The sequence below is a fragment of the Clostridium autoethanogenum DSM 10061 genome (assembly GCF_001484725.1).
GTDB lineage: Bacteria > Bacillota > Clostridia > Clostridiales > Clostridiaceae > Clostridium_B > Clostridium_B ljungdahlii.
In genome coordinates, this window is record NZ_CP012395.1 from 4,210,017 (window position 1) to 4,325,359 (window position 115,343).

Consider the following 115,343-nt stretch of genomic DNA (forward strand, 5'->3'; position numbering starts at 1 on the left):
GAAAATCTAAGTGAGTACTATAATGACTAAGTAGTAGGTTAATTATATCACGCGGGCCAATATTTGTCATTTTAATTTCTGTTTATCAGTACTAAACCTATAATACAGAATATTATTCCAAATAGCTTATTTAATTCAAAATTTTCTTTAAAAATGAATATCCCAATGGGAATGAGCAGAACTGCAAGAATGCTGTTTGCTACTAGAGGGCATACACTTATGCTCCAGCCAGACCTGTAGGCCATGATATATCCAAATTCAAGTCCTACTATACAAAAAGCGAGGACTACGCTAGTCCAATTTAAATCTTTAATTGATCCCAAAAATCCTTTATCTGTTTTAGAAAAGTGAAATAAAATTAAAGTTACTATTGATGCTATTGCATAGGTGGCAAACAATGCTATAAATGGGTTTGCTTTTTGTGGTGTTGCTTTTTGACATATGTTATAAAAGATATTTGCTGCAATTATAAGTACAACTGAAAATACATACATAAACATAATTTTAACCTTGCCTTTACTTATAAATTTTGTTAAAAATATAAAAGCCCGGAAATAGATTACTTTCCGGGCTTATCTTTCCGCTAATACATTAAATTGTGTAGCACATTTTTTACATTTAATTAATAAACGATATATGAATTATATCAAAAGTTGTCAACAAATTCAATATAAATTAATAACTCCAATAAGTAATATGAAAATATGTTATATATTATAATAATCTAAAGTATTGTTTGCAAACATATTTTGCAAACGTAAAATCTAACATTTAATAACATCTCTTATTATTTGTTAAAAAATAGAAAATATATATTTCCCTCAGACCCCTTGATTTTAAATACTTTATAGCGTATAATAAATTGAGAAAAATCGCATAAGACAGTTCGGAACCATCCTGTCTATAAATAAAACTAGGGATTAGCTATTTAGATAGTTTATTTTGTAATTAAAAGGTGGAAAATATCTCTGCCTTTTTTTCACGTCCAGGATAGTTCCATTTCTTATATGCATGTTTTCAAATTCAAGGAGGACAAGTTAAATGAATTGTTTACCAAAGTTAAAAAGATATGGACAGGTTACTAAAAGGCTGCCTAGGGAAGTAGTGCTTCTAAGGGGAAGCGGATGCTTTTGGGGAAACTGTATATTTTGTGATTACCATCTGGATGAGGATTACAATGCCTTTAGAAATCACAAATTGAATCATAAAGTACTTGAAAAAGTTACGGGAAAATATGGTGTACTTCAGATAATGAATTCTGGAAGTGCCAGTGAATTAGATGCTGCCACTGTATTTGAGCTTATTAAATTATGCAGGGACAAAAATATAAGACAGTTGATTATGGAAAGTCATGTTAAATATGAAAATGATATAAAACTATTTAGAGAACAATTTAGACCTACAGAATTAAAATTTATAGTAGGAGCAGAGAGCTTTGATATAAGTTACAGAGAAAATGTGCTAAATAAAGGAATAGGGGATAGAAAAGCATTTGAATTTAAGAATTTTGATTGGGTTAACTTACTTTTTGGTATGGTTGGACAAAACATTAAGGAATTACAAAGAGATGTAGAATTGGCACTAAAATATTTTGAAAGAGTTACAATAAATATATTTTGTGAAAATACTACAAAAGTAAAGAGAGATAATGAGCTCATAGAGGAGTTTTACCATAGCCATTTGTTCCAATCTCTTCAGACTAACTATTATGATAGAGTAGAGATATTAGATGATATAGATGCCAGATGTGGTGCGGATTTAGATGGAGTTGGAGGTAAAATGAATGAGTAGAACTAATAAATTAGTAAAAATAGCTATAGTAGCTGCAATATACATAGTTTCAACTATTGCACTAGGGCAGCTTTCTTATTGGGGTCCAATAGGACTTAGAGTTAGTGAAATGCTTAATTTCCTTGCTTTTATAGATCCATTTTATATAATTTCACTGACTGTAGGATGTGCCGTTGCAAATTTTTATAGCTTTAGTATAGTGGATGTGTTTGTTGGAAGCTTTGCTACTCTTTTGGCAACTTATGCAATGTGGAAAACGAAAAATATGCTTGTTTCAGTTATATGGCCTGTTTTAGGAAGTGCAATTATAGCAGAGGAACTTCATGTACTTTATAAAGTACCTTTTTTCTACACATTTTTTACTCAGGCATTAGGAGAACTTATAGTAATGGTTTTGGGGTATTTTGTATTTAAAAAGATTTTCAAAAATACTGCATTTTTAGATAGGATGAAGATAAAATTTCCTAATAAGAAAATAGATAATATAAAATTTAATTAGTAATATTAGACCTTAAAAAGGTAGCTTTATTGAGTATAAAGCTACCTTTTTACTGCATTTAAGACTAATAACATAGCACATATATAAAATATAAAGGAAATATGTTAATAAAATAACTTTATAAAGGCACTTGAAAAAGTTTTAATAAGGTGCTATACTAGATTCAACAATAAAATAAGGAGTGATTGTGATGAAAGAGTACTTTAATAATGTATCTAAAATAAATTATGAAGGACCGGATTCGAAAAATCCTTACTCGTTTAAATATTATAATCCTGATGAAGTAATTGGCGGAAAAAAGATGAGAGATCATTTAAGATTTTCAATGTCTTACTGGCATACATTAACTGCTAATGGAACTGATCAGTTTGGATCAGGAACAATGGTTAGGCCATGGGATAATGTAAACGATAAAATGGAACTTGCTAAAGCAAGAATGGAAGCAGCATTTGAATTTATGAACAAGCTAGATATAGATTATTTTTGCTTTCATGATAGAGATATAGCACCTGAAGGAAAAGACCTTGCAGAAACAAATAAAAATTTAGATGAAATAGTAGCAATGTGTAAGGACTTAATGAAAAAGAACAATAAAAAATTATTATGGGGTACGGCTAACTTATTTAATAATCCAAGATTTGTACATGGTGCTGGAACTACATGTAATGCGAATGTTTATGCTTATTCAGCAGCACAGCTAAAAAAAGCAATAGAAGTTACAAATGAATTAGGTGGAGAAAACTATGTATTTTGGGGTGGAAGAGAAGGATATGAAACACTTCTAAATACTGACATGGGATTTGAAATGGACAACTTTGCTAGAATACTACAAATGGCAGTAGATTATGCAAAGAAAATAGGATTTAAAGGACAATTTCTTATAGAACCAAAGCCAAAGGAACCTACAAAACATCAGTATGATTTTGATGTAGCAACTGTTTTAGGATTTTTAAGAAAGTACAAGCTAGAAGATTACTTCAAGATAAATATTGAAGCAAATCATGCTACTTTAGCAGGACATACTTTCCAGCATGAAATATGCCTAGCAAGAAATAATAATGCGCTTGGAAGCTTAGATGCAAACCAGGGAGATCCACATCTTGGATGGGATACAGATCAATTTCCTACAAATGTATACGATACAACATTATCAATGTACGAAGTACTTAAAAATGGCGGTATAGCACCAGGAGGATTGAACTTTGATGCAAAGGTAAGAAGAGCATCTTTTGAACCAGAAGATTTATTCTTAGCATATATAGCAGGAATGGATAGTTTCGCTAAAGGACTTAGAGTTGCATATAAATTATTACAAGATGCTCCTATTGAAAACTTTATTAAAGAAAGATATTCAAGCTTTTCTACAGGAATAGGTAAAGACATAGTAGATGGCAAAGTAGGATTTGATGAATTAGAAAAATATGCTTTAGAAAATAATGTTATAAATAATAAATCAGGAAGACAAGAATATTTAGAATCAGTAGTAAATCAATATATACTTGAGGATAAATAGAATTTAAAACATGTAGGGGTGGTTTTAAACTGCCTCTACTGAAATACCAATAATTTCATGAAAGAAGAGATTACTGTGAATTTTTTAGGAATTGATTTAGGAACTTCTTCTGTAAAGCTTATCATAATGAATGAAAAAGGTGAACTTTTAACTAGTGTATCTAAAGACTATGGTATAAGTTATCCTCAGGTCGGATGGGCAGAACAAAACCCTGATGATTGGTGGAATAGTACTAAAGATGGAATTAGAGAACTTATAAATAATCATAATATAAAACCGGAAACTATTAGAGGCATAAGTTTTAGTGGACAAATGCATGGACTTGTAATTCTTGACAATAAAAATAAGGTTTTAATGCCGGCCATATTGTGGTGTGATCAAAGGACACAAAAACAGTGTGATTACTTAAATAAAGAATTTGGCCAAGATAAACTTTCAAAGTATACTGGTAACATGGCCTTAACTGGTTTTACACTTCCCAAAGTACTTTGGGTTAAAGAAAATAAACCAGATATATATGCTAAAATAGCACATATGATGCTTCCTAAAGATTATATAAGTTTTAAACTTACCGGGAAATTTGCATCTGATGTGTCCGATGCTTCTGGAACAGTAATGTTTGATGTAAAAAATAGAAAATGGTCTAATGAAGTATTAGATTTACTTGAGATAAAAGAAGATGTTTTACCTAAAGTTTATGAATCCTATGAAGTTGTAGGTAATGTCTCAGAAGAAGTATCAAGTGAAACTGGACTATCAACATCTACAAAAGTAATAGCTGGAGCAGGTGACCAGGCAGCTGGAGCTATAGGTACTGGAACAGTTGATTCTGGAGTATTATCTGTAGCACTTGGAACATCTGGTGTTGTCTTTGCATCAAGTGAAAAGTTTTATGTAGATAAGGAAAACAGGCTTCATTCATTTTGCCACGCCAATGGCAAGTGGCATCAAATGGGTGTAATACTATCTGCAGCATCAAGCCTTAAATGGTGGGTTGATAATGCTAATTCAGATATAGGTGGAGATGTATTTGATAAATTACTTTCAGAAGCAGAAAGTTCTCCTGTAGGAAGTAATAAGTTATTTTTTTTACCCTATTTAATAGGAGAGAGAACGCCTTATAACGATCCTTGTGCAAAGGGAAGCTTTATTGGATTAAATGTAACACATAAAAGAGGAGATATGACAAGATCCATTTTGGAAGGAGTATCTTTTGCTCTTAGAGATTCACTTGAAATACTTAAAAACTTAAATGTTGATATGAAGGAAGTAAGAATAAGTGGTGGAGGTTCTAAGAGTAAGCTTTGGAGACAGATAATTGCAGATGTTTTCAACTTAAATGTAAGTATTATAAATTCAAAGGAAGGTCCAGCTTATGGTGCAGCAATACTTGCGGCAGTTGGATGCAAACTTTTTAATTCAGTAGATGAAGCATGTAAAGCTTTGATAAAGACAACGGATAAAATACAGCCTATAAGAGAAAATGTTGAAAAGTATGATAAACTATATAAAGTTTATTCATCTTTATATAGCTGTTTAAAAGATAAGTTTAAAGAAATAGATAACTTATCCATATAAGGAGATCTTACTATTATGGGGATTATGAAAGAAGTTTTTGGAAAAGTATCTAAAGACAAAGAAGCATATATATTTACATTGTCTAATGAGAATAGTATGAGTGTTAAAATTTCAAATTATGGTGGAAGATTGATTTCTCTTACGGTGCCGGATAAAGAAGGCAAGCTTGATGATATTGTACTAGGATATAAGAATTTAGAGGGATATATAAAAGGAAAGTTTTTCTTTGGAGCAATTATAGGACGTAATGCAAATAGAATAAAAGGTGCAGAAATTAAGATAGATGATAAAGTATATAATTTGACTAAAAATGAAGGAGAAAATCAGCTGCATGGAGGAATATCAGGATTTGATAAAGTTTTATGGACACCAAGGACATATGTAGATGATGATGGAAATGAATGCCTTGAATTATCATACACGAGTAAAGATGGAGAAGAAGGATATCCAGGTAACCTTAATGTTAAAGTTGTGTATACGATTAAAAGAGATAATGAACTCAGAATTGATTATTTTGCAGTTTCAGATAAGGATACGGTGGTTAATCTTACAAACCATTCATACTTTAATTTGTCAGGGCATCTGTCTAAAAGCATATTGGATCATCAAGTAATGATAAATTCAGATAAATTTACAGCTAATGATAGAGAAAGCGTTCCTACAGGTGAAATAAGGTTTGTAGAGAATACACCTATGGATTTTATGAAGTTGACTACGATAGGTAAAAATATATCAAATAAATATGATCAAATAATTTATGGAAATGGATATGACCATAATTGGATATTAAATAAAAAAGGAAAAAATTTAGAAATGGCAGCAGAGGTTCTTGATCCTCGTAGTGGAAGAGTTATGAAAGTGTATACGACTAAACCAGGAGTACAATTTTATACGGGAAATTATTTAAATGAATTTGAAAATTGTAAGGGAGATACTTGCTACACTAAAAATAGTGGATTGTGTCTTGAAACTCAATATTTTCCTGATGCGTTAAATCATAATAATTTTCCATCACCTGTATTAAAGGTAGGAGAAAATTATAGGCATACGACAATATATAAATTTTTGACTATATAAATTAAAAGAGGAGATGGGTTTAATGAATGTAAAAATTAATAGTGCGATGGTATATGTTTTTGGTGCACTTGGCGGTCTTTTATTTGGTTATGATACAGGAGTTATTTCAGGAGCAATCTTATTTATCCAAAAACAAATGAGTCTTGATTCATGGCAGCAAGGGTGGGTTGTTAGTGCTGTATTAGTAGGAGCTGTTCTTGGAGCTGCAATTATTGGACCAATGTCAGATAGGTATGGACGTAGAAAGTTGATTTTGTTATCAGCAGTTATTTTCTTTATTGGAGCAATTGGATCAGCATTTTCAACAGGATTTAGTACACTTATTATATCACGTATTATTCTTGGAATGGCAGTTGGTTCTGCATCAGCATTAATTCCAACATACTTAGCAGAATTATCACCTGCTGAAAAACGTGGATCTATGTCAAGTTTATTTCAATTAATGGTTATGAGTGGAATCTTATTAGCTTATATTACTAACTACAGTTTCTCAGGTTTATATACTGGTTGGCGTTGGATGCTTGGTTTTGCCGCTATTCCATCTGCAATACTTTTCTTAGGTGCTCTTGTATTACCAGAAAGTCCACGTTATTTAGTTAAAGATGGAAAGCTTGATGAAGCTAAAGAAGTTTTGGATCAGATGAATGAACATAATCAAAAAGCTGTTGATGATGAACTTGTTGAGATTAAGAAACAAGCTGAAATTAAAAGTGGTGGACTTAGCGAGTTATTCAGTAAATTTGTTCATCCAGCATTGGTTATTGCTGTTGGCTTAGCTATTTTTCAACAAGTTATGGGTTGTAATACAGTTCTCTACTATGCACCAACTATTTTTACTGCTGTTGGTTTTGGTGTTCAAGCAGCTTTACTTGCTCACATCGGAATTGGAATTTTTAATGTTATTGTTACAGCTGTAGCTGTTGCTATTATGGATAAAATTGATCGTAAAAAGATGTTGATTTACGGTGGCCTTGGAATGGGTGTCTCTTTATTAATTATGAGCTTCTCAATGAAATTGTCTAATGGCTCATTTATTGGTTCAATTATTTGTGTTATTGCATTAACCGTTTACATTGCTTTCTTCTCAGCTACCTGGGGACCTGTAATGTGGGTTATGATTGGTGAAGTATTCCCATTAAACATTCGTGGATTAGGTAATTCATTTGGCAGTGTAGTTAACTGGGCTTCTAATGCGGTAGTGTCATTAACATTTCCAACATTATTAAGTTTCTTTGGCACTGGCAATTTATTCATAGGTTATGGTGTTATTTGTTTTGCGGCAATTTGGTTTGTTCATTACAAAGTGTTTGAAACACGTAATCGATCACTTGAAGAAATTGAAACTACTCTTAGAGTACGTGCTGGTGAACAAGGAAAGAAAGTTAGTTAAAAAGATTATTTAAAATGTTTATTAACTACAATTTTAGGTGTTGATGTGTAAAATCATCAACACCCATTTTATATAAAGAAAAATCCACGAATTTATCCTTGTTTACAATGTTTACTTAAAAATTACATACAGTAATGATATAATTAAATTATTATAGATATAATTTCAAATTTGATTGGTGGTACTAAGATGAGTAGATTAAAATCAGTAGATCAAGAAACAATAAGAATATTAAATCAGAAAAAAATATTAAACTTGTTATATAGAAATAATAAACTTACAAAGCAGGAAATATCCCAAAAACTTAATATAAGCATTCCAACAGTTATAAGTAACAGCAATGAACTTATAGAACAGGGTTTTTTGGAGGAAGCTGGAGTTGCAGAGTCAACTGGCGGCAGGAAGCCTACGATTCTCAAATTCCTGCCGGACAGCAGATATTCTTTTGGAGTGTGGATTACAAAAGATAAGGTGAAAATTATACTTACAAATTTGAATTTTAAAATAATACATGAAATAGACTTTAGTATGCCAGAAAAATTATATGATTTTACTGATGTGATTTCTAAAACGGCAGAGGCTATTGAATATTTGGTGAATAATTTTAATATTTCACCGGATAAAATACTGGGAATAGGATTTTCCCTACCTGGTACGGTAAATGAAAAAGAACTCCTATTAAAAAATGTACCTAATTTGGGCTTTAAAAATGTATCTTTTAAAAAATTTGAGAGGTATTTCAAATTTCCCATTTTTATAGAAAACGAAGCAAATGCATCAGCTTATGCAGAGACATTTATTAATTTTAATGATGCAAAAAATAGTCTTGTTTTTATATCTATTACAGAAGGTATTGGAACAGGTGTAGTTATAGCAAATAACGTATATAAGGGATTTAATAAACGTGCAGGTGAATTTGGACATATGGCTATCGTAAAAGATGGAAAAAGGTGCAATTGTGGAAGAAAAGGGTGTTGGGAGTTATATGCTTCTAAAAAGGCACTACTTGGTGCATACAGGGAAGCATTTAATGATGTAAATGGAAACTTGGACGATTTTTTAAAGAAAAGTGAAATGGATTTAAAAGCAAAAACAGTATTGAATACATATGTTGATTTTTTAGCTGAAGGTATTAAAAATATAATATTGACATTAGATCCTAAAAATATACTTATAGGTGGTGAAATATTTCCCTATAAGGATTTCATAGAAAAAGAACTAATTAAAAAGATATTTACGGATAACAGTTTTTATGATGAGAGTCAGTGTAATGTGATGTTTTCAAATCTTGGGGAAAATGCAGCTGTATATGGGGCAGCACTTTTGCCTATGGAAAATATATTTTTCCTAAATGACAATGTATTATGATATATTAAAGAGACACATTTTATAATTTGTGTTTCTTTTTTTACTTATTAAGTTTGCTTAAGAATTATTAAGTATTTATGTAAAGCAGATAAGATGATATAATTTTCGTAAAAATAAATATTTTATGGAGGAAAATATATGTATCTAGGAAATATTCGTCATAATATTGATGTTTCAAATGAATATTATATGCTAGCCAAAAAAGATGAGGAAGTTGGAAATATTTTAATGGAAAGATGCGAATATAGACATGCCATTTATTTTTTTATACAAGCAATGGAAAAATATATTCGTGCCAAAATCTTCAGATTAGTTGATCCAAAACTTGATTACTTTAGAAAGAGAAATCAAACTCATTCAATTGAAAGTGCTATTGAATTCTTAATAGATATTATAAGTCCTGATAAAAATATTCAGCAACAAATAAAAGAACAATTGAATAAATATGTCCTTCAAAATATTAAATTTCAACAGTTGCATAATAATCTAAGATATCCTTATTATAGTTCAAAGTATAATTCTTATTCTGTGGTCGATTTTGGTAGTCTTGACTGTAGTGGGATATATATAAAGTTACATGATTTAAAAGATTATTTACAAGAGTTAAACAGACTATAAAGTAAAAAATTTAAATTTCATGTTGACAAAGTATTTTAAAAGTTATATCATATGTATAAATTAATTGAATAACTTCTTATCGAGAGAGACGGAGGGACTGGCCCTATGATGTCCGGCAACCTGAATATTTTATATTCAATGGTGCTAATTCCAGCAGGGATAACCTGAAAGATGAGAAACATGAGAATGTAACTTCCTGTGGTTTCTCCATAGGAAGTTTTTTAATAGGTAAATTTAATATTTTAGTTGGCTGACTAGAAAAACTAGAGGTCAAGTTTCATTTGAACTGGAAAACACTTTTTCGTTTTTAGTGGATTTTCTAAGTTTGTTGAAGCTTGGCTTTTTTGTTATTACTTATTACCAAATTAGTAATAAGTATAGTTCAATTAATAACCATAAAGTTTAAGTAAGGAGGATTTGAATATGGAAACTGATATTAATAGAGATGATACTAAAACAATCAAGTATAAAAAGAATGGACATACTAAATTGACAAAAGAAATTATTAATTATCTATTATTTCCTATTTTAATTTTAGTTACATGGGAATTGATTAGTAGATTACAAATAGTTTCATCTATATTACTTCCATCTATTGAAGATGTAATAAAATCATTTATTTCACAGATAAAAAGTGGACAATTAATAAATGATTTGGCTACAAGCTTGTTTAGAGTATTTAAAGGATATTTTATTGCAGTTACATTGGGTATAAGTATGGGAATAATTATGGGAATTTCAGAGAAAACAAATAAATTTTTTACTATAGTTTTTAATGGAATAAGGCAAATACCACCATTGGCATGGATACCATTGTTTATACTTTGGTTTGGAATAGGTGAAACTTCAAAAGTTATTATGATAGCAATGGGAGCTTTTTTCTCTATATTACTAAATACTATAAATGGTATTCAAAATACCCCAAAGCAGTATCTTGAAGTAGCAAGATTATATAAGATAAAGAAAGTAGATTTGTTTAAAAAGGTATATCTTCCATCTGCGATTCCATCTATATTTGTTGGGTTGAGACTTGGAGCAGGAGCTTCATGGATGTCAGTAGTGGCAGCTGAGATGATAGCTTCAAGTTCAGGTATAGGTTATAGAATAAATGATGCAAGAAGCTTAATGCAGTCTGATGTTGTAATAGTTGGAATTATAGTAATAGGTGTAGTTGGAGTTTTGATGGATACTATTCTTAGAAAAATAGCACATTTTGCATCTAGATGGGAAAGACTCTAATAATTAATAGGAGGTGTACACTTTGGAAGAAAATGATAGAGATTTAATTATAAAAAATTTAGATAAGAGTTATACGGTTAATTATAAAGAAATAGAAATTCTTAAAAATATAAATATACATATTGGAAAAGGAGAATTTATAAGTATTGTTGGGCATAGTGGGTGTGGGAAGAGTACATTGCTTAAAATTATAGCAGGACTTGTTGAGCATAATATTGGGTCTGTAACTTTAAATGGCGGAGAAATAAGTGAACCTGGTACAAAAGTTGGAATGGTCTTTCAGGATCACAGGCTTCTGCCATGGCTTACGATTAAAGACAATATATCTTTTGGACTATATGATGTTTCTAATGATGAGAAAGAAAAGCTTGTGCTGGACCATATTGAACTAGTTGGATTAAAGGGATTTGAAAATGCATATCCTCATCAACTATCTGGAGGAATGGCACAGAGAGCCGCTATTGCAAGGGCGTTGGTTCATAAACCTGAAGTTTTACTTTTAGATGAACCCTTTGGTGCATTAGATGCACTTACAAGGATACAAATGCAAAGAGAAATCTTAAAGATTTGGGAAAAAGAAAAAACTACTATGATATTGGTTACTCACGACATTGATGAAGCTATATATTTAGGTGATAGGATTGTGATAATGTCTTCAAGACCTGGAAAAATAAAAAAAGTCTTACCTGTTGAAATTACGAGACCTAGAGATAGAAATAGTCATAATTTTTCTGTACTTAGGAAACATGTATTTAGTGAATTTTTTGTAGAAAATAACGTTGTATCGGATTATGTAATTTAGTATAGTTAAAATTTATATAAATTGGAGGATAAATAAATGAAAAGAAAACTATTATCAGTAATTTTTGCAGGGATCTTTATATTTACACTTACAGCATGTTCTAAAGGTGGAGTCAGTTCAAGTAATTCAACAAATGATAGTGAAAAGAAAGTTGTTAGAATAGGATATCCTGGAAGTCAATATTCTTTAGGTGGAGCAGCTGCTATAGCACAGCAAAAAAAGTTTTTTGAGGAACAATTAAAAAAAATAGGTTATACAGTAGAATATAATCCTTTTTCAGGACAAGGCCCTGCAGTAAATGAAGCACTTACTAGTAATAAAATAGATATTGCAGTATATGCAGATTTTCCTGGAGTTGTGTTAAAGTCAAAAGGAGTGCAAACAGATTTAATTGGAATAAGTCAAAATAAAATTTATTCTACTATTGTTGTACAAAATAATTCTAAAATAAAGACAGTAGAAGATCTTAAAGGTAAAAAAATAGGATTTGCAAAGGGAACATATGCTCAGAAATTTTTATTAGAAATATTAAGTAAAAGTGGACTTTCAGATAAAGACGTACAGCTTGTAAATGTTACTACAGATGCAGAATCTTCACTTATTTCAGGAAATTTAGATGCACTTGTATTAACAGATGATTCAGCACTTCAATTAACTGCTGTTAAAAAAGTAGCAAGGAATATTGTAAGTTCAAGACAGTATCCAGAAATGAGTGCTCAGAGTATTGTAGTTGCTAGAGATAGTTATATTAAGCAAAATTCCAAAGTACCTGTTGCTATAGACAAAGCGTTGATTGAAGCAAGAAACTACTTTAAATCAAATCCAGAGGAGAGTTATAAATTGTTAACTAAAGCTGGCTTAAGTTTGGAGGCTGTAAAACAACAATACAGTGGTGAATCACCTAATTTTAATGTATTACAAACGGAGATAAATCAAGATACAATAAAAAGATTAGATGAAACGCAAAAGTTCTTGTTAGATCATAACTTAATAACAAACAAGTTTAATACTGTTAGTTGGGCAGATAAGTCATATTATCAAGAAGCTATAAAATAATTATAAATATGAATGGAGAGGATAGTTATGGGATATCCAAGTGTTTATCCAACAGGAGTTACAATATACAATCCTGAAAAATGTTGGAATGGTTATACTATTTTTCAAGCAAAAGATATAGGAGCATTATTAATCGATATGAATGGTCAGGAGGTTCAACTTTGGAAGAATCTTCATGGATTTCCTAATAAAATACTACCAGGTGGATATGTTATAGGAAGTACAGGAGAAAGGGATTCAAGATATGGATTTCAGGATATGACTGACCTTGTACAGGTGGATTGGGATGGAAATATAGTTTGGAAATTTAATAGGCATGAATATATAGAAGATCCCGGACAAAAGCCAAAGTGGATGGCAAGGCAGCATCATGATTATCAAAGAGAGGGAAATCCAGTAGGATACTATGTTCCTGGTATGAAACCAAAAGTTGATAAAGGGAATACTCTCATTTTATGTCATGAAAATGTAAAAAATGATAGAATATCTGATAAAATATTGCTGGATGACAAAATTATTGAAGTTAACTGGGATGGAAATATAATATGGAAGTGGAATGCCAGTGATCATTTTGATGAATTTGGCTTTGATGAAGCAGCTAAAAATATATTATATCGTAATCCAAACCTGAGGACAGCAGGCGGCGGCATAGGAGATTGGCTTCACATAAATTCTATATCGTTAATAGGACCTAACAAATGGTTTGATGGTGGAGATGAAAGATTTAATCCAGATAATATTATTTTAGACAGCAGAGAAGCCAATATTTTAGCTATTATAGATAAGAAAACAGGAAAAATTGTCTGGAAGATAGGACCTCGTTATGATACAAGTGAGGAGCTCATTAATCTAGGTTGGATAATAGGACAACATAATGTACATATGATACCTAGGGGCCTTCCAGGAGAAGGAAATATACTTGTATTTGATAATGGTGGATGGGGAGGTTATGGTATTCCAAATCCAGGTTCTGTAAGTGGAAATAGGAATGCTTTAAGAGATTATTCCAGAGTTATCGAATTTGATCCCATAACTTTGAAAATAATATGGCAGTATACTCCAGAAGAAGCTGGTTTTATAAATCCACTGGATGCTGCAAGATTTTATAGCCCATTTATAAGTAATGCTCAACGTTTGCCAAATGGAAATACACTTATAACAGAAGGTTCAGATGGACGTATTATAGAAGTTACAGAGGATCATGAAATAGTATGGGAATATATAAGCCCATATGATGGAAAAGGTTCTACTAAGATGAATATGGTCTATAGATCATATAGAGTACCCTATAGTTGGATACCTCAACTTGATAAACCTGTAGAGAAACCGATAGAAAAGCTTGATAAAAATCAATTTAGGGTACCAGGGGCTGCCGGTCCAGGACGCAAAAAAGAAACGATTGTAGATCAAACTGAAGAATATGAAGGAAGTGATTCAAACTTTTGTGTTATAACTTACGATGAATTGAAAAAAGAAAATAAGCTAGATTAAAATATAATGGTTAATAGTATCTAAAATTTTTACAAGGAATTGCTGAGCGCAGTAAAAGTTCAACAGTTCCTTTTTATTATATGTTCTAAATATATATTTGTTTTTTAAGCAGCTTATTAAAATTAATAAAATATTAAATTCCACCAATTGATATTGATATATACTATAAATTTACTCATAATAAAGTATATATCATATAACTCGTAAAAAGAAGGTATAAAGATGAGAGATGAAATATTGTTACTGGACAATGTTACAAAAACAATAAAGGGTAGGCAGATAATTAAAGAAATAAGTTTTTCAATGAAGCAGGGAGAAGTAATGGGATTTTTAGGCCCTAATGGAGCAGGAAAATCAACGACAATTCGTATGATTGTAGGACTGTCAAAGCCTACTTCCGGAAAAATTGATATATGTGGATACTCTATAACTAAAAATTATGTAAAAGCTATGTCAAATGTGGGATGTATTATAGAAGGACCTGATTTATATAACTATATGAGTGGAATTGATAATTTAAAGATGTTAGCATCCATGAGTAGAGATGTTACAGAAAAGGATATAATAAATGTAGTAGATTTGGTAGGCTTGAAAAATAGAATTAAAGACAAGGTAAGTACATATTCTCTTGGAATGAAACAGAGGCTTGGAATTGCACAGGCTTTAATGCATAATCCCAAACTTCTCATTTTAGATGAACCAACTAATGGACTTGATCCATCTGGAATAAGTGAACTTAGAAACTTAGTAAAGCTATTGGCAAGTGAAAAAAATATTTCTGTACTTGTATCAAGTCATATTATTTCTGAAATAGAACTTATGTGTGACAAAGTAACTATAATTAAAAACGGGGAAACAGTTTTAAAAAGTGCAGATGTAGATAAATTATTAAATAATCAGGGGGTATTCTGGGTTTTAAGTGACAATGAAAAGGGAAGAAAAATTTTAGAAAAAAATTGGAAGGTTAAAGGCAATGTGGTTGAAGAAAGGCTTGAAGCAAATGTCTCGTTAGAAAAGCTTCAAGAGATAAATTCCTGCTTTGTAGAACGAGGACTTATGATAAAGTATGTTGACAACAAAAACAAGACACTAGAGGATTTGTTTTTGAATCTGACAGAGGGAAATCAAATTATTTAATTGGGGGGCATAAAATTTGATAAGATTAATTGAAAATGAAGTACTTAAGATGCTTTCAAAAAAGAAATTAGTTCTTATTTCTGTAATTTTACTTGTACTTGTATCCCTTTTTTGTTATGGAGAAAATGCATCATATAAACATACGATAATGAGATTTTCAGGTACACCGGGACAAACTCAAAATTATAATTGGAAGTCAATGGTGAATCAGCAGATATTATATTTGAAAAATACTATGAATAGCCAATATATAAAAGAGGACAGAAAAAATTCAATAAACATTCAGATTGAACAGCTGCAGTATTATATAAATCACAACATAAATCCAATAACTCCAACTAGTGCAAAATTTACTATTGATTTTATGGATGAGGCAATTTATTTGTTTTTACCGCTGCTTATAATTATATTAGCAGGAGATGCTGTTTCTGGAGAATTCTCATCCAAAACAATAAAGGTATTGTTAACTAGGGCTGTTCCAAGGTGGAAGATATTACTTAGCAAGTACATTGGGGTTTTGATTTTATCATGTATAGTAATTTTAGAGTCAGCACTTATGTGTGTAATAATATCAAGCTTTGCATTTCACAGCGGTGGATGGAATGAACCTATGGCAACGGGATTTAAAGTTATAGGAAATAAGCTGGATTCCTCAAATGTAATAAGAATTTACCAGTGGCAGTATGCTATCTTAGTATATTCACTTGGATGGTTTGTTTCTGTAAATATTGCAACTTTATCTTTTATGGTTTCTGTAATAGTGAGAAATACTGTCACATCTGTGGGCATAATGCTGGCAACTTTAATAGGAGGGGGATTTCTCCAGATGTTTTTGCAGGATTGGCCGATGATTAAATATTTCTTTGCTGTAAATTTGGATTTAACACAATATTTAACGGCATCTTATCAACCTGTTTCTGGAATGAGCCTTTCTTTTTCTGCATTAGTACTGTGTTTATGGTCGATTGCAGCTTTAGTCATAAGTTTCAGCGTATTTCAAAAACAAGATGTATTGGTTTAGACAGTATGATAAAAATAGGATAGTATACTGACTCGTTATTTGTTTGAAAATGACTTATGAGTAGGGGGAAAAAGTGTAATGAATAAAAAATCAAGATTTACAATTTTATCTATTGCTGCATGTATATTTACAATAGTATTTGCAGCAGGATTTGCATATTCTATTAGTATTACTAATGCATCTGGCAGCACCAGTAGTAAAGTTACAAATAAGGGAAGTGAGAATAAAGCTGTGGATACTAAAATAAAGAAATTAAACAGTAATTCCTATAATATTTTAGTTATGGGTGATTCACTGGCAAGAGGAACCGGGGATGAAACTAATAGTGGATTTGCAAATGATTTTTCTAAACTTTGGAAAAGTAAAACTAAAAAATCTATAGAAGTTACCAACATTGCTGTTAATGGTGATGTATCTTCTGGACTTTTAAATATAGTAAAAAGTAAACAGACCTTACAGTATGTACAGGATTCAAATATGATTTTTATTTCTATTGGAGGAAATGAAATAAAGAATTTTAAAAATTCAAGTACAGTTCCCTCTGCTGTTCAGACAGATAGTTTGAAGACAGTTGAAAATAAGTACATGAAAAATCTATCAGATGTTTTTAAATTAATAAGAAGTAGAAATCAAAATAGTATAATTGTGTTTATTGGATTGTATAATCCTTTTGGAAGCGAGTTAACTGAAGATAAATTGGAACTTTTAAACGAGTGGAACTATAAAACAGACCAACTTGTATCATCAGATGACAATGCTATATATATTCCTACATATGACCTTTTTAAATATAATTCAGGAAATTATTTTGCTGCAGATAATTTTCACCCCAATTCTATAGGTTATGATGCTATTTCAAAAAGAATGTTTGAGGCATTGAAAAATTATCAATAGTTATAAATTGTTAACAATATTGACACCCAAATGAAACAATAATTTAGTAATATAAGCTAATAGAACAATATGTTACAAAAAAATTAAATAACGGTAAATTTATAATATAATCGTTAAAGACAGAATTGGAGATAAATTATTATGAAAGTTAAAGATAAAACTGAATTAAAGAAATCAAAAAAGATTTCTGTTTCAAAAACTTTGAATGCTGTTGCTTTAGTTGTAGCAGTCCTTGGAATTGCATCATTGGCTAATAATATTTATTTGTTTAGGCAAGCTGTTAATCAATATGTAGCTCAAGGATATTCTGCTGCTACTGTTACTAAACAACTGCTTTCATCACAATTGCTTCCAGGAATATTTGAGCCAATTGCACTATATGGAGGTATTTCAATTGTTTTATTAGCTGTTAGTATGATAAATAGAAAAGTTTCAAAATGCTTAGAATTATTAACCCCAGCTGAAGTTTGCCATGAAAATATAAGTAATGACATTAATGCTGCCAGTAATGATGTTGAAACTGGCGATCATAATATTCATACTGATGATAAGGAAAGCAGTGATGATGAAGAGAAACATAATCAATTACAAGCCTCAGAAGAACCTAGTAAAGCTTGATTAAAATAAATTTGATATTATTTATGCCCTATAAAGTAGACTTTTAAAAAGTTTGCTTATAGGGCATATTTGTTCATGCCAATTAAAATATAGTAAATGAAACAAATTTTTATATATTTAAAAAAAGTAGTTAACATTATAGGAAAATAATAATATAATTGTATCATTAAGTTATAAAATAGGAGGATATATAAATGGTTGTTTTACAAAAATATTTGGGAGCTAAGGTTAATATATATATATACGCTAGTGTAGAATCTTATAATAATGAACAGGAAGATACGTCATTAAAGGGTGTAACTGTTACAGAGGTGACAGATGATTTTATAGAAATAGAAGATGAAAGAGGACTTTCTCATTGTATAAACTTAAAAAAGTGTTTTTCTGTTGTAGTTGAAAGGGAAAGGAGCCTTGGATATTGATAGATGAAGCTATTAAAGAGTATTATTATAACATATATAAGAAATTTTATTTGAATGCAGGGGTGATGTCCTGCTTTATAAAGTCTCTTGTTTTTACATCTGTTGTAAATTTAGAAAATCTAGATATCGAAAATAACGTACAATTGGATATGACTAAAATTAAATCTGTTGGAAGTGGGGAAAGTTTAATTATACTCGATATACCAGGAGGCAGAGGACTTGAATATGGATATAAGTATAGAGATAAATATACTATAGTGCCAGATTTTAATATGGTGTGCCACGATTTTGGAGTAGTTAAAAGTAATTCTATATTAAAAAAGCTTGCTTTATTTTCAAACACACGTTTAAAAAATTATGATAAATACATGATTATACTTGATAGTAATCGATATGTGGATGTTGAAATAAACAATGTAAATCAATATAATAATCAATATGAGATAACAGAAGAGGATTTGCCGGAAGCTGAAATGTTCAATTTCTTAAAAATCCATAGTGTGCTATATGTATGTGATAAAAATATAAAAGAAGATGCAAAGGAATATTTGAATTACTTAAAAGCTAACAATATTGGAGTTAATGTGAGTAAGTTAAAGGAAAAGAGGAATTGAAGTTAGATGAATAAGAAAAAAGCAGCATTAGGATTAATTATATCAGCCTTGGTTGGAAGCTCAATATATACATACAATCAAAATTATATAACTGATCAGGATCAGGAGAATGCAGCACAGCAGCAGTCTGGCTGCACTTCACCTTTTGTATACTATCCTAATAGTTTTTTTGAAGGATATAAGGTATCAGATGAAGGTAAATCTAATGTGGATTTTTATGGGTGGCACAGTTGGACAAATTCTACTAGTGGAGTTGTAAGCCCATATACAAGCTCTAATTTAAGCAGTATTAAGACTAGCAATGGAGGAGTTACATCTTCTTCAGATCATATAAGTACTTCTGGTTATAGTGGTGTACATGCTGGTAGTGTGGCTGGATAGACTATATACTGTAGTAAAAATTGGCTAAAAATAGGACAGCAAGTAGGAGACTTATAATAAGGAGTTTAGCAGGATGAAATATAACAATGTGGTAGATGAGTTACTTTTTGAATATTATTCAATACACTGTAGAAGAAAAGGAGATGTTTATTCTCCATATCCTTTTTATTTAACAGAAATTGAATACAATAAAATAAATAATTACACTAATATAATTAATAGAGTGTCCTTAGATGTGTTAAATAACTTCAATACTAAATACAATGATTATGAGAGCATGATTCCTGATTTTCCTCTTAAAGATGAAATAATGAATTTAAATAGAGAAATTCCAGATATTTTTTGGACAAGATATGATTGCTTTCTTCAGTATGATGGCAACATATTTTTTAGTGAAGGCAACTATGACAAGCCCTGTGCCCAAAGGGAACTTGCAATAGGTGAATACTTTAATTGCAATAACAATGTAAATAGAGGCTTTTCTGAAAATTTTAGAGAAAAATTTAATTCAATAATTCACAAGTATTATGGCAGCAAAAAAATCAATGTATTAGTTCTGGCGGATCCATGTCATTATGAAGAAGTCCATTTATCAATGCTCTATAGAAAATGGCTTGAAGATGATAGGATAAATGTAATTTTGGGAGGAAGTAATAATATATACATTAAAAATGAAGAAGTATATTGTTTTAATAGACACGTAGATGTTATTTTGAGACAATTTCCATGTGAAAATTTATATGAGGTTAATGATATTAAACTTCTTTTAAATTTATATGAAAAAAATAAGGTGCTTATATTAAATGATCCTAGAGTAATAATTCTTCAAAGTAAAAGTATATTTGCTTATTTTCACAAATTATTGAGAGAAAATAGGTTAGATGAAGGTACTGCAAGTGTCGTAAGAGAATGTATCCCATATACAGAGTTATTAAGTGATACGAATTTTGATGAGGCTAGATATAATAAGGATAAATATGTAATAAAGCCTATACTTGGACGTTATAGCGAAGATGTATTTATAGGAAAGCTGTATTCAAAAGAAGAATGGAAAAGTATTTTAGATGACATTAAAGAGTATAGGAATCATTACGTTATTCAAGAGTTTAAGGAGATAAGAAAAGACAATATAGTTGAATTAAGAGTGGGATATCCTCATACTGTTGATGCCTTTTGCAATTTGGGAGTTTATCTTACATGTAATGAAATAAGGGGAATATGCTCTAGATGGAACTATGACTATCTTACAAATAATGAAACCACATTTATAACTCCAATAGGAATAAGAAATCCTAAACTAAATCTAAAATATAATAAGAATATAGAAGATAGACATGATGAATTTAAAAAGGTAAATTTAGATCTCGTAAAGCTAGGATTTACCGGTGCCTATAATAATGCAAGGGAGTACATATCTTTAGATGAAGTCATCTTAAGTATTGATAAATTTGAAGAGTTAAAAAATGCTTCCTGTGAAGTCTTGAACATATTTAGGAAGGTTTCTGAATTTGTATATAAAAATAAGGGATGGTTTGATGAAATTTTAGGAACGTCAAATGTAAGTGAAAGTATATATTCATCAAAAGATTTTAAGTACTTGAGTATTTTAGGAAGAATGGATTGGGCTCTGGATACGGATAACAATTTGAAACTTATGGAGCTAAATAATGAAACCCCTGCTGGACTATATGAAAGTACTATTGTAAATGACTATCTTGTAAATAGATATAAACGTAATGTGCAAAATCCAAATAAGAATTTCAAAAACATTTTAAGTGAAAATATTGAAGAATATATAATGAGATATTCTCCAAAGACTATAGGAATATTTAGTACATGTTATTATGAAGATTACTATAATATAGATATTGTATATAACATAATAAAAAAAATAGGTGACAAATACGGAATTAGAGTGATAAGAGGTAATGTGTATAATCTAAGAGTCGAAAATGGTAAGTTATACTATTTTCATGATAGAATTGATATGATTTATAGATATTTTCCACTAAATTGGTTTGAAAAATTCAATATGCAGGATGTCGGAAAGTGGATAAATAATAAAAATTGTATAAATCAACCAGTAACTATGATAGGGCAAAGTAAATCCATTTTTGCTGTGGTATATGAAATGCTTGGGACAGATTTTTTTACACAGCGTGAAAAAAGTATAATACTGAAATACATTCCCTATACTGATTTTAGTAATAAATCTATGAAAACCATAGATTATATCTGTAAACCCATATTAGAAAGGGAAGGAGAGGGAATATACACTAGGGGACAGCTATCTTGTCAGGATATAAACAATCTGGATAACTATATTTTTCAAGAGAGAATTAATATAAAAACTTTAAACTATATATGCAGATCAACATTTGGTGAAGAGAGAAAAAATTTATTTCCGATACTTGGATGTTTCTATAGTGAAAGTGAATTTGTTGGAATGTACTGCAGGCTAGGAGATTTAATTACTAGAGAAAACTGCATATATATGCCTGTATATATTGATAGGGTGGTATAAAGATGAATAAGAAAAAAAAGAATAAGAAAAGAATAAATAACAAAAATGAAAATAGAAAATATATAGATGAAGAAAGTAAAAATAAAAAATGTAGAAAAAAAAGAGTTATAATTTGTATTTCTCTCATAATATTAGTTTTTTTTATTGTTATACATGTGAAAAATTATGAAAAACTTGTAAGTAAATCTTATGTTGGAACTTATCAGCTGCATGAAGTTGATGGATATTATCTGGGTAAAGGAACTAATGATGATGACAAGATGGAGTATGTATTTCAAGTAGAACCTATAGATGAATCTAAAACCTTATCAGACAATGTAGATATTACAGAAGGAGTAACTATAAAGGAAAGTTATACTGAGGGAGAAAAAGAATCAATATTAAAAATTGCAAATAAATCAATTGCAAAAAAATCCATGGATGTCTTTAAAAATAACTTAGGGGAAAATGATACAGTTTCTGTTTTTGCGGCTTCATATAAAAACTGGAGTGGTAAAGTCAATACAAAGTATGAGTATGAAATTTTGATTAACAAAAGTGATATAAAGGACTTTGATGATTAAAAAGGAGTAAAACATACTCCTTTTTAAATATTCAACATAAAGTGTATAGAGCTTAATATTCGCCTCTTCCTTGGGTATCCACTTTAACTTTTACATTAACCTGTATATCAGACTTGCTTATTACTTCATTCCAATCTGTGCCTGTTTCCCTGCCGTATTTAGCAGCAGCAACTCTTCCAAGATCCAAAATATCAACTTTATATTTGTTTTTTATTTGGCTTATGGTTTTGTTACACATTTCTACCACTAATTTTTCAGTATTTTGTTCAAATTCTTGTATATCTTTTGGGCTTTTGTACATATTTTTATATAATTCATTACTTATTATATCACCTTTTAAATCCAAATTTATTATAAATTTGTAGTTTCCATTTTCCCTATAGCATTTGACTTTTCTCTTAGATGTTGCGTAAAAGTCTATATATTTTTTTGAATTTTGTTGTAATGTTAAAATACCTTTTACATTATTTTCTTTTAGAAGATTTATGATTTTAGCTTCTTTCACATCTGTTTTTGCAATCATTTTATCCTTATTAAATATGGCAACACCTGTAGTTTTAATTAGGGTACCTTCTCCACCACTATTTTCATCACCTGCAATTTCTACATAGGGGAGCAATGTATTTCTACCTTCTGCATCTATCCTTACTATAATATCCATTATGGTATACTGTGAAGGAAAAAAATTAAATTGATTTAAATTTTTTACCATTTCATAAATATATTCCGCAGAACTAGCATAACCTTTTACGTTATATTTAAATATATCTTCAACTTTACCTTTACATACTACAGAAAGTGCCCTGTCATTTGTATTTGCATTATTAAGAATTATATCTATAAAATTTTTTATGCCATTTCTAGAAGCTTCTTCACTGAAAATATATATTCTATTAATACCTAGTAAAAACTTTTTACTGGACTTTAGCTGCCTGCTTTCTCTGGTTTTACCTACAGTTGAGCCCTCTCCTGTGAGTACATTGCTTACTATTTTATTACCAGATTCAAATGAGTGCATAAGAATTGGTACAATATAAGTAGTAGATGAAGAAGTTTTTTCTATATCACATCCAACTCCCACAGGTATTTGTAGGTTTTCAACGAGTTCTCCTTTTGTGCCCATAAAGGATATTACAAAAATTAATATAATTAAAATTGGTATAAAAAATTTATTTTTTTTCAAAATTACCACCTTTTTTAAAAGTTATTAAAATTACTATTAGTGAAATATAAATTAAGTTGTATATTAAATAAAATGACATTATCATGTCTGTATAATTTCTCCTTCTAGTAGGAGTTCCATATAAGCTTGATAAAAATAAAATTATAGGGCATAAAATCAAGGCAAATGTTTGAGGGGAGGTTTTATTTATAAGTCTATTCATGCCATAGCAAGATGAAAAATAATAAATAGATATGCATCTCAATACTACCAATGCCCACAATGATATAAATATATACCTAAAACTATTGATAATAGGTATATTTATACTATCAGCTAATGTTAATATTGGCCATAAGAACTTAGGTGAAATTTCAATACCTAAATAATATATAGCTAAAAAAGTAAACCATGTATAAACAGACATAGTAATTACAGTGCTTGTTAATCCACATTTTAGTAACTTGCTCTTATCTTGAAGGAAGGGGTAAATAAAAAAAGCAACTTCAGCACCGCAGTAAAAAAAAGCTGTTTCTTTTGAAGACATTAATATATTTTTAAAACCTGAACCAAATACAGGCATCAAGTTTAAATAAGTTCCGTATTTTAAAGTTGCAACAGGTAGAAAAAGTAGAATTAGTGCTAAATAAAAAATTAATTTACATAACCTTCCTAAGGGTTTCATACCTTTATAAGCTGTGTAAGCTGCAATAGTTAGTAGAGGTAAAAATATTTGGTAATCTTTTAAAAATGGTGTGGCATATATTTTAAATACATTAGCTAAGCCTGTTAGTTCAGTAGAGGTTACAAATATGAAAAATGTTATAAATATAAGATTCAAAATATTACCTAAGATTTTACCAAGAGATTTTTTACTAAGGCCGAATATGTCATCATCTGGGAATTTGTTACAGGTGTAATTTGCTAATATTAATATATATAAGGGATATACTGCACCTATTATGCAGCCTATCCATCCGTCTTGTTTTGCATCTTTTATGACAGAGTTAGGTAAATACAAAATTCCAATACCAATAAAAGATGAAAGTAAAAAAAATGTAAATTCACTTGATGTTATAAATGTATTTTGAGTTTTATTCATTTATTTTTCCCCCTAAAATGCTGCCTTATAGGATTTGTATTAGGTATAATTTTAGGTCGTTTAATCATATTTTTAATGGGGACTCTTATAAAAGTATCTTTCATATCGCTTTTATTGAATTCAAAATAAGGTACTCCAAAGTTTTCAAGGGAACAGAGATAAGATAATATAAAAAACCATCCTATAATTATTCCAAGCACACCAAGCCAATTCGAAAGTATAAGCATGGGATAGGCAAGGAATCTTATTGCAATAGACATTTGATAATTTGATATTACAAAGGAGGATACAGTAGAAATACCAGCAACAAATAGCGTAGCCGAACTTACTATTTTAGCTTTAATAGCAGCGTCTCCGATAATAATACCACCAACTACACTAAGAGTTTGACCAATTTTACCAGGAAGCCTTAGACCACCTTCTCTTAAAAACTCTATAGTTAAATTCATAGCTAAAAGTGACATAAAAGGAGTTAGAGCTATTCCCTTTCTAGATTCCACAAGTGACTCTATAAACTCAACAGGTATGAGTTCGGTGTTGAATTTAATAAAAGTTATATAAATTGCAGGAACAGTTATTACTATAAAAGCAGCTATAAATCTTATTATTCTTATAAAAAATGCTTGAACTGTTCTTCCATAATAATCTTCTGGTGTTTGAAAAAATTCTATAAATGTAGTTGGATAAGTTGTAACGTAGGGGGTTCCTTCTAATAAAAAGGCAATTCTGCCTTCCATTAGCGCGGCTTCTATTATATCTGGCCTTTCAGATCCTATAGTTTGAGGAAAAACGCTGTAGGTATGTTCTTCTATGAGCTGTTCAATTGTACTATTTGCGGATACAAAATCTTTATCTATTTGACTTATTTTTTCCTCTATACTCTGCAAAAAGTCTTTATCTACTATGTCTTCGATAAACGCTATGACAAAATTACTTTGACTTCGTCTTCCTAATTTAAATTTATGCAAAGTTAGCTTTTTATCTTTTATTCTTCTTCGTAGTATGCTTATATTTGTGTCAAGATTTTCTATAAAGCCTTCTCTTGGGCCTCTTAATGACACGTCACTAACTGGTTCGGAAATTTGCCTGTAAGTACCACCTGAAGTATCTATTACAATAAAATTTGAAATACCATTAAGCACTATTACAGTTTTACCGCTATTTATACTATATGGAAGCATATTTATATCAGTTTCTATACTTGTATTACTTGCAGCAATATACTTTTTGCATAAATAGTCATCCACATTTTGGATAGTTGATATATCTTCATGTACATGAAGCATTAGTGGATTTAGTATATCCCTATCTATAATATTTTTATCTGCTTGAGCATTCAAATATATAACAGCAGCTGTTAAACTATTTTTATCCCCAATAAATATGTATTTTATTACTAATTCAGATTTGTTACCAACTAAATTTTTTATATTATCAATGTTAGAATCAATTGCGGTTTCTGTGTTCTGCACATTTATCCACCTCCCCATTAATAATATAATTAGTATGCTCTTTTTTAAAATATTTATCCGATGACTACTTATGAGGATACCCCTAAAAAAATTGTACAAAAAAACTGGAAGCCTTTAAGCTTCCGGTTTTTATAGAAAAAAGTAGATTAAAAATCAACCTTTTTACCATAATAGATGTATTCTAACAATTTTTTCATTTCAGCATCATTTATACTTCTAGGATTTGATCCAGTGCAGGCATCTAATACGGCATTATGAGCTATAAAATCTTCATTATCTTTAAATTCTTTTTCATCTACTCCGTAATCTTTTAATGTCAAAGGAATATCCATACTCTTGTTCATATCTTTAATCATGTTAGTTAATGAATCTACTAATTCATCATCAGTATTTCCTGGAAGTTTAAGACTCCTAGCTATATCAGCATATCTTGGTGTACAAGCTTTTTTATTGAAATCTATAACATAGGGAAGATATATTGCATTGGCACATCCATGAGGAATATGGAATACTGCACCTGTTTTATGTGCTAAACTGTGAGTTATTCCAAGAAGTGCATTTGAAAATGCCATTCCAGCTAAACATTGAGCTAAATGCATTTGGTTTCTAGCTTCTTTATCTTCATTGTAAGATTTAATTAAATACTGATTTACCATAACTATAGCTTGAATAGCAAGAGGATCTGAGAAAACTGAATGAAGTCCTGCAACATATGCTTCAATAGCATGGGTAAGTGCATCCATTCCAGTATGTGCAGTTAATTTAGGTGGCATTGTTTGAGCTAATGCTGGATCAATTATAGCTATATCTGGTGTTAAATTGAAGTCAGCTAAAGGATATTTAATTTTAGCTTTATAGTCTGTTATTACAGAAAATGCCGTTACTTCTGTTGCAGTACCACTTGTAGAAGGTATAGCTATAAATGTTGCTTTTTGTCTTAATTTAGGAAGACCAAAAGGAACCACAGCCTCTTTAAAAGTAAACTCAGGGTATTCATAGAATATCCACATAGCTTTTGCTGCGTCAATTGGTGAACCTCCACCTATTGATACTATTAAATCTGGTTCATATTCTCTCATTAGTTTAGCGCCATTCATAACAGTTTCTACAGATGGATCTGGTTCAACTCCTTCTATTAATTTTGATTCAATACCTGCTTCTTTTAAGTAGTTTACTACCTTATCAAGGAATCCAAATCGTTTCATGGATCCACCACCTACGACAATAACAGCTTTTTTTCCATCTAGGTCTTTCAAGGTTTCTAATGAATTTTCTCCAAAATAAATGTCTCTTGGTAAAGTAAATCTTGCCATTTTTATCCTCCTTGTAAATACATAAAGTATTTTTTAAAAAGATTGTTAAAATATTATCTAACTGATTATACTATACTTATATGGATTATGCAAATCAGTTTTGGTAATATTTTGTTATGTTTTAGAACGTATATCTTTGTAAATATTAAACTATTGATAAGTATATTTCTATTATGTGAAGTAGAAAATAAAAATATACCGTATTATGAAGTAAAACGGTATATCTTTAGATTAGTATTTTTTCATATAGTAGTTGGAAAAGATGAGATTCAATATAACTTTTAAAAGCACAATAGCTGAAAGTGTAATACAAATTGTTCTAAATCCTAAAAGTCCAGTTACAATAATAACTGCTGATTCAAGGTAAATCATTATAGTGTAAACAAAAGATTTTGTCTTTGCTTTTATGAATTGTGTACGCTCTTCTGTTTGTGCCATTTCAATTTTTGCTGCTTTTTTAGGATCCTTTAACAACTTTAGGCTGGTGGCAATGCCAATAACTCCAGCGATTGTAAAAGAGATGCCAATTCCTGAAAGTATATCTTTACTGTGATTGTTTGCAAAATCTCCAAATATAAAAAATAACAGTGCAATAATACCGAAAATAGTTTGAAATATAAAATATATAAGATTTCTTTTAGCATGATACATAAAACTATTCCTCCTCTTCAAAAATAAATACTTGTTCAATCGTCATGTTAAATATCTTTGCTATCTTATAAGCAAGAAAAATGGATGGATTATATTTACCATTTTCTAGTGATATTATTGTTTGTCTTGTTACATTGCAGAAATCTGCTAATTCTTCTTGTGTGATTTTTCTTTCTTTCCGAAGTTCCCTAATTTTATTTTTCATATTTTGAAGATTCATCTCCTAAATGTATAGTACACTTTACAATTATAGTATAGTACACTTTACATTTGGTATCAAGCTAATTTTACAATTATGTATATGTTTATGAAGTTTTTAACTAAAAAATAAACTTATGAGTAGAAATATTTAACTGTATAATACATATAAGTAACTTTGTATTAAATTTAGGATGGAGTTAGGCAAAATTTTATACAAATTGGACAAGTATCGAATAAAGTATATAAAAATGTAATATTATGATATATAATGATATTAAATTTTGAAAAGGAGAATGTAATATGATTTCTATAAATGGAGTAAAATATGTAAAAGATATGTGCCAAACGCAAGCAGATATGATACCAGGTGGTGTTATATATTTAACCAGTGATGGAACTACTTATACTTGGAGAAAAGCGTCTAAGGAATTTGATTTAAATATATTTCAAGTTGGTGAAAAGTTGAATTCAAATAGTATAACTGGTAAAGCTATGAGTCAAAATAAAATGATTATAGAAAATGTCCCACGTTCTTTATATGGAATGAGACTGAAGATTGTGTCGGAACCAATAGTGAATGATGAAGGACAAACTGTAGGAGTGTTTTCTACTGTATTTCCAGTGCAGCATCCATTAATGAAGGCATTTGATGATTTTGCACCAATATTATCTGAAATGTTTTCTGATGGTGCTATTATTTTTACTACAGACTTAAATAAATTTATAAGCATACAAGATTCAAAAGATTTTAAGCTGTCTCAATTAAAGGTTGGAGATAATTTTAAGAAAGATACTACAGTTGCTGAAGCTGTGAAAACTAGAAAACCAGTGTCTGTAGAGCATGATGATTCAATGTATGGTGTACCAGTTTTATCAGTTTGCTATCCTTTATTTAGTGATGATACAGGTGAATTAATTGGAACTTTTGGTCTTATGATTCCTAAAGTTGAAGCAAATAATTTGAAAGAAATGTCCAGGAGTTTAGAAGATAGTCTTGCCCAAATAACTTCTACTATTGAAGAATTAGCAGCATCGGCATCTACTATACATGAAAATGAGCAGAATCTTAATAATAGTATTAATGAAATAACAGATTTATCACAAGAAATAAATGGTGTAGCTTCACTTATAAAGGGCATAGCAGATCAAACTAAGATGCTTGGATTAAATGCCTCAATTGAAGCAGCTAGGGCCGGAGATGCTGGAAAAGGTTTTGGAGTAGTTGCTCAGGAAATTAGAAAATTATCGGAACAGTCAAGAAGCACAGTGCCTAAAATTGCAAAGTTAACGGATAATATTAAGGAAAAGGTTGAGTCTTCTAGCAAGATGAGTCAAGATTCATTAACGTCAAGTCAAGAACAGGCAGCTGCTGCACAGGAAATCACAGCTAGTATAGAAGAAGTTACTTCTATGTCAGAAAAATTAAATGAAATTTCACTTAAACTATAATATAGAATTTTAAATAAAAGTATTGATATTAAAGGGTGGACAGTAGTTTTTACTATAGCCCTTTTTATTATCTTGTCATTGAATATAATTTTAAGACGATCTAAAGATGTAATGGATACATTTTTAAATATAATATTTTATGTTTGAAAAATATTTGTATGCTTATAAAAAAATAAACTTATGCGTAGAAATGTTTTACAATAAACAAGTATATTTAACCGTACTTGTGGTTGTAAAGTATTTGAAGCATAAGTTTATTTTTTGTTCAGAAGCCTACTTAGAGCTATTAAACTAATTTTTTATTAAATATATTTGAAAGACCAGTATTTTTAATTCTATTTTGTATTTCTTCTCTGTCTATGGAATATAGACCTTTTTCTTTCATTCTGTTAAAAAATTCTGCACCAGCAAAAGTATATCTATTTTTTCTTCCTTCTTTAGTGTGTATTTTGGAAGTTGCATAGCTTATGATATCTCCAATAGCTGTATTAGTTGGAAGTGTTAGAGTAGGAATATTGAGTGCACATTTTACGGCATTATGACCGGCAAGAGATCCTGTACATATAGCTTCTGTGTGACCTACAAAGAGACCACTTTTTTCTCCACCGCAAAATAAGTTATCTATGCCATTTACTTTTAAGTCCACAGAAACGGGTGCGATGGAAAGATATCTTATGGAATTTCCCTTACCTCCAGAATACGGATCTATGAATTTGACATTTTCTAGACCTTGTATTTTACGCAACTTTTCTAAAGGATAATAAGATGTCATTAACTTTACATGGCCTGTATCTAAAAGTATTACATTTTGTGCAAATTCTTTTAAAGCATACTGCTGGCATACCTTAGCCTTTAACTTATCCATATTTACATCTTCTTCTGGAACTTTAAGTACTACTGCACCTTTTTCTTCAATTTCATGTAAGAGATTTTTATCTATAGTATCTTTAGCAAGTTTACAGGAACCGCTGAAAGCTCCGTAAGTTCCATCTAATCTCTCGCCGTGAAGATCTTCTACTCCAGCACATTTGCTTATGCTTATTCTAGGTCCGAAGGAAGGACATCTAAGTATGCACATGGAACAGCCGTTACCATATTTTATACAGTTTCCCATAGGACCTGTGGAACCTGTAGTCTCAACAAAGGCATCTGCTTCTTCATAATCTCCATTTGAGGTATATATGCCTTTTATTTTAGTCCCTTCCATTTTTACATCCACTACTCTTGATATTAGCTTTAGTTTTATGCCTTTACTTAAAATATATTTTCTAACAGCTGGTTCGATTTTATTTACATCATAGAGCCAAGCATGAACATGATTTATGGTATTGCAGCAGATTTAGGGAATACTAGGATGAAACTTGTGTACTTTTTCACTTCCCCATAAGTAAACATCAATATCACCTGTATTACCATTCCAACAGATTTTGTCAATTATGTTTTCTAATATGTGCCTTTTAATTGACACATCTTTTATTAGGGCAAAGGATGAATTGAAGTTTTCTAAGGCTTTTTCCATTATATCTAGATCTACATTTTCTTCTTCAATATTTTTAGACTTGTCTAATTTCAAATTTAAATCCTTTATTGTTTTTGCTAAGTTTTCTATTTTATTTAGAATAAATTCAGAAGCAGGGGAGGCATCTGAATTTATATTCGATAATTGTTGCAATAATGTGTTCATTTGGTTACTTTTATCTTCAATTTCTCTTTTTAGCATTTCAACAAAATTATTTTTAATAGAAGAAGTTGATTCATTTTTACGATATTGTAGTTCTTTTAAAAGCTTATTTATATTTAGTTTTTTAATATTTTCAGCAATAGCTTTTTCAATTTTTGGACCGTTGGCATTAGGGTTAGCACATCTGTTTTTTCCAGAATGGGCTTTCATTGTACACACATAATAGTAAGTTCTTTTATTTTCATTTTTTTTAGATCTTCCATAAGAGACACGCATGGGTGAACCGCACAAAGCACATTTTAATATTCCAGATAATAAAGATTTTTTAGATGTTCCCTGTCTTGGACTAGATTTCCTTTTATTTTTATCTAATTGAAATTGCACTTCTAGCCAGGTAGTACTTTCAATAATTCCTTTATGCTTGGCAACAGCAGCAATCCACTCACTTGTACTTCTAGTTATATATTTTGAATTGCGTTTATTATATGTAATGATTCCATTGCCATTAGGTATGCCGCAGGTAGTTATACCTAAGTCTTTTAAATATTTAAAAACTAAATCGTTTGACTTTACATAAACAGGATTTCTAAGAGTATCATTTATTGACATAGATGAGAAGTCTCCACCATTTTTGCCTTTTATGTTATTAGTAAGTAGATATTTAAGAACTAGGGATATAGAACCAAATTCCATGTATTTACCATATATCAATTTAACTTTATCCAATTCCTTTTGTATAGGAGAAAGTTTATGCATAAATTTTTGTTTCATTTCAGAGTTATAATAAGTTACTTTCTTAGAGTTGAAACCAAGGGGAGTTTGACCTCCCAGCCAGCGTCCGGATTTTGCAAGTTCTAACATATTATCTCGAACACGTTCTGCAATAGTTTCGCGCTCTAACTGTGCAAATACAGAAGCTATATATACCATGGCTTTACCCATAGGGGTACTTGTATCAAATTGTTCTTTTACACTTACAAAAGATATATTATGTTTCTGTAATAATTCTAATGTAGTAGAAAAATCAGCAACATTTCTACTAATCCTGTCTAACCTGTAGCATATTAAAAAATTAAATTTTTCTTTTCTAGCATCTTTTAAAAGTTCTTGAAATCTAGGTCTATTTGTATTGCCGCCAGAAAAACCTTCATCTTCATATATTATAAAACTGCTTATTTTCAAATTATTCTTTGCATATTCTTTACATATTTGTACCTGACTTTCTATAGACTCACCTTTGCATGTAAACTTGGATTTTCTGCTGTATACAGCTGCTATCATTTTTTAAAATCACATCCTCAAAAATTAATATAGTCCTATATTAAATTACATGGCCTTAATTAACTTTTTATTCCTTTTTAAATTAAAAATTTTCATCACACAATAAGTTGAGGTGCATATAATATTGTAGGTAAATATGCTTAAAAAATAGCTGGGAGATGTTATTTTATGGCCAAGCTAATAAAAGTAAGAATGCATTATTCAAAAGACCCTAAAATAATGGATGAACTGGAAACAAGAATGGCAAGAGTTTTTGCAAGAGCACTTATAAGCGAATTACGTGTTGAACAAATAGATGAACTCATAAAAACATTAAAAGAAAGACAAACATGGAAGAAATAAATAAGTATAGACATATTGAAAACCATTCAAACTAAAATTAAGAATATGAAAAAAGTGAGTGTACCTTCAGAGGAGGTATAAGATGGAAAACAAAACTAAAATGAGATTTGAAAATATAGAACAGAGAGATAAGCAGTTAAAAGAGTTTAGAACTATAAAATATATTATAGATAAGAAAAATCCTTTAATAGTATGGATATATATTTAAAAAGTAGTAGGGGAGGAATGAGTTTGAGTAAACTATATGAGATTTCAGAGAGATACAGAAATTTGGAAGATTTATTGGACAATCCGGAGTTAGAAAATGCCAAAAGTGATATAGAAAGATCCTTAGATTCAATTAACGAGGAATTTAATGTAAAAGCTGAAAATATTGCTAAAATAATTAAATCGAAAGGTACGGACATTAAAGGTTTGGAGGAGGAAATTAAAAGACTTCAAGATAGAAAAAAAGTAACAGAAAATAAAGTCTTAAATTTAAAAAGTTATTTATTTGACCATATGAAGATATTAAAGAAAGAAAAAATAAATGGTAAACTATTTACTCTTTCAATAAGAAAAAATCCACCTTCTGTTAATGTAATAGATGAAGATGCTATTCCACAAAGGTATAAGATTCCTCAACCATATAAACTGGATAAAACGGCTATATTAGAAGACTCAAAACAAGAAATAAAGATAGATGGTGTGGAAATTAAACAATCCACAAGTTTAAGTATTAGATAGAGGAGGTGAAGCAATATGAATAAGGAGGTACGGCTTTTAAAAGCAGATGAAATTGAAATAAGGGTACAGAGCTTAAAGAAAACTCCAAATGGTGTAGGGTGTGTTTTGCTCTTATATAAAGATGCAAGAGTTGATATGAAAATACTTGATGAAACCTTTGGAATGACAGGGTGGAAAAGAACCCATGAACTTATAAATGGAAGACTATTTTGTAATATAGATATTTGGGATGATGAAAAGAAACAGTGGATTAGAAAGCAAGATGTGGGAGTGGAAAGTTATACGGAAAAAGAAAAAGGTCAAGCTAGTGATAGTTTTAAAAGGGCAGGATTTAATATTGGAATAGGAAGAGAACTTTATACAGCTCCTTTTATATGGATCGGTTTACAGCAGGGAGAATTTGCTGAAAAAGATGGTAAAGTTACTCTGTCGCCAAGGGTACATTTTCAAGTTAAGTCAATAGGATACAATAAGAATAGGGAAATTAATCAGTTGGAAATTCAAGATAATTATTATAGATTAAGATATTCTTTAGGAAAAGCTGCTGGTGACCAGAGTAAAACAGTTACTATAGACAACAAAGACGTAATAAATAAAAATGAACTTCACTGTGAAAAGTGTGGAAACATCATATCGGAAAAAGTAGCAGATTATAGCAATAAAAAATTTGGAAAAATGTTATGTATGAATTGTCAGGTAAATATCAAAGGTGCCCGAATTTTAAGTACGGCAAAATAAACAGAGTTCTTGAAACCATATGGATACTTATTATAGACATGTCAAAACATCCTAGAAGGATGACCTTTTGACATGTTGCTTTTATTTGAATTTTAATAAGATCGCAATACTGTAAGTGGAGCATGCTTATGACCGGGAAAATCTAAATTTTTGTGTCTAGTAAGGCTGTCTGTGATGCTTATTAGATCTCCTGCTCCAAGTGCAGTGATTTCTTCTGCAGCAGTGTATCTGCCGTTATTTCTCATTATTCCTCCTACATTTCCTAGGCCAAGTACCATGTCGGTTTTTTCATATATAACTACATCAGCACCTGCTTTTTTAGCAGATAAAGCTGCGGCACATCCAGACCATCCTGAACCAATTACTATTATTTTCATAAAAAATACCCCCTATAATAATCTTCTACCTTTAAATAAATCTCTTGGATCCATTTGCACCTTACATAGTCTTCTAACTATGTCACCATCATAGTGTTTGGTGCAGCTTGCACATATTCCTTCACCGCAGCTCATTTTGGAATTATTGCAGCAGGAAAAATTTATGGATTTGTTTTTTGAATTGTTCATTTTATCTATAAAATCTATAATTTCATAACTCATTATATCCGGGCCCCCACAGTGAACTAAATTTATGGAATTTTCCCGCAGAATTTTTTTAAGCATTAATTTGAATTTCTCAGAGAGATTTCCCTCGTCTAATATAGTGCAATCTAACACTTTTGATTTGCATTCTTTAAAATAATCCTCATAAAAATTTTCTTTAAATTGTGTGTCAATAATAGATATAACCTTGTTCTTATTGGAATATAATTTTTTCATAACTGGAATAGAAGGAGCAATTCCTATACCTCGGGCTATAATTAATGATGTACCATCTTTAGCATTAGAAATATTTGAAAGTCCCATTATTCCATTTGAAAACGGTCCTCTAAGAAGTATTTTATCGCCTTTATTTAATTTAAAAAGAGCTTTAGTTTTTGTGCCGCTTGATTTTATTGCAACATCTAGGGTATTATTCGTATTATCTGCATTTATAATAGAAATTGGTACGTCGTAATAATTTACACTTTCTTTATTTCTTAAAAATACGAAGCTTCCAGCATTGGATAATTCTCTTACTAGGTTTTCTGGTGCTTCTAAAGTAAACATGCAAAGAGAATCTTCAGCTACTTTTTTGTCTAATATAGGACAATCATAAGTTTTTCTTAAATTTTTTGCTTTTTTACCATTGGAAATATATTGTTCATATATACAAACTCCACACCAGTCTTTGCATTGGCAAAACTCTTCACCGGAAAGTTGAGAGCATAATATACAGTCAAGAGTCTCTGCCAGGTGGCATGGACAATAGTCACTTCCTGCATCAATACAATACATGTAAATAACCTCCGTTGATATTATTATAAAACTATGTACAATATTAGATTATTTTTCAGAATGATTTTTGTTACTTTAAAATGAAAAACTATGTTAGAATAAAAACATTGACTGCTAAATTTAATTACTTAGATAGGGGTGTTTTGTTGAAAAAAGGATACATATATTCCACATTGTCTGCTATATTATTTGGAACTTGCGGAATCATAATAAAAATTGCTTTCTCGGAAGGGGCAAATTCTATAAATATATTGACACTTCAATATATGATGTCAATTCCAATTATGTTTCTAGGCATACTTATAATAGATAGTAAGGCTTTAAAAATAGGGAAAAAGGATTTATACCACACAGCAGTTCTTGGTATAGTGGGTAATACTTTCATGACTATTTTCTATTATATGGCTTTTAATTATCTTGATGTTTCAATGGTTACCATACTGCTTTATACATATCCCGCTATGGTTTTTATTTATTCAGTAGTATTTCAAAAAATGCAGGTAAGTTTTAATAAGATTTTTGCTCTTATTGCAACTTTTATAGGCTGTTTTTTAGCTTTGGGTCTTAACCAGAGCATAAAGACATTTTCAACAAAAGGTTTTATGTATGGAATTCTGGCAGCAGTATTTTATGCCTTTATGAATATATATACGGAGAAAAAAATGGACAAATTAAATCCACTTGCAGTTAACTTTTACTCCATTATATTTTCATTTTTATCATTAATAATTTTTAAGTTTCCAGTGGACGTGTTTAGACAGGATTTGAATGGAAAATTAATTGTTTGCATTATAATATTAGGAGTGTTTTGTGAGATAATACCTTTAACTTTGCTTTACGCGGCAATTAAACATATTGGATCTTTAAAAGTTTCAATAATAGGTAATTTAGAAATACCAACAGCTATGTTTCTTTCATTTCTTATTTTAAAGGAACCTTTATCACTACTTCAAGTTTTTGGAGCAGCACTTGTTATTTATGCTATTTATAGTATAAAAAAAATGGATTGAGTTTTATCTAGTTATCACAGTCATATTAGGTGACTATGATAACTATTTCAGACTGAAAATTGAGATTCATGCATTAATAGACAAAGTATATTAATGGAAGAGAATATTTAGATATGAAAATTACTTTAAAGATTTTTGCTTTTTGCTGTAAGAACAAGCTTTCTTTTCTATAGTATCTAGGGATTCACTTAGACATTCTTCAATAACATCAGGTGTTATTAATATATTTTCCTTTTTCAAATTACCGCCTCCTTTTACTTAATAGACTTAATTATATTCTAGTAAACGGAATATGTCAACTAAATTGTAAAAAAACACATCCTTTTACTGGAACAATATATAGTATATAGTTATATAGCCTAAAATATGACTACGATATAACTAATAATTAAATATTCTGCTGTAATTTTTTTAATATGTAAATACTATAAATAGTAATATATTAAAAATAGGGGGGATATTAGTGAAGAAAACCATAGCTTTCATAATTTCAATAGTTATATCAACATGTGGAGGAGAATTTGTATATGCTAAAACTGCTTATGGTGTAAGTAGAATAAGTGGGGCAAATAGATATGAAACATCTGTAAATATAGCAAATAATTTTAGCAGTGATAAATTGAAAAATGTAATTATTGTAAGTGGAAGTAATTTTCCAGATGCATTAGCAGGCTCTGTGCTTTCAAAAAAAGAGAATGCTCCTATATTGTTAGTAGGAAAAGACGTAAATTCCAGTGGAGATGCTATTAACTTTATAAAAAATAAGTTAAGTAGAGAGGGAACTATCTACATATTAGGAGGAGAATCGGCTGTAAGTGAAAATTTTGAGAGTTATTTTAATTCATTAGGATACAGCAGCATTAAAAGATTAGGGGGAGGAGATAGATTTGGCACAAATTTTATAATTGACAGATACTTAATGACAGCAAAAGCTACTCCAGTAGTTATAGTAAATGCTTTTGGATTTGCAGATGCTTTAAGTGTTTCAAGCATTGCTGCGTCAAAAGGATATCCTATTATCATGACTAATTCATTTAACTTACCTGATGAAACAAAAGAAACACTGAAAAATATAGAGCCATCTAAAGTATTTATTATTGGTGGAGAATCATCAGTAGCAGGTAATATAGTAAGTCAGTTAAAGGAAACTGTCCCATCACTCAATAGTAATGACATAATAAGGATAGGGGGCATGAACAGATATGATACATCCTTAAATGTATGTAAATACTTTAATCAAACTTCAAATGAAGCTGTCATTGCAAGTGGTGAGAATTTTCCTGATGCGTTATCTGCAGGTGCACTGGCTGCAAAAAACAATGCACCAATAATATTAACAGATGGAGCTAATATATCAGATCAAAAACAATATTTGGATGGATCCAAATGTGAAAAGGTTATTTTAGTAGGTGGCACTGGAGCTGTAAGTGAAGATGTACAGGATGCTTTAGAGGGCAAAGCTGTTATTTCAAATGGGGATGCTAAAAAATTGCTGCTTCAGGGTGACGATGCTTTTAAGAAAGTATTAAAAATTAATGTGGATGGAAACTCCTATATGGATGTATCAGGCATAAGCTATGCTCCCGTAACAGATAACATAGGGGAATACAGTTCTATAAGTGAATATTTAAATGAAAACTATGGATTGAACAATTATTATACGAAGGATTTTGTAAGTGCTCTAATAAGTTTTGTATTTAAGGATATTGATGGTAAAGTTTATATGAGATATGGAAATCCTGAACCTGAACTTACTGTTGAAAATTCTGAAGTAGTTTCTAAGAAATATGATGGTAATAAAGCGGATATTACATTAAAGGGTTATTATTATGGAGAGTTATCCTATGCCAATGCCACTTTAGTTTACGATGGAAATAGGTGGCTCATAGATAAGTTTGATAACTGGGGAGTAGAGTAATTTACCTTGCAATAAAAGAAGACTATGAATTTTTTAAATTTATAATCTTCTTTTTATTACAAACTTTAGACAAAATAATCTCTTGAATAAGATGAAAAAGATGTTTATTTATACTATTTTACTTTTATATTTCGGTCAATATCATGTTGAAGACTAGGTATAATAGGGCATACTAGAGCTGTTATATTTATATTATGGTACCTGTATTGATTTTTGATATAGAGAATACTATAATAGCAACTATAGGCAGTTTGGGACGGAAGGTGCTATATTTATGGTGAGTACTTTAGAAAAAGAGCTATTTTCCATAATTGAAAATTTGAAAATTGCAGGATATGTTTCTTTTTATAGTAGATATAAAACAGTATTTTTTATTGCAGTAACCATAGTTGCAGTACTATTATCATTTGTAATTATATTTTATATAAATATAAAAAAAAGAAATTTAATGGAGCAAAGATATAAATTAGCTGCAGAAAGTTCTAACATTGCTATTTGGGAATATGACATAGAGAAAAATAATTTTTTTGCTTCAGATAAGTGGAAAGAAATTACTGGGTACAAAGTTAGTAAAAATGATAATCTTAAGATCATATTAGAAAAATTGTTACCAGATGAAAATAAAAAGATAATGCTAAATTATTTGGAGAATCACCTAGCAGGGATAACTCCTTTTTATGAATGCGAGTTTAAATTAACAACTAAAGGTGGAAAGAAAAAATGGATTTTTATTAGAGCAAAGGCACTTAGGAATGCAAAAGGAAAAGCTTTAAAAATAGCAGGCTATGTTACTGATATTACAGAACAAAAGCTTATACAGGATAAAAATAAATATCTAGGCTATTATGATAGCTTAACAGATCTTCCTAATAGAAAAATGTTTCAAGATAAGCTAAATAAGGTATTGAAAAGCTCTAGTGAAAATGATAAAAAAGGGGCATTACTTTTTATAGATGTAGATAATTTTAAAAGGGTAAATGATACTTTAGGTCATCAATGTGGAGACAAGCTTCTTCAATATGTGGCAAATACATTAAAAAATATTATGGAAGAAGATAATACTGTATTTAGATTAGGCGGAGATGAATTCTTGATAATACAGCATGATATAAAGGATAAGAATGATATTGTAAAAGTTTGTAATAAAATAATATTTGCATTTAAAGCACCATTTAAAATAAACGAAAATTTAATTCATATTAGTGCTAGTATAGGCATCTCCATGTATCCTCAGGATGGGACTACAGCTGATTCTTTACTGAAAAATTCAGATATAGCTATGTATAAAGCAAAAGATTCATGTAAAGGCATATATAAATTTTATAATAGAAGGATGTCTTATGAGGTTTCGAGAAAAGCGGAACTAGAAGAGGGGCTTAGAACTGCTTTAGAAAATAATCAATTTCAGTTATATTATCAGCCTGAAATTGACTGTAAAACTGGAAAAATCAAGGCTATGGAAGCTCTATTAAGGTGGAAAGTTGGGGAAAATGAATTCGTTTCTCCAATTGAATTTATTCCCGTAGCTAAAGACACATCATTAATAGTTCCTATTGGTAAGTGGGTACTGGAAACTGCTTGTAAGCAGCATAAACAATGGTTAGATAAAGGGTATGATTTTGGTATTATATCAATAAATGTCTCAAAGGTTCAATTACAGCATCCCAGTTTTTTTAAAATGGTAAAAACAGTTTTACATGAAAGTAATCTTCCACCAGAGCTTTTGGAAATTGAAATTACAGAAAGTGAAGTTATGCAATCTTTACAGTCTAATATAGCTGCCTTAGAAAAATTAAGAAGACTTGGAATAAGCATTGCTCTAGATGATTTTGGGACAGGCTATTCTTCATTAAATTATTTAAGATTACTTCCTATAAATACTCTGAAAATTGATAAGTTTTTCATTAATCGAATTCATCTTAATTCCAGAGATTGTTCTGTGGTAGATGGCATAATAAATCTATCTCACAAGATGAATATAAGTGTAGTTGCTGAAGGAGTGGAGTTTGTAAAACAATTTCAAATACTTCGATCTATGAACTGCAATAAAGTTGAAGGATACCTGTTTAGTAAGCCTATGCCTGTAGAAAATATTGAAAGTGTGGTTTATTCAATAGGTAAGTTTAATAATATGTTGGTATAAGTTGAATATGATTGTATTTAAATACATTATATTGTTATACAAAAATAAGGACTGTCACACTGAGAATAAATTTTACAACATATTGTATTAGCAAGTAAATTACAAAATAATATGTTGTATGTAAATTTCTTAGTGTAACAACCCTTTTTTTAATAAATTTATTAATGTTTCCCTGTCAATTCCTGTTCTCTCTTAGGATTTGCAAAGCTAGGTTCTGTAGGATTAGGGTCTCCATAGTATCTACCTGGTGTTGAAAGGTCAAAATACAATTTGGAATCTTGGGTTACACCAAAATCCTTATTTGAACCTGTAGACTTAACGTTATTTAAGGCCTCTCTAAATAATGCATTGTGAGCTTCTTCACGATTTAGTAAGAAATCTATTGTCTCACGTACATATTTATCGTTGATTTGGCGATATAGGTATTCATATACTACTTTTGCTCTTTGCTCGGATGCTATATTTGAAAGCAAGTCTGCAACAAGATCTCCTGTAACGGTTACATAATTTGCAGTCCATGGTTCGCCAGAAGAGTTCATTAATACTGGTGCTAATCCACCTAATACATGAGTTTCAATTTCTCCACTACCTACTGAATTGAAATCAACTGAATGACCGTTCAACAAATTTACAGTCTGAGCAACCATTTCCATATGGCTGAGTTCTTCTGAACCAATATCTAAAAATAAATCTTTTATTGCAGGATCATTTACTCTAAAACTCTGTGATAAGTACTGCATGGCAGCCTTGAGTTCGCCATTTCCACCACCTAATTGTTCTTGCATTAGTACTGCATACTGTGGATTAGGTTTTTCTACCTTAACTTCTTTTAAAAGTGGTTTCTCATGTTTAAACATTAGTATATCAACCTCTCCTTCATTTTGTAATTTATATTCATAAATCTAATTTAGTTTTTACAAAATGAACAGATATAATACATCTCATAGTTGATGTAATTTCAATATATAAAAAACTAAAGGAGAAGATTGAATAAAAACGTTATTGGCATTTTTAATTAATATGTTAGGAATTGTATTTAAAAGTTTATCTTATTTGCTGTCTTAAATTTTTAAATAGCTCAAGCATAAAGGCTTGTTCATTAATTATGTGTCTAACTAGTTCCTGCCAAGCTTTATTTGCTTTTGCGAAAGTAAGCAATTGAGGATAAAAAGATAGGGCACGGGTATCGTAATATATAAATTCATCAATTAATTTTTTTATATGCATAGTATATTGAGCAGGATTGGTGCTTGTAGATTTTTTCAGCTGAACTGCATTGTTATATAATTTTAAAAATGCATTGTGAATATTATTTAATCCATCTACTATAGGCTTTGGTAGTTTAATATTAGAAAGGGAAGCCACAGTTTTGAGAAAAATTGGATGGTCACTTGAAATATGAGACCACAGTTGAAGTTCGTTGAAAACGCAAGTAAATTGATTCATGTAAGTGTAACAATACATGAGTTACCTCCTGATAAAATTATACATAATAATATAATATGCAGGTTATTACAAAAAGGTTACTGTAATAAAATTATTTTTAAACAGGCACATTAAGTTTTTTTAAGCATCAGGTGGAGTCAAAACTCAACCTGATACTTAGAAATCTGATTATAATATTTTCTTTAATAAATTAATGTCTGTTATAGGTTTTTTGCAGGTAAAGTTTTCACAAATGTATGTGGTAGTTTTGTTATTGATGTCTATATAGTTTTCTATAATAGGGGAAATAGTGCTCAAATCTTTATTTAAATTGCAGTACAAAATTGAAATTGTAAAAGGATTAAATTTCTCATTTATCATATGAACTACTTGCTTACCTTCCTCAATGTTGCTTCCTGCAGATACAATAATTTGCCTTATAGGTGATTTTGAAAATAAAAGTGATATAAGAGAAAATGAGCATGCTCTTGGAAAGCTATTTATTTCTCTTGAAAAAGCGTCAAATAGCTGTTTAGCTTTATCTTCAAAATCATAACTGCTTGTTAAATGGGACAATCGCAGCAAATTTAATGTGGCTACGGAATTACCAGAGGGAATGGCACTATCATATATTTCCTTTGGCCTTGTAATTAACTTCTCACCGTCATTTCCATATAGGAAGAAGCCTCCATTTTCTTTATCCCAGAAAAGTTTTAATAAATCTTCATTGAGTTCCAGTGCTTTTTTTAGGTAATCTGTGCTGTAGGTTGTTTCATATAATTCTATAAGTCCCCATATTAAAAAGGAGTAATCATCTAGGTAGCCTAAAAAAGAAGCTTCTCCATCACGATATCTTGCAAGGAGACGGCCGTCTGATTTAACTAAGTTTTTATAAACAAAGTCTACAGCTTTTTTGGCAGCTTTAGTGTATTTGGAGTTGTTTAAAACTCTGCCAGCTATTGACATAGCACCAATCATAAGACCATTCCAGGAGGTTAAAATTTTATCATCTTTATAAGGATGTATTCTTTTTTCCCTTTCAGCAAATAATTTCTCTCTGCAGTTTTCTATAAATTGCATATCATCTTCTGGAATAGAACTATTTATTAGATTCAAAATATTTTTGCCTTCGAAATTTCCGCCTTTTGTTACATTAAAATAAGAACAAAATTTGCCACTATCTTCTTCTTGAAGTATATCTTTTATTTCTTCCTCTGACCAGACATAAAATTTACCTTCTTCGCCTTCAGAATCAGCATCTTCTGCAGAGTAAAAACCACCTTCATTTGAAGTCATGTCCCTTAGTACATAACTCAGTATTTCTTCTGATGTTTTACAGTATTTTTTATTACCTGTAGCTTGAAAGGTTTCAATATAGGCTATAATTAAGAGCGCATTGTCATATAGCATTTTTTCAAAATGTGGAACAAGCCATTTTCTATCTACAGAATAGCGGCTGAAGCCAAAACCTATATGGTCATATATTCCACCTTTTCTCATGCAGTCCAATGTTTTTTCAACCATTTCTAAAGCAGAGGAATCTTTGGTTTTGTAAAAATATCTGAGCAGAAAAAGCAAGTTATGTGCTGAAGGAAATTTGGGAAAGTCTCCAAAGCCTCCATATGTAGGGTCAAAATCATATTTGAAATTTAAAAAAGTTTTTTGAAAGATATCTTCATTAATGGTTTCATTAGAGGTTTCATTTGAATTTTTTAGGGAATCTAATATTTGTGTGCTGGCATTTAAAAGTTCACTTCTATTATTTTTCCATGCCTTTTTAATGTAGTCTAAAATAGACATCAACCCCATGAGCCCATCTCTATTATTTTTGGGGAAATAGGTACCTGCAAAAAAAGGTTTTTGATCAGGTGTCATGATAATTGTAAGGGGCCATCCGCCGCTTCCAGTGATGGACTGACATACATTCATATATATACTGTCTATATCAGGCCTTTCTTCTCTGTCCACTTTTATGGAGATGAAGCTGTCGTTTAGCATTTCAGCTACTTCTGTGTCTTCAAAACTCTCCTTTTCCATAACATGGCACCAATGACATGTACTGTATCCTATGGATAAGAATATAGGCTTATCTTCTGACTTAGCCTTTGTAAATGCTTCCTCTCCCCAGGGATACCAGTTTACTGGATTGTGTGCGTGTTGTAATAGGTATGGGGATTTTTCATTTATTAATTTATTGGGTGTATTTGTTAGATTCATAGAATCACCTCCTAAAATTTAATAATAGGATTAGTATACCCAGTAAAATTGCTTTAAGTCCCTAAAAATTAAAAAAAGTAAAAAAGAGAGTAGAGGACTTCTCCCGCTCTCATGCTTTTTTATGTCTTTTCTCAACTTGTATCTATCATGTATAGCATATTAATGCTTTTCATAGCAAACTAAAGAAGTAGATGGACAAGTTTCATATTAACTCGTTTTTAAAGACTCCAATTTTTTTAAATGTTTTTTTGTAGAAAACTGTGAGAAATTGTGAATCTTTAAACTCGTCAGTATAAAATTCTGCAATTTCTTACTTGAAGCTTATTTCACACTATAAACCTACCATTCCAAGAATTTTAAATTCATAATTTTATCTTATATAATCTATAAGTTAAAGTTATGAATTTAAATTTAATTATTACAAATACTTATAATAAATTTAAGAAAGGATGTGTTTAATTATGGAAGCTGCTGTAAGAAATAAGTTATTTGGTAAGGTTGAAGAAATAAAAGCTGATGCTGTTATGGCTCAAATAAAAATGTCTGTTGATGGATGAGCCAACCCTCCTGTCGTTACGTCTGTAATGACAAAAGAAAGTTTAGAGGATGCTGCATTTAAACAAGGTGATAAAGTTGAAGCTTTAATTAAGGCTATTAACGTTGTTTTCGTCAAACAATAACTAATAAAGTCTCGCTCTAAAAAGTATAGTGTAGTTTTTTTGTCCAAAATACCTATTTGTTATATTGCATCACCTTTTTTTAAAATAACGTGAGTTCGAAGAATAAAGATGATAGGAATGAAACTGTTCTTGAAAATTTAACAAACTCACGTTAGTATAATTTTAAATAAGTTATGTAAAAATGTATTCTTATTCAAAGTGACTATGCAATTGGAATTGTTGTAAGTGATGAGAAATTTTTGAATTAGGAGTGCACATTTTAGCAGAAACCTTATACAATTTAGTAATATTATAATAATTACCATCAATGAAAAACTCGCTAAATTGTATCAATATTTAAGTTATTAGATATATGTAATATAATATTGATACAATAGCAAGTCCTTGATTTCAAGGGCTTTTAGTGCTTTTGAGGACTTAATGCAAATCCATATCTTTAATGAATTAAATAGAGTTGAAGACGGTGAATTATATAACATTCGTAAAGACTATAAGGATTTAATAGACCTTGAACAATACCTTAATACTTACTTATTATGCTATAAGGTTGAGAAAAAGAAAATAGTTCTTGATTTTGCCATATTTGATATATATTCCTCGTTGGATGAAAGGGGAATTATAAGAGCTATTAAAGAAATAAATGATTTCTTGGATAAGATTACAGGGATGGACATGCTTGTTAATAGAGTATTTGAAATTAATATCAAAGTTTATGTCTGTAATAAGGATAGAGAGGGTATGTTAAATAAGATGTTAGAGAACATGGAGAATAGATTGTTAGTATTGGTAACTTATGTTATCGTATATCAGATTTTCTCAATATAGGGCAGTTAGAAATAAAGAATCTGAATATTGATAGATTTTTTTGTTAACTATTTGATACAGGTTATATTGGCATAATACCAGAAAAATAAGGGATATAAAAGTTAAAATGTTATAAATTTATTAGAAGAAAGGTACGGAAATATTTCATGAACAATAATGGAGGAGAATCCTCTGACTATGGGGGTTCTTTTTTTAGTTTGTTCACAATTAAAATATAGGATATTAAGGCTATAATAAAAAATTGGAGTTTGTTTGGTGTAATTCAACATCATTACAATAAAACTTTGAAGTAATTTAGCTGATATGTTACACTACAGATATCACAGAAAATACATATAATTTGTATTCAAAGCAGACAAGAAAGGAGAAGGACTTTATGAGAAGATATATTATCTATGCTTAGCAGAGGCTATTCCATAAATATTGATGATTAAAAAATATCAAATAGCCTTTGCTCAATCCTATGAAGACATTGGATTTAGGAGGAGCATAATGAGCTATATTAAAGCAATTGATGTATTGCCAGAAGAATTATTGGAATTAATTCAAAACTATATAGATGGTGAATATATTTATATTCCAAGAAAAGAATGTAATAGAAGGGCCTGGGGAGAAACTACCGAAAGTAAAAGGAAAATTTCAATTAGAAACTCAGAGATTTATAATAAGTACAAAGAGGGTATATCTGTAAGAGTTCTTTCTGAAATGTACTATTTGTCTCCCAAAAGCATTCAAAGAATTATATCAAATATGAATAGTGAAAATTAATAATAAAATGCGTCATTAAGTTTTTATCTTATGGCGTATTTTTATTTCAGAAAAATGTTTTGGATAGATTAATTATTGTATGAAATGATATTATTTGAATTATAATAAAGGTTTTATGGAGGGATTAAATTTGGAAAAAAAACTTATTATAATTAACGGGACTATGGGTGTAGGAAAAACAGCTACAAGTAGGGAACTTAATAAAAAACTCAACAATTCAGTGTGGCTTGATGGTGATTGGTGCTGGATGATGAATCCTTTTACTGTGAATGATGAAAATAAAAATATGGTTATAAAAAATATAACTTATTTATTGAGGAACTTTCTTATTAATTCATCCTTTGAATATGTTATTTTCAACTGGGTTATACATTATGAAGATATTTTTAATCTTCTACTTCAACCATTAAGCGATTTGGAATTTGAGATTATAAAAGTTACTCTTCTTTGTTCAGAAGAAACACTTAAGGAGAGGATTTTAAATGATGTGAAACTTAACTTAAGAGATGGCGAAGAATTAAGCACAAGTCTTCAGCGTCTTGAGCTATATAAAAATATGAACACAGTAAAAATTGATACAACCAATATTTCTATAAATGAAACTGTTGATAAGATAATAAAAATCACATGCAAGTAACTACCTGTTATCTTATAAAGATAGAATTTGCTTCATAAATATAATTCACAATATTTTTATATTGTTGAACAATGTAGGATAGTATGAACCATAAATTAATTATATTAATCAAGGAAGACAAGCAATTGAAAATAGAAAAAATGAGTGATTTTTTCACTACTCGTGTAGATGGATATGATGAACATATGCTTAAAGATGTAGAAGGGTGTAAAGATGCTTATATTAAGATGGTAGAATTATTACCAAAAGACATTGCTGAATTATTAGATTTAGGTTGTGGGACTGGATTAGAACTTGATGAAATATTTAAGAATAAGCCTTTTATTAATGTAACAGGTATAAATTTAACACAGGCAATGCTTGATAAACTAAAGCAGAAACATCCTGACAAAAAAATGTCATTAATAAATGCAAGTTATTTTGATTATGATTTTGGAACTTGTAAATATGATGTAGCAATATCTTTCCAAACTATGCATCATTTTTTACATGAAGATAAAATTAAACTGTATTCAAAGATTTTTGATGCATTAAAAGCTGGTGGTCAAAAATTCTTTGGTATAAACAAAACAGTTAAGGAATTAGGACCAACAGAATTAGTAGTTTTAGAAACTAAAAATATGTTTATGGACTACACTTTCCTAATGGAAGATGACACTTTTATACATTTTGAGTTCCAGACGACTAATGAAGGAAAAGCAGATTTAAGAAGGTTTAGAGCCTATAAATCAATGCTGAGTCATTAGACTGGAAAAGATGTGTTTACATATGTTGTTTATTCAGGCAGCATAAAAAATCCAGTATGGAGATTACAAAGCAGGATATAATATCTTTAACATTTACTCCTATTATGGGTGGAAAGATAGGTACAGTAGACAAGATAATTAATGCTATAAACGTAGTAAAAGATATAAACAATGACTATAAGTATGACGTAGAATCAATACTATATGCTTTTGCAAGTAAATTTTTAAGCGGAAAAGATTTAGAGAGAGTAAAGGAAGAATTGAGAATGACTGAACTCGGTAAAAGCTTAATAAATGAAGGAATTGAAAAAGGCAAAGAAGAAGGAAAAACTGAACTTCTAATTAAAATGTTGATGAAAAAATTCAAAAAAATACCTAATGAATATAAAGAGAAAATAGAGACACTTCCAGAAGAAACAATAGAGTTGATTGCAACGGATATATTTGAATTGAATTCAATAGAAGAGCTAGAACAATATTTCTAGAATAAAATAGATAAATATAAAATTAGCTTATTATGGTTATAGTAAGCTAGTTTTTTTTATTACTCCAAATTAAATAGAAGGGAGGTAATAGAAATGATATGCATCTATGATAAGAAAACTACTAAGGAAACTTTGATGACAACGGTCTTGGAATCTTAAGTGAAGCTATAAGTTGTTATATTACAGAAGAACTAAATGGAGATTATTCCTTAGAGTTAGAGTATCCTGCTAATTATAAAAAACTAAAGTATCTGGTTGAATGGAATATTATCAAGGCAGAAGATCAGCTTTTTAGAATATATAAGGTAGAGAAAAGCAGCGATGATAAAAATGTGATTAAGGTATGGGCAAAGCATATCTTCTATGACCTTTCTTATTATTTTATAGAAAGCATGAAAGCAGAAAACTGCAGTGTGAAAACATCTTTGGAGAAATCTTTAGTAGGAGATTTAATAACCATATATACAGCAGATAGTGATATTATAACTGCAAATACAATTGGTGTTGAAGAAAAGAATCCTGTGAAGCCATATTTTCAATAATTAATATATGGGGCTGTGGTGAGCTAAAAAGAGATAACTCTGATATTAAAATATTGAAAGCCATAGGAAAAGATGCTGGAGATGAAGTTACTTTAAGAGCACTTGCAAAAGAAGTTGCTAGCGTAATAGGTTTAAGCAGGGTAAATATTGATGTGGATTTTATAGAATTCAGCAAAACAAAAGAATATGAAAATATAAGCATCTTCAAACAGTTAATATAGGAGATTCAGTTATAGTAAGGCATAAAGATTTTAATATTGATGTAAAGGTACCTGTAATTAAGGTAAAGAAGGACATTTTAAATTGTGTAAATATTAAAGTTGAACTTGGACAGCCAAAAGACAGTATATTAAAACAGCATTGCCTACAGCAAATACTTAATAAAATGATTTAATTTACTTAAATTTTATGACATAAGATAAGTGGCATTATTGATATAAAATGGTTATACTGGTTATAGTAGGGGGAATCAACATGAAAAAAAAATTATCAGGAATTATTTTTACTGCAGCTATATTTTGTGGGATGTTTCTCACATCAAATGTTGTAAGTGCAGCAACACTACAAGATAGATTATGTGGTAATAATAGATATGAAACTAATTCTAAAATTGTAGACTCAGGTTGGACATCATCAGAATATGTTGTAATAGCAAGTGGAGAAGGCTTTGCAGATGCACTATGTGCGGCACCTTTAGCTGAGAAAAATAAAGCACCTATACTTTTAACTGGCAGGGATGCTTTAAGTTCAGAGGCTAAAGAACAATTAACAAGACTTAAAGTAAAAAGAGTATTTATTGTTGGTGGAACAGCATCCGTATCTGATAATGTAAAATCTGAAATAACAAATATGAATATTGAAACTACTAGAATATATGGACAAAACAGATTTGAGACATCATTAGCGGTAGCTAAGGCTTTAGGAAACATTAATGGTGTGGTAGTAACAAATGGATTTGGATTTGCAGATGCTTTATCTATAGCACCTATAGCAGCAAAAAAGGGAATGCCAATATTACTTACTGACAAGGATGATTTATCAACACCAATTAAGGAGTTTTTGCATAATAGTTCTTATAATGAAAGTTATATAGTTGGTGGAACTGGAGTTATAAGTGACAAAGTATCCTCACAGTTGAACAATGTTACAAGGCTTGGAGGAAATAGTAGATATGACACAAATTCAGCTATATTAAATCATTTTGCTAATGATTTTAGTTATGATAAAGTTTATATTGCGTCAGGAGAAAATTATCCAGATGCATTATCTGGCAGTGTATTAGCAGCTTCAAGTAGCTCACCTTTAATTTTAGTAGGATCTTACGTTGATCCTTCAGTAGAATCTTCAATAAAAGCTCAACACGAAAAATATAATAATGTAGTAGCTTTAGGAGGTACTGGAGTAGTCACAGATTCAGTAATAAATAGTATTGTCAGTGGGGTTTTTATACCAGGCATAAGCGATGATGAAATAAAAAATTTAATATATAATGCAGATCAAGCATATATTCAGATTCATTCACTTGGATCATATGATGAGAATGACAGTATACCTACTGAACGAGAAGGAGAAACTTATTATAAACTAAAAGACAATGTAAATACCTATGATAAGCTATTTAATTATTATAATAAATATTTTTCAGAAAAAAAATCAAATTACTTTATAAATACAGATTTATTTATAAAGTCAAATAATATTTTTTATATTCTTGGTTGTAATCCTGGAACAAGACCTTTATTTTTACAATCTAAAATAGAAAATAAAACCGTAGATAATAATAAAATAAATGTAACTTTAAATTGTTATCATGAGGACGATAATACTGAAGAGGAAAGTCCTTCTGATTGTACTTTTACTTTAATTTATGAAAATGGATGTTGGTTAGTAGATGACGCAACTAGTGGTATGGATTGGAATGATTTCAAGTATAGAGATAACCAGAACTAGGATTACAAGAGAACAAGCAATTGAAATACAATAGAGTTATTATTGTAGGGAAGAAGATACATAGTTAACTTCTCCCTTTAATAATAGTTTTTACCTAAAATGACACGGTTTATATCTTATTTTTTATGGTAATTAAAGATATATTTATTAGCTTACAAAATAACTTATGAATCTTAAAAATTGAATAGTATTTGACAATAAAAAGAATATGAATTTTTCAAATCTTGCATTTTACAAAAAATGAAAGAAAATTCAGGAAAATGACATATTTGCGTTGACAAAGACAAATATCAACATTATAATTTTAAATAACAACATAAGTATCCACTTACTTTGGTTAAAATATATTGAGTATTCTTAAGCATTTCTTTAGGCTCATGCATTTTAAAATTTTAATTGTCTGAATTTATTGAATATAAGAAATACAACAAAAAGATGAAATGTAAAAACTTAGAGAAAGAAGGAAGCTGGTATTATGAATAAAAAGGTTATTGGAATAAAGGCAAGGATTTTAGTATCTTCAATGGTAGTTCTCTTGATAACTTTAGTAAGTATTAGTAGTATTATAATTTATCAAATTAATAAAAAGGCTTATGAAGATTATTTTACTAATTCTAACGAGCAAATGAAAATCGTTTCTCAAGCAATTAACATTTTTTATGATCAAATTGACAAAAATATTGATATGTTAGCAAAAAATCCTGTGATAATGACAGCTGATAATAGTGTTACGACTTATAAAAATACAACTCAAGATACTCCAATGAAACCTTCAGCTAAGGCAGGAATTGAACAGGAAATTTATAAAGTATTCGAGCAATATGCAAATAGCCACAAAGGTACAAGCTATGTATATTTAGGAACAGAAGATGGAGGATATATACAATGGCCAGAAGAGAATATACCAGCAGGATTCGATCCTTCAAAAAGACCTTGGTTTAATGATGCAATGAATAAAAAGGAAAGTGTTATTAGAACAGCTCCATACAGTTATAAGTCTCAACTGCTTACAAGTAATGCTCGTACATTTACTGATAAAAATGGCAAAATTATAGGTGCCATAGGAGTGGATGTACAGCAAACTAATATTAGCGATATGTTAAATAAAATGAAAATTGGTAAAACAGGGTATTCAATGATTGTGCATAGTAACGGACTTATAATGGCAGATGGAAAAAATTCTAAAAACAATTTTAAAAAGGTTGGAGAAGTTGGTATTAATGGATTAGATAAGCTTTTAGCTAAAGACCCAAAATCATTTGATGTTGTTGTTAATGGTGAAAAGTATATTGTTAATCCCTATAAAGTTGAAGGAACTGATTGGATATTAGCATCATTTATGACAGAAAAAGAGTTAGGAGCCAGTGCAAAAGCAATAGTAAATATAGTGATAGTTTCTGCAGTGGTCATGTTAATATTGGCAATTATTTTATTTAATTTTCTTTCGAGCAGTATAACAAAGCCTATCTTAGCAGTGACAAAAAAAGTACAAGATTTTGCTAATTTGGATTTTTCAGTATGTGAAGAGTCAGATGAACTAAAATACTTAAACAGAAAAGATGAAGCAGGAGATATGGTGAGAGCCTTTGTAAGTATGAGAAAGAATGTATCAGAATTCATCATGAAAACTGCGGATTCAACAGAAAAAGTTGCAGCTTCATCGGAAGAGTTAACTGCTACTTCTGAACAAGCAGCTACTGCATCAAATGAAGTAAGTAAGGCTATTGAGGAAATTGCGAAAGGAGCTACTGATCAAGCTAAAGATACTCAAATGGCAGCTCATAATGTAGAGGATTTAGGTAATTTATTAAAAAAAGATTTAAATTATATTGAGGAATTGAATGTTGCAGCAGTTGAAATAGAAAGGCAAAAATCAGAAGGTTTTTCAATTTTGAAAGAACTTGTTGAAAAAACTCAGAAAAATAATGATTCTGCAAATAGTGTTTATCATATTATAATGAGTAATAATGAAAGTGCAGAAAAAATTCAAAATGCTAGCACTATGATTCAAAGTATTGCAGACCAGACAAATCTTTTAGCTTTAAATGCTGCAATAGAAGCTGCAAGAGCAGGAGAAGCAGGTAAAGGCTTTGCAGTTGTTGCTGATGAAATAAGAAATCTTGCAGAACAATCAAATAATTTTACAAATGACATTAAAACAGTAATAACTGAATTAAAGGTAAAATCACAAAATGCAGTTGATTTGATGCAACAAACTAAGCAGATAATTGAGGAACAAGCTTCTAGTGTTGGAGAAACTGAAGGAAAATTTGAAGGAATAGCAGAGGCGATAGATTCTATAAAAACTGTAGTTAATAAACTTAATACTTCTGCCAATAAGATGACAGAAAATAAAGACAAAATCATTGAGGTAACTCAAAATTTATCTGCAATTTCTGAAGAGAATGCTGCTGGAACAGAACAAGCATCATCATCTGTGCAAGAACAAGTCACTACAATTGAGGAAATTGCCAAAGCAGGAGAGAGCTTAGCTACAATTTCAGAAGAATTAAGAGTGTTAGTAGACAGATTTAAGGTCTAGAAAAAAACTCTATACCAATTATATTTAAATCAAATTTTTTAAATTTAATGCACAAAAGGGGATGAAAGTTAGAAAATATAACTTCCCTTTTGTGCATTAAGTTATATTTTTGACAAATAGTACTATATATAGGTAATTGAGAAACCAACTGATAATAAATTTACTAGAATGTTAAGTAAGAAAATTATGATAAAACAACAACACAGTTCCTTCCTTTGTAAATATGTTAATAACAGTAATTACGCAACACAAAAAGAACATTGAAAATTTGTTACTTTGGCCGATAAGTAAAAAATTGTTTATATAAGTGATGTATTAGTCTATAATATAATAAAAGTATTATTTGTTGGAGGAATTATTTTTGAAGGCGTCTTTTCCGAACGAAAAAATAATGACATACAGCCATCAATTAGTGATATTTATTATAATTTAGATGAATTGAGAGAATGCATTGAGAAAATACGATATTTGATATAGTATATGATTAAAGGATTAGGTAACAGAATCCCATATTTAACATTGCCACAGCATTGAATTCTGTTATCATTTTCTATAACATATTTCTATTATTGTTTTTTCTTTTTTCTAAATAAAATTGCCCGGCTCCAGATAACATCAAAGATAGCTGGGGCAACATTTGTTTCCGGGTTTGCATAAATCCTGAAGCCTACATAAGCGTCCTCATTGTTATCAACACCATATGCTGATCCAGAGGGGTTACCGGTACTGTAGGGTATTATAACTTCGTTACCTTCCTCAACTTTTCTTGCCATCTTTACTGCATAATAGCATTTCGAGTTTTTATAATCTTTAGGAAAATACTCGGTAGCAGGATACTTTAACTCATCTGTAATATTGGCTCCTGCAACGCCGTTCCAGTATTCTTCGCCGTAAAAACTTATGTTGAAAAATGTTGCAAATTCAGCTTGTACGTGATCAACGCCATATAGTATCACAAAATCTTCATCGGTTTCTAATTGGAAATTGTCTGTTCTTATATAGAGCCCATCTCTGTTGTCATAATACACAGGAACATCCTGTAATATTCCCTCATAACCATCAAGTATCCAGAGTTTTGAATCCAGATCCACAGGTTTATATTCTTCATTTTGATATTTCTTAATTATCTCATTTCGCAGGTAATTAAGTTCATTTCTTGCATAAGGAACTACCTGGAATTCAGTGGTACCAGTTTCATGCATTTTAAGGTTCGGTATTGGCCAGAGATTTGTATAGGAATAAGGAGTTTTTGGAGTAATACGTAATACCTTCACATAGTTTTTAAGGTTATTGATATAATTCCAGCCAGCATCATGATCTAACCAAATTGCAGCTCTCATTATAAACGAGAAAGTATCTTTTCCCTTTTCAAGCCCAATGTTCGTAAGTCCCATAGGAATGTTGTCGTCATTCATAATACCGGGATTAAATCCTGATTTAATTAGAGCATCACGCATTTGCTCGTTAATGCCTTTGTCTGCAGTTGTAATGATGATGGTAGAGCTGTTAAACGGATCTCCAGGGGAACCATAAGGTGTATTATCAGTCCAGATATTATGGTTATTGATTTGATCACCCATGCTGGCACCGATGTTGTGATAAAAACCAGTATAGTCATTGCCTACCGTAATAGTATTACTGTAATCTTTTGACGGTTCGTTTTCTATAAATCCAAGGTAGCTTTTGTAACTAAAGTTATATGCGGTTGGAGGGGTCTTTCCAATTAATACAATAGCTTCATCAGCACGCAGCTTATAGTCTAAACCAGGTGCTGCGTATTCTATATTAGCTGGATAATTATTAGGATTATTAGGATTATAGCTTTTTGGAGGTTTCTGAGCCGGAGATGGATCTTGGTTTGGTGCCGGTGGAAGGAGATAGGTTGCATATGGAGCACCTGTATTGTTTGCAAATGCGGTGTCAATTATACCTTCACTGACTAGCTTTAGTATATCAAAATACTTCAGTTTACCCTCCTGAACAATAAAACCTCTGTCTTCTAATGTAGAGATAAAACCTGTTATCTTTGTATCCTCAGCATTTGTATAATTAGAGAATTGTCTCGAGAAGTTTCGGTTATACATTGGGGTATTAACGCAGTAAGGGCATGAATACGTTTTGCAATTATTACACATGGTGGAAGAACTATACGATGGAGTATTAAAGTAGTAAGAATGTGTCTTATGCATATTATAAATTCCTTTCAAAGACTTTTTATCATCTTATGTTAAGTGAGTAAAATATGTGCACTAATATGTATAAATGATACGTTCTTGTGGTTATATCCAAAATGAGGAAAAAACTTGAAATAAAACTTGAAATAATGTATTATCAAATAGTCATCGGATAAAAGTAGACAAAAATTGAAATAAAAAAAGTGAAGAAGATATAGAAGAAAATCTTAAGCAAAGAGCTTGAAAAAATCAATAGATTTTTTTATTGTATAAGAACATATTATAGACAAAAGTTAGTAATACGAATGGTTTGAAGCCCTTGAATGTATATACATTCGAGGGCCTTCGTATGTGAAAGAGGACAGCAAGAGGATTTGAATTGAATCTTTAAGAAGATTAATTAGAGGGGGATACATTATGAAAATTTCAAAGAAAGATGCACTAAAATGGTTTGAATTTTTTTCGATATTACCAGAGGATGAAGAAGTTATGACAAAACAACAAGAAATCATTTACGCTACCTTTGCACAAATTGAAGCAGCAATTGATCATAGAAATGATACATTAATGTCGGAAATTAGAGGTTTGAAAACTTTAAAGAATAGAACTTTTTTTGTGGGAAGTGAAAGCAAATTTCCCAAAGGATGTCGTTCTTGTTTGCTTGGAACTGGTTTGAGTGCAATTAGGAAAACGAACAAATGTAATTTAAAGTGTAAGTTCTGTTATGATTATGGAGAGATAGAAGATATGCCTCCAATTGGTGAAGGTATGTGGGAAATTGGAGGAACAAAATTTTATGAGAAGAATATAGATTTACTTCTTTCCATCCACCAGAAACCTACAGGCATTTCTTACGTTTATTTAGAGCCATTTATGGAAATTGAAAAATACTATTCTATAATAAAGAAATTTAGTGATGCAGGGATTTATCAACATCTATATACAAATGGTACTTTAGCTTCGGAAGAGACATTGAAAGCATTAGGTGAAGCTGGTCTTGATGAGATACGTTTTAACCTGGGTGCCACTAATTGTTCAGACAAAGTTATTGAAAATATTGCAATAGCAAAAAAATATATTAAAAATGTGGGTATTGAAACTCCAATGACTCCTGAGTTTTTCAAAGCTTTTTTTGAGAAAAAGCAAGCAATCTTAGATACAAAACTTGATTTTATAAATTGTGCAGAATTACATTTAAATGAGAATAACATAGACAATTATTATGGGGAAAACATGTATATTGCAAGGCAGGGCTATATATCTCCAATTTGGAGTAGGAAATTAACTTTGAAATTTATGAAAATAGCCGATGAAGAAAACTGGGATTTAGCAGTTCATGACTGCTCAAATCATACAAAGTTTGCCAGAGGCTTAAACTTGAGCAGCAAAGAGGGCAAGTGGTTTGGAGCTAGTGACTATGCCTGTGAGTTTCCTAGGATACCATACAAGATATTTTTACCAATACTACGTGATGACAATTTTAAATTTTTAAGTGAAGAAGAATTGCCTGAGGGCTATAAACCAGGAGAGTTGATTTTTTAGAAGAGAAAATATAGATAGGGAGAGTTTTTGAGTGTTAGTGATGCACTTGAGAGCTTTTTTTATGTTTAAATATGCTTTTTAGTTTAGGCATTACCACGTAAAAATATGCTATAATTTCCTTAGATATAAAAAATATATATAAATGGGGATGTTTATCATGAAATTGCAGAAAGAAAATTTAAGTAGTGAAATCTTGAAGTTATACGAAGAAGTAACAAAGAGTTTAGAAGGGAGAACGCTGCAAGTAGTAATGCAAAGACCTCCTATTGGTAACAGTGAAGCTCAATATATTCATAATGATAAAGGCAATTTTGAAATATATATTACTCCAGAATTATATTCAGATTATATCTTCTCTCATGAATTATTACATGTTTATATTGCAGCTAATGGCACCTTACCTATATTAACTTCTTTTGATAAAAATGCTGATGAGACAAGTAAGTCTTTGGTATTATTGTTAAATGGTATAACTCAGCATAAGTGGATAATGAATGAGCAAAGGCGTAGAAATATATTGGGTGAAAAAGAATTTTTTAAATCTAAGCTTACTAATTTAATGGATATGTCATACAATGAGTCAAGCATAGCAAGTGAAAATTTTAATATAATAAATACTATATATGAATTCATTAATAACTATTATGAACATATTAATACCATTGAAGAAAGTTTAGGCAAAAAGTATCCTTTATCATTAGCCTATGCAAAAGAATTATTTGAGGAGCAATCAAATTATGACTTAAGTTCTCCATTTTATGCTAGAAGGTATATTGTTAGAATTATTAATAAATGGATTGAGTGGTTTGCTAAAGATGGCCAACAGCATGATTTTTTAAAAAGGGAAATTGTTGTAAAACCAGTTTTTAGTGAAAGACAACTAAACACAGTAGCAGAAGCTGTATTAGGCATGGACAGACGAAATGATGGTGCTTATTGTTTTTATACTAAAGTTGATAATCAAAAATGTTGTCCAAATTTCAAACCTAATATTAATTCATTGGATCAGGGAAAGAAAATACTTAATGTAAATGTTTTAAGTCTATTATTAGACAAATTGGAATTACCATATTATATAGATGATAGAAAAGGTAATTGGATCCGAAAGAATTGCCGAGTATTAGCTTATTAGACTATTGCATTATATATAGGGATGGCTAATTAGCTGTCCCTATATTTAACAGCAAGCAGGTTTAACTGCTCAAAGTCAGGCAGAACTTGCACAGAAACTTAATGAATTGGTGATGAAGTTGCCTCCTAAAAAAACATTTTCTGAATCCAGTAGAATAACAAATATAAAGTAAACAGTACTGTAGCAGGGACTACTACAATTGTTACATTTATATATTCTCTCCATGGAACCCTAATATCATTTTTCTTTAGTATAAACATCCACATTAGAGAAGCTAATGTTCCAATTGGAAGAAGCAATGATCCTATATCACTGCCAATAATATTAGCTAAATAAATTGTTTTTAGTGTAATTGGATTTAGTCCCATATTGGTTAATGTCATAGTACCAATCAGTAATGCTGGGTGGTTATTAAAAATATTAGATAGAATAGAAATTAATCCACCCATTAAAAAACTTGCATGAAAAAGACTTTTACTCACAATTGGTTCACAAAATTTTACGAGATAGGCTGTCAATCCAATATTATTCAAACCATAAATAATCACATACATTGAAAAAGCAAATAATAATACATGCCAAGGGGTTTTCCTTAAAATATCCTTTGGATTTGTTCTTAAATAGTACCATCTCCATATTAGTAATATAATTGATCCTGATGCTGCAACAATTTCTATTGGAATTCCAAAATAAGATGCAACAAATAATAGGCAGCGTATTATAAAAACAAAGGTTAATATTTTTAACATAAAACTTTTCCTTTTTTCTCTTGTATCAAGAGAAAAATTTCCTCTAAAGGAATGAAACTTCTCCGTAAAAAACATTTCATCAAGTTCTATTATTGGTTTTGGAAGAGTACGTGGTAATTTACTTTTTAATATTAAAAACATTAAACCAGACATAAACAGAAGCCCTAGTGTACCAGGAATAAACATCATCTTCGTATAATTATAAAGTGTCATATTTATCATATTTAATGAGATTAAATTTGTTATATTACTTACTCCTATTGGTGTACTTGACCCTGTCGCAATTAGTGCCCCACTCAGTAGATAAGGTATAAATTCATGTGGATATACAAATCCTAAATTTCGCAATAACAATATAAGGATAGGTGTAGTAATTAAAATACTGCCATCATTGTTAAAAAATAAAGTCATAACAAAACATAATAATTGTATATACCAATATAATCGATAACCTGATCCCTTTGCCAGTCTTGCAAGTGCAGCTGCAACCCAGTGAAAGAAACCAAAACTTTCTAGAATAATCGCCATAACAATGGTTGATATGATAGTAATAGAAGCCCCGCCCACTTTACTAGTAATATCCTGTAAATTACCATAGTTTACAACTCCAATTAGAAGTATAATTATTGCTCCTACAGAGGCAGGATATGCTTCATTTATATCTGCTGGCCTCAAAAAAATAATTATTATTGTCATAATAAATACAAAAATTGTTGCTATAGCTATATTAAAAGTAGATATAATTAAGCTTCCAGCTATTAATATAGAGAAAAGAGCAATCACATTAAAATCCTTCCATGGCTTCACTGGCTTTGGAGGAGGGGGCGGAGGAAGAACGCCTCTATTTTCATTATCCTGAGAAAATTGTCCGATATGATGTGGCATTTTCCAAAGTTCTCTGAGTGAAGATTTAGGTCCCTTATATATATTAAAAATATTATATTTGAAATTTCCTGATTTTTCTTCATACCTATAACACCAAATTGTAAACAACAGTATAAAAACTATTATTAGTGTGTTACTCATTTTTTTATCCTCCTGATTTTAATAGGAATCATAGTGCAAAAAAGTTATTCATAAGGCTAACTTTTACTATATACTATGATACATAAAGATAATTTGTACGTTTTTTAACAGGGGTTCAATCCAGTAAGTCAGATAAACGCAAAAAGGATATGGATTTAATTCCATACCCCATAATTACAAGAGAATTTGATAATGAGCAACTTAAACTGTTTGAATTCAAATTAAATTTTGTTTCATATTCTTTATTAATGCCATATTAATTTTAAGCATATCTTTTTATATCAACAGTCAGTTCAATTAAGGCTTTATTAACAAATCCTTTTATAAATTTCTGTTTTTCTTCACCACGCATTATAGAAACAGTTGTTTCCTCATCATAGTCATTTTCATCTTCATAAATTGAATTTATAGGCATTGATTTTAAGTCATCTAAAACAGCTGAAGATGTAACAGAGCATACATCTCCTTCTCGAACACCTTGGGCAGGTATAAATGATTTAAATGGTATCCAAACAGTAGTATGTCTTACAACACCATCTAAAGCAATGCTGCTATCTACAACACCGCAGCTTGGTTTAGGTTCTTCTTTATTTTTATTACTTTCTTTGTTTTTATTGTTTTCATTACTTTTATTATTTTGCATGTTTACATAGCCAGGACTTTCAGATTTGTTTGAGTTTTCGCTGCTTTTTTCTTGGTTACTATTTTCCACTGGTGGTCTTTTCATAGTAGTATACATAATACAACTATTTAAGTAACCACTTACTAAAATAGTGTCACTAGTTACTTTTATATCTTTTATTTCAACTTCATCTTGGACATTAATTATTTTTAACACCGCGTCTTTCTTAGGAGCATCAAAGATAATTTTCCTTTCGATTAGTTCCTTACGTGTTACATTTCCAATTGCTTTAAGCTCAACATTTTTAGATACATTATTGTTACTTGCCCCCTGTGGGTTTAAGTTTGTTTCCATATGTCAGCCTCCCTCTATAATCTTATTAGCGTAAAGTTTTTCACACTACTTATAATTCGATTATTACTTTACGTTGCACTTACTTAATTTAAAAATTTAATCCTAATTATAATATATTTTTAAATTTTTAAAATGTTCATTGCTAATTAAAGAAATTTTTATGTTCGTTAATAAAGCTATAAAATTTATACTACATAATATTTAAATAAAAATCTAACTTTTTTCAAATGTGTGACATATTATCTTATTTTTATTAATATAAATAACTTTATTTTTATTATCTTTAACTATGAGATGTTCACAGGTCTCTCCTAAAAATATTCCATTAATATATGAATGTCTATGACCATATTCAATCATTACTGAGACATATTTTCCTTTACAATCTATTTCTTTGTCAGTACCTTCATCAAAATGTTCTGACATGGATTTTTCCCCCTTTCTTGTATAATTAGTGATCTGGGTTTAATACATTATACTAATATAATCAATAAAATGTTCAATTAAATTATTTTATCCCATGGTTGTTATTTAGAATTATGTAAGACTTGAAAATTTTTATAGTTGTAGGAAAATTCGTAACATTATTGACTAAAAATTAATAATATATAGTGAAGTAGTTAATCTTTACAATTAAATTTATGTAGATAATAAATAAGCATATTAAGGAAGAGACTTTAAAGATTTTAAGGAGGATATTTATATGAATGTCAAAATGGTAGAGGAAACTTATATGGGAACAAATATGACAATTGTAACAAAGAGCGGCAACAAAATACAAGGTGAACTTTTAAAAGCTGGTGAAGGTGCTGATTTCTTAAAGCTTAAGACTCAGAATGGAATAATAATGGTTAGTATTAATGCAATTGAAAGCATGTATTAACCCTTTCAAAAATTTAGCGTAAATTAACTTTTTATAAATGCAGCGTTTCTGTAAGATTATGGTAATATTCGTAAGGGGAGGAAGAGTTGATGAATATTAATAAAATAAATGAAGGCCAACTTGGTTATAGTGTAACTATCGTTACAATGAGTGGTAATAAAATACAAGGAACTATCCTAAAATCTAGTGAAGATGAAGATACTGATATGTTAAAACTTAAAACTAAGGATGGTATAATAATGGTCAATTGTAATTCTATAGAAAGCATATACTAAAATGGTACATTCTAATCACAATGTTTTATGATTAGAAGTTTAAATAAATGTAAGTAAATTAGAGGCTACCTTATAATGGTACCTCTTTTACTTATAAATAATATTAATATTTTATTAGGAGGGCTTATATAATGTCTGATTACTATTTTAATGATTATGATAATTTTGTAGGAAAACATATTACTGTTATTTATGACTGTGGTTCTAAATGTAAAAAACTTCATTGTAAACTACTTAAATATTATGAAAAAGACTCAAAAGAAAAGTATATTATACTAAAAACACGTAATAAAATAATTTACTATATGAATTGTAATAAAATTATATACTGGATAGCAAATTATAAAGATATGCTTGCTGAGAATCAAGATGCTTATATGTCTACCACTGAAACTATGGAAACTAATGCAATTGCTGAGGGTGAAAATTTATTTTTAAAAGAAACACAGAACAAAGAAATTATACCCTTAATGACAAATGAAGATGCTACTCACGTAGAGTTACAAAATAATGATGTTATACTATCGGATAGTAAAAATGAAATAGACATACCAGTAGACACTAATAGTAATGTCCCAATTATTTCAGAAGAACATGATAGTAATCATATTATAAAAGATGTGAAATTTAATGATGATAAAATTACAGCGGAATATAATTCTAAAGATATCTATAAGAAGAATGTTTTAAGGTATCCCTTAGCAGCATTTATAAATTGTAATTTTCAAGGAGTATATTTAACAATTTATACTACATCTGCCCAAGCCATATCAGGAGAAGTTATTTTTAACTATGATTGCTTAATTGTTTTAAAATCTGATGAAAAAACCTATTATATTAATCCTGAACAGATTACGTACTTTTGCTAAATATTAAGTAAACATTTCAATATTTATTTCGTATTATAATAGTGGTTAAAAATATAAGGAGAATGTGTATGTTTTATTGTCCATATGCTCGCAGAATAAATAATTATTATAGGGCTAATCAAATGAATTCTTCTATTAGGGTATTTCATGCTGCACCTAATGCACCAGCTGTAGATGTTTATGCCAATGGAAAGCTTATCGTAAGAAATCTTTCATATAAGGAACTTTCACGGTATATTTCAGTTGCTCCTGGCAGCTACAATATTATGGTTTATCCTTCAGGACAAAAGACAAACCCTGTTATAAATGCAGATTTAAATATTCCTGCAAATACTGTATTTAATGTAGCTGTAATAGGAACTCTTCCTGATATTAGTTTATATCCTATACAAGAACCAACCACTGCTCAGAACTTTGGCAGGCCTTGTGTAAGATTTGTTCATCTTTCTCCAAATGCACCAGCTGTTGATATAAAGTTGTCTGATGGTACAAAAGTATTTACTGATGTTGGTTATAAAGGTATTACAGATTATGCCTGTGTTCCTACAGGAACGTATACTTTCACAGTTAGCCCTACTGGCAGGGAAAATGTAGTATTAACTGTTCCAAATGTTAAATTGGATCCAAATAGTTACTATACCTTGTATGCGGTTGGACTGGTTGGAAAATCTCCAACTTTAGAAGTTATGTTAGTGCCAGAACCAAGATAAAATAATTAGGAAGTGCATTATTACGAGTATAATAAGCAAGGTACTTTATAGAATTTCTATAGAAGGTGGAGGAATAGTTAAAAAAAGGTTTAATAGACAAACACAAAATTGTAGAAAGGTGAATGAAAAAGTACTGTTTAAAATATTAAAATCAAATGCTAAAAGTGAAATAGGGATTAAGTTTAATTTTAAAGATATTAAGTCCATAGATGATTTTAAAAAACAAGTTCCACTAACACAATATAGATATTATGAAAGCTATATTGAGCGAATGGCAAATGGTCAAAAGAATATTTTAACAAGGGACAATGTGGAATATTTTGGCCATACATCAGGAACTACAGGTAAACAAAAATTAATTCCTTGTACTAAGAGGAGTAGAAAAATTGCTTCAAAGTATATGGCACTTCTTATTAATAAATATTCTTATGATAACTTTAAGGAAAATTGGAATTATGGAAAAGGATTAATGATAGCTGATATAGTTATGACGACTTACACTAAAGGTGGGATTCCAATATGTTCTGCTACCTCTGGAGGAATGAAGGGTATAAAGTATATATTGCCATATTTATATACTTCGCCGCTAGAAGTTATGACAATAAGAGATAGGGGAGATGCCCTTTACCTTCATTTATTATTTGCGTTAGAAGAAGTTAAACTTTTATATATAAGTGGAGTTTTTATCTCCAATATTTTAGATTTATTTAGAATTTTGGAGAGTAAATATGAAAGTTTAGTAAGGGATATAAGAAGAGGACGTATAAGGAGCAGCTTAAATATTGATGAAGATACTAGAATAAATTTAAATAAACATCTTTCACCTAATGCTAGTAGGGCTGATCAATTAGAGAGTGAATTTAAGAAAGGATTTAAGGGGATAAGCGTTAGAATATGGCCTAATATGGCCTATATTGCTACAGTGACTGGAGCAAACTTTTCAATATATGATGATAAAGTTAACTACTATACTAATTCGCTCCCAATCTATTCTCCAGGTTATGCCGCTACGGAAGCTATGATTGGAATTAATCCTTATGCAAATAAGATAAGATATGTAATTATTCCTGACACTGTTTTTTATGAGTTTATTCCTATTAAAGAGGAAAATAAGAAAAGTGAGGATACATTTTGCTTAGATGAATTAAGAATAGGAGAAAAATATGAAATAGTTGTCACTAATTATGCAGGCCTTTATAGATACAGAATAGGTGATGTTATTAAGGTAGTGGATTTTTATAATAATTGTCCAGAAATTGAATTTGTATATAGGAAAAATCAAGTACTTAATATGGCAGCGGAAAAGACTAATGAAGAACAATTGACTAATGCTATAAGAAATACAATGAAAAAATTAAACTTAAATCTAGTAGATTATACTACGATACCAGATAACTCAATTACACCTGGAAGTTACAGTTTTTATTTTGAATTTAAAAATAATATACCTAATTATAAAGTTAAGTTATTAGAAGAGACATTGGATTGTGAAATAAGAAAATCAAACCTGGCCTATGATAGAGCTAGGAATAATAAGAGATTAGGCAGAGTAAAAGTAATGCTTTTGGCACCAAACACTTTTAACTTAGTAAAGGAATCCTTGTTTAATAAAGGAGTATCAAAAAATCAAATTAAGATTCCGAGAGTTTTAATTAATAATAGAAATATATTAAATATTGTTAATAAATCAAAAATACTGTAGTTTTAAGTAACTGCAGTATTTTTGGTTAAATATTAAATTTGACAAATAACAACAACTTTATAAGGTGTTGTTTGAGCTGGTATGCTTTTTGTAGAAGCTCCGTAGATTACGATTAAATTTCGATTTGCAGGATTTTCAGTAAAAATTTGATCATTTTCAAGAACTATTTCAGTATCTGGACCAATGTTTAATTTTAACTTATTGTCACTGCTCACTAATTTACTATTGAAATAGTCTACCTTTACATTTTGGTATTCAACATCTCTTGCTATAACAATTGCTCTAAATTGTGGTGGAAAAATAAGAGGAACAGCTGCATTTGCGTTATAAAAACCAGTTATTGTATCTCCAACTGACACTGTTACATGATCTACAAAATAAGTTGATGGTCCTACAATAAAATTTACCAAATCGCCCAGCCTGTTTTCTACAGATATTAATTTATAACATCCTGCACTTTCTTCACGATTATTTATGAAAAAGTCATTAATCATGGTAATTACACCATGGAAAGGTTGAAATTTTTTCATTTTATATATCTTCACTCCTATTTAAAAAATCTGTTTATCCGATGATAAGAAATCTGTTTATATATACTATGCATTTTGAAAACATTATGATCATTTCAAAAAAGAGATATGTAAATTATGTGACAATTAAATAAACAAGATATTATTACATATGATTTTGCAGGAGGAAATAAAAACATCCAATTTATTTCATGTAGAAATTAAGCATAAAAACATTTACAATGTTATGAAAATATGTGAAAATTGTGGTATAACTTTATATTATTTAATAAAAATTGTAATAGAGGTGATGTTGTGGAAATTTTATGTAATACATGTAATTTGCGTAATGACATAGAAAAATATAGAATTATGTTGAATAACTTAATAGCTGAAAAAGATTATGAATTGCTTGATGAAGAAATTATTCATCTAAGTGAATATTTAGATGAATTAGTTTATAGGTGTGTATTTTGTAATAAAAGTTTAGAATATATTTCTAAACTAAATTTAAAAAACGTATTTGGAATACATTCAACTTTTTATTATTATGGATACCAGCATCTTTTTACCAGTCTGTATTTTTATATAACTGCAGGTATCAATAATAATGAACTTATATATGTTTATATGGAAAAAAGTATTTACAATAAATTATTGGATTTTTTGAAAGTTAATAAAGTCCCTGTTGAACATATTAAGTTTAATAGCGTAGAAGGACTAATTAAAGGAAATAAATATGGTGGTTTAATTGAATTAAAACATCAAATTAATGAAGCACTTTTAAGTAATGAAGTTAAGAAGTATAGCGGCATTAGATGGATTGGACAACCTTCTTGTGCTATTAAAAGCACTTCTCAAAATGATTTTTTAGCTTTTGAAACAAATCTAACTGAAGGTGTATATAATACTAAAGCATCTTTACTTTGTATATATGATGCTTATGATTATATGAATAAAGAAGAGTTTATAAATAAAACAGTAATAGAAAAATCTTTACTTACCCATTCTTATATTTTAAAAAATTCATTTTTAGAGAAGATAGGTTAGAAAAAAGAATAATAATCTATAATACCCCCATTTATTAAGTGGAATGTACAGTATAAAATTCCATTAATATGATGTGCAGGAATGAACATACTTCTTCAAATTATGCATATTATGTTCGATAACTTAATTGATATTTAATTGATATTGGGGGGAGATAAATTGAAAAAAATACATATTTTATTTAGTCTTTTATTTATAATATTTTTTATGGCAGTACAAGATGCAGCAGCAGCTCCATCCAATATCAGATTTGGTGGAATGAACAGATATGAAACTTCAGTAAATGTTTCACAAAATAATTTTCAAAAATCAGAGTATGTGGTTTTAGTTTCAGGAGAAAATTTTCCAGATGCTATTTCTGCAGCACCTCTTGCAAAAAAATATAATGCACCTATTTTAATAACAGAAGGCATTAATTTAAATTCTAATGTAGATGAAGAAATTAAAAGATTAGGAGCTAAAAATGTTTTTATAATAGGTGGTATAGGAGCAGTCTCTAAAACTATTGAAGAACAATTAATTACCCTTAATATTCAAGTTACACGTATAAGTGGACAAGATAGATATGAAACGAGTGCTAAGGTGGCAGAAAATATAGGTGCAGGTAATGGAGTAGTACTAGCTTCAGGAGAAAATTTTCCAGATGCTTTATCTATAGCTTCTATAGCAGCGGCAAAACAAATGCCAATACTTCTTACACCAGCTAAAATATTGCCTGATAGTGTTAAAGATTATATAAGTAATAATAGTATTTCTAAAAGTTATGTAGTTGGTGGTACTGATGTAATTAATGATAATGTTATTAAAGATTTACCTAATATGAAAAGACTTAGTGGAATAGATAGATATGAAACAAATTTAAATGTAATAAATGAATTTTTGGGGGATTTTAACTTTAACAATCTATATTTAGCATATGGGGGAGATTTTCCGGATGCTTTATGTGGTTCAGCTGCAGCAGCAAAAGATTTTGCTCCTATTGTTTTAGCTAGTAAAAGTTATACTAAGGCACAGTCCTTAATCAGATCAAAGATAGATTCAATATCTTCATTAAAGATATTAGGCGGTACATTTGCTATGCCAGATGCTTTAGTACAGTCTATTTTGTATCCAAGTAAAACTGTATTAGGGTATACTACTTATTATTATATAGGAGATAGTTCATCTTATAATTCTATAATAAATCATTCACAGGCAATTGATTCAATTGCTACAGATACTTATATTATGGATAGCACAGGTAATATAAAAGGTTCAGTACCATATAATCAGGTAAGCTATGCAAATGATAACAAAATTAAGACATATGCAATGGTATCAAATAGTTTTAATGGAGATATAGCAAAAGGTGTACTGGAAAATCCAACAAATAGGCAAAAACTTACAAATAATATATTACAAAGTCTAAAAGCAAACAATTATAAAGGTGTAAATATTGATATAGAGAATGTTTACTATTATGATAGAAGTTATTTTACGACATTTATGAGTGAACTATATAATACGCTGAATCCACAAGGATTTGAAGTGACAATAGCAGTTCCTGCTAAAACAAGTGATAGTATGTGGCAGAGCTGGATTGGAGCTTATGATTATGCTGAGATTGCAAAGGTTTCAGATAAGATTGTATTGATGACTTATGATGAACATTGGTCTGGCGGAGAACCTGGTGCCATAGCATCTATAGGATGGGTGCAAAATGTAATAAATTATGCAATTACAGTTATTCCTAGAGATAAAATACTATTGGGGTTAGCAGCCTATGCTTATGATTGGCCATCAAATGGAGCAAAAGCAAAATCTTATGGTATAAGTCAAGCATATAATATGGCCTCACAAAAAGGTGCTCAGGTTAAATGGGATTCTGCAGCTAAAAGTCCATACTTCAATTATACTGATAGTTCAGGCATATACCACACTGTATATTTTGAAAATAGTACAAGTATCTCATATAAACTTGATATTGTAAATAATTATGATTTAGGTGGAGTTTCTATATGGAGATTAGGATTGGAAAATTCTGATTACTGGGAAACTATTAGTAACAAATTTAATAAGTATTAATTAAACTTTGTAAATAAATATGGGACTGTTACACTAAGAAATTTACATACAACACATTGCTTTATCCGATTGCTAATATAATATGTTGTAGAATTTATTTTTAGTGTGACAGTCCTAAAAAACTAAATCCAATCTATTTTACACAAATCTATCTATATCTATCTATATAGTTTTTTGTTAAAAAAGTTTTTCAACTACATCAATATTTGTAATCGTCAACTTCAACTTTATCAACCTCTTGGTAAGGAGCAAGTGTGGATACCATCTTGATTGCAGAGTTAGAATTGTTCACGCAATAATGAACCTCTCCTGGTTCAATATGGATAAACTGGCCTTTCGTTAGGTGATTTACTTTTCCATCTACTACAATATCAATTTCACCATCAATGATGTAGAAATTTTCTTCCATAACATTATGGAAGTGAGCTTTAAAATCTTGTCCCGGTTGAAACTGAACTAGAGCAAAGTTCATTCTTGGACCTTTCATCAAGTATTTGGGACCATGGTCACCAAAACGATATTCTTTTTCTTTTTCGTCAATAACATACATAATCAAAATTCCTCCTTGTTTGTTAAAATCTTTTTAATTTTATAGGTACTATAGACCTGGTGCGATCCACATATTATTTGTAAGCTTCTGGTTACAAAGCTCTAATTGTGCAGCATACACCTTACGCCATTTTTTGTAAAGGTTTTCGTAAAGGGAATGATTTTTTATAGATGGTTCATAGGTCTTATCCCAATGTACAAGTTTTCTTGCTGTCTCTGAGATATTGCTATAAATTCCTACTCCATAACCTGCCAGAATGGCAGCACCAAGGCCAGTTGCTTCTTTTACTACTGGAACACGAACTGGTAGACCAAGAACATCAGATAAGATCTGGCACCATAATGGGCTCTTTGAAGCACCTCCTGCAAAGACAATGCTTTCTGGCATATTGCCAGTAACTTCTCGTACTAAGTCAAGATGGCCTTTAGTAACCATAGCTGTATTTTCTAGAATAGCATGATAAAAAGTGTAGCGATTAAATTTTTCAGAATCAAGTTGAAAGTTTGTGAAAGTAGGAGAAGCATGTTTCCAAGAAATAAAGTTCATGACATCGGAAAATGCACACATCATTCCGTAGCTCCCAGCTGGAATCTCAGAGGCTTTTTGATCCATTATATAATAAGGATCTTTACCTGTTTTTTCAGCTTCCTGTTTTTCAAGTTGACAGAATCCATCTCTAAACCAACGCATTACTAAACCAGGTTTGAAAGCTAGAGCTTCGTACTGCCAAATATCAGGTACTGCGTGACAATTAACACGAACACGGCAGTTTGAATCAGTTTTTACAGCATCTGTATTAAATTCGTATTGCCAAAAGCTCCCCCCAAATATGGCAGCTTCCTTTGATTTAACCACACCTACACCTATGCAACCAAGCTGTGCATCGCCACCACCTACTACAACGGTAGTACCTTCAGCAAGACCAGTGTCTTCAGCACCCTTTGCGTTAACTTTACCTATTATGGAACCACATTCCACAACATCAGGAAAGATAGTATCCTTTAGGCCGCATTTGCCAGCGATAGAAGAATCCCAAGCTCTTTTTTTTAGATCGAAGATGCCAGTTGTAGAACCATTACTTGGTTCAACAGCTAGTTTGCCTGTCATTTTAAAAATTAGCCAGTCATTAAACATACCTATATGTGCAATTTTTTTATATATTTCAGGCATTTTGTTTTTTACCCATAGAATACGTGGCAGTGCACCAAGAGCATAGGTTTGTCCAGATTCCATATATACTTCTTTTTCTAATTCTGGGTTCATGCGTATGAGTTCACCAACTTCGTCATTAGATCTAGCATCAACATTAGCACAAGCCCATATTTCTTTTTCGAATTTATCGTATAGTACAATTCCTTCACGCATACAGGTAGTAGATACAGCTGCAATTTCTTTTGAATTAATTTTTGCTTGCTCTATTACTCCATGAATACAGTGACATGCTAGTTCCCAGTTGTTATTCCAATCGAAATTCATGCTGCCAGGCCATTTAGGGTCCTCGTTGTGAATCCATTCCTGCTGAACACAGCCAATCTGATTACCTTCCAAATCAAATAAAATGGCACGAACGCTTCCAGTACCGGCATCAACAGCCATCAAATATTTTTGCATCAGTAAGACCTCCTTATAATAATTTGCTAAACTTATATATTTTCCTCAACTGTCACATAATAGAATCAGGCTGCATGTGAACAGTGAGTAATTATTGATTTACATTAATAAATGCATATATTGAATAATGTTTAGAAATTGGTATCAATGGGTACAACTGATTTTAGTAATATCTTGAAGAAAAGTATCAGTTTAATAATAATCGTTTTCATACAACCCTATAGAGTAATAAATTACATAGCAATTGTATAAATCGTATATACCAAAGGGGGATTTATAACATATATTATCTTATAAGATAATATATGTTATAAACATAATTAGTAAAAAATCTGACAATTTTTGAATTTTAATAACTGTAATATAAAGTAAAAATTAGTTTTCCAGATTTTGTGAAATATTTTCATTAGTATCTAATAGCTGCAATGCAGTAGATTCATCTGTAATTAGAATATCAATGTAACCACCATTTAAGACAGCTTTAATTGCACACACTTTATCATCACCTGCTGCAACTCCAATTACATTATTAAGTTTGAAAAGTGTAGAAAGCGGGGTTGTAATTAAGCGTTCTTCTATATATGTTTCTACTAATTTCCCATCTTTATCAATAAAATGACACAATATGTCTCCGACAGCACCTTTCATTTTTAAGTATAGAAAGTCGTTTTTAGTTAGAATCCCACTTTTTACAATAGTAGCATTATTGCTAATAGAACCAATTCCTACAACAGACATACAAGAAAGTTGTAACATACGTGAAATTTCATTAATAGATCCCTCATTTTGTAAGGCTTCTACTACTTCTTTAGAAGACACTAGAAGTGGTGATGGAATCAAATAAAGCTTAGCATTAAAGATTGTGGACATATTATTCGGTAAATAATAACTAACACCACCTGTCATTGATACTACAGAAAGGGGACGTTCGGCCATGGTTGCTAGATTATTCAAGATGCGACTTTGAGTATCGCCATATCCCATATTAATGAAATTGTTATTACCTAGGCGGTTATTTATATACATGGCAGCGGCTCGCGCAATATTTTCATTAATAGAAACTTCTTTTGGTGGTGAAGGTACAATAAAAGTATCTTTAAGATTATACACTTGGGATAATTTTTTTTCTATATGCAAGCGACTTGCTGGGTCATCACGCAGCTTAAATTGAATAATTCCAGTATTACGTGCCCTGTCTAATAGTTTTACTACACGCATACGTGAGATACCAAGAAGTTCTGAGATACGCTGCTGGGTCATGTTATCAAAATAGTAATACCATGATACTTTAATCATAAGTGCTTCTTCGTCATCCATTTGTTTTTCTCTCGCTTTCTATATTAATTTTATGTGATTATAAAATACTATGACTTAGTATAGATTATGGCTAAAAATAATATTTTTACATTTGAAAGTAGTAATTCTTATTTCAATTTTCAATAGAAGAGCATATAAGATTTAATATTAATCTTCAATTATTTAAATTTAGTGGGAAAACTACTCCAAAGACTTACTATCTTTTGTTTTAATGAAAAACAAATGATAACCTTATAAATAGTATAACAACATGGTTTTTTAATGTCAACATGGAAACTTGTTGTAGAAGAAATTTATTATTTTCAAATAAATTTGTGTAATATAATAGTTGTAGTACCTTATAATATGGCTAATATAAATACTTTAGCAATAAAATAATTTGTGTATAAAAGTAAAATTTATATAAAATTCTGATAATAAAACAAGCAACTTTATTGTAAACGGTTGACAAAGTTTTTAAAATGTTTTATGATTTTGTAAACAAACAAAATTAATGTGCATATAACAAATGTTAGGAATTCAATTATGGAGGCTAGGAGTATGGAAGAAAATATTTCAAAGAATTCAGAAATAAATACTGATAATACGCTCCTTTCTGTGCGAAATATTCATAAGTCATTTGCAAAAAATAAAGTTTTAAAAGGTATTAATCTAGATGTCAGTGCAGGTGAAGTATTAGCATTGATTGGGGGCAATGGTGCAGGCAAGAGCACTTTAATGAAAATTATTATGTGCATCTATCAGCAGGATATTGGTGATATTTATGTAGGTGGCAAAAAGGTTTTGAATTCTAAACCTTTAGATGCAATGAAACTTGGTATGTATCTTGTACCACAGGAACCTATGCTTTTTCCAAATATGAGTGTCGAAGAAAATATACTAATTGGATTTAATGAGAGTTCTAAAGAGTTAGATAAACGCCTTAGAAATTTATTGGAACAGATTGGTTGGAATTTGGATTTAAACAGAAAAGCTATGACTTTATCTATTGCTGAACAGCAATTGGTAGAACTTCTTCGCGGGTTACTAAGAAACGCAAAATTATTAATTTTGGACGAGCCTACTAGCGCGTTAACTTTTGATGAAGTAGAATCCCTTTTTAAAATTATTGAAGATCTTAAAAAGAAAAACATCGGTATCATCTATATTACCCATAGACTTGCTGAGGTGTTTACTATAGCTACGCATGTTGCAATTATGAGAGATGGTATTATAACACTTAATGGAGAAGTTAAAGATTTTACTCGAGAGATGCTTGTACAAGGATTACTTCCTACAGATATAGAAAAGAAAGAACTTAATTTTAATAGTACGGTACCAGATTATAAAAATCTGAAACCAATATTCAGTTTAAAAAACTTTAGTGGATATGGATTCAAGGATGTGACTTTTGATGTGTATCCTGGTGAAATTTTAGGCTTGGCGGGTGTAGTAGGTGCTGGACGTACCGAACTTGCAACTACAATTTTTGGTAAAGATGCAGTACTTGGTGGAAAGGTTTATCTTGAAGGGACAGATATTACTGGAATGTCAACTGCTCAAGTGATGGAAAAGGGCATAAGTTATATTCCAGAAGATAGACGACAAGATGGAATTTTTAAGATTGGTGATATAAGGATGAATACTACATGTGGATGTTTAAATCATCTTTCTAAGTTTTTTATAAATTCTAAGAAAGAAAGGGAGTTAACTGATAAATCTATAAGTGATTTTCGCATTAAGGTAACTGGACAGGATCAGTTACTTGGCAGTCTTTCAGGCGGAAACCAGCAGAAGGTTGTAATTGCTAGAACACTTTTAACACATCCAAAGCTGATTATATTAGATGAACCTACTCGTGGAATTGATGCTTCAGCCCGTGGTGATGTATATTCAATTATGAATAAATTAAAAGAGAAAGGGTTTTCTTTTTTACTCATATCATCAGATATGGAAGAGATTATTGAGCTCTCAGATAGGGCAGTTACTATGTTTCAAGGAAGAATAAATCATATATTTAATAAAGCGGATATAAATCAGAATAACTTAATGAGTGCTGCATTTGGTGTTTATGAAGAAGAAAAGGAGGGTGTATAGAGTATGGAAGGTATGAGTTTTATGAAAAAGATAACAAAAAGAAGAGAATTTTCATCCATAATTTTCCTCCTCGCTTTGTTTGGAATTGCAGGAGTTGTAAATCCGGCATTTTGGAAATTAGACAATATTATGCTTTGCTTAAATGGTTCTACGGTTTATACAATCTGTGCTATTGGTATGGCATTTGTTATTTTTACAGGAGAGATTGATGCATCTATAGGTGGTACATTAGGGTTATCAGCTGCAGTGGCAGCTACTATGATAAGAAATGGTAATTCAAGTATGATGGCATTATTGGTAGCTATTTTGATTGGAATAGTTATAGGTACTGTTAATGGATTTGGCGTAGCAGTTCTTGGAGTTCCATCAATTATTATGACTATAGGTGTAAACGGTATCGTAAGAGGCTTTTCTTATGTTTATACTGGTGGTGCTTGGGTTGAAAATATTCCCCGTAATTTTAAGGAAATTTCGCAGATGGGTATGTTTGGATTATCATGGTTTTATATAGGTACTATTATAATAATGATTCTTATACATTTTTGTGTAACGAAAAAAAGATGTGGACGATATTTTCAAGCAGTAGGTGATAATGAGGATGGAGCCATACATATAGGTCTTCCCGTTACTGCAACTAAGATGATCAGCTTTATAATTTGTGCAGTTTGTGCATCCTTGGCTTCTGTAATATTTGTTAGTCGTATTGGGTTTGTAACGCCTATGTCTGGTAATGGTTATGAGATGAAAGCTATTGCCGCATGTGTTATTGGTGGAATAAGTCTTTCTGGTGGTATTGGAAATATGATTGGAGCAACTTTTGGTGCATTAATTATGGCATCTATCAGTCGTATTTTGGTCTTCGTAGGATTATCATCCAATTACGATAACACAATTACTGGAATTTTGTTAATTACTATTGTTGTTATAGATGCAGTAATTCAGAAGCATAATATTGAAAAGTCAAGAAGAGAACGTTTGGCAGCGAGAACTGCAGAAGTTATTGAATACAAAGTAGAAGGAGGAAATAAAGTATGCAACAGAAACTAAAAGGAATATATACAAAATTGAAGTTTCGATGGGAATATTTCCTAATAATATTGCTTATTGCAGAAGTAATTATATTTGGTAATTTAAATCCTAGATTTTTAAAACCTCAAGTTCTATTTGGCAGTGTAAACGATTTTATTTCTATTTGTATTATTGCAATTTTTACATGCTTTGTGTTTATTACAGGTGGTATTGATTTGCAGGCTGGTTCTATAGTGGGTTTAACCTCTATAGTTATTGGAGTAATGTGGAAAAGTGCAGGAGTTAACATTATAGCAGCATGCCTAATAGCTCTTATTGTTGGTGGCCTATGTGGTGCCTTAAGTGGCTTTTTTATAGGGTTTACTGGTGTTCAGCCAATGGTAGTTACATTAGGTGGATCATTTCTATATTCTGGGCTTGCTATTGCGGTATCAAATATATCAAAGACTGCTGCTTATCTTGGCATTAGTGGTTTTCCACAGTACTTTACAAGTTTTACTAAGAAACGTTTTTTTGGTGTTATTCCATCACAGTTTCTTATTTTTATAGCACTTTCAGCTATTGCTTATATTATTTTACACAGTACAAAATATGGAAGAAAAGTTTTTCTTTGTGGAATTAATCAAAACGCAGCAGGATTTACTGGTATTAATTCAAAGCTTATCATTATGAGTACATATATTTTCTCAGGTATGGCAGCTGCTATTGCAGGTATCATTATGACAAGTTATCTTGGATCTTCAAAATCTGATTTTGGAAGTGATTTAACTATGCCAATAATTACAGCTGTAGTACTTGGTGGAACATCCACTTTAGGAGGTAAAGGTGGAGTAATTGGTTCAGCACTTGCGGCAGTTGTAATTGGAATCATGAGATTTGGTCTTTCAATGAATGGCATGCCAAATCAGTACTTAGATATTCCAGTAGGCATTATGTTAGTCCTTGTAGTTGCAGGAAGCTGTATTTCTAAAAATCAAAAGATTTCTACAGTTTTACGCCATTATGTATCCATCAAAAATTAGCCATAAATAAATTTTATTTAGTGTTATTAGGTATATATAGACGAATATTTACGTCTGCATATAAAAACAAAAAAACAGGGGGGTTTTATAATGAAAAAAGTTTTTGCTTTGACATTAACTGTTGTTATGGCTCTTACAGCATTTACGGGATGTGGTTCATCCAGTAAATCATCAAGTGATTCTGCAGAGAAAAGTACTTCTAACAAAAATAGTAGCATTACGGTAACTTTTATTCCAAAGGTTACAGGCAATGCATTCTTTGAATCTGCTAATAAGGGTGCTCAAAAATATGCTAAAAAGTGGGGATTTAAAGTTGACTACGAAGGTGATGCTAGTGCATCTGCATCTGCTCAGGTATCTGTAATTAACAAAGCAGTTCAACAAGGTACAAATGCAATTTGTATGTCATCTGTTGATGCTGCTGGCGTTAAGGATGCTTTAAAAGCTGCAGCAGCAGCAGGTGTTAAAGTTACTACATGGGATTCTGATGTAGATCCATCTGTTCGTAAAATTATGGTTTCTCAAGGTACACCTAAGCAATTAGGAGAAATGCTAGTTAAGATGAGTTACGATTCATTAAAAGAACGTGGCAAAAACCCAGATAAGGATCCTATCAAATATTGCTGGCATTATTCAAATGCAAGTGTTACTGACCAAAACTCTTGGAGAGTAGAGGGAGAAAAATACATTAAGCAAAAATATCCTAACTGGCAAAATGTTGCACCAGATAACTATTATTCAAACCAAGATGCCGAACAAGCTATTTCAGTTGGTGAATCTATATTATCAGCACATAAGGATATTGATTTAATTATCTGCAATGACTCTACTGCACTTCCTGGACAATGTCAGGCAGCTCAGAACAAAGGTAAAAAAGCTAAAGATATTACCATTACTGGGTTTGCTTCACCTAATTCTATAAAACAGTATTGTAAAGAAGGTATTATTACACGTTGGGGATTATGGGATTGCGGAATCCAAGGTGCTATGGGTTGCTATATGGCATACTATCTTGCTGCAGGTAATAAAGTAAAAGTTGGTGATAAGATTAAAATTCCTGATATTGGTACTGTAGAAGTTATGCCTAATAATGTACTTAATGATTCAGCAAGTACTTCTGATCCTTCTTCGGGAGTTGTATTACTACCTGAGAGAACTGTATTTACTAAAAGTAATATGAATAATTTTGATTTTTAATGTATAACTTATTTATTTGATTTCAAATGATAAATGTATAAATTATAAGGAGGATTTTAATTATGCCAGATATGGAAGGCTTTAAAGTAGCAAAAGATTATCATATAGATACTGAATTTGCAAATAATTCTAAAGGCTTTTATGTTAAAGGAGCTAATAATTTAGATTGGGGAATGAAAAAGCATCTTGCAAATATTTTTGATAAAAATAGTGGCAATACTGTAATGTTTGCGTTTGATCATGGATATTTTATGGGGTCTGTATCAGGTTTGGAAAGGCTTGATTTGTTGATTCCCAAACTTATGGATTATGTTGATGTTTTGATGTGTACAAGAGGTGCACTTCGTACTTGTGTTCCACCAGTTGGACAAAAATCAATCGCACTACGTGTTTCATCTGGTTCATCTATGCTAAATGATGATTTATCCCATGAGGTAGTTGCTGTTGATATTCAAGATACAATCCGCTGCAATGCAGATTGTATGGCTGTTCAAGGATTTATTGGTGCAGATGGCCAACTTCAAAGTATAAATAATTTATCGAAGGTTATAAATGAAGGTATACGTTATAGCATTCCAACTATGGGCGTTGTAGCAGTAGGAAAGGATATGGAACGTACAGATCGTTACTTTAAACTTGCTACACGTATCTTAGCAGAAATTGGTGTTAACATTGTTAAGACCTATTATTGTGAGAACTTTGAAGAAGTTGCAGCAGCATGTCCAGTTCCTATTGTTGTAGCAGGTGGAAAAAAGTTACCTGAAAATGAAGCTCTTACAATGGCATATCATGCAATAAGTGAAGGTGCACATGGACTAGATATGGGACGTAATATTTTCCAAAGTCTTCATCCAGTAGAAATGGCTGAAGCGATAGGAAAGATTGTTCATGAGAAAGCAACTGATAAGCAAGCTTATGAATTTTATCAGGATGCTATTCATAAATAATGAGTTATTGGGTGAAAAAACAGGTAGTCATTGGATAAAATTAAGATTTAGAAATGCAGCTAATTATAGATGAGTCATGATTAGCTGCATTTTTACTATATAAAAATTTTCTGTTTTTGCACAAAAAAATTATATTATGAGATATTGAAAATAAATGATTATTAAGCTTGAGAAAAATGTTACAAGTGAAAAGTGTAATTATATTTTATCATTTTTAAATATTTTCTTTAAAAGAGAACTATTTGCTTTTGATTTATACAAATTTAGCTGGGAAATAACAGCTTTTAGTTGAAGTTTTAGATTAATAATAGCATCTTCTTTTTCAATAGTGGCATTTTCTAGTTCGTTAATTTTATTTTCCTTTTCAATTAAACTTTTTTGAATAAAGTTAATATTTTCATTTAGCAAATCCTTTGTTTTATTGAAATTGTCATATTCCTCATTTATATTATAGCATCTGCTTTTGTATGAGAGATATTTGGTTTTTTCTTGCTTTAATAAATATTTAAGCTGGAGAATTAAGTTATTTTTTTGATTAAGCATTTTTTGGTATGCAGAGATTTTTTTCCAAATTTCATCCATAAAATAAGTCATATAAGGGTTGACTTTATAATCATTAATGTTAGGAAATATTTGAGATATAATCAAATACTCTAAAGGATTTTTATTTATCATATAAAGTTCATTGAAATAAAAAGTATCTAGATAACTTTGCTTATTTGAGCTATAAATACATTTTGTAATGTCCAGGAAAGTTAATGAATTCTTAAAGGGAGCATTACTAAAACTCCTACCACCATCTATGGAAAAGCTGCTGTAAATTTTATTATCTTGTGTCCAGGAGCACCATATTTGATTGTATCCTATGAAAAAATAACAGAAGTCTATATTTACACTTTGTGACAATTTATTATATTTAAAGTCTGTACCAATACCACTAGCATAGATTAAACTGTTTCTATTTTGGCTATTTTTTATATATAGTATATGAATTGTATTTTTACTTTTAAGTATAGAATAATATTTATAAGGGAAAGTACTTGAATCTATACTATAGAAGTTGGACCAATTTTTACTTTCATGATTGAATATCTTGTAGCCGAGCTCATGCCTATTATTTAATGACTTTTGATATAAAATAAATATTTTTTTATCTTTTGAAGTGTGAAGGGAAAAAGCTATATCATAATTAAATTTTAGTGTATCTATTATTTTAGAAGAAGATAGGTCATTTTTTTTATCTAAAATTTGGTGCCAGATAGTTGTAATGCCTGCTTTTTTATTTAAAACACTGTAGATTATATGGATCTCATTTTGGTTTAGGAAAGCTTGAAAGTAAACATCATTCATTTTTCCTCTATTGTTTTTAATGATTTGTTGTTCATTCCATCTTGTTTCATCTTCTGTAAGCAAATTTATATTTCCATTCATATCCTGATATAAAACATATATTATGTCATTTGGAAGTAATATAGCTGAAAGATTTTGAGAAATATTGCTTGTAATCAAATTATAAGTATGCAAGGCATCTTCTTTAAATATTCTATATACAATTTCTCTATTTTCATTATAAGATATGTTCCATATGGCTCCATTAGAGCGTTTTAAAATATAAGATTTTTTGTCTTTAGATCTCATTAAACTAACTCCTCTTGGAGAATTATTCTTTATATATAAAATATGCTTGAGGACTTCAATATTATAACAAAAAATATTTTAAATTGTAACAATTAAAAATTTGCTACGTAAAATGTTAGTGTAGAAGTACTTTGAAAAGGAGAGATAATAATTGAAGGACGTTCAAGAAATTATGATGGAAATAGATAGTATAACTAAGAATCAACTAGCAACGGATTTAAGTGAAGATGAAAAAAAGGAACTAGTGGGGTTAATTGAATCCGGTTCAGGAGAAGTTTTGCAGCAAAGCGTTTCTGATCCTTGTTGTAATTGTGATCCAACAACACCACCAACTCCATGTCCATCCTGCACTGCGGGAACTTTTTGCTGTTTAATTAGTGTTCCCACTGATTTTACATTTATACCTGGACATGTGCATGCTGGCGTTTCTAAACGTACTGAATTTACTGTTACTCAGGGAAGTGGCAAATGTACGGCAACACTTACAAATGGATGTACTATAGCACTCAATAGAGCAAAAGTTACTGGAAGTGTTAAGGTATTTGCAAGTTTGGGATTTAAAGATCCAAGTGGAAATTGTGCCTTCCTATGCTGCACAGATGTTGTATGTTTCTGTGATTCGGATGTAGTTTGCTGTGGAACTATAGATCCAAATACTATAAAATTTTTAGTCAGCGATTTAAGCTTTAAAAATCTTGGAACTGTAGGTTCCTCATGTCCTAAAGTAAATATATATGAGGTTACAGGTAAAATTACACCTACATGTTAGCATTTACTTTACATTAAAAAGGTTATCTCAAAAATATTTCGCAAGAAGTGTTTTGAGATAACCTTTATTTTTTAAAATGAAATCATGAATTTTTCAAAGAAAAAATCGTCATCATGTATACGCTCCTTAAAATATTTTTCTCTTTGGGCAAATATTAAGTCTAAGTTGGATTTAATATTTGAAACTACATCAGGAAAATAGGAATAGCCATTTATAAGACTTATGGTCTTAAGTATACGTTGTTTCTTAAAGTGAGAATATGCCATACAAAGCATATTGTAAGCAACATTAGATGAAGTGACTTTATAGGGATGTTTTGTTCTGAAAAGATGTCTTACTTTTACTTCTGGGTTAACCACAAGCTTATATCCGTAAAGCCAGGCTTTAAAACAAAGCTCTTCATCTTCTTTTCCCCATACTTGAAATAAGTTGTCAAACCCATTTATTTTTTGAAAAGCCTTTTTGGTTATACAAAAAGCACATCCGCAGGCAATGGGAATCTCATAGATAATGCCAGGATTACGTACAATCCAGGTAACATTAAGTTTATTATCCCAGGTTTGTCCATATCCAGCTCCTAAATTATTATGCATATCTAAAATACAGGGTGCTGCTATATTGGCATTAGAAACTTTTAGGGTATTCACTAGATTGTCTAGTAAGTGGTCAGAAACTTTTACATGGGCATCGCAGAAAAATAAATATTTTCCTCTAGCTATTTTTGCGCCGGCATTTCTTGTACGGGCAGCCCCTATATTATCTGTTTTAACTAAAACGATATCTTTATAGATAGACTTGTTTAAATCTGACTTTAAAAATTGGGTACTTGAGTCAATGGAATCATCATCTACTACTATGATTTCGAAGCTAAGAAAATTTTTAGATTTCATAATGGAGTCCAATGTCCATTTCAAGTTATTTGCTTCATTTTTGCAGGGGATGATTATGGAAACATCTACTTTATCTTTATATGAAGTTTTTTCTTCCACTAAATGTACACTCCTTCCAAATATATAGATTTTTAAGAAATGATTGAAAATTAAATTTATCAAAATATTTACTTGATATTATATATAGATATTTTTCATCAAATATAAATAAACCACCTTTTATACCATATTCAATTAAAAGTAGGAGTGATACACGAATCATGCAAAGAGCATAGTATAAACTGGGGTGATAAAATGAATAAAAAAAGTTTAATAGGTCATGTTAACTTTATAGTTCATGGCAATCGTGAATCTAAACAAATTGCGTTAACCTATGACTGTGATGATTATGATTATATGGCTGTTCCACAAATTTTATATATTTTAAGAAAGAATTCAGTAAAGGCCACTTTTTTTTTGACAGGTATGTGGGTAGAAAAATTCCCAACACTAGCAATGCAGATTGTTATCGAAGGCCATCAAATTGGAAATCATTCCTATGAACATTGCCATCCAGAGGAAATGTATTATGATGAAAGTAAGAAAGATATTGAAAAAGCAGAGAAAGTAATAGAAAAAATTACAGGAGTAAATCCTAAGCCATTTTTTAGAGCTCCTTATGGCGAGTGGAGTCAATATATATTAAAGGCATCTAATGATTGTGGTTATATGTATAATGTTTGCTGGAGCATAGATCCTTCCGATTGGAAAAGTCCACCAACCAAAACTATAGTGGAACGTGTATTTAAAAAACTAAAAGGTGGCGACATTGTATTAATGCATGGACATGGAAAAAACACCGCAGCTGCTTCAGATTTTATTATAAGCACACTTAAAAGCAGAAAATTTGAATTCAAAAAAATAAGTGAGTTAATATAATTTAAAGTTTTAAGGGGTTGATACTTCTAATTAGTAGTGCCCCTTAAAACTTTAAAATTTATCTACAATTATAAATAGGCTGCCTACCCATTGAAATATAATCAAAAGGCTTTCCTAACATATATTTTAAACTATACATATTTCTACCGTCAAATATGACTTTATCTTTTAGATTTGAATTTATAATATTAAAGTCTGCTTCTTTAAATTCATCCCATTCAGTTAATATCAAAAGTGCATCTGCATTTTTTAGTATAGAATATTTATCCTTACTATAACATATTTTATTTCCAAACACATTGTAAGCTTTTTTCATAGCTTTTGGATCATAGCAGAAAATTTTAACTCCACTTTTTAAAAGTTCCTTTATTATAATTATTGCCGGCGATTCTCTAATATCATCTGTATCATTTTTAAAAGCTGCACCCCATACTGCAAAAGTTTTCCCGGCTAAATTTTTACTAAAAGTACCGAAATTAAAATACTTTAATATTTTTTTTATAAAAATATTTGTCTGATTTTTGTTTATTTCTTCTACAGCTTTTAACAAAATCATCTGATAGTTATTTTTATTACCTATTTCTATAAGTGACTTTATATCTTTAGGAAAACAGGAACCTCCATATCCTATACCGCAGTTTAAAAATAGAGGGCCTATTCTTTTGTCACGTCCCATACCAAGCTTAACATCTTCTATATTTACTCCTAAGATATCACATAAATTGGATATATCATTCACAAAAGATATTCTTGCTGCCAGCATAGCATTGGAAGCATATTTTGTCATTTCAGCAGCAGCATTGGACATACATATTATCCTATTCCTTGAAACTATATTTGAATATAAATCTTTAATTACACATTTTGCTTTATCGCTTGAAGATCCTATTATTACCCTATCTGGATTTATAAAATCATTTATCCCACTACCTTCTCTTAAAAATTCAGGATTGGATACTACGTCAAAGTCCAGTTTAATATTTCTAAGTGTTATTTCATCTTTTATTATTTTTTTTATTTTAGAGAATGTTCCCACAGGAACTGTAGATTTATTCACGATAATTTTATAATCTTCCATATATTTGCCTATATCTTTTACAGCTGAAAATATACTACTTAAATCAGTACTGTTATCATTTGCAGATGGAGTCCCTACAGCTATAAATATAATGTCTGAATTTTTTACAGCAAATTTAATATCCGTTGTGAATTTTAAATTATCATTATGCATGTTATCTAAAATTATTTTATTCAAACCTGGTTCATAGATGGAAATATTGCCTTCCTTTAGAACTTGGATTTTTTCTTTATCAATATCAACGCAAATAACAGAGTTACTCTTACTGGAAAAACAGGCTCCAGTTACTAGTCCAACATAACCGGTACCTATAACGGATATTTTCATAACTAATTCCTCCAGAACAACTTTAATTTAAAGTTACCTTAATATTAAAATATGCATAAGAATTGAATTAGTTAGTAAAAGTTCTGCACTATAGCCATATAATTGAATATAGTATATTAGAAATTTAATTCTATAGCAAAAGGAAAAGTGTAGTTGGGCATATAGTTAAAAAGGGCTTTACTTGAAAAATTATGATTACTAAAAATTTTATTTCTTTTATTACAGTATAATTAAAACTCAGAAGGGATATTTTAATATGTTTGATGAAAGAATCTCTGTTTTAATTCCATATAAATCAGATGGGGGATACAGGGATAGAAATTGGAAATGGATCAAGAAAAGATATAAAGCTTTAATGCCAGGCGCTGAAATATGTATAGGAGTTTATGACAAAGAGCCTTTTTGTAAATCCGCAGCAGTAAATACTGCGGCTAAAATAGCCACAAGGGATATATTTATAATTGCAGATGCGGACATTATTTTTGATATAGATCAGATAGCAAAAGCTATACTTGGACTAACTTATTGCAGCTGGATAATACCATTTAATTCAATAGACTATTTAACAGCAAAGCAATCAAGAAAGTTACGAAAAATGCATCCAGATATTGATGTTAAATATATTGACTTTAAAGGCTGCTCAAGACTTAATTGTAATGAGATATATGGAGGGATCAATGTAGTTCCCCGTAAATATTTTGAAAAAGTCGGAGGATTTGACGAAGCTTTTAAAGGTTGGGGAGAGGAAGACGATGCTTTCCAAAGAGCAATGGATGCTATATGTGGACCTTATGGAAGAATAGCAACTAATATGTGGCATATGTATCATGATGTAAGTCCTTATAAATTTCACCATAAAAAAAATTTAAAGCTGCTTGACAAATTTTATGGTAATAAGGATGCTATAATAAGCCGTTTGAATAAAAAGAACATTTTGTATAATGTCTAGATTGTTTAGGAGGCATGTATGTTAGAAAAAATAACGGCAGAAAAGAAATTGGTAAGAAAAATTAGAGAGAAGTGCATTAAAACTTCAAATCCAGGAGTGTCCATTATAACTGCTACCAATAAATATAAGTATATGGATAATATATTTATGAATTATAAAGCATTTAATTATCCATGTAAACAACTTATAATTGTTTTAAATAATAATAATTTGGATATAAAAAATTATGAGATAAGGGCTAGAAATTTAAGCAATGTAGAAATATTTCAATTAGATGAAAATGTTACTTTAGGTGAATGTTTAAATTTTGCTGCAGAAATATCAAAATATCAATATATTTCTAAAATGGATGATGATGATTATTATGGAAGTAACTATCTTATAGATTTGATGAATGCATTTAAATATACGGATGCACAGGTTATTGGTAAAGCTTCTCGTTTTATATATTTTAAAGATAGCAATAGGCTTGGAGTTTTTTCGCCTGGGCATGAGAATAAGTATGTATATGAAGCTATAGCAGGAGGTACTATAACTTTTAAAAAAGAAATACTAAAAAAGGTTAAGTTTAAAAATTTCAATAATTCAGAAGATATTACTTTTTTAAGAGAATGTAATTCTTGTGGAATAAGGATGTTTTCTTCGGATAAGTTTAATTATGTTTATATTAAACATGAAAATTTGAATGAACACACTTGGAAAATAAGTTCAAATGAAATTAGAAAGTACTGTAGTGAGTATTTTTTATTTACTAAAGATTTTACTAAATTTGTAACAATATAAAGGGCAAGACCTATAAACAACCAAGTTATAGGTCTTGCTCTTTAGGCTTAAAATTTAATGTTAAATTTTCGAAAAAAACAATCATCTTCATATTTACGCTCTTCAAAATATAATTTTCTATATGCGTAAATTAAGTCCATGTTTAATTTTATGTTTTCTGAGGCACTATGAAAATAGTAGTTATTTTTTAAAAGTTCGATTGTCTTAATAATTCTTTCTTTTTTAAAATGAAAATAGGAAAGACACAGCATATTATAAATTAAATTTGAGTAGGTTATTTTGTAGGAATGTTTTTGCTTAAAAAGGTGTCTAACTTTAATATTTGGATTAATTGTAAGTTTATAACCATAAAGCCATGCTTTTAAACATATTTCAAAATCTTCACTACCGTAAATTTCAAAAATTTTGTTAAATCCGTGAATTTTATTAAATGTTTTTTTAGTAATAATAAAAGCACAGCCACAGGCAAAAGGAATTTCAGTTATAAAATTTGGATTTGATTCTAACCATTTAGGTTTAAGATTATTGTCCCAGGTCATGCCATAACTTACTGCTAAACTGTTGTACATATCTAAAATACAAGGTGCTGCTAGATCAGAATTGGAAATCTTTAGGGTACTCACTAGATTATCTAATAAGTGGTCACAAATTTTTATATGTGCATCACAGAAAAATAAATATTTTCCCTTAGCTATTTTTGCACCAGCATTTCTTGCACGGGAGACTCCCACGTTATCTGTTTTAATTAAAATAATATCTTTATAGATTGATTTATTTAAGTCTGAGTTTAAAAATTGAGTACTTGAATCACTAGAAGCATCATCTACTACTATAATTTCAAAATTAAGCAAGTTTTTGGACTTCATAATAGAGTCTAGCGTCCATTTTAAATTATTTACTTCATTTTTACAAGGGATAATTATAGAAACATCTATTTTATCGTTATATGAAATTTTTTCTTTCACTAAATTTGTACACTCCTTTTATAAAGCAATCACTACTTTAAAGCTTCCACTATTAAATTATGCATGAAAATTGAATTAGTTAGCAAAAGTTTTGCACTATAGGTATGTTATTGAATATATTATATTAGAAATTTGATTTTATAAAAGGAGCAAAGTGCAGAGTGGAGAAAATATTCGAAAATAGAGCTTGGGTTAAAAATATTAGAAAAAAATATAGTGAAGACTCTAAAGAAGGAGTCTCTATTATTGTAGTTACTAATAAACTCCAATGTAAGAATAATATATTTTCTAATTATAGAAGACTTAAGTACCCATGTATGGAGTTAATAATAATATTAAATGACAATAAGTTAAAAAAAGATAACTATAAAATTAAATTTTGGCGTTTAAATAATGTACGGGTATTCCAATTGGATGAAAGCTGTACTCTTGGAGAATGTTTGAATTTTGGAATAGAGCAGTCAAAGTATGATTATATATCTAAAATGGATGATGACGATTATTATGGAATTAATTATCTTACAGATCTTATGAATGTATTTCAATATACAGACACCCAGGTTACAGGAAAATTTTCGCGTTTTATATACTTTAAAGAAAGCAGCTTGTTAGCTACTTTTTCGCCGCACTTTGAAAATAAGTATGTGCCTGGTGTAGCAGGGGGTACTATAACTTTGAAAAAAGAAATATTTAGTAAAATTAAATTTAGATGCTTGTATGGTGCTGGAACAGATATTTCTTTTTTCGAAGATTGCAATAACGCTGGTATAAAGATATTTTCTGCTGACAAATATAATTATGTCTATATTAGAAATAAGAGCTTAGATGAACATACTTGGAAAATAGGCGATGAGGAGATCATGGAATCTTACTGCGAAAAAGTCATTAATACTAAATATTATATTCCCTTCATTATAGCATAGAGTTAGATAACTCGTATAAACATAATTATGTGCATAAATATATTATTTTTATACAAATTTGAATTTTTTATTGGAGGTAAATATGTTGCAAAAAATAGTAAGGGAAAAAATATTAGTTAAGTCTATTAGAAAAAAGTATAGTAAAACTCTACAGCCTGGTGTTTCTATTATTACGCCTACAAATAAATTTCAGCATATAGATAATATATTTCTTAATTATGGAAGACTTGATTATAAGAACAAGGAATTAATAATAATTTTAAATAACAACAATTTAGATATAAAAGATTATGAAGCAAAATCTAGAACTTTAAAAGGAGTAAAAATATTTAAATTAGATGATAACTGTACCTTGGGGGAATGTTTAAATTTTGGAATAGGACAATCAAAATATGATTATATATCTAAAATGGATGATGACGATTATTATGGAGTTAATTACCTTACAGATCTTATGAATGTGTTTAAGTATACAGATGCTCAAATTACGGGAAAATGTTCCCGTTTCATATATTTTAAAGAAAATAATGAATTAGGTATTTTTTTACCGAACTTTGAAAACCAGTTTACACGTACTGTGGCAGGAGGGACTATATTATTTAAAAAGGAGATATTTGAAAAAGTAAAATTTAAAAAAGTAACTGTTGGAGAAGATAATTTCTTTTTAGATGATTGTCTTAAGGCAGGTATAAAAATGTTTTCTTCTGATAAGTATAATTATGTTTATATGAGAAATAGAAATCTAAATGATCATACGTGGAGAATAAGCCAACAAGATTTATTTGCAGAGTATGTTAAAAGGTTTTTAAATACCCCTAATTTTATTAGAATTGTAACAGTGTAAAAGTGAAAAGGCGCCAATAATATTCAAAAAATATTACTTGTTTTATTAAAATATGCAAGGAGAATATGTGATGAAAATATTAGTTTCAGAGGATGGACCTTTTTTAAAATATGGATTTACAGAAGCTCTACAAAATTGTGGTGTAGATGTTAGACATACTGAGCTGTATAAAAGTATTAATGAAGGTTCTATGCTGCCATTCATAGAGGAAATTAAGGAATATAAACCGGATTTGTTTTTAAATCCTGGGACAACCATTAAAAAGAACTTTAACAAAGTAATTTTTTGTTTAAACAAACTTAATATTCCTTATGTATATTGGGCTATAGATGATCCTATTGAATTTTTCACTTATTCAATAGAGAATGGGAAAAATGCAGCATTATTGCTTACACCTGCTGTGGAATGTATACCTTTCTATAAAAAGCTAGAAATAAATGTATCTTTTGTTCCTTTTGCTTGTAATAAAAGATACCATTACAAAGGAAAGTATAATCCTAAATACGACTATGACATCATATTTATAGGTAATAATTATAAATATGATCAGCGTACTAAAGGAATTTATAAGATTTTAAATCCACTAATAGAGAGAAACTATAATATAAAGGTATTTGGCTGCAACTGGTTTGAGGAAGGATATCCTTATGTACTGCCGGATGAGAAATTTTATGGAGGATACTGCTATTATAATGAGGTACCAGATGCTTGTGCCACTGCTAAAATTGTACTGGGAATTCACTCTGTAACAAATTCAAAAACTATGATGAGTATGCGTACTTTTGAAGTGCTTGGTTGTCAGGGATTTTATCTTTCTCAATATACAAAAGCGTTGGAATACAATTTTACAAATGGAGTGCATCTAGTATGGAGCGATGATGCTGAAACTACTTTAAGATTAGTAGATACCTATTTAAAGGATGCAGAATCAAGAGATAAAATAGCTAAACTTGGACAGAAACGATGCTATGCTAATTATAATTACGATAACATGGTTGATCGCTTTGTAAAAGAATTATATAAGTATAAAGTGGTAAGATGACTTTATACTGTAAGATATTAAAAAAGATGATTTCTGGATACAGAAGTCTCTTTTTTAGTGCTGTTTACGTCTATAGTTGTTGTATTATACTATATAGTAATTCATGTAATCTAGATAGCATGCTTTCTTTTTCTTCTATTATTTTTAACAAGGAGTTGATTTTTTTATTCATTTCTTTATGCAAAGTATCTTTTTCACATCTTAAGTTACTTATTTCTTTTTCATAATCGTAAATAATTTTGAATTGTTCTTGTCTTACTGAGATTTGGTTGATTTTAAGAGCATGGATCTTATTTTCATATTTATAAATAGAGTTTTGTAGTTTGCTTACTTTATCAGCTAAATTTGAATTTACTTCCTCAGTATATGAAATAAGGTTATTTTTTGATTTTATTTCATTTATTAAAGATTGTATGTAGCTATCTTTGATTTTAGTAAGGTTAATGTAATCTACATAGCTTTTTATAGGAATATTATCAGTTAAGGCAAGTAAATCTAGAAAATTAATAGCATGAGTTTTTTTATTACAATACATAAAATTTCCTACTTTAGATATAATTTATTTACTTTATTTATATAGCGTCCTAGGTAATATTATGACAGTTTATATTAATTTACTCAACTTTTACACATATAAAATTTTGATTAGTTGAAAGTTGATAGTGGACAATTGACAGTGAAGGATGATTTTTAGATATCCCAAAAAATCCACATTAACTATTAATTCTTAATTTTTAACTATTAACTAAAAAAGTTGAGTTAATTATTTGCAGGAGAAATAAAATGAGAAAAGAAAGGTAAAAGTTGAATTGAAAATTTATTATATAAAGATTATTCATTCCGTAATTATATGTAGTAAGGATAAACCTTGTATAGTCTATTCTATTTTTAAAATAAAAATAGAATAGGGTATACAAAGTTATTTCACTTGTTTTTTACTTTTATTATGTGATGCAGTTTCTTTTTCAATAATATCTAGAGATTCAGATAAACATTCTTCAATAACATCAGAAGTTATTAATATCGGTTCCTTATCTTTTAGTTTATTCAAAGTTACCAACCCCTTTCGTTTTTATTATTATATACTCATAAAAAGAAAATGTCAATTAAAATTATGGTTAAAATTAAAAGTTTTTTTTATCGTAAAATTAAAATTCAGAATTTAATGAATTTTCACATTAAATGTACAAGCTACTATATTTTAAAGAGATTTGGGATAAAAGCTCTATTTTTCTATTGGAGAATACAAATAAATTTGCAAAAAAAGTAGTATATAAAATTTATTTATATGAATTTTTATAAAATTTCGTGTAAGATTAAATATGAATAAATTAGTATAAGTAAATTGAACAGATATGAAAAATTTTTTGAAAACACTACAAAAAATATGTTAATATAATTGTAAGTAAGTCGATTATCTAAAGTGTAGAAAATAAAGGAATAATATTTAAATTAAGAAAGTTGGTGGAATTATGAAAGATATTAAAGTAGTAGTTGTGGATGATTCACCTTTTTCAATTGCATTACTCAGGGATATGCTTACTGATAATGGATTTGATGTCGTTGGTGAAGCTACTTCTCTTGAAGAGACCATTGAAGTGGTAGGTAAATTAAGGCCAAATATTGTAACCATGGATATGACTATACCCGGTACAGATGGTATTGAATGTACTAAAGCAATTCATTCCATAGATCCAAACATAAATGTTATAATAGTAAGTTCCATGATGGATGATGAAATAGTGAAAAAAGCTAAAAAAAATCATGCTTGTGGATATATCCAAAAACCTGTTGATCCTGAAGAACTTACTTTATTGATAAATAGAATAATGGCAGATGATGAGTTGTTTAACAATCTTGATGAAGTTTATTACAAGGTTTATAAAGAGTCATTTATGGATGTTTTTAATAAATTAATGAAAACAGTACCAAAGTTTGGCGAAGAAAGTAACTCAGATGTAGAGCTAGTATCCAGGGGAATATCAGTTGTTATGGGCATTATAGGTAAGTATTCAGGAAGAATGTTACTAGATATGTCTTATGATACTGCGGAGAAACTTTCTGAATTTGCATTAAGAAGAAAGCCTAAAAATGCAGAGGAAATGTTAAACATCATGGGAGAAATTTGTAACATGGTAGCAGGAAATGCGTCCTCTGTACTCAATAGAAAAAATAAATTGTTAGGACTGCGCGTAGCACCTCCAAGTATATTCTATGGAAATTCCATAAATATATCTAAAGCAGAATTAGATACAACTACATCTTCTGTAGCTAATACTGAATTTGGTGAAATCTATGTAAATGTAGGATTTCAAAGGAGGTCTGGAGAATGGATGTCAAATATATAAATCCATTTTTTGAGGCATTTTTAAATGTTATGCCTGAACTTGGAATGAATGATATAAAAAAAGGTGCGATTAGTCTTAGAGGAAAGACTATAGAAAGCATGGGAGTTTTAATTATCATTGGAATTGTAGGTGATTTGAAAGGCAACATCATATATGAAACTACTATAGAAAATGCAAAAGCTATAGCTTCTAAGATGATGATGGGAGCTCCAGTTAAAGAATTAGATGAAATGGCCCAAAGTGCAATTGAAGAACTTACAAATATGCTTACTGCCAATGCATCTACATCATTTTCAAATGAAGGTATTAAAATAGATATATCAACTCCTACATTGATGTATGGAAATTTTAAAGCTTCATCAAATGCAGATAAGACTATATGTGTGGAAATGATTATAGATGGACTTTCATTTCGAGTAAATGTTGCAATAGAAAAATGTAAGTAGAGGACTATTTATTATTTGGATATATGGAAAGTGGAGAATAAGGCATTTGAAAGAAAATAACCAGTCAAAGGTGCGATGGATATTTCTTTGAAAATGCCTAAGCTTATTCTCCACTTTTATCTATGTATTGATATATTATATTTAATATTTAAAAATATTTTAAATATTTTGGAATGTAATATAAAATGGGGTTTCATTGGACCAAAGTATTTGAAGCCTGCTAAAATTATTACAACTCCTGAAAAAATTATTATCGAGCTTAAAATTTTATCTATAAATTTTACATTTTTTACATTAAGCTTATTATTAAATTTACCCATGGTAAATACTAATAGAATCCACCACAGCATGCTTCCTATAAATACTCCTATTATTAAAAGTAATTTATGATCTGGTTCTTGTCCGATATGTGCCAAGCGCAGCCCTGTAAATACAGCTATAAAAGAAAAAATTGTTGCTGGGTTTGCTAGTGCAATAAAAAACGTTGAGATAAAAGCTTTAAACATAGAACCGCTAGGTGAATAAGATTTTATATTTCCTGTTTTATCTACATCTTTGCCCGGACTTTTTTTAACAAAAGAATAGATACCAAAACAAATTAATATAATCCCTCCTATTATATGAAAATATACTTTATGAATAAGAATGAATTTTTCTATTAACATAAAACCTAGAGCTGCAACTGTTGCATAAATACTATCCGCAACTGCTGAACCAAGACCGGAAATCAGACCACATTTACGCCCAAAAGTAATAGTGTTTTTAAGGCAAACTGCGCCGATAGGGCCTAAGGGCATACCTGTTATTAATCCTATAAGTATTCCTCTAAACAAATTTATTAACATATAGTTTCTCACTTTCGATATAGTATTTAAAATTTAGTCTAATGAAAATATTTTATTCATACCTTATTATTTTATCCTTAACTAGATGCATATTCAACATAATATGTACCATTTCTATAAATTTTCTAGTATAAATTTATTGTACCGTAAAATATGACAATAATTAACATGGAATTTAAATAATATAGGAATAAATGCCATAACAATCAAGTGATTAAAAATATGGTTGTTAAGTATAAATGAGACATTACGCAATAAAACTTTCATAATTTAAATTATTTATAGATTTTTTTTACGAATAATGTTATTATTAACAATAATATTAGCGATAATGTCAACAATTATGTATAGATATATGCATTACTGTTAATGATTATGACTACGAATAAAGGAGAGTGACATTTATGGTAAAAAAAATTTCATTACAGCATAAATTGGTGGGAATATTGATACTTTTTGTTATAGTTCCATTATTAGTAATATCATTTTTATCTTTTTATATGGAAACAAAACTTGTAAGTAACAAGGCCTATCAATTAACTAGTCAAATAGCAAGGGAAAAAGCTTCGTTTATTGATTTGCATAATAATTCCTTAAAACAGAATATACAGTCTTTATCAATTAACAATAATATAATAAGTGAAAATAAAGCTGATGTAATGAATGCTCTTAGGAGCATAAATGAGAGTAATAAAGATATAATGCAGTGCTATGTAGCAGATGAAACAAAACAGATGTTAGTATATCCTGAAAGTGTTAAGCTGCCGGAAGGTTATGATCCAACTAGTAGACAGTGGTATAAAGATACCATGGCCGCAGATGGACAAGTATTTGTAACTAAGCCTTATAAAGATGCATTTACTGGTAAGATTATTATAACTATTGCAAAAAAAGTAACTTTTAGTAATGGAAAACAAGGTGCTGTGGGCGCAGATGTTGACTTATCTGCTTTGCAGAAAAAGCTAACGGAAACTAAAGTGGGGGAAACTGGATATGCAATACTTGCTTTAGATGATGGGACAATAATTGCAGATTCCAATAATAGTAATATAATGCACAGTATAAAAAATGAAGTTGTGGGCGGACAGAAAATTATAGATGAGAAAAATGGTAATTTTAAATGTGGCTTAGGGAAAAAAGCTCAAGTAATTGGATTTAGCCAATCCAAAGCAACAGGATGGATAATTGTGACCATTCTTCCACAAAGTGATTATGCCCAGGATTTAAATGAGAGTGAATTCATAAGTTTTATAGTTCTTATAATTATGTTAGCAGCTGCAGTGATTTGTGGAATATTTATTGCAAAATACATTTGCAAACCACTTTTTAAAATACAGGTATTTGCTAAAAGGTTATCTGTATGTGATTTTACTACTCCTATAAAAATAGACAGACATGATGAATTTGCAGATACTGCTAATTCCTTAAACAAAGCTCAGGAAAATGTAAAGTCACTAGTTAAAGTAATAGTTGCAAATTTTAAAAATATTAATGCTTCAAGTCAGCAGCTTTCTGCAACGGTTCAGGAAATGACATCAAAATTTGAAAATATAAATAATTCCATAAATCGTATAGCAGATGGATCTCAGGAAACAACCGCTTCTGTGGAAGAAATTACTGCATCCATAGAAGAGATAGATTCCGGTACAGTACAGCTTGCAAATAAGACTGAAGATCAAAATAAAACCGCAAGTAAATCTCAACAAAATGCGCTCTCTGTTCAACAAAATGCTCAAAGTGCCATAAACGAATGTAAAAATATATATAAGGATGAGGAGAAAAAGATATTAAAAGCTATAGATGATGGAAAAGTAGTTTTACAAATAAAAGAAATGGCGAATGTAATAGAAAGTATTGCAGATCAAACTAACTTATTAGCATTAAATGCAGCTATTGAAGCACAGAGGGCTGGTGAGCAGGGAAAAGGATTTGCTGTAGTTGCTGAAGAAGTGAGAAGTCTAGCAGAACAGTCTTCTGAAACAGTTTCTACAATTAAGAGTACGGTATTAAAGGTTCAGCAAGTTTTTGAGAATCTTTCAAAAACTAGTCATAATTTGCTGCAATTTATTGATAAAAGTGTAAATGTACAATTGGATAACTATTTGAGTACAGGACAACAATATTATGAAAACTCTAAGCTTACAGCTAATGATATAGAACAAGTAGCTTCTATGACTGAAGAAATAGCAGCTACAATAAATGAGATTACAAAGGCTGTTGGTGGCATGTCTGAAGTTGTGCAAAAATCTTCGGAAAGTACCAATGAGATTCGAAATGATATAAATGACGCAGCAGAGAAAATGGCTCAAGTTGGTAAAAGCATGCAAAGTCAAGCAGAATTAGCTGAGACTTTAAGTAATACAATTAAAAAATTTAAAATTTAAAACTTAAAATAAAACCTCCTTGTATTTTAATGGCTTTGTCCAGGAACCAAATACAAGGGGGTTTTATTTATGCACAATAGTATGTAGGTTTGAATTTTTTGCATACAGCAGATTTTATTCGGAAATTGATCTTCAAAAAACAAGCAGCTCAATTTAAAATTACTTTTTCACAAAAATAGAAAGCTGCTTAATTTCTGAAACAAATTATGGAATGAAACAGTCGTAGTCAATTAGGTTTATCACATTCATTATTGTTTTTTTCATGTAGTTCTTTATGATATCTTTTATGAGTTCCTTTATGGTGCCTTTTATGGTGTTTTCTGCAGTGTTTACATGATTCACAGCAGTAATTGTTTATAATAATTTCTATAGGTCCATTTTTACCAAAATCACAGGATGGAGTTAATGGAATAACGTATTTTTTTGAATCACACATTTCACTACTCATTTCGTTTTTCCCCCTAGCTAGGTATAGTATTACATTACTAATATATGTATATGGAATTTTGCTGCTTTTGGTTACTTATAATAAGTTACTCAACATATAGATTGTAATGTGTCAAAACTTTAAAATCTAACATAACTATATATTAGTGAAGATATAGTTAAGGATAAATTTTAATAGAGTTATTCACATAAGTTGAACGGAGCATATCAGCTCTAAAGTATTGCCTGTAACCTTTGATAATAAAAAAATGTACTGAGGAGGTCAAATTTATGGGACATTGTGAAGTAATAAAAGCTAAAGTAATATTTGCTGATGAAATATTTAATTTTGAAGATATGAGAACAGTTGACACTGGAATAGATTTAACTAACGCAACTTTTGATACTAATAATGCACGTATTAAAATTTGTGTGTTAGAATGTGGTGATTTTGAATGTGTGGAAGATCCTTGTGGAACTAAAAAGCATAAGTTAAAAGGGAAAATTACTTTTGCAATATGCGAAGATTTTAAAATAAATGTAGGATGTAAACAAAAACCTATGGAACATTTCTTTAGGGTAACCAAAGAGTTTACTTTCAATAAACCTTTTTGTGAAGATCTAAAAAATATAGATCCAAATTGCCCAGGACTAAGAATTGATAAAGATTCATTGGAATGTCAAATTGAAAAAATTAGCGGAACTAATATTATAGAAATAAAAGATAAAACGAAATTTACCCAAAATCTTAAAATTGAAGTAAAGATTATTGCTGAAATAGAAAGATTATTATGCGTTAGTCTTTGTCAAAACATCGGAAATATTCGTCTTGTTAGGGATTGTTAAAGATTGTTTTACAAGGACTGATACACTTATACTATAATGCTCAATTATTATGTTAAGTTTGGCGATAAATTAATAGTTGAAGTATAATTCGTGGCTGCCGCATTAGTATATTTTTTTACTAGTGTGACAGCCCTTTTTTACTTTAATTTAATCCTAAAATTGAACCAATAATAATTTCTTGTATCATACATATATTTTTGAAAAGTAGAATCAAAAATTTTTTTGTTAACAATAATGTAATAAAAAAGATGTTGATATAAAAAAGCATTAGTAGTAAAATATTTTACACATAAAGGTTCGCATACGAAAGATTTGAATAGAAAATATTATGGAAAGTTTAATTAAAAATGTAAGAGAGGTGAGTACATGGATGATAATAAAAGTATTGTAATAATGAGGGAAATGAAAACAATACTATGTTCTTTAAAAAAGAACATGAAAAATAGTTTTAATAATTTTAATCTTACTGCACCTCAAGGAATGCTTATTGAAATATTACGCAGATATGGTGAGATGAAAATAAGTGATTTAAGTAAAAAAATGGGACTATCAAACAGCACTGTGTCCGGGATTGTAGATAGACTAGAAAAGCAAGATTTAATAAAAAGAACTAGAAGTGATGAGGATAGGAGAGTAGTTTATGTAAATGTAACTGATAAATTTAAAAATGGATTCCAGGAAAATTTTAAAAAAGTTGAACAAGAATTTGAGGATATAATGAGTAAAGCTTCTCCTGAAGAAATTGATAGTATACTTAATGGACTCAATATATTAAAAAATTTATTTAGTAAGAAGGAGTAATTTAAAATAAAATTATAGTATTTATGTAAGGAGAATATACAATAATATGATTAAATTAATGAAGTATTTAAAACCTTTTGTAGGATTGATTGTTGCAGCTGTAATGCTTTTGTTCGTACAGGCTATGTGTGATCTTGCACTTCCAGATTATACATCTAATATTGTGAATAAAGGTATACAGCAAGGTGGTATTGTAAGTTCTGTACCTCAGGCAATAAGAGAAAGTCAAATGAAAAAGATAAAAATATTTATGAATAAAAGCGATTTAGAGGAAGTTTCTAAAAGTTATGTTCCTGTTGATAAATCAAATGCAGACTATACTAGGTATTTAAAGAAGTATCCAAATCTCAAAAATGAACCTATTTTTGTACTTAAGGATGTTGATAAAAATAAAATGAACAAATTAAGTTCTATAATGGGAAGATCCATAATAGATGCTTCAGGTGTTGAACAGATTAAGTCCAGTGCGAAAAATGGGATAATTTCATTTAATGGCATGAAAATACCGGCTAGTGCAGATTTATTTGATATGATTTCTAAAATGCCAGATAAGCAGCGTTTAAGAATAATTGAAGACATAAACAAGAAAGCATCTAGTTTGGATGATAATATGGTTATCCAATTGACTGCCTCTAAAATTAAAGCAGAATACAAGGCACTTGGAATGAATACGGATAAAATCCAAAGCAAATATATAATAAATGTTGGAGTAACTATGCTTTTTATATCACTTCTTGGAGGTGTGTGTACCGTTGCAGTTGGATTTTTAGCAGCAAGAACTGCAGCAGGACTTGCCAGAAATTTACGTAAAAATGTATTTGAAAAGGTTGAGAACTTTTCAAATGCGGAATTTGATAAATTTTCAACTGCATCTCTTATAACAAGGAGTACAAATGACATTACGCAAATACAAATGCTCATGGTTATTATGATAAGAATGGTATTTTATGCACCAATTATGGGAATTGGTGGTGTAATAAGAGCTATGGGAAAAAGTAAATCCATGTCATGGATTATTGCACTTGCAGTTATAGTGCTTTTAGGGTTGATACTTGTAGTATTTGCAGTAGCTTTTCCAAAGTTTAAAATTATACAAAAGCTAATAGATAAACTAAACCTTGTAACTCGTGAAAATCTTTCTGGAATGATGGTAATAAGGGCTTTTAATACACAAAAATTTGAAGAAGAGCGTTTTGACAAGGCAAATAAAGATGTGACAAAGACAAATTTGTTTGTAAATCGTGTGATGGTGTCCATGATGCCTGTAATGATGTTTGTAATGAATGGAATTACACTGCTCATAATATGGGTTGGTTCCCATGAAGTTGCAAATTCAAATATGCAGGTAGGAGACATGATGGCATTTATGCAATATGCAATGCAGATAATTATGGCATTTTTAATGCTTGCTATGATGTTTATTTTAATACCAAGAGCATCGGTTTCTGCAGGGCGTATTGAAGAAGTTTTAGAAACAGATATTTCAATCGTAGATCCAGAAGATAGGGCACATTTTCAAGACAATATACAGGGACTTGTTGAATTTAATAATGTATCTTTCAGATATCCTGGAGCAGGTGAAGATGCCTTAAAAAATGTAAGTTTTAAAGCCCTTCTTGGAAAAACAACGGCATTTATAGGTTCTACAGGTTCTGGAAAGACAACTCTTGTAAATTTGATTATGCGTTTTTATGATGCAACAAGTGGTGAAGTGCTTGTAGATGGAGTGAATGTAAAGAAAATAACTCAACATGAACTTCGGGATAAAATTGGATATGTACCACAGAAAGGGTACTTATTTAGTGGCACAATTGAATCCAACCTTAAATATGGAGATAAAAAAGTAGGTTATGATGGTATAAATCATGCTATAGAAGTTTCTCAGTCCGAAGGATTTATAAATGAAAAAACTAAGGGAATTAAAAGTGAAATTTCTGAGGGAGGCTCAAATGTATCTGGAGGTCAGAAACAGAGACTTTCTATTGCCCGTGCCCTTGTAAAGAAACCTGAAATTTATGTATTTGATGATAGTTTTTCTGCTCTTGATTTTAAAACGGATGCTGCTCTTAGAAAGGCACTTAGAAAAGAGACTACTTCAAGTACATTCCTTATTGTGGCACAGCGTATTTCTACAATTATGGATGCAGATCAAATAATAGTTCTTGATGATGGTAATGTAGTAGGAATAGGTACTCATGAGGAGCTTATGAAAAATTGTGAAACTTATAGGGAGATTGCTCTTTCACAGCTTTCAAAGGAGGAATTGGCATGAGTGATAAATATAAAATAAAAAGACAAAAAGTACATCAGCATGGACCTGGTGGTATGATACATGGTGGTGAAAAGGCAAATAACTTTAAAGGTACTATGAAAAAACTCATGTCATATATGAATGAATATAAATTAGCTGTTATTATAGTATTTATATTTGCAGCTGCAAGTTCTGTGTTTTCCATAGTAGGACCTAAGATATTGGGCAAGGCTACAACTAAGCTCTTTGAGGGAATTATGGGTAAAATTTCAGGATCAGGCTCTGGAATAGACTTTGATTATATAGCTAGGATATTAATAATACTTGCAGGATTATATGCATTAAGTACACTTTTTAGTTATATTCAAGGATGGCTTATGTCTGGGGTTTCCATGAAAGTAAGCTACAAGATGCGAAAGGAAATTTCAAAAAAAATAAACAAATTACCTCTTAAATATTTTGATGGAACAAATCAAGGGGAGGTACTATCTCGTGTTACCAATGATGTGGATACGGTAAGTCAGACTCTAAATCAGAGTTTGACTCAGATAATTACTTCCATTACTACTGTAGTAGGGGTACTTGTGATGATGCTGAGCATAAGCTTTACTATGACTTTAGTAGCACTTTGCATAATTCCACTATCTATGGGAATTATGATGTTCATAATCAAACAATCCCAGAAATATTTTAAAGAGCAGCAGGACTACTTGGGACACGTAAATGGGCACGTAGAGGAAATGTATGGTGGTCATATAGTTATGAGAGCTTTTAATGGTGAAGAAGATAGCATTGAAAAGTTTGATGGACTAAATAATACACTGTATAAATCTGCATGGAAATCACAGTTTTTATCAGGCATGATAATGCCAATCATGAATTTTGTCAGCAATCTTGGTTATGTAGGTGTATGCGTGCTTGGAGGATGGCTTGCCATAAAAAAGACTATTGAAGTTGGAGATATTCAAGCTTTCATACAGTACGTAAGATTCTTTACCCAACCAATTACTCAAATAGCAAATATATCAAACATACTTCAGCAGACTGCTGCTTCAGCAGAGCGTGTATTTGAATTTTTAGAAGAGGAAGAAGCAGTACCTGAGACTTGCAATCCTGTAAAACTTGAAAAGGTTGAAGGATATGTAGAATTTAAAAATGTTCGTTTTGGATATAATCCTGATAAAGTTGTTATAAATGATTTTTCAGCTAAAATAAAGCCAGGTGAAAAAGTTGCAATTGTAGGACCAACAGGTGCAGGAAAAACTACTATGGTGAAACTTTTAATGAGATTTTATGATATAAATAGTGGATCTATTTTAGTAGACGGACATGATATAAGAGATTTTAGGCGAAATGACTTGAGATCTATATTTGGTATGGTGCTCCAAGATACGTGGCTTTATAATGGAAGTATAATGGAAAATATAAGGTATGGGAGACTTAATGCTTCTGATGAAGAGGTCAAAATTGCAGCAAAGGCAGCTCATGTGGATAGCTTTGTGAGAACCTTGCCAGGTGGATACGATATGATTTTAAATGAAGAAGCCTCCAATGTATCTCAAGGACAAAAGCAGCTTTTAACAATTGCAAGGGCTATACTTGCAGATCCTAAAGTTCTTATTTTGGATGAGGCAACCAGTTCTGTAGATACTCGTACAGAAGTTAGAATAAAAAAGGCAATGGATAATCTTATGAGAGATCGTACTAGTTTCATTATTGCACACAGGTTGTCTACAGTGCGTGATGCAGATTTAATTCTTGTAATGAATAATGGTGATATTGTAGAACAGGGAAATCATGAAGAACTTTTGAAAAAGAAAGGATTTTACGCTAACCTTTATAATAGTCAGTTTGAAGATTCTCTGGCTGCTGAATAAACAGAGTAAGTTTGTTATAGGATAGATAGTTAAATACTATTTATCCTATATTTTTTTATGAAAGTATAAAATTTGCTTGACAAATAGAGACTACAAATGTAGTATGATATTAAAGACTACAAATGTAGTACAGAAGGAGGTGAAAAAATTGAACAAAATACCTAAAATATCGGATTCAGAATGGGAAGTGATGAAAGTTTTATGGAAAAAATCGCCCCTTACTTCCAGCGAAATTATTGAGATTTTAAAGGAGCATAGTTCTTGGAATCCCAAAACTATTCATACTCTTATTAGCAGACTGGTAACTAAAGATGCTATCAATGTAAAAAAAGATGAACCTTTTTATTTATATTCCCCTAATATATCCGAGAAAGAATGTAAAAAAGTGGAGACAAAATCTTTTATTAAAAAGGTTTATGACGGCTCAATCAATTTGTTGATTTCCAATTTTATAAAAGATGAAAAATTATCGAAGAAGGAAATAGAAGAATTAAAACAAATATTAGATGAAAAAAAGAAGTAGGGGGCAATTTTTATGCAGCTTTCTTATATATTTAAAATGGTTGTGTTATCGTCAGTTGTAGGTAGTATAGTTACAATTATAATTCTTGTATTAAAAAATTTATTAAAAAATAAACTTAATGCCTCTTGGCAATATTTTATATGGTTTTTGCTTATCATTAGGTTGATTATACCTACTGAATTCGATACCCCGCTAAGTAAGTTTAATGTATTTGCAAATGCCACTCAGAGAATTCAGACATCTCAAAGTATAGTTAGAAATACTAACTATGAAGAAAATAATATTAAGAGTGACAGCCAAATTCCAAAAGCTGGTTTAGAAAAAAACAATGACTTCAAAGAAACAAAAGTTAAGGATTTTAATTACTATTTTAACGTAGCAAGTGTAATATGGGCATTAGGTGTTATCCTAATTTTATCTATTATATTATCTATGAATGGAATATTCTTTTTAAAGGTAAGAAAGCAGTCTCATTGCGAAGATACAGATACAATTACAATTTTAAAAAAATCCAAAGCTATTATGAATATTTCTAGATCTATACCTATTATTTATGATAAATATGTAAAGACTCCTTCACTTTTTGGAGTTATTAATCCTAAGATTTTAATTGATTCGGATTTAGTGCAGAAACTTTCTCTTGAGGAAAAAAAGTGTATCTTTTTGCATGAACTTTCTCATTTTAAGAGAAAAGATATTTTTGTAAACTGGATAATATTGCTTTTAGAAACAATTAATTGGTTTAATCCTGTAATATGGTTTGCTTTTAGCAAGATGAGAGAAGATTCCGAATTAGCCTGTGATGCTCATGTATTGTCCTATTTAGAGGAAGAAGAGCAAAACAAATACGGTGAAACTATTATAAAACTTGCCCAATTTATTTCAGGTATTAAGTGGATTCCTGGAACTAGTGGAATAATTAAAAGAGGGTCAAATATAAAGAGGAGGGTAATTATGATAAAAAATTTTAAGAAACATCCGTTTAAATGGATAGGAGTACCTGTTTCAATTTTAGCTGCTGTGTGCATGATTGGTATAACTAATATACCTGCCCAAGCTATGGGACTAAAAACTAATGATGAAGTATTAAAACCAAAAGAGAGTAAAATAAATTATCCCAATATAGCTAAGGAAGTTTCAACTGGAAGTTCACAAACTACGACATCCAGTAATAAAAAAGAAACTAAAAGTGGATCATTAGAAACAGATCAAAGTAAAACAAATTATGTAAATATAGTAAAAAGTTTTTTGCCTAAAAATGCACAAATTGTAACTTGGGGTAATACCAAAGAAGAGGATAATGTTTTTTTAAAGGATCTGGATGGGGATGGCACGAATGAAATTATTACTTCATATAAGTTAAATGAAGAAAATGAAAAAATAAATGTAATGGCCTTAAAAAAAGTAGGGGGAAATTGGACTAAAGTTTTGGATGAACCTGTAGAAGGTTTTAAAATAGATTTTGTACAGACAGCAGATATAGATGGTGATGGAGAAGATGAAGTGCTTCTGGGCAGAAGAATTGGTGGAACTACAGGACAACTTTCCGTTTATAAGTGGAATAATAAGGCATTAGGTAAAATATCAAATGAAGATATATATTATTCTAAACTAGACATAGTAGATATCCCAGGAAAAAATATGAAGGCAATAGCTACATGGAACCATGATACTGGCAATGCCTATATGGTTGATGTATTAAAGTGGAATGGAAAAGCTTTTAAATCAGCAGAAGAACTCTATCCTAATTACTTTAAGCAGACAGTGGTTCCTTATTATGAGCAGAAAGTAAAAGAAATGCCAAAGGTAGGATTTTACTGGTATGATCTAGCAGATTCACAAATAAAAGCAGGAGATAAAAAATCAGCACTAAAATCCATAGAAGAAGGTTTGAATTTAAATACAGGTTATCCGTCCCAAGAAGAATTTAACAAGCTTAAAGAAAAAGCTTCTAAATAGATACTAAGTGAAAAGTTAATATATATTCGGGAATAAGAGGGTACATTTTCGAGTATATATTAACTTTTATTAAAAGTAAGTTTGAGCTTTAGGAGGATTCATAGTAGTAAATGGTAGAAAGTATAGACAGAGAAGAAAGATTAATAAAAAAACAAAAATTAAAAATTAATAAAAAGAAAGCAGTAAGGTCTATTTGTATATTAGTTTTATTTATATATGCTTTACATGTAATTTGGGTACATTTTTTAGTTAATAGATATAATAAGCTCATATATCCAGGAGTTAAAGTTGAAGGTATAAAATTAAGCGGAAAAACACAAGAAGAAGCGGTAAGTACTTTAAGGAATAAGTACATAAATGAGATATTAAAGAAGAATATAGTGATTAAAATTGACAATAAGATGTATACAATAAATTATTCAAAGTTAAATATAAGTTATAACCTAGAAGATACAATAAAAAATGCTTTTGACTATGGTAAAAGTGGAGATATGTCTTACAAATATAAGATCATAAGCAGTGGCAAAGAAAAAAATTTTTCTCTAGAATACAGTTATGATAAAAAAGAAATTCAAAAAACTATATCAAAAATTCAAGGTGAATGTGATAAAAAACCAGTAAATGCAAGTATGACTAAAGATAAAAACGATAAATTTCAAATTACTAAAGAAAAAGTAGGATATGAAGTTAATAAGGACAAGCTTCTTAGGGATATTGATAGGGAAATAGGAAATAGGGATATTAAGGATATTATAGTTGATGTTAAAATAAAAAAAGTTGAGCCTGCTATAAAAAAAGTAGATTTGCAGAAAATAGATACGAAAATATCCAGTTTTGCTACGGATTTTTCTTCTTCTACAGCAAACAGAGCTAATAACATACAGGTAGCTTCTAAAGCACTGAATGGAACTGTTGTTATGCCAAATGAAACCTTTAGCTTTAACAAAGTAGTAGGAGAGAGAACTTCAGAAAGAGGATATGAATCTGCACATGTTATTGTGGGCGATAAAGTAGAATCTGGATTAGGAGGAGGAGTATGTCAGGTATCGAGTACTCTTCATAATGCTGTAGTAGGAGCAGGCATAGTGCCTACAGAAAGAGATCACCACAATATGCCTGTGAGTTATGTAGGTATTGGAATGGATGCTACTGTGGATTATGGAAACATAGATTATAAATTTAAAAATACACTGGGATATCCTATATATATAGAATGTACAACTGATGATAAGAAACTTACATTTAATATTTATTCAAATTCTAAGTTGACTAAAAAGACCTATAAGCTTGTAAATAGTGTGAAAACAGTAAATAGATCTGGCAAGGCGGTATGTGAGGCAAAAGCTTATAAAGTTACTTATGAAGATGGAAAAGAGGTTTCAAGAGATGAGATAAACAGTGATTGTTATGTGAAATGAGACAGGTTGATATATTATTCTAAATATAGTAATATATAAGATATATTATAGAAAGGGCAAGGTATGTAATTAATGAAGATTAACTAATTCAGCGTTTTTTAAAATCAATTGAGATTTATTTTTAAGGCTTTTTATGTCTTTATTTTTGCTGGGTTAGTTTAAATGAAATAATAATTACTATAGACGTTTATGCTTTTTTGGCATAGCTATATACTTATGGATTCATTTATCTTTCCGGCGTTTGCAAAGGAGAGATTTTTTTGTATCTAGAATACTGGCCATTTAAAAAAATAGCCAGTATTAATTATATTTTACTCTATCCTATAATATTCAAAGCTTTAGTATTTGCAGTAACACTTGTGATATTAGTAGCACTAGTAAGTGTAAGCCGAATATCATAAGTGTGGGAACCTGCTGTAGGAGTTTGAGTCCATGTCAAATTAGGAATTTCTGTGTGTGATTCTAAATTTGAATTACCAACACCTGCATTACTAATTATTTCTGAAGCGATAGTAGCTCCATCCTCACGTAATTCATATAAAATTGAATAATTATAAAAAGCACCCATTGTAGTTACTATTATATTCAATTCTACCATAGAATCCAATTTTAATTCCTGTCCAGTCGTAGATATTGTCTGAGAAAGAAGTACGGTTGGGGCAGCAGTGACTGCGTTAGCTGCACTATTTTCTAAAGAAGACAATATAGTTGCTCCGGTTGGGCCTGTTGGTCCCGTTACTCCAGTTGCACCTGTTACTCCAGTTGGTCCAGTTGGGCCAGTTGGACCAGTCTCTCCAGTTGGACCCGTTACTCCAGTTGGTCCGGTTGCACCTGTTACTCCAGTTGGGCCGGTTACTCCAGTTGGACCGGTTACTCCAGTTGCGCCAGTCTCTCCGGTTGGACCGGTTACTCCAGTTGGACCCGTTACTCCAGTTGCGCCAGTCTCTCCAGTTGGACCGGTTACTCCGGTTGCACCTGTTACTCCAGTTGGACCGGTTACTCCAGTTGGACCCGTTACTCCAGTTGCGCCAGTCTCTCCGGTTGGACCCGTTACTCCAGTTGGACCGGTTACTCCAGTTGCGCCAGTCTCTCCGGTTGGACCGGTTACTCCGGTTGGACCAGTCTCTCCAGTTGGACCCGTTACTCCGGTTGCACCGGTTACTCCAGTTGGACCGGTTACTCCAGTTGGGCCGGTTACTCCAGTTGGACCGGTTACTCCAGTTGCGCCAGTCTCTCCGGTTGGACCGGTTACTCCAGTTGCGCCAGTCTCTCCGGTTGGACCCGTTACTCCAGTTGGACCGGTTACTCCAGTTGCGCCAGTCTCTCCGGTTGGACCGGTTACTCCGGTTGGACCAGTCTCTCCAGTTGGACCCGTTACTCCGGTTGCACCGGTTACTCCAGTTGGACCGGTTACTCCAGCTGGGCCGGTTACTCCAGTTGGACCGGTTACTCCAGTTGCGCCAGTCTCTCCGGTTGGACCGGTTACTCCAGTTGCGCCAGTCTCTCCGGTTGGACCCGTTACTCCGGTTGCGCCAGTTACTCCAGTTGGACCGGTTACTCCAGTTGGACCCGTTACTCCGGTTGGACCTGTCTCACCTGTTGGACCGGTTGGGCCTGTTACTCCAGTTGGGCCAGTTTCTCCGGTTACTCCAGTTGGACCCGTTACTCCAGTTGGACCCGTTACTCCAGTTGGGCCAGTCTCTCCGGTTGGACCCGTTACTCCAGTTGGACCAGTCTCTCCAGTTGGACCCGTTACTCCGGTTGCACCGGTTACTCCAGTTGGACCGGTTACTCCAGTTGGGCCGGTTACTCCAGTTGGACCGGTTACTCCAGTTGGGCCAGTCTCTCCGGTTGGACCCGTTACTCCGGTTGGGCCAGTCTCTCCAGTTGGACCCGTTACTCCGGTTGCACCTGTTACTCCAGTTGGGCCAGTCTCTCCGGTTGGACCGGTTACTCCAGTTGGGCCGGTTACTCCAGTTGGACCCGTTACTCCAGTTGGGCCAGTCTCTCCGGTTGGACCCGTTACTCCGGTTGGACCAGTCTCTCCAGTTGGACCGGTTACTCCTGTTGCACCTGTTACTCCAGTTGGACCCGTTGCGCCAGTTGGTCCCGTTACTCCGGTAGGGCCTGTCTCACCTGTTGGACCGGTTGGGCCTGTTACTCCAGTTGCTCCTGTAGGAACTACTTCAGTATATTCTATATTTAAGAATGGAATTTGATTTAAAACAACCCACTCTTTTGAAAAATAGCCTATTATAGAATCAATAACATTTTCTATTCCAGTTAAAGTAATTCCATTATTCGGGATTAAACCATTAACCCACCCAGCTACTATTTGAGTTATATCAATGCTTACAAAATTACCAACATCAGCATCTGTTATATTTACAAAGTATGATGTTGGATTTATTGCGGGTGCATTATTCCACGTAACCGTATTTTCAGAAAAGTCACTTGCGTTCGTAAATACACTAACAGTTTGTGGTGACAATACTGCATCTGGTAAATCTTTTCTGAAAACAAATAATTCTAACGAAGCTTGTAATACATTACTTACTAAAGGAATAGCAGATAAGTCAAATTTTAATAAACTTCTAAATATATCATTTGGTTGAACAAATCTCCCTGTAAATAAAAGACTTGACGTTCCAAAATTTGTATTAGGATTCAGCATAGATATATATGCATCATCACTAGGATTAACTTGTATAAATGTCATAAATTCGTCTCCTCCTCTTATTCTCTTTTGTCATTATGCTGTTTTATAATTATGCTATTACAATATATGTTTCTGTACTAAAATAGGATACAAAAAAGCATTAAGTTTATAAGATTTATAATTATTACCTAAAAAATTATATGCAAAAAGTCTCAAATTTGGTATGCTTATATTGCCTAAAAACAAATAAACAAATTTGAAACTTTCTACAATGAATAGTTTATATGAAAAAGAATTATAGAAATCGTTATCCAGGGACGTACCCACTCTTTACCCCACTTGAAGAAGTTTGAGTATTAGTGTGGTTAGTTATCGGATAAAAAACAAAAAGAAAGAAACCCCTGTAAGAACTCTCTCAAACATAGTAGAAGATGTATGTCTTATACTTAAAAATTGGTCTTCTCATGCTGATGAACTGCTTGCAGTATGTACCAGTTGCACTAACGATAAAATACTTTCCATTGGTGCCCATTACGATTTTATTTCCAGATTGGGGCTATCTGATTTATCATCTGATAGAAATAAACTCAAATTTGTACGCTCTTATAAGAAAAAGCCATCCAAAATAAAAACTCCTGGCAAGAATAACAAATTTCCTAATAAAAAGCTTGGTTCTGTAAAAAGAATATGCAACTTTTTTGAAAATAATCATTCATTCTCTCTTAGAGCTAAAAAATTACTTCAAAAAATTTTCTCTCTTGTTGCTGTTAAACCCTCATTTAACTTAAACTTAATCCAACAAAAAAATCTTACAGTTGCTGGTGATGGTACCTGTGTTCACTATTATTCTTCTTACTATGGTCATAAAAAATAGAAAGGGTGTTCCATATGCATAGGTAACCATGAAATGGTTTATGATGATTTTGAAAAAGCCGTTAGCGCCTTAAATGGCTTTGCCCTATAGCTTGTGTGAAAATTGAAAGTTGCTCTTGCTCTAAACATTGTTCGCCTTTACCATATGATAAGGTAATCCACACTAAACCTGTATTGGAGTTACGATTATTTACAAAAATACCGCGCGTCTCAAAACAGTGGAAAAAAATTTATAAAACTAGAACTTGTTCAGAACATATAAATAATCGTATCCTTAACGACTATAGAATTCATTCTTTAAAAATATGCGGAAAAAAGCTATTGCATTCGCTATACTAATATATGCAAATTTAAAATAAACTTTCTCAATTGAGATTTAAAAGATGTTTTTTTCATTTCCTGATGCAAATGGAATAATGGAGCTATTGCCAATAAGTTCAACAACTCCTTGAATTCCTTATGCACCATTAGTACAAGTTTACAGCACATTCATGATATTTGCATTTATATATAGGGTAAATTGCTAGTTCTACTGTATCCAAATCATAATATTAGCTATATCTTCATCCCGATTAAAGTTATTACATTATTTTCTTAATAATAATCTGAAACAATATAAGCCGCCTAATAATTTAGAATATACAGCATTAGGATATATTTTATAATCAACTGAATCTACAAATTCAAATCCTGCAGTTTTTAAATTGTTAACTAATAAATTTAAATCCGCAGTTGGATAATCAACAGTTAATACAAGTAAGCCATCTTTTTTTAATACTCTGTAAAACTCCTTAATAGCTTCTCCTTTATCTACATTTGAAAGATGCTCAAGTACTGAAATACAATAAACTTTATCAAATTTATTATCCTCATAGGGAAGACTTGTCAAACTGCTATTTGAAAAGTTTATTTTATCTATATATTTTGAAGCCTCTTTAACATCTTCTTCATCAAAATATTGACTAACCCTTGATAAAGTTCTATTTTTATCTAAAATGTCAGTATCAATATCACATGCATATACATTTTTACATATGCTGGCTAAATAAAATTTGAAAGGGTGAGGAGCACCACAAGCTGCATCTAAACAGGTATCATTTTTTTCTAAAAAGTTTGATGCCCAGGCATATTCATAACATCTGCTCCACCAGTCACTAGGAATTTTTAATAAGCATTTTGTCTTTTTCTCATCTGTAGTAACTATAAATCTTGAAGATTTTTTGTCTATAGGAATTTTTGTTTTAGAGCTGTTTTTTTCAATATACATATTATACTTCTTATATATATCTGGATTTATTATAGATTTACGATATTCATCTATGAAAAAATCATTGTTTGGATAAATTCTACTTAATTCTTTTAATCCATATGCTCCATACTGTGATTTTAATCCTAAATAATTTTTATTAAAGGATTCGGATACATTTTGGAGTTTAAATCTTTGAAATAATGTCTTGTGGTAAACATAGGATTTATGACAAATTTTAGGCGCCCATTTTTTATTGGTACCCATATAATAATTATATCCTAATAAAATACTATCATCTTCATAACCTTGGGTACCTGTTAAAAAACCAACGTCATATGGACATATTTCTTTTAATACGCTTAATTTATGAATAACAGGATGCACAAATCCATTAGTAATTTTATTTTCTCCCATTGTAGACAAATATTTAATTTTATCTTCTAGAGTAGTATTTTTATTTGGAAAAGCGCTATCTGAAAAATTAGTTATTATTGCAGGAGATATCATTGGTTCTTCAGATGAATTCAAATATTGTATTAATGGTTCTTGCCAATTAGGAGGAAAAATCATATCAATATGAGCTTCTATAACATAATTAATATTAGAATAATTTTCTATAATATATCTAAGTCCTATATATCTGGATAATGTAATTCCTACATTTTCACCAATACCAATTATTTTATAGTTAAAATTGAATTTCTTCAAAATTTCTTCCAGCTCTTTATTGGACAAGCATCCCTGATTAAAAATCAACATATTAACATCTTTAGAATAGGATAAACTTTTCAAACATTGGGATGCCATAGTTATTTCTTCACCATAATTTTCTTTATTTATTAAAAACGGTAGCATATAAATATTCATTACAATCGACCCCTTATCTATATAAATTCTAACTACATTATATGAAGTTGTAATAATTTTAGTTAAGTTTTATATACAATTAACTTTTAATCATAAATTATTTATCAATAAATCTATAGTATTGAATCATATCGACTTTTATTTATAGGCAAAATTGAAGTTTATGAATAATATATAAATGAAAATAATTTAGTAAGTAATGACCCTATAAATTTATAGTGAAATTATATAGGAGGAAATTTAATGGATAAAAATAGACAGATTCTAATTGGAAGTCCTATAAGACAATCATGTGATATATTAGTTAATTTTATAAGCTTTTTAAAAAATATAGTAAAGAAAAACCTTTCAATAAACTACTTTTTTATAGATGATAATGATGATGTTAATTCAAGTAATTTGCTAAAAAATTTCTCTTTGGAATCAAATGACAAAGTTATAATTGAAAAAGGAGATAAAATAGACAATTATATTCGTACTGACAATATGCACTATTGGAAAGAAAATTTAATTTGGAAAATTGCAGAATATAAAAATAGAATTATAGATTATACTAAAAAAAATCATTATGATTATTTATTTTTAATAGATTCAGATATAATGGTGCATCCCAAAACATTATTAAGTTTAATCAATAGTAATAAAGATATAATATCTGAAATATTTTGGACTAGGTGGCAAAAAGATTCCGGTGAATTACCACAAGTTTGGGTGTGTGACGAATACTCTTTTGTTAATAAAGAACGAAATGAAATATTATCTCAAGATGAATTTAATAAAAAATATACAGACTTTATAGAAAAACTAAAAAAGCCAGGTGTATACGAAGTAGGTGGTTTAGGCGCCTGTACTTTGATAAGCAAAGAAGCTATTGAGAAGGGAGTTAACTTTAACAAAATCTATAATTTATCATTTTGGGGAGAAGATAGACATTTTTGCATAAGAGCAGCAGCTTTAGGTCTAAAATTATATGTTGACACCACTTATCCAGCCTATCATATATATAGAAAAGATAATTTAGAAAAAATCGAAGAATTTAAAAATAAATGTATATGTGATATTAACAAATCTTTGTATATAGATAATTTTACAAGAAATTTTTTAAAAAATTTTTATTCATATGATTATAACAATATTAATAAATTTGATGTAAATAAATATTTATGTTCTGCCTATGCAGATAAATTTAATAAGGACAAAAATAATATTATAAAGTATATATTAGAGAAAAAGCTTATTTGTAATATAAATATACTCGATATTAATACTGATAAAATCAATATTAACGAAAACAAAATAAATATAATATGTAAATTTCAATTAGAAAATAAAAGTATCACAGAAGATTCTACAAAAATTTTTATTTGCAATTTACAATTAAATAATCAAACTATGCTAATAGAAAATATAAATTTTACAAATAACGATAACAAACCTCTCTTTGGATACAATATTTTAGATTTATTAGAGGAACGGATAAGAATAAATAAAGATAAAAAAAATAAGATAACACTTGCCATGCTTATAAGAAATGAAAGTGGAAAATTTTTAGAAAGAGTTTTAACACATGCAGCTAAATATGTAGATAATGTTGTAATTTTAGATGATGCTAGTGAAGACAATTCGGTTGAAATATGTAAAAAAGTATTTGAAAATATGGCTCTAACGTTGGTGCAAAATAAAAAACATGGATTTAATAATGAAGTCATTTTAAGAAAACAATTGTGGGAAATAACAGCAAGTACAAATCCAGACTGGATATTATTTTTAGATGCTGATGAAATTTTTGAAGATAGAATATGTAAAGTTATTAGAGAATTAATTAATCAACCAAATTTTGATTATTATGCTTTTAGGCTATACGATATGTGGGATGAGAATCATTATAGAGAAGATTTTTATTGGAAATCACATAAGTATTATAGACCGTTTTTAATAAGATATCAGCCTAATTTTAATTATAATTGGCAGGAAAAACCTCTTCATTGTGGAAGGATTCCTGAAAATATATTTAGCTTGCCTGGATGTATATGTTATGTAAAATTAAAGCATTTGGGTTGGTCAACCAAAGAATTAAGGCAATCTAAATATATTAGATATCTAAAAGCAGATCCTGAAGGCAAGTATGGAATTTTAGAACAATATAAATCTATCCTAGATGAAAATCCAAGATTAATAAAGTGGGAATAGCTTCTATAGTTTTGTTTATACAATAATAAAGCAGTTTTCTATGGTATTTTGATTTATCATAGAAAACTATACTTACAGACTTTTTTCACCGTGGTTTATTTTTTAAATATACCAATTTAGAGAAAAAAGTAAATTATCATTTTAATCCTATACTTTTAAAATACTTTCTATTATAAAGTATTTTTTTATTATTAGGTATAAATTTACTAGCCATTTCATTGTGATCATAAGCCAATTTATGATTACCTATTCTGTCATAGCAAACACATAATTGTAAATGCGGAATCCATGTCCAACAGGCATCATTAAAAAACCCTAAACTATCTTTTGGTTTTTTTAGGTTTGCAGCTGTTTCATACCAAAATATTGCTTGATTAATCTTGTTTTCTTGTAAAAATGAAAATCCAAGTCTACAACATATTTCGGCTCTTGGAGCATCATATTCAAAGCTTTTAAATGCATATTTACGAGCTTCCTCACCATTATTAATTGATTGATAATAATCACATATATTTCCACAAACATAAATGTTATCCTCATACCATCCTTTTTTTGAATCTAAAAAACTATTATAATATTTTAAAGCTTCTTCAAATATTTCATGTTCGTATAATTCATTTCCATAGTATAATATATCTCTAGGAGTAAACTCTACACCTTCTTTTAATTTATTTCGAAAAATCTCAAGATTACGGTTAGGAGAATAGTTTATTTTCTTATGAGTTATGCTAATTTCGCTATTAATTATATTTCCATACACTTCTAAATATTCATGGACAAATCCAATCCATTTAAAATTTTTTTCCCTTTTGACTAATCTATTACGTCGATAGCTTGTAGTTATATTCCCATATTCATCAAAGCCTA

At 30.2% G+C, this 115,343-nt stretch carries 100 protein-coding genes, 3 pseudogenes and 1 riboswitch (1 of these 104 only partly in view); of the genes and pseudogenes, 70 read left to right on the plus strand and 33 right to left on the minus strand.

Annotated features, from left to right (window positions below):
- Window positions 1-71: 71 nt before the first annotated feature.
- Window positions 72-500 carry an EamA family transporter gene (locus tag CLAU_RS19205; RefSeq protein ID WP_023163448.1) on the minus strand — a complete coding sequence of 143 codons (429 nt, stop codon included), beginning with the start codon at window positions 498-500 and terminating at the stop codon, window positions 72-74.
- Between the two features lie 541 nt (window positions 501-1,041).
- Between CLAU_RS19205 and CLAU_RS19210 the strand changes: the two genes are divergently transcribed.
- The 21 genes from CLAU_RS19210 (at window position 1,042) to CLAU_RS19310 (ending at window position 22,596) form a co-directional block, all read left to right on the plus strand.
- Complete coding sequence (locus tag CLAU_RS19210; protein ID WP_023163449.1) at window positions 1,042-1,791, plus strand: hypothetical protein; 750 nt, start codon at window positions 1,042-1,044, stop codon at window positions 1,789-1,791.
- Complete coding sequence (locus tag CLAU_RS19215) at window positions 1,784-2,290, plus strand: QueT transporter family protein (RefSeq protein WP_013238478.1); 507 nt, start codon at window positions 1,784-1,786, stop codon at window positions 2,288-2,290. Before CLAU_RS19210 ends, CLAU_RS19215 begins: the two co-directional genes overlap by 8 nt.
- Window positions 2,291-2,480: 190 nt before the next feature.
- Window positions 2,481-3,803, plus strand: a complete 1,323-nt coding sequence (gene xylA, locus CLAU_RS19220; RefSeq protein ID WP_013238479.1) for a xylose isomerase — start codon at window positions 2,481-2,483, stop codon at window positions 3,801-3,803.
- 75 nt (window positions 3,804-3,878) lie between these two features.
- A complete protein-coding gene (gene xylB, locus CLAU_RS19225; RefSeq protein WP_029169930.1) occupies window positions 3,879-5,381 on the plus strand; it encodes a xylulokinase in 1,503 nt (500 codons plus the stop codon).
- A gap of 15 nt (window positions 5,382-5,396) precedes the next feature.
- Window positions 5,397-6,458 carry an aldose epimerase family protein gene (locus CLAU_RS19230; protein WP_023163451.1) on the plus strand — a complete coding sequence of 354 codons (1,062 nt, stop codon included), beginning with the start codon at window positions 5,397-5,399 and terminating at the stop codon, window positions 6,456-6,458.
- A gap of 22 nt (window positions 6,459-6,480) precedes the next feature.
- Entirely contained in the window at window positions 6,481-7,848 is a 1,368-nt protein-coding gene (locus CLAU_RS19235; protein WP_023163452.1) for a sugar porter family MFS transporter, read from the plus strand.
- A gap of 189 nt (window positions 7,849-8,037) precedes the next feature.
- Complete coding sequence (locus CLAU_RS19240; protein WP_023163453.1) at window positions 8,038-9,216, plus strand: ROK family transcriptional regulator; 1,179 nt, start codon at window positions 8,038-8,040, stop codon at window positions 9,214-9,216.
- 138 nt (window positions 9,217-9,354) lie between these two features.
- Window positions 9,355-9,834, plus strand: coding sequence for a HEPN domain-containing protein (locus tag CLAU_RS19245; RefSeq protein ID WP_023163454.1), 480 nt, complete (start codon window positions 9,355-9,357; stop codon window positions 9,832-9,834).
- A 73-nt stretch (window positions 9,835-9,907) separates the two neighbouring features.
- A riboswitch (SAM riboswitch) is annotated at window positions 9,908-10,012 on the plus strand.
- A gap of 245 nt (window positions 10,013-10,257) precedes the next feature.
- Window positions 10,258-11,073, plus strand: a complete 816-nt coding sequence (locus tag CLAU_RS19250; protein ID WP_023163455.1) for an ABC transporter permease — start codon at window positions 10,258-10,260, stop codon at window positions 11,071-11,073.
- A gap of 22 nt (window positions 11,074-11,095) precedes the next feature.
- Window positions 11,096-11,875 carry an ABC transporter ATP-binding protein gene (locus CLAU_RS19255; RefSeq protein ID WP_023163456.1) on the plus strand — a complete coding sequence of 260 codons (780 nt, stop codon included), beginning with the start codon at window positions 11,096-11,098 and terminating at the stop codon, window positions 11,873-11,875.
- Window positions 11,876-11,911: 36 nt separating this feature from the next.
- Entirely contained in the window at window positions 11,912-12,931 is a 1,020-nt protein-coding gene (locus CLAU_RS19260) for an ABC transporter substrate-binding protein (RefSeq protein WP_023163457.1), read from the plus strand.
- 27 nt (window positions 12,932-12,958) lie between these two features.
- Window positions 12,959-14,422: an aryl-sulfate sulfotransferase gene (locus CLAU_RS19265; protein ID WP_023163458.1), complete on the plus strand. Its 1,464-nt coding sequence runs from the start codon at window positions 12,959-12,961 to the stop codon at window positions 14,420-14,422.
- A gap of 222 nt (window positions 14,423-14,644) precedes the next feature.
- Window positions 14,645-15,559, plus strand: coding sequence for an ABC transporter ATP-binding protein (locus CLAU_RS19270; RefSeq protein ID WP_023163459.1), 915 nt, complete (start codon window positions 14,645-14,647; stop codon window positions 15,557-15,559).
- A 16-nt stretch (window positions 15,560-15,575) separates the two neighbouring features.
- Window positions 15,576-16,580: an ABC transporter permease subunit gene (locus tag CLAU_RS19275; RefSeq protein ID WP_023163460.1), complete on the plus strand. Its 1,005-nt coding sequence runs from the start codon at window positions 15,576-15,578 to the stop codon at window positions 16,578-16,580.
- 78 nt (window positions 16,581-16,658) lie between these two features.
- Window positions 16,659-17,474 (plus strand): SGNH/GDSL hydrolase family protein, encoded by an 816-nt coding sequence (locus CLAU_RS19280; protein WP_023163461.1) that lies wholly within the window; start codon window positions 16,659-16,661, stop codon window positions 17,472-17,474.
- Window positions 17,475-17,615: 141 nt separating this feature from the next.
- Window positions 17,616-18,092 (plus strand): hypothetical protein, encoded by a 477-nt coding sequence (locus CLAU_RS19285; protein WP_023163462.1) that lies wholly within the window; start codon window positions 17,616-17,618, stop codon window positions 18,090-18,092.
- A 194-nt stretch (window positions 18,093-18,286) separates the two neighbouring features.
- A complete protein-coding gene (locus CLAU_RS19290) occupies window positions 18,287-18,514 on the plus strand; it encodes a hypothetical protein (protein ID WP_023163463.1) in 228 nt (75 codons plus the stop codon).
- Window positions 18,511-19,128 carry a hypothetical protein gene (locus tag CLAU_RS19295; RefSeq protein WP_023163464.1) on the plus strand — a complete coding sequence of 206 codons (618 nt, stop codon included), beginning with the start codon at window positions 18,511-18,513 and terminating at the stop codon, window positions 19,126-19,128. Before CLAU_RS19290 ends, CLAU_RS19295 begins: the two co-directional genes overlap by 4 nt.
- Before the next feature lie 6 nt (window positions 19,129-19,134).
- Window positions 19,135-19,509 (plus strand): hypothetical protein, encoded by a 375-nt coding sequence (locus CLAU_RS19300; protein ID WP_023163465.1) that lies wholly within the window; start codon window positions 19,135-19,137, stop codon window positions 19,507-19,509.
- Window positions 19,510-19,582: 73 nt separating this feature from the next.
- Entirely contained in the window at window positions 19,583-22,033 is a 2,451-nt protein-coding gene (locus tag CLAU_RS19305; RefSeq protein WP_023163466.1) for a glutathionylspermidine synthase family protein, read from the plus strand.
- A gap of 2 nt (window positions 22,034-22,035) precedes the next feature.
- Window positions 22,036-22,596, plus strand: a complete 561-nt coding sequence (locus CLAU_RS19310; protein WP_029169929.1) for a hypothetical protein — start codon at window positions 22,036-22,038, stop codon at window positions 22,594-22,596.
- Between the two features lie 52 nt (window positions 22,597-22,648).
- Here CLAU_RS19310 and CLAU_RS19315 read toward each other — a convergent pair whose 3' ends face one another.
- The 6 genes from CLAU_RS19315 to CLAU_RS19340 form a co-directional block, all read right to left on the minus strand.
- Entirely contained in the window at window positions 22,649-23,779 is a 1,131-nt protein-coding gene (locus tag CLAU_RS19315) for a Ger(x)C family spore germination protein (RefSeq protein WP_023163468.1), read from the minus strand.
- Complete coding sequence (locus tag CLAU_RS19320) at window positions 23,766-24,860, minus strand: GerAB/ArcD/ProY family transporter (RefSeq protein WP_023163469.1); 1,095 nt, start codon at window positions 24,858-24,860, stop codon at window positions 23,766-23,768. The genes CLAU_RS19315 and CLAU_RS19320 overlap by 14 nt, the downstream gene beginning before the upstream one ends.
- Window positions 24,857-26,350, minus strand: a complete 1,494-nt coding sequence (locus CLAU_RS19325) for a spore germination protein (RefSeq protein WP_161618870.1) — start codon at window positions 26,348-26,350, stop codon at window positions 24,857-24,859. Before CLAU_RS19325 ends, CLAU_RS19320 begins: the two co-directional genes overlap by 4 nt.
- A 128-nt stretch (window positions 26,351-26,478) precedes the next feature.
- Window positions 26,479-27,645 carry an iron-containing alcohol dehydrogenase gene (locus CLAU_RS19330; RefSeq protein WP_023163471.1) on the minus strand — a complete coding sequence of 389 codons (1,167 nt, stop codon included), beginning with the start codon at window positions 27,643-27,645 and terminating at the stop codon, window positions 26,479-26,481.
- Window positions 27,646-27,876: 231 nt separating this feature from the next.
- Window positions 27,877-28,296, minus strand: coding sequence for a hypothetical protein (locus CLAU_RS19335; protein WP_013238502.1), 420 nt, complete (start codon window positions 28,294-28,296; stop codon window positions 27,877-27,879).
- Between the two features lie 4 nt (window positions 28,297-28,300).
- Window positions 28,301-28,501 carry a helix-turn-helix transcriptional regulator gene (locus tag CLAU_RS19340; protein ID WP_023163472.1) on the minus strand — a complete coding sequence of 67 codons (201 nt, stop codon included), beginning with the start codon at window positions 28,499-28,501 and terminating at the stop codon, window positions 28,301-28,303.
- A 296-nt stretch (window positions 28,502-28,797) separates the two neighbouring features.
- Here CLAU_RS19340 and CLAU_RS19345 point away from each other — a divergent pair, with 296 nt between their 5' ends.
- Window positions 28,798-29,946, plus strand: coding sequence for a methyl-accepting chemotaxis protein (locus CLAU_RS19345; protein ID WP_013238504.1), 1,149 nt, complete (start codon window positions 28,798-28,800; stop codon window positions 29,944-29,946).
- A 286-nt stretch (window positions 29,947-30,232) separates the two neighbouring features.
- On the opposite strand, the pseudogene CLAU_RS19350 reads toward CLAU_RS19345, so the two are convergent.
- Window positions 30,233-31,264 (minus strand): annotated as a pseudogene (locus CLAU_RS19350) (FAD-dependent oxidoreductase); the annotation flags it as partial.
- A 21-nt stretch (window positions 31,265-31,285) separates the two neighbouring features.
- On the minus strand, window positions 31,286-32,908 hold the full coding sequence (locus CLAU_RS19355) for a recombinase family protein (protein WP_023163473.1): 1,623 nt from the start codon (window positions 32,906-32,908) through the stop codon (window positions 31,286-31,288).
- A 168-nt stretch (window positions 32,909-33,076) separates the two neighbouring features.
- On the opposite strand from CLAU_RS19355, the gene CLAU_RS20775 reads away from it, so the two are divergent.
- The 4 genes from CLAU_RS20775 (at window position 33,077) to CLAU_RS19365 (ending at window position 34,714) form a co-directional block, all read left to right on the plus strand.
- Window positions 33,077-33,250, plus strand: a complete 174-nt coding sequence (locus CLAU_RS20775; RefSeq protein ID WP_013238507.1) for a hypothetical protein — start codon at window positions 33,077-33,079, stop codon at window positions 33,248-33,250.
- Window positions 33,251-33,332: 82 nt separating this feature from the next.
- Window positions 33,333-33,458 carry a hypothetical protein gene (locus tag CLAU_RS21425; protein ID WP_013238508.1) on the plus strand — a complete coding sequence of 42 codons (126 nt, stop codon included), beginning with the start codon at window positions 33,333-33,335 and terminating at the stop codon, window positions 33,456-33,458.
- Window positions 33,459-33,475: 17 nt separating this feature from the next.
- Entirely contained in the window at window positions 33,476-33,976 is a 501-nt protein-coding gene (locus CLAU_RS19360; RefSeq protein WP_013238509.1) for a siphovirus Gp157 family protein, read from the plus strand.
- A gap of 15 nt (window positions 33,977-33,991) precedes the next feature.
- A complete protein-coding gene (locus tag CLAU_RS19365) occupies window positions 33,992-34,714 on the plus strand; it encodes a hypothetical protein (RefSeq protein ID WP_013238510.1) in 723 nt (240 codons plus the stop codon).
- A gap of 119 nt (window positions 34,715-34,833) precedes the next feature.
- Here the strand turns inward: CLAU_RS19365 and CLAU_RS19370 are convergent.
- Window positions 34,834-35,091, minus strand: a pseudogene (locus CLAU_RS19370) (FAD-dependent oxidoreductase); the annotation flags it as partial.
- A gap of 12 nt (window positions 35,092-35,103) precedes the next feature.
- Window positions 35,104-36,090: a sulfide/dihydroorotate dehydrogenase-like FAD/NAD-binding protein gene (locus tag CLAU_RS19375; RefSeq protein WP_013238512.1), complete on the minus strand. Its 987-nt coding sequence runs from the start codon at window positions 36,088-36,090 to the stop codon at window positions 35,104-35,106.
- Window positions 36,091-36,236: 146 nt separating this feature from the next.
- On the opposite strand from CLAU_RS19375, the gene CLAU_RS19380 reads away from it, so the two are divergent.
- The 3 genes from CLAU_RS19380 (at window position 36,237) to CLAU_RS19390 (ending at window position 41,161) form a co-directional block, all read left to right on the plus strand.
- On the plus strand, window positions 36,237-37,100 hold the full coding sequence (locus CLAU_RS19380; protein WP_242832234.1) for a DMT family transporter: 864 nt from the start codon (window positions 36,237-36,239) through the stop codon (window positions 37,098-37,100).
- 463 nt (window positions 37,101-37,563) lie between these two features.
- Window positions 37,564-39,018, plus strand: a complete 1,455-nt coding sequence (locus CLAU_RS19385; protein ID WP_023163476.1) for a cell wall-binding repeat-containing protein — start codon at window positions 37,564-37,566, stop codon at window positions 39,016-39,018.
- Between the two features lie 274 nt (window positions 39,019-39,292).
- Entirely contained in the window at window positions 39,293-41,161 is a 1,869-nt protein-coding gene (locus tag CLAU_RS19390) for a sensor domain-containing protein (protein WP_013238515.1), read from the plus strand.
- A gap of 161 nt (window positions 41,162-41,322) precedes the next feature.
- On the opposite strand, the gene CLAU_RS19395 is transcribed toward CLAU_RS19390, so the two are convergent.
- The 3 genes from CLAU_RS19395 to CLAU_RS19405 form a co-directional block, all read right to left on the minus strand.
- Entirely contained in the window at window positions 41,323-42,018 is a 696-nt protein-coding gene (locus CLAU_RS19395) for a manganese catalase family protein (protein WP_013238516.1), read from the minus strand.
- A gap of 187 nt (window positions 42,019-42,205) precedes the next feature.
- Window positions 42,206-42,625: a DUF2935 domain-containing protein gene (locus CLAU_RS19400; RefSeq protein WP_023163477.1), complete on the minus strand. Its 420-nt coding sequence runs from the start codon at window positions 42,623-42,625 to the stop codon at window positions 42,206-42,208.
- A 150-nt stretch (window positions 42,626-42,775) separates the two neighbouring features.
- Window positions 42,776-44,803 (minus strand): thioredoxin domain-containing protein, encoded by a 2,028-nt coding sequence (locus CLAU_RS19405; RefSeq protein WP_023163478.1) that lies wholly within the window; start codon window positions 44,801-44,803, stop codon window positions 42,776-42,778.
- A 1,100-nt stretch (window positions 44,804-45,903) separates the two neighbouring features.
- Here CLAU_RS19405 and CLAU_RS20785 point away from each other — a divergent pair.
- The 8 genes and pseudogenes from CLAU_RS20785 (at window position 45,904) to CLAU_RS19445 (ending at window position 53,978) form a co-directional block, all read left to right on the plus strand.
- Complete coding sequence (locus CLAU_RS20785) at window positions 45,904-46,308, plus strand: hypothetical protein (protein ID WP_023163480.1); 405 nt, start codon at window positions 45,904-45,906, stop codon at window positions 46,306-46,308.
- 492 nt (window positions 46,309-46,800) lie between these two features.
- Complete coding sequence (locus tag CLAU_RS19415; RefSeq protein WP_023163481.1) at window positions 46,801-47,076, plus strand: CD3324 family protein; 276 nt, start codon at window positions 46,801-46,803, stop codon at window positions 47,074-47,076.
- 130 nt (window positions 47,077-47,206) lie between these two features.
- A complete protein-coding gene (locus tag CLAU_RS19420; RefSeq protein ID WP_023163482.1) occupies window positions 47,207-47,713 on the plus strand; it encodes an AAA family ATPase in 507 nt (168 codons plus the stop codon).
- 227 nt (window positions 47,714-47,940) lie between these two features.
- Window positions 47,941-48,944 (plus strand): annotated as a pseudogene (locus CLAU_RS21015) (methyltransferase domain-containing protein).
- Between the two features lie 179 nt (window positions 48,945-49,123).
- On the plus strand, window positions 49,124-49,486 hold the full coding sequence (locus tag CLAU_RS21275; RefSeq protein WP_242832242.1) for a phage tail spike protein: 363 nt from the start codon (window positions 49,124-49,126) through the stop codon (window positions 49,484-49,486).
- Between the two features lie 53 nt (window positions 49,487-49,539).
- Window positions 49,540-49,707: a hypothetical protein gene (locus tag CLAU_RS21280; protein WP_242832233.1), complete on the plus strand. Its 168-nt coding sequence runs from the start codon at window positions 49,540-49,542 to the stop codon at window positions 49,705-49,707.
- A gap of 253 nt (window positions 49,708-49,960) precedes the next feature.
- Window positions 49,961-51,436 (plus strand): cell wall-binding repeat-containing protein, encoded by a 1,476-nt coding sequence (locus CLAU_RS19440; RefSeq protein ID WP_023163486.1) that lies wholly within the window; start codon window positions 49,961-49,963, stop codon window positions 51,434-51,436.
- A 475-nt stretch (window positions 51,437-51,911) separates the two neighbouring features.
- On the plus strand, window positions 51,912-53,978 hold the full coding sequence (locus CLAU_RS19445) for a methyl-accepting chemotaxis protein (protein WP_023163487.1): 2,067 nt from the start codon (window positions 51,912-51,914) through the stop codon (window positions 53,976-53,978).
- A 566-nt stretch (window positions 53,979-54,544) separates the two neighbouring features.
- Here the strand turns inward: CLAU_RS19445 and CLAU_RS19450 are convergent.
- Window positions 54,545-56,167, minus strand: coding sequence for a hypothetical protein (locus tag CLAU_RS19450; RefSeq protein ID WP_023163488.1), 1,623 nt, complete (start codon window positions 56,165-56,167; stop codon window positions 54,545-54,547).
- Window positions 56,168-56,569: 402 nt separating this feature from the next.
- Between CLAU_RS19450 and CLAU_RS19455 the strand changes: the two genes are divergently transcribed.
- Both CLAU_RS19455 and CLAU_RS19460 read left to right on the plus strand, forming a co-directional pair.
- Complete coding sequence (locus tag CLAU_RS19455; RefSeq protein WP_023163489.1) at window positions 56,570-57,694, plus strand: radical SAM protein; 1,125 nt, start codon at window positions 56,570-56,572, stop codon at window positions 57,692-57,694.
- A 157-nt stretch (window positions 57,695-57,851) separates the two neighbouring features.
- A complete protein-coding gene (locus CLAU_RS19460) occupies window positions 57,852-58,826 on the plus strand; it encodes a hypothetical protein (RefSeq protein WP_013238524.1) in 975 nt (324 codons plus the stop codon).
- A 125-nt stretch (window positions 58,827-58,951) separates the two neighbouring features.
- Here the strand turns inward: CLAU_RS19460 and CLAU_RS19465 are convergent, their stop codons facing one another.
- From CLAU_RS19465 to CLAU_RS19475, 3 genes are all read right to left on the minus strand, one after another.
- A complete protein-coding gene (locus CLAU_RS19465) occupies window positions 58,952-60,601 on the minus strand; it encodes an arsenic transporter (protein WP_242832232.1) in 1,650 nt (549 codons plus the stop codon).
- Between the two features lie 262 nt (window positions 60,602-60,863).
- The gene (locus CLAU_RS19470; protein WP_023163492.1) at window positions 60,864-61,577 is read right to left on the minus strand and encodes a DUF3794 domain-containing protein; all 714 of its coding nucleotides are present in this window, start codon (window positions 61,575-61,577) and stop codon (window positions 60,864-60,866) included.
- Window positions 61,578-61,790: 213 nt separating this feature from the next.
- Entirely contained in the window at window positions 61,791-62,003 is a 213-nt protein-coding gene (locus tag CLAU_RS19475; RefSeq protein ID WP_023163493.1) for a hypothetical protein, read from the minus strand.
- 277 nt (window positions 62,004-62,280) lie between these two features.
- On the opposite strand from CLAU_RS19475, the gene CLAU_RS19480 reads away from it, so the two are divergent.
- The 5 genes from CLAU_RS19480 (at window position 62,281) to CLAU_RS19500 (ending at window position 66,016) form a co-directional block, all read left to right on the plus strand.
- Window positions 62,281-62,460, plus strand: a complete 180-nt coding sequence (locus CLAU_RS19480) for a hypothetical protein (RefSeq protein ID WP_023163494.1) — start codon at window positions 62,281-62,283, stop codon at window positions 62,458-62,460.
- An 89-nt stretch (window positions 62,461-62,549) separates the two neighbouring features.
- Window positions 62,550-62,735 carry a hypothetical protein gene (locus tag CLAU_RS19485; protein ID WP_023163495.1) on the plus strand — a complete coding sequence of 62 codons (186 nt, stop codon included), beginning with the start codon at window positions 62,550-62,552 and terminating at the stop codon, window positions 62,733-62,735.
- A gap of 131 nt (window positions 62,736-62,866) precedes the next feature.
- Window positions 62,867-63,604, plus strand: coding sequence for a hypothetical protein (locus tag CLAU_RS19490; protein ID WP_023163496.1), 738 nt, complete (start codon window positions 62,867-62,869; stop codon window positions 63,602-63,604).
- A 68-nt stretch (window positions 63,605-63,672) separates the two neighbouring features.
- Complete coding sequence (locus tag CLAU_RS19495; RefSeq protein ID WP_023163497.1) at window positions 63,673-64,314, plus strand: DUF4397 domain-containing protein; 642 nt, start codon at window positions 63,673-63,675, stop codon at window positions 64,312-64,314.
- Window positions 64,315-64,342: 28 nt separating this feature from the next.
- Window positions 64,343-66,016: a GH3 auxin-responsive promoter family protein gene (locus CLAU_RS19500; protein ID WP_476695729.1), complete on the plus strand. Its 1,674-nt coding sequence runs from the start codon at window positions 64,343-64,345 to the stop codon at window positions 66,014-66,016.
- 32 nt (window positions 66,017-66,048) lie between these two features.
- Here CLAU_RS19500 and CLAU_RS19505 read toward each other — a convergent pair whose 3' ends face one another.
- On the minus strand, window positions 66,049-66,546 hold the full coding sequence (locus CLAU_RS19505) for a hypothetical protein (RefSeq protein ID WP_023163499.1): 498 nt from the start codon (window positions 66,544-66,546) through the stop codon (window positions 66,049-66,051).
- A gap of 294 nt (window positions 66,547-66,840) precedes the next feature.
- On the opposite strand from CLAU_RS19505, the gene CLAU_RS19510 reads away from it, so the two are divergent.
- A complete protein-coding gene (locus CLAU_RS19510; protein ID WP_023163500.1) occupies window positions 66,841-67,575 on the plus strand; it encodes an MEDS domain-containing protein in 735 nt (244 codons plus the stop codon).
- Window positions 67,576-67,734: 159 nt separating this feature from the next.
- Window positions 67,735-69,639, plus strand: a complete 1,905-nt coding sequence (locus CLAU_RS19515; RefSeq protein WP_023163501.1) for a cell wall-binding repeat-containing protein — start codon at window positions 67,735-67,737, stop codon at window positions 69,637-69,639.
- A 199-nt stretch (window positions 69,640-69,838) separates the two neighbouring features.
- Here CLAU_RS19515 and CLAU_RS19520 read toward each other — a convergent pair whose 3' ends face one another.
- The 3 genes from CLAU_RS19520 to CLAU_RS19530 all read right to left on the minus strand — a co-directional run bounded on the left by CLAU_RS19520 (window position 69,839) and on the right by CLAU_RS19530 (window position 73,117).
- Window positions 69,839-70,189 (minus strand): cupin domain-containing protein, encoded by a 351-nt coding sequence (locus CLAU_RS19520; protein ID WP_023163502.1) that lies wholly within the window; start codon window positions 70,187-70,189, stop codon window positions 69,839-69,841.
- 48 nt (window positions 70,190-70,237) lie between these two features.
- Complete coding sequence (gene lsrK / locus CLAU_RS19525; RefSeq protein WP_023163503.1) at window positions 70,238-71,800, minus strand: autoinducer-2 kinase; 1,563 nt, start codon at window positions 71,798-71,800, stop codon at window positions 70,238-70,240.
- A gap of 375 nt (window positions 71,801-72,175) precedes the next feature.
- A complete protein-coding gene (locus CLAU_RS19530; RefSeq protein WP_023163504.1) occupies window positions 72,176-73,117 on the minus strand; it encodes a sugar-binding transcriptional regulator in 942 nt (313 codons plus the stop codon).
- A gap of 540 nt (window positions 73,118-73,657) precedes the next feature.
- Between CLAU_RS19530 and CLAU_RS19535 the strand changes: the two genes are divergently transcribed.
- From CLAU_RS19535 to lsrF, 5 genes are all read left to right on the plus strand, one after another.
- The gene (locus CLAU_RS19535; protein WP_023163505.1) at window positions 73,658-75,193 is read left to right on the plus strand and encodes a sugar ABC transporter ATP-binding protein; all 1,536 of its coding nucleotides are present in this window, start codon (window positions 73,658-73,660) and stop codon (window positions 75,191-75,193) included.
- 3 nt (window positions 75,194-75,196) lie between these two features.
- The gene (locus tag CLAU_RS19540; RefSeq protein ID WP_023163506.1) at window positions 75,197-76,240 is read left to right on the plus strand and encodes an ABC transporter permease; all 1,044 of its coding nucleotides are present in this window, start codon (window positions 75,197-75,199) and stop codon (window positions 76,238-76,240) included.
- Entirely contained in the window at window positions 76,225-77,244 is a 1,020-nt protein-coding gene (locus CLAU_RS19545; protein ID WP_023163507.1) for an ABC transporter permease, read from the plus strand. The genes CLAU_RS19540 and CLAU_RS19545 overlap by 16 nt, the downstream gene beginning before the upstream one ends.
- Before the next feature lie 90 nt (window positions 77,245-77,334).
- On the plus strand, window positions 77,335-78,441 hold the full coding sequence (locus CLAU_RS19550; RefSeq protein WP_023163508.1) for a substrate-binding domain-containing protein: 1,107 nt from the start codon (window positions 77,335-77,337) through the stop codon (window positions 78,439-78,441).
- 62 nt (window positions 78,442-78,503) lie between these two features.
- Window positions 78,504-79,388, plus strand: coding sequence for a 3-hydroxy-5-phosphonooxypentane-2,4-dione thiolase (lsrF, locus tag CLAU_RS19555; protein ID WP_023163509.1), 885 nt, complete (start codon window positions 78,504-78,506; stop codon window positions 79,386-79,388).
- A 198-nt stretch (window positions 79,389-79,586) separates the two neighbouring features.
- Here lsrF and CLAU_RS19560 read toward each other — a convergent pair whose 3' ends face one another.
- A complete protein-coding gene (locus CLAU_RS19560) occupies window positions 79,587-81,026 on the minus strand; it encodes a hypothetical protein (protein WP_023163510.1) in 1,440 nt (479 codons plus the stop codon).
- 151 nt (window positions 81,027-81,177) lie between these two features.
- On the opposite strand from CLAU_RS19560, the gene CLAU_RS19565 reads away from it, so the two are divergent.
- The gene (locus CLAU_RS19565; RefSeq protein WP_023163511.1) at window positions 81,178-81,795 is read left to right on the plus strand and encodes a hypothetical protein; all 618 of its coding nucleotides are present in this window, start codon (window positions 81,178-81,180) and stop codon (window positions 81,793-81,795) included.
- A 71-nt stretch (window positions 81,796-81,866) separates the two neighbouring features.
- On the opposite strand, the gene CLAU_RS19570 is transcribed toward CLAU_RS19565, so the two are convergent.
- Complete coding sequence (locus CLAU_RS19570; protein ID WP_023163512.1) at window positions 81,867-82,784, minus strand: glycosyltransferase family 2 protein; 918 nt, start codon at window positions 82,782-82,784, stop codon at window positions 81,867-81,869.
- A gap of 195 nt (window positions 82,785-82,979) precedes the next feature.
- Between CLAU_RS19570 and CLAU_RS19575 the strand changes: the two genes are divergently transcribed.
- Window positions 82,980-83,603, plus strand: coding sequence for a polysaccharide deacetylase family protein (locus CLAU_RS19575; RefSeq protein ID WP_023163513.1), 624 nt, complete (start codon window positions 82,980-82,982; stop codon window positions 83,601-83,603).
- A gap of 58 nt (window positions 83,604-83,661) precedes the next feature.
- On the opposite strand, the gene CLAU_RS19580 is transcribed toward CLAU_RS19575, so the two are convergent.
- A complete protein-coding gene (locus CLAU_RS19580; RefSeq protein WP_023163514.1) occupies window positions 83,662-85,008 on the minus strand; it encodes a UDP-glucose dehydrogenase family protein in 1,347 nt (448 codons plus the stop codon).
- A gap of 256 nt (window positions 85,009-85,264) precedes the next feature.
- Here CLAU_RS19580 and CLAU_RS19585 point away from each other — a divergent pair, with 256 nt between their 5' ends.
- Window positions 85,265-85,957, plus strand: coding sequence for a galactosyltransferase-related protein (locus CLAU_RS19585; protein ID WP_023163515.1), 693 nt, complete (start codon window positions 85,265-85,267; stop codon window positions 85,955-85,957).
- An 18-nt stretch (window positions 85,958-85,975) separates the two neighbouring features.
- Window positions 85,976-86,740, plus strand: coding sequence for a glycosyltransferase family 2 protein (locus tag CLAU_RS19590; RefSeq protein WP_023163516.1), 765 nt, complete (start codon window positions 85,976-85,978; stop codon window positions 86,738-86,740).
- A 47-nt stretch (window positions 86,741-86,787) separates the two neighbouring features.
- On the opposite strand, the gene CLAU_RS19595 is transcribed toward CLAU_RS19590, so the two are convergent.
- Window positions 86,788-87,705 carry a glycosyltransferase family 2 protein gene (locus tag CLAU_RS19595; RefSeq protein WP_023163517.1) on the minus strand — a complete coding sequence of 306 codons (918 nt, stop codon included), beginning with the start codon at window positions 87,703-87,705 and terminating at the stop codon, window positions 86,788-86,790.
- A 161-nt stretch (window positions 87,706-87,866) separates the two neighbouring features.
- Here CLAU_RS19595 and CLAU_RS19600 point away from each other — a divergent pair, with 161 nt between their 5' ends.
- The 3 genes from CLAU_RS19600 to CLAU_RS19610 all read left to right on the plus strand — a co-directional run bounded on the left by CLAU_RS19600 (window position 87,867) and on the right by CLAU_RS19610 (window position 90,514).
- Window positions 87,867-88,628 carry a glycosyltransferase family 2 protein gene (locus tag CLAU_RS19600; RefSeq protein ID WP_023163518.1) on the plus strand — a complete coding sequence of 254 codons (762 nt, stop codon included), beginning with the start codon at window positions 87,867-87,869 and terminating at the stop codon, window positions 88,626-88,628.
- Between the two features lie 82 nt (window positions 88,629-88,710).
- Window positions 88,711-89,472 carry a glycosyltransferase family 2 protein gene (locus tag CLAU_RS19605; protein WP_023163519.1) on the plus strand — a complete coding sequence of 254 codons (762 nt, stop codon included), beginning with the start codon at window positions 88,711-88,713 and terminating at the stop codon, window positions 89,470-89,472.
- Between the two features lie 70 nt (window positions 89,473-89,542).
- Window positions 89,543-90,514: a CgeB family protein gene (locus CLAU_RS19610; protein WP_023163520.1), complete on the plus strand. Its 972-nt coding sequence runs from the start codon at window positions 89,543-89,545 to the stop codon at window positions 90,512-90,514.
- Window positions 90,515-90,584: 70 nt separating this feature from the next.
- On the opposite strand, the gene CLAU_RS19615 is transcribed toward CLAU_RS19610, so the two are convergent.
- Entirely contained in the window at window positions 90,585-91,049 is a 465-nt protein-coding gene (locus CLAU_RS19615; RefSeq protein ID WP_023163521.1) for a hypothetical protein, read from the minus strand.
- Between the two features lie 384 nt (window positions 91,050-91,433).
- Complete coding sequence (locus CLAU_RS21430) at window positions 91,434-91,565, minus strand: hypothetical protein (protein WP_275935555.1); 132 nt, start codon at window positions 91,563-91,565, stop codon at window positions 91,434-91,436.
- A gap of 421 nt (window positions 91,566-91,986) precedes the next feature.
- Here CLAU_RS21430 and CLAU_RS19620 point away from each other — a divergent pair, with 421 nt between their 5' ends.
- The gene (locus CLAU_RS19620; RefSeq protein ID WP_023163522.1) at window positions 91,987-92,862 is read left to right on the plus strand and encodes a response regulator; all 876 of its coding nucleotides are present in this window, start codon (window positions 91,987-91,989) and stop codon (window positions 92,860-92,862) included.
- The gene (locus tag CLAU_RS19625) at window positions 92,844-93,308 is read left to right on the plus strand and encodes a chemotaxis protein CheX (protein WP_023163523.1); all 465 of its coding nucleotides are present in this window, start codon (window positions 92,844-92,846) and stop codon (window positions 93,306-93,308) included. The genes CLAU_RS19620 and CLAU_RS19625 overlap by 19 nt, the downstream gene beginning before the upstream one ends.
- A gap of 116 nt (window positions 93,309-93,424) precedes the next feature.
- On the opposite strand, the gene CLAU_RS19630 is transcribed toward CLAU_RS19625, so the two are convergent.
- Window positions 93,425-94,153 carry a LysE family translocator gene (locus CLAU_RS19630; RefSeq protein WP_023163524.1) on the minus strand — a complete coding sequence of 243 codons (729 nt, stop codon included), beginning with the start codon at window positions 94,151-94,153 and terminating at the stop codon, window positions 93,425-93,427.
- A gap of 404 nt (window positions 94,154-94,557) precedes the next feature.
- Here CLAU_RS19630 and CLAU_RS19635 point away from each other — a divergent pair, with 404 nt between their 5' ends.
- Window positions 94,558-96,537 carry a methyl-accepting chemotaxis protein gene (locus CLAU_RS19635; protein WP_023163525.1) on the plus strand — a complete coding sequence of 660 codons (1,980 nt, stop codon included), beginning with the start codon at window positions 94,558-94,560 and terminating at the stop codon, window positions 96,535-96,537.
- Window positions 96,538-96,763: 226 nt separating this feature from the next.
- Here the strand turns inward: CLAU_RS19635 and CLAU_RS19640 are convergent, their stop codons facing one another.
- Window positions 96,764-96,985, minus strand: a complete 222-nt coding sequence (locus CLAU_RS19640; RefSeq protein WP_023163526.1) for a hypothetical protein — start codon at window positions 96,983-96,985, stop codon at window positions 96,764-96,766.
- Between the two features lie 269 nt (window positions 96,986-97,254).
- Here CLAU_RS19640 and CLAU_RS19645 point away from each other — a divergent pair, with 269 nt between their 5' ends.
- The 7 genes from CLAU_RS19645 to CLAU_RS19675 all read left to right on the plus strand — a co-directional run bounded on the left by CLAU_RS19645 (window position 97,255) and on the right by CLAU_RS19675 (window position 106,638).
- Window positions 97,255-97,809 (plus strand): hypothetical protein, encoded by a 555-nt coding sequence (locus CLAU_RS19645; RefSeq protein WP_023163527.1) that lies wholly within the window; start codon window positions 97,255-97,257, stop codon window positions 97,807-97,809.
- 366 nt (window positions 97,810-98,175) lie between these two features.
- Window positions 98,176-98,610, plus strand: a complete 435-nt coding sequence (locus CLAU_RS19650; protein WP_023163528.1) for a MarR family winged helix-turn-helix transcriptional regulator — start codon at window positions 98,176-98,178, stop codon at window positions 98,608-98,610.
- 46 nt (window positions 98,611-98,656) lie between these two features.
- Window positions 98,657-100,882: an ABC transporter ATP-binding protein gene (locus CLAU_RS19655; protein WP_023163529.1), complete on the plus strand. Its 2,226-nt coding sequence runs from the start codon at window positions 98,657-98,659 to the stop codon at window positions 100,880-100,882.
- Entirely contained in the window at window positions 100,879-102,738 is a 1,860-nt protein-coding gene (locus CLAU_RS19660; protein WP_013238545.1) for an ABC transporter ATP-binding protein, read from the plus strand. The genes CLAU_RS19655 and CLAU_RS19660 overlap by 4 nt, the downstream gene beginning before the upstream one ends.
- 148 nt (window positions 102,739-102,886) lie before the next feature.
- Window positions 102,887-103,261 (plus strand): BlaI/MecI/CopY family transcriptional regulator, encoded by a 375-nt coding sequence (locus tag CLAU_RS19665; protein WP_029169919.1) that lies wholly within the window; start codon window positions 102,887-102,889, stop codon window positions 103,259-103,261.
- Between the two features lie 12 nt (window positions 103,262-103,273).
- On the plus strand, window positions 103,274-105,220 hold the full coding sequence (locus CLAU_RS20175; RefSeq protein WP_013238547.1) for a M56 family metallopeptidase: 1,947 nt from the start codon (window positions 103,274-103,276) through the stop codon (window positions 105,218-105,220).
- 110 nt (window positions 105,221-105,330) lie between these two features.
- Window positions 105,331-106,638, plus strand: coding sequence for a VanW family protein (locus tag CLAU_RS19675; RefSeq protein ID WP_013238548.1), 1,308 nt, complete (start codon window positions 105,331-105,333; stop codon window positions 106,636-106,638).
- A gap of 316 nt (window positions 106,639-106,954) precedes the next feature.
- On the opposite strand, the gene CLAU_RS19680 is transcribed toward CLAU_RS19675, so the two are convergent.
- The gene (locus CLAU_RS19680; RefSeq protein WP_058893786.1) at window positions 106,955-109,357 is read right to left on the minus strand and encodes a DNRLRE domain-containing protein; all 2,403 of its coding nucleotides are present in this window, start codon (window positions 109,355-109,357) and stop codon (window positions 106,955-106,957) included.
- Window positions 109,358-109,646: 289 nt separating this feature from the next.
- Here CLAU_RS19680 and CLAU_RS19685 point away from each other — a divergent pair, with 289 nt between their 5' ends.
- A complete protein-coding gene (locus CLAU_RS19685) occupies window positions 109,647-110,171 on the plus strand; it encodes a hypothetical protein (RefSeq protein WP_013238550.1) in 525 nt (174 codons plus the stop codon).
- A gap of 585 nt (window positions 110,172-110,756) precedes the next feature.
- Here the strand turns inward: CLAU_RS19685 and CLAU_RS19690 are convergent.
- On the minus strand, window positions 110,757-112,286 hold the full coding sequence (locus CLAU_RS19690; protein WP_023163533.1) for a class I SAM-dependent methyltransferase: 1,530 nt from the start codon (window positions 112,284-112,286) through the stop codon (window positions 110,757-110,759).
- 243 nt (window positions 112,287-112,529) lie between these two features.
- Between CLAU_RS19690 and CLAU_RS21285 the strand changes: the two genes are divergently transcribed.
- Complete coding sequence (locus tag CLAU_RS21285; protein WP_013238552.1) at window positions 112,530-114,476, plus strand: glycosyltransferase family 2 protein; 1,947 nt, start codon at window positions 112,530-112,532, stop codon at window positions 114,474-114,476.
- Between the two features lie 136 nt (window positions 114,477-114,612).
- On the opposite strand, the gene CLAU_RS19700 is transcribed toward CLAU_RS21285, so the two are convergent.
- Window positions 114,613-115,343, minus strand: the 3' portion of a protein-coding gene (locus tag CLAU_RS19700; protein ID WP_013238553.1) for a glycosyltransferase family 2 protein. The gene runs 343 nt beyond the window's last position; the window shows 731 of its 1,074 coding nt (coding positions 344-1,074); its start codon lies beyond the right edge, outside the window — the gene reads right to left on this strand; its stop codon occupies window positions 114,613-114,615.

Excerpts from the sequence above, each read along its gene's own strand:
- CLAU_RS19205 (WP_023163448.1), bottom strand. The coding sequence starts at position 500 with ATGTTTATGTATGTATTTTCAGTTGTACTTATAATTGCAGCAAATATC.
- CLAU_RS19210 (WP_023163449.1), top strand. The coding sequence starts at position 1,042 with ATGAATTGTTTACCAAAGTTAAAAAGATATGGACAGGTTACTAAAAGG.
- CLAU_RS19215 (WP_013238478.1), top strand. The coding sequence starts at position 1,784 with ATGAGTAGAACTAATAAATTAGTAAAAATAGCTATAGTAGCTGCAATA.
- xylA (WP_013238479.1), top strand. The coding sequence starts at position 2,481 with ATGAAAGAGTACTTTAATAATGTATCTAAAATAAATTATGAAGGACCG.
- CLAU_RS19230 (WP_023163451.1), top strand. The coding sequence starts at position 5,397 with ATGGGGATTATGAAAGAAGTTTTTGGAAAAGTATCTAAAGACAAAGAA.
- CLAU_RS19235 (WP_023163452.1), top strand. The coding sequence starts at position 6,481 with ATGAATGTAAAAATTAATAGTGCGATGGTATATGTTTTTGGTGCACTT.
- CLAU_RS19240 (WP_023163453.1), top strand. The coding sequence starts at position 8,038 with ATGAGTAGATTAAAATCAGTAGATCAAGAAACAATAAGAATATTAAAT.
- CLAU_RS19245 (WP_023163454.1), top strand. The coding sequence starts at position 9,355 with ATGTATCTAGGAAATATTCGTCATAATATTGATGTTTCAAATGAATAT.
- CLAU_RS19250 (WP_023163455.1), top strand. The coding sequence starts at position 10,258 with ATGGAAACTGATATTAATAGAGATGATACTAAAACAATCAAGTATAAA.
- CLAU_RS19260 (WP_023163457.1), top strand. The coding sequence starts at position 11,912 with ATGAAAAGAAAACTATTATCAGTAATTTTTGCAGGGATCTTTATATTT.
- CLAU_RS19265 (WP_023163458.1), top strand. The coding sequence starts at position 12,959 with ATGGGATATCCAAGTGTTTATCCAACAGGAGTTACAATATACAATCCT.
- CLAU_RS19270 (WP_023163459.1), top strand. The coding sequence starts at position 14,645 with ATGAGAGATGAAATATTGTTACTGGACAATGTTACAAAAACAATAAAG.
- CLAU_RS19280 (WP_023163461.1), top strand. The coding sequence starts at position 16,659 with ATGAATAAAAAATCAAGATTTACAATTTTATCTATTGCTGCATGTATA.
- CLAU_RS19285 (WP_023163462.1), top strand. The coding sequence starts at position 17,616 with ATGAAAGTTAAAGATAAAACTGAATTAAAGAAATCAAAAAAGATTTCT.
- CLAU_RS19290 (WP_023163463.1), top strand. The coding sequence starts at position 18,287 with ATGGTTGTTTTACAAAAATATTTGGGAGCTAAGGTTAATATATATATA.
- CLAU_RS19300 (WP_023163465.1), top strand. The coding sequence starts at position 19,135 with ATGAATAAGAAAAAAGCAGCATTAGGATTAATTATATCAGCCTTGGTT.
- CLAU_RS19305 (WP_023163466.1), top strand. The coding sequence starts at position 19,583 with ATGAAATATAACAATGTGGTAGATGAGTTACTTTTTGAATATTATTCA.
- CLAU_RS19310 (WP_029169929.1), top strand. The coding sequence starts at position 22,036 with ATGAATAAGAAAAAAAAGAATAAGAAAAGAATAAATAACAAAAATGAA.
- CLAU_RS19320 (WP_023163469.1), bottom strand. The coding sequence starts at position 24,860 with ATGAATAAAACTCAAAATACATTTATAACATCAAGTGAATTTACATTT.
- CLAU_RS19325 (WP_161618870.1), bottom strand. The coding sequence starts at position 26,350 with ATGGGGAGGTGGATAAATGTGCAGAACACAGAAACCGCAATTGATTCT.
- CLAU_RS19330 (WP_023163471.1), bottom strand. The coding sequence starts at position 27,645 with ATGGCAAGATTTACTTTACCAAGAGACATTTATTTTGGAGAAAATTCA.
- CLAU_RS19335 (WP_013238502.1), bottom strand. The coding sequence starts at position 28,296 with ATGTATCATGCTAAAAGAAATCTTATATATTTTATATTTCAAACTATT.
- CLAU_RS19340 (WP_023163472.1), bottom strand. The coding sequence starts at position 28,501 with ATGAAAAATAAAATTAGGGAACTTCGGAAAGAAAGAAAAATCACACAA.
- CLAU_RS19345 (WP_013238504.1), top strand. The coding sequence starts at position 28,798 with ATGATTTCTATAAATGGAGTAAAATATGTAAAAGATATGTGCCAAACG.
- CLAU_RS19355 (WP_023163473.1), bottom strand. The coding sequence starts at position 32,908 with ATGATAGCAGCTGTATACAGCAGAAAATCCAAGTTTACATGCAAAGGT.
- CLAU_RS20775 (WP_013238507.1), top strand. The coding sequence starts at position 33,077 with ATGGCCAAGCTAATAAAAGTAAGAATGCATTATTCAAAAGACCCTAAA.
- CLAU_RS21425 (WP_013238508.1), top strand. The coding sequence starts at position 33,333 with ATGGAAAACAAAACTAAAATGAGATTTGAAAATATAGAACAGAGAGAT.
- CLAU_RS19360 (WP_013238509.1), top strand. The coding sequence starts at position 33,476 with ATGAGTTTGAGTAAACTATATGAGATTTCAGAGAGATACAGAAATTTG.
- CLAU_RS19365 (WP_013238510.1), top strand. The coding sequence starts at position 33,992 with ATGAATAAGGAGGTACGGCTTTTAAAAGCAGATGAAATTGAAATAAGG.
- CLAU_RS19375 (WP_013238512.1), bottom strand. The coding sequence starts at position 36,090 with ATGTATTGTATTGATGCAGGAAGTGACTATTGTCCATGCCACCTGGCA.
- CLAU_RS19390 (WP_013238515.1), top strand. The coding sequence starts at position 39,293 with ATGGTGAGTACTTTAGAAAAAGAGCTATTTTCCATAATTGAAAATTTG.
- CLAU_RS19395 (WP_013238516.1), bottom strand. The coding sequence starts at position 42,018 with ATGTTTAAACATGAGAAACCACTTTTAAAAGAAGTTAAGGTAGAAAAA.
- CLAU_RS19400 (WP_023163477.1), bottom strand. The coding sequence starts at position 42,625 with ATGTATTGTTACACTTACATGAATCAATTTACTTGCGTTTTCAACGAA.
- CLAU_RS19405 (WP_023163478.1), bottom strand. The coding sequence starts at position 44,803 with ATGAATCTAACAAATACACCCAATAAATTAATAAATGAAAAATCCCCA.
- CLAU_RS20785 (WP_023163480.1), top strand. The coding sequence starts at position 45,904 with ATGCAAATCCATATCTTTAATGAATTAAATAGAGTTGAAGACGGTGAA.
- CLAU_RS19415 (WP_023163481.1), top strand. The coding sequence starts at position 46,801 with ATGAGCTATATTAAAGCAATTGATGTATTGCCAGAAGAATTATTGGAA.
- CLAU_RS19440 (WP_023163486.1), top strand. The coding sequence starts at position 49,961 with ATGAAAAAAAAATTATCAGGAATTATTTTTACTGCAGCTATATTTTGT.
- CLAU_RS19445 (WP_023163487.1), top strand. The coding sequence starts at position 51,912 with ATGAATAAAAAGGTTATTGGAATAAAGGCAAGGATTTTAGTATCTTCA.
- CLAU_RS19450 (WP_023163488.1), bottom strand. The coding sequence starts at position 56,167 with ATGCATAAGACACATTCTTACTACTTTAATACTCCATCGTATAGTTCT.
- CLAU_RS19455 (WP_023163489.1), top strand. The coding sequence starts at position 56,570 with ATGAAAATTTCAAAGAAAGATGCACTAAAATGGTTTGAATTTTTTTCG.
- CLAU_RS19460 (WP_013238524.1), top strand. The coding sequence starts at position 57,852 with ATGAAATTGCAGAAAGAAAATTTAAGTAGTGAAATCTTGAAGTTATAC.
- CLAU_RS19465 (WP_242832232.1), bottom strand. The coding sequence starts at position 60,601 with ATGAGTAACACACTAATAATAGTTTTTATACTGTTGTTTACAATTTGG.
- CLAU_RS19470 (WP_023163492.1), bottom strand. The coding sequence starts at position 61,577 with ATGGAAACAAACTTAAACCCACAGGGGGCAAGTAACAATAATGTATCT.
- CLAU_RS19475 (WP_023163493.1), bottom strand. The coding sequence starts at position 62,003 with ATGTCAGAACATTTTGATGAAGGTACTGACAAAGAAATAGATTGTAAA.
- CLAU_RS19480 (WP_023163494.1), top strand. The coding sequence starts at position 62,281 with ATGAATGTCAAAATGGTAGAGGAAACTTATATGGGAACAAATATGACA.
- CLAU_RS19485 (WP_023163495.1), top strand. The coding sequence starts at position 62,550 with ATGAATATTAATAAAATAAATGAAGGCCAACTTGGTTATAGTGTAACT.
- CLAU_RS19490 (WP_023163496.1), top strand. The coding sequence starts at position 62,867 with ATGTCTGATTACTATTTTAATGATTATGATAATTTTGTAGGAAAACAT.
- CLAU_RS19495 (WP_023163497.1), top strand. The coding sequence starts at position 63,673 with ATGTTTTATTGTCCATATGCTCGCAGAATAAATAATTATTATAGGGCT.
- CLAU_RS19505 (WP_023163499.1), bottom strand. The coding sequence starts at position 66,546 with ATGAAAAAATTTCAACCTTTCCATGGTGTAATTACCATGATTAATGAC.
- CLAU_RS19520 (WP_023163502.1), bottom strand. The coding sequence starts at position 70,189 with ATGTATGTTATTGACGAAAAAGAAAAAGAATATCGTTTTGGTGACCAT.
- lsrK (WP_023163503.1), bottom strand. The coding sequence starts at position 71,800 with ATGCAAAAATATTTGATGGCTGTTGATGCCGGTACTGGAAGCGTTCGT.
- CLAU_RS19530 (WP_023163504.1), bottom strand. The coding sequence starts at position 73,117 with ATGGATGACGAAGAAGCACTTATGATTAAAGTATCATGGTATTACTAT.
- CLAU_RS19535 (WP_023163505.1), top strand. The coding sequence starts at position 73,658 with ATGGAAGAAAATATTTCAAAGAATTCAGAAATAAATACTGATAATACG.
- CLAU_RS19540 (WP_023163506.1), top strand. The coding sequence starts at position 75,197 with ATGGAAGGTATGAGTTTTATGAAAAAGATAACAAAAAGAAGAGAATTT.
- CLAU_RS19545 (WP_023163507.1), top strand. The coding sequence starts at position 76,225 with ATGCAACAGAAACTAAAAGGAATATATACAAAATTGAAGTTTCGATGG.
- CLAU_RS19550 (WP_023163508.1), top strand. The coding sequence starts at position 77,335 with ATGAAAAAAGTTTTTGCTTTGACATTAACTGTTGTTATGGCTCTTACA.
- lsrF (WP_023163509.1), top strand. The coding sequence starts at position 78,504 with ATGCCAGATATGGAAGGCTTTAAAGTAGCAAAAGATTATCATATAGAT.
- CLAU_RS19560 (WP_023163510.1), bottom strand. The coding sequence starts at position 81,026 with ATGAGATCTAAAGACAAAAAATCTTATATTTTAAAACGCTCTAATGGA.
- CLAU_RS19575 (WP_023163513.1), top strand. The coding sequence starts at position 82,980 with ATGAATAAAAAAAGTTTAATAGGTCATGTTAACTTTATAGTTCATGGC.
- CLAU_RS19580 (WP_023163514.1), bottom strand. The coding sequence starts at position 85,008 with ATGAAAATATCCGTTATAGGTACCGGTTATGTTGGACTAGTAACTGGA.
- CLAU_RS19585 (WP_023163515.1), top strand. The coding sequence starts at position 85,265 with ATGTTTGATGAAAGAATCTCTGTTTTAATTCCATATAAATCAGATGGG.
- CLAU_RS19590 (WP_023163516.1), top strand. The coding sequence starts at position 85,976 with ATGTTAGAAAAAATAACGGCAGAAAAGAAATTGGTAAGAAAAATTAGA.
- CLAU_RS19605 (WP_023163519.1), top strand. The coding sequence starts at position 88,711 with ATGTTGCAAAAAATAGTAAGGGAAAAAATATTAGTTAAGTCTATTAGA.
- CLAU_RS19610 (WP_023163520.1), top strand. The coding sequence starts at position 89,543 with ATGAAAATATTAGTTTCAGAGGATGGACCTTTTTTAAAATATGGATTT.
- CLAU_RS19615 (WP_023163521.1), bottom strand. The coding sequence starts at position 91,049 with ATGTATTGTAATAAAAAAACTCATGCTATTAATTTTCTAGATTTACTT.
- CLAU_RS19620 (WP_023163522.1), top strand. The coding sequence starts at position 91,987 with ATGAAAGATATTAAAGTAGTAGTTGTGGATGATTCACCTTTTTCAATT.
- CLAU_RS19625 (WP_023163523.1), top strand. The coding sequence starts at position 92,844 with ATGGATGTCAAATATATAAATCCATTTTTTGAGGCATTTTTAAATGTT.
- CLAU_RS19630 (WP_023163524.1), bottom strand. The coding sequence starts at position 94,153 with ATGTTAATAAATTTGTTTAGAGGAATACTTATAGGATTAATAACAGGT.
- CLAU_RS19635 (WP_023163525.1), top strand. The coding sequence starts at position 94,558 with ATGGTAAAAAAAATTTCATTACAGCATAAATTGGTGGGAATATTGATA.
- CLAU_RS19640 (WP_023163526.1), bottom strand. The coding sequence starts at position 96,985 with ATGAGTAGTGAAATGTGTGATTCAAAAAAATACGTTATTCCATTAACT.
- CLAU_RS19645 (WP_023163527.1), top strand. The coding sequence starts at position 97,255 with ATGGGACATTGTGAAGTAATAAAAGCTAAAGTAATATTTGCTGATGAA.
- CLAU_RS19650 (WP_023163528.1), top strand. The coding sequence starts at position 98,176 with ATGGATGATAATAAAAGTATTGTAATAATGAGGGAAATGAAAACAATA.
- CLAU_RS19655 (WP_023163529.1), top strand. The coding sequence starts at position 98,657 with ATGATTAAATTAATGAAGTATTTAAAACCTTTTGTAGGATTGATTGTT.
- CLAU_RS19660 (WP_013238545.1), top strand. The coding sequence starts at position 100,879 with ATGAGTGATAAATATAAAATAAAAAGACAAAAAGTACATCAGCATGGA.
- CLAU_RS20175 (WP_013238547.1), top strand. The coding sequence starts at position 103,274 with ATGCAGCTTTCTTATATATTTAAAATGGTTGTGTTATCGTCAGTTGTA.
- CLAU_RS19675 (WP_013238548.1), top strand. The coding sequence starts at position 105,331 with ATGGTAGAAAGTATAGACAGAGAAGAAAGATTAATAAAAAAACAAAAA.
- CLAU_RS19680 (WP_058893786.1), bottom strand. The coding sequence starts at position 109,357 with ATGACATTTATACAAGTTAATCCTAGTGATGATGCATATATATCTATG.
- CLAU_RS19690 (WP_023163533.1), bottom strand. The coding sequence starts at position 112,286 with ATGAATATTTATATGCTACCGTTTTTAATAAATAAAGAAAATTATGGT.
- CLAU_RS21285 (WP_013238552.1), top strand. The coding sequence starts at position 112,530 with ATGGATAAAAATAGACAGATTCTAATTGGAAGTCCTATAAGACAATCA.